We start from the raw sequence: 99,638 nt of genomic DNA, 5'->3' as shown, positions 1-99,638 counted from the left end.
CGCCACCGAAACGCTCGGCGCCAACCTTCGTCAGCGCGGCCGTCAGCGTCGTCTTGCCGTGGTCCACGTGACCAATCGTGCCGACGTTGACGTGCGGCTTGGTGCGTTCGAATTTACCCTTTGCCATACGCCTAAAACCCCGATGGAGTCAGATGATGAAAACTGGAATGATACCCGCGGACCGCGGTGAGATGGTGCTCATGACTGGAATCGAACCAGCGACCTCTTCCTTACCAAGGAAGTGCTCTACCGACTGAGCTACATGAGCACGAAACAAAACACCTAAGACGACTTCAATGGAGCGGGAGACGGGGATCGAACCCGCACCATCAGCTTGGAAGGCTGAGGTTCTACCATTGAACTACTCCCGCCTGGAGAAACAGCCTTACGCGGAAATCGTCTGGTGGAGGGAGGTGGATTCGAACCACCGAAGGCGTAAGCCAGCAGATTTACAGTCTGCCCCCGTTGGCCGCTTGGGTATCCCTCCAACAAAGAACGGCTATTGTGTGGATGAGCCCCTTGGCTGTCAACACCTGCCGCGGGATTTTCAGCGTTTTTCCGCGATTATTTTGCCGGCAGCGCGACCTTACCCCGTGCACTGCCCAACCAAACCGACATTCCAGCGAAAGCTGGGATGACGAGCAAGAGCGCACCTAGATGCTCTGGGCAGCGTGCGTATCCACCAGCTGCTCCATCTCCTTGGACAACTCCATCAGCTTCATGGCCTGCTGCTGCAGGCGTTGCTCGTTGGTGTCGCGCGGCAACCAGCTGGGCACCGGCGTCGGCTTGCCCTCCGGGGCGTCCAGCGCCACGAACACCATCACGCAACTGGTGGCCAGATGGTGCTCATCCTTGCGCAGGTCGCGCGCCAGCACGTCCACCGCCATGTGCATGCTCGAACGCCCAGTATGGATCAGGCGGGCCCGCACGGTGACCAGGTCGCCAATCAGGATGGGCGCCACGAACTGGATGCCACTGACCGAGGCCGTGACGCAATAAGCCCCACTCCAGGCCACCGCGCAGGCATAGCCGGCCTGGTCGATCCACTTCATCACCATGCCGCCGTGCACTTTGCCGCCGAAATTGACATCGGTGGGCTGGGCCAGGAAACGGAAACTGACTTCGTGCTGCTTTCCAGGCATGGGTTGCGTACTCCAATGGGCGCTGGTCGATAGCCGTCGATTATGCGCCCGCGACGGAATGGCGCGATAGGGAACCCGAGCACTCAGCCCCGATGTCGGGCATGCCGCGCCGCGCCTACCCGATAAATCATCGGCACACTGACAATCGCGTCGGCAGGCCGCTTTGCCGCCGCATTGGGCTCGAAACCCAGACTCAGATAGACCGGCACGGCCCCGATGGCCGCATTCAAAGTGAAGAAGCGCGTGCCCGCCCGCCGAATGCTGTCGCGCATGAGGCGATGCCAAAGCTTTGTGGCAACGCCCTGCCCCTGGTAGCGCGTACCCACAAACAGCTGGAAGACGTGACTGTCGTCGCGAATGGCGGCGGTGCCGACCAGGACGTCGTTGACGAAGGCGAGATGAAAACGCTGGCCTGCATCGATCTTTTGCCGAATGGATCTGGCCGTCATGCCCGCGAGTATCAGCGCCGCTGCCTTGGCGCTCTGCCTGGGAAGAATCCAGCGTCGGGTGACGCGTCGGGCGAGCACGCCAATGGCGCGAGCGTCATCCGGTCGACCAAGCCGAAAATGCACGTTCATCGTCATCGCGTGATCTCAAGAAGCCTCATCACCCGCTCCACCACCTACCCTGCGGACACCGCCTACGAATCTAAATTTGAGCGTGCCTGACGTCGAGTCTAAATGAGCCCCGCGCAACGGCGTTGTCGAAATTGGCCGATGCGCCTTTCAGACTTATCCGACATCACCAAGAACATTTCATGCGTACTGTCTGTGCCTCTTAACCAGAACCTAACCTAGGAAAGGTGTTGTATGAGGCTCGGAGAAAACAAACTGTGTGCGTCGGTGCGTCTGGCGTTGTCGCTGGGTGTGCTTGCAGCAGGCACTTATGGCACAGCTGCTTTCGCACAGGACGGATCCTCGGATCACGCCAAGAGCAAGACGCTGGAAACGGTCACCGTGACCGGTTCGCTGATTCGCCGCGTCGATGTCGAGACGGCCAGCCCGGTCGTCACCATCGATCGCGCCCAGATCCAGGCCACCGGCAAGCAGACGCTGGGCGATCTAGTGCAGCAGTTGCCGGCGATGACCGGCGGTAACGTCAACCCGCAAACCAATAACAGTGGCGGTACTGGCGGTTCGACCATCAACCTGCGCGGCCTGGGGTCCAAGCGCACGCTGATCCTGATCGATGGCCAGCGCCTGCTCAGTAAGGATCCGAATGCGATTCCGGCCGACGCGATCGAGCGCATCGAAGTGCTGCCGACCGGCGCCTCAGCGACCTACGGTTCGGATGCCATCGGCGGCGTGGTCAACTTCATCCTGCGCAAGAACTACCAGGGCGCCACCTTCACCGCGAACGTCGGCCAGTCCGATCGCAACGACGGTGAACAGAGCGGCTACACCTTCACTTTCGGACAGACTTCCGACAAGGGAAGCATCATGGCCGGACTGAACTACAACAAGCAGGATGGCGTGCTGTCAGGTAACCGCGACTTCTCCAGGAATGCGCTCAGTCTTTCCGGTACACAGGTCAGGGTGGGTGGCTCCTCCAACACCCCGTATGGTCACATCCAGCTTCCTACGGACTTCAAGGGGCTCTTCCCAGGCGGCTGTAGCTCCTCTGGCTACATAACCCTGAATCCGGGCGGCAATAGTCAGGTTGTTACACCGGCCAACTACCATTGCTATGGCAATGCCGACAAGTACAACTACGCCGCGGTCAACCTGATCATGACCCCGCAGGAGCGCACCGGTGGCTTCATCAACGGTGACTACCACCTGGGCGACCACGTCACGGCCTACGTGGATGCTGTCTATCAGAAGACCTCGGCCAATTTTCAGCTAGCGCCGGCTGTCTACGGCACCGGCACGGGCGTCGTGGTTGCCTCCGACAACGCGTTCAACCCGTTCGGCGCCACCTATCAGACGCCCGTCGCGGCAACAGATCAGAGGTTTGGCTCCCGTCTGGTCACAGGTGGTGTGCGCGCAGCCTTCACTGGCAGGACGGACGCCCAAATCAACACGGGCTTCAAGGGTGATTTCACCGTCTGGGACAAGAACTGGAACTGGGATGTTGGCTTCAACTACGGCCACCAGAGCCAATCCATCACGACTACAGGCCTGGCTGACCAGAGCAAGTTGTACACAGGCTCCTCAACCAGGAATCCGGATGGAACCGCGTTGTGCCCGCCCGGCACCGATCCGGTTGCCTGCCAGTTCAATCCATTCGACATCCACGCGCCGGGTAGCATCGCGGCGATCAAGGCCGCCAGCACCGCAGCCCCGTCGAATATCTACACGATCCAGAAGACTTGGCATGCCGGCCTGAGCGGTGAACTGTTTAGCCTGCCGGCGGGCGCTGTGCAGTTGGCCGGTGGTTTTGAATATCGCAAGGACTACCAGCACTCGGTGCCGTCGCCGCAATTGGTGGTCGATCCCTCCACCGGTAGCTGCGTTTTGGGCAGCCAGTGCCTCAGCGCCGTGCAAGGTGGCTACAGCACCAAGGATCTGTATGCGGAAACGCTGATTCCGGTGCTCGCCGGACTGCCTGGCGTGCAGTCACTGAACCTCATCATTGGTGATCGTTATTCGCGTATCCAGGGTTTCGGCAGCACCAACAATTTCAAGTTTGCGATGGAATACAAGCCATTCGACGACTTGCTGTTGCGCGGCACCATGCAGGACGTATTCCGTGCCCCGTCGCTGACCGAGCTGTACGCTTCTGGCTCTGATGCGCCGATGATCCATACTGATCCGTGTACCGGTTACAGGGGAGCACCTGCTGGTTCACCGCTAGCCTTGGCTTGCCAGAATGTACCGATCGACGGCTCGTTCACGAACACGAACGCTGTTGAACGCAACCAGGCCGGCACGATCGTGCAGGGTGCGCGTGTGGCGGGCATACCGATCAAGCCGGAGCACGGCAAGTCTTACGATTTCGGCCTGGTGTACAGCCCGTCGTACATTCCTGGCCTGTCCACGACCGTCGACCTCTGGCGCGTGAACCTCCAAGACACCATCACCACGGTGGGCCTACAGAGCCTGCTCAATGTTTGCGCCGCGGGTGCGACCCAGTATTGCCAGTTCATCGCTCGCGATGCCACGGGCCAGATCTCGCCAGCCACGATTGAGCCGGTAGCAAACCTTGGCTCCATCAACACCAGTGGTATTGACTGGTCGGCGAACTACAAGCTGCCGCAGTTCTCCTTCGGCCAGATCAACGTTGGCGTCAGTGCGACCTATCTGAAGTACTACAACCAGGATACGGCACCTGGCGTTGCGGCCGCAGACATCTACAGGAATGCGGGTCACGTCTTGCCGTATGGCTCGGCGGCCTCAGCGGCCTGTCCGGATAATTCCGGTGTCTGCTTGTTCCCACGCTGGCGTGGGCAGGGTTTTGTGAACTGGCAGGAAGGTGGCTGGAGTGCTCAGTGGCGCATGCGCTACATCGGCCGCTTCCAGAACGGTGGTGCGGCCGGTTCGCCGCAGGACAGCTACCCGGACGGCAATTCAGGCACGATCCTCAAGTACGGCTCGACGATCTACAACGACGTCTCACTCGGCTACAACATCGCACCGATTAGTACGCGCGTGGACTTTGGCGTGAACAACCTGTTCGACAAGCAGCCGCCCATGCTGTACGCGAACAACACGCTCAACGCCAACACCGACCCGAGCGACTTCGACCTGATGGGTCGTTACTGGTGGGCTCGCGTGACGGTCAAGTTCTAACTCACAAGCAACTAGCGTCAAAACTAGAAGGGCCGCGTGAATAATTCACGCGGCCCTCTTTTTTTTCGGCTGGCGATTCGCTCGAGCTCCCAAGCCATGCCCTCCCATTGCGAGGCCGCCGTGGCTGTCGGACAGCGGATGGCGGCTTGGGTGATGTCGACTCAGACGTTGAACAGGAAGTGCAGCACGTCGCCGTCCTTGACGATGTAGTCCTTGCCTTCCTTGCGCAAACGACCCGCCGCGGCGGCGCCGGCCTCGCCCTTGTACTGGATGAAGTCGTCGTAGGAGACGGTTTCCGAACGGATGAAGCCGCGCTCGAAATCGGTGTGGATCACACCGGCGGCCTGTGGCGCGGTGAAGCCACGCTTGATCGTCCAGGCGCGCACTTCCTTCACGCCAGCGGTGAAGTAGGTCTGCAGGTTCAGCAGCTTGTAGCCCGCACGGATCACGCGATTGAGGCCTGGCTCGTCGAGGCCCAGGTCCTTGAGGAATTCATCGCGGTCGGCGTCGTCGAGTTGCGCCATCTCTTCTTCGATGGCGGCACAGACCGGCACCACTTCGGCGCCTTCGGTGATCGCGCGTTCGCGCACGGCATCAAGATGATGGTTGTTCTCGAAACCGTCTTCGCGCACGTTGGCGATGTACATCAGCGGCTTGAGCGTGAGCAGGAACAGATCGCGCACCAGCGCCTTCTCTTCCTCATCCAGACCCAGGCTGCGTGCCGACTTGCCTTCGTTGAGGCCGGCGGCGAGCTTCTGCAGCACCGGCTTCTTGGCCTGTGCCTCCTTGTCGTTGGCCTTGGCCGCGCGCTCGGCACGGTTCAGGGCCTTTTCCACGGAGTCCAGATCAGCCAGCGCCAGCTCGGTGTCGATGGTTTCGATATCGGCGATCGGATCGATCTTGCCGGCGACGTGCACGATGTCACCGTGCTCGAAGCAACGCACGACGTGAGCGATGGCATCCACTTCGCGGATATGCGCGAGGAATTTGTTGCCCAGGCCCTCGCCCTTCGACGCGCCCGCCACCAGGCCGGCGATATCGACGAACTCCACCGCGGTAGGCACCACCTTTTGCGGATTGACGATGTCCGACAGCGCCTGCAGGCGCGGATCGGGCACGGGCACCACGCCCACGTTCGGCTCGATCGTGCAGAACGGGAAATTGGCCGCAGCGATACCCGCCTTGGTCAGCGCGTTGAACAGGGTGGACTTGCCGACGTTAGGCAGGCCGACGATGCCGCATTTGATGCCCATGGGGACTCCGGAAAACTGAAAGCTGGGGAAAGGTGGTGGGTCGCGTGGCGAACGAAATCAGGCGGCGGTGTTTAGCCGGGCGCCTTGTTCCCGTTGCCGCGTTCGCCATTCACTCCTCCCGGGGTATGTAGGTGTTGCATGGCCTTGTCGAACTGGCCGTCGACCGCCAGCGGCAGCACATCGAGTGCGCGCGCAATGCCATCGACGATGGCGTCCTCATCCTTCACGGATGGGCGACCAAGCACCCAAGGCGTCACCTTGTCTTTGTGGCCGGGATGGCCAATGCCAACCCGCAGGCGATGAAATTTCGCGTGACCGAGATGCATCACGATGTCGCGCAGGCCGTTCTGGCCACCATGACCGCCATCGAACTTCAGGCGTACGGTACCGGGATCGAGGTCCAGCTCATCGTGAGCGACCAGGCATTCTTCCGGCTCGATCTTGTAGTAGCGCAGCGCCGAAACGACGGCGATGCCACTCTTGTTCATGAAGGTGGAGGGCTTGAGCAGCCAGACCGACGAGCCACCGATGCGGACCTTGCAGGTCTCGCCATGCAGCTTGCCGTCGAAACCGAAGCGCTCGCCCTGCCCTGACGCCAGGGCGTCAACAAACCAGAACCCGGCGTTGTGCCGGGTTCGGAGATAGTCGGCACCGGGGTTACCCAGTCCGACAATGAGGCGCAGTCCCGCCATAAAACGCAGCAAGCTCGCGTGCGGTCCGCACCCGACGTGGGTGCGGACCGCTGCGACTTACTTCTTGGGAGCCGGGGCGGCCGGTGCGGCAGCAGCCTCACCTTCAGCCGGAGCGGCCTCAACCTCTTCCTTCACCGTGTTGGCGGTGACGACAGCGGTGTCGTGGTCGGCGCCCAGGTGCAGCGCGACGATCTCCACGCCCTTCGGCAGCTTGAGCTCCGACAGGTGGATGATGTCGCCCGGCTTGACGTCGGCCAGGTCGAGTTCGATGAACTCCGGCAGATCCTTCGGCAGGCAGGAGATTTCCACTTCGGTCAGGTTGTGCGAGATCACCACGCCCGAGGTCTTGGCGGCAGCCGACTTTTCCTGGTTCAGGAAGTGCAGCGGCACGCTGATGCGGATGGCGGCGTTCTCGTCGACGCGCAGGAAGTCCATGTGCAGCATCTGCATCTTGAATGGATGCTTCTGCCAGTCACGCACCAGCACCTTTTGCACCTTGCCGTCGACGTTCAGGTCGAGCACGGAGGAGAAGAACCACTCGTGCTTGGCGGCGAGCAGAATGGTGTTGTGCTCGATCTGGATGCTCTCCGGAGCCGAACCGGCACCGTAGACAACAGCAGGCACAAAGCCGGTGTGACGCAGGCGGCGGCTCGCACCTTTCCCCTCGTCCTTACGGCTTAGAGCCTTGATTTCATGAGTCGTGGCCATTTCAGTATTGCCTTCAGTTAAAGAAGCCGCCTCGCGGCAGCCCAGGTGACTCCCCCGCGACCAGAGGAGTCATAAAACGGTGACAGGCAAACGCGCCCGCCACCCGAAACTCAATCGACGTACAGCGAACTCACCGACTCGCCAAAGGCGATGCGGCGGATCGTTTCAGCCAGCAACTCGGCGACCGAGAGCTGACGGATCTTGGCGCAGGCCTGCACTTCCGGGCGCAGCGGCAAGGTATTGGTGACCACCAGCTGGTCGAGCTGGGAGCCTTCGATATTGCTGATGGCGGCGCCGGACAACACCGGGTGCACGCAGTACGCCACCACCTTGCGGGCGCCGCGCTCCTTCAGAGCTGCCGCTGCCGCGCAAAGCGTACCGGCGGTGTCGACGATGTCGTCCACCAGCACGCAGGTCTTGCCATCGACGTCGCCGATGATGTTCATCACGGTGGCCACGTTCGCCTTCGGACGACGCTTGTCGATGATGGCCAGGTCAGCATCATCGAGGCGCTTGGCCATCGCACGGGCGCGCACTACGCCACCGACGTCCGGACTGACCACGATCAGGTCGTCCATGCTGTGGTTGCGCCAGATGTCCGCCAACAGCACCGGCGAGGCATACACGTTGTCCACCGGGATGTCGAAGAAGCCCTGGATCTGATCGGCGTGCAGGTCCACCGTCAGCACGCGATCCACACCCGCGGTACCGATCATGCGGGCCGCCAGCTTCGCCGTGATCGGCACGCGCGCCGAGCGCGGGCGACGATCCTGACGGGCGTAGCCGAAGTAGGGCATCACCGCGGTCACGCTGGCCGCCGAGGCGCGCTTGAGCGCGTCCACCAGCACCAGCAGCTCGAACAGGTTCTCAGCACTCGGCGCGCCGGTGGGCTGGAGCACGAACACTTCCTGGCGGCGGACGTTCTCTTCGATCTCCACCTGCGATTCGCCGTCGCTGAAGCGACCGACCAGCGCCTTGCCCAGGGGCACGCCAAGACGCTGGGCGACATCCTCAGCGAGCGCACGGTGCGCATTGCCGGTGAAGAGCATCGGGCCGGACGTATCGACTGTCATTTGTTTAAACCTGAGCCATTGTGTGGAATGGCTGGGGCGGCAGGATTCGAACCTGCGCATGCGGGAATCAAAATCCCGTGCCTTAACCAGCTTGGCGACGCCCCAGTATCACTGGATTTTTCTGTTACTTGCCTGCCCTGCCGACACCGCGGTGGCGCGCCAGGGTCACATGCAGCGTAGACGTGTTCACCCCCATGGCCACATGGGCCGTAAAGCGGGGAGGACAACGTTCCGCTACGGCTTCGGCACGCTCTGGGGACTCCGTCTCCAGGAACACACACGCACCGCTGCCGGAAAGCCTTGCCCGGCCGAAGCCGCCGAGCCAGTCCAGCGCCGCCGCCACGCGCGGATGACGCGCGCGGACTACGGGGGTGAACGTGTTCTCGACTGTTTCGCCCGAAGCAAAGGATGAAATTGTGGCTGGCGGAGCATTTCGTGTCAATTCAGGCGCTTGAAAAAGTGCCGAAGTAGGCACGTGTTCATGGGGCTCAAGCACCACATACCAGGACCGTGGAAGGGCCAGCGGCGTCAGTTTTTCGCCTATGCCCTCAGCCCACGCTGAACGACCGCGCACGAAGACAGGCACGTCCGCACCCAGCTGGCGGCCCAGGTCGGCCAGCTCGTCCTCGCCCAGCCCCGCCCCCCACAGCCGGTTCAAAGCCACCAGGACGGTGGCTGCATCGGAGCTACCACCGCCCAGCCCGCCACCCATGGGGATACGCTTGACCAGCTCGATATCCGCGCCGACGCCAACGGGTGCATGCGGCTGCAGCAAGCGGGCGGCGCGAACCACCAGGTCGTTGTCAGCGGGCACCTCCGGCACGTCGGTGAGACGGTGAACCTCGCCGTCGTGGCGCACACGCAGCGAGATTTCGTCGCCCCAGTCGAGCAGTTGGAAGACCGTCTGCAACTCGTGATAGCCATCGGCTCGACGGCCGGTGATCCGAAGGAACAGATTCAGCTTGGCAGGAGCCGGCCACACGGACCATTCACCCGGCGTCAGCGGCGCCAACGGACGGCTCATGAACACGCGCAGGTCATCGGGAAACCCATTTTCGCGATCGCGTTCGCGGGCAAAGCCAAACCGCGGATCATCCTTGTCGACCGCGGCGAAACCGTGTTTTGCATAGAAAGGCGCATTCCACGGCACATCCGCCAGCGTGCCGAGATCGACCCGGTGATAGCCGGCCGCCCTCGCCCAGGCGCAAGCATGCTCAAGCAGGGCTGCGCCGATGCCGCGCTGGCCGTGAGACGGCAACACATCCATCTCGGCAATACCCATCGCATCGCCGCCCTCTTCCGCATCCAGCCACACGAAACCGACCGGCTCGCCGGAGCCGATGACCGCCGCCCATACCAGGCCGCGGGCAATCGCCTCGCGCAACACCTCGGGTGGCACCGATACGCGCCGATACGACGGCCACGCCCGATGGCCACGGAACAGCTCCACCGCGGCGCGCTCGATAGCGCAAAGAGCATCAACGTGGTCGAGATGGGCGCGCTCGATATGGAAGGTCATAAGTAAGACTTTGGCGTTCTCCCCCTCTCCTGCGGGGGGAGAGGGAAAAGCACGGTCACTGGATGCTCCACGACTCCACCGACAGCCTCACCTTGTACGGCGGGTTTTCGGCGAACACCTTGGTCGGCACGGCCGGTTTGCGCGTCGTGTCCCAGCCGGGGTAGCTGACGCTCCAGCCATCCTGGGTCAGTTGCGTCGGCAGCCCATCGTCACCGAACTTCAGCTCGGCCGGGCCACTATCCGCGCGCAGGCCAAGCACCCAGGCGCGCAGATCATGCAGGGGCACATGCCAGCCCAGCACGTTCTGCACCAGCGATTCCGCGTCCGGACTGCGCTGGGGGCCGCCCTCCACCCCTTCCAACAGCGCACCATCGGGCGTCACGCTGAGGCGGAAGCTCTTGCTGCCCACCGGGCCATGCACTTCGAATTGGTAGCTGTCGCCGTTCTGGGTCCAGGTCAACGTGCCGCTGCCGCCCCGGCTTTTGCCATCAACCACACCGGACACGCCGAGCTTGCCCTGCAGGACCCAGTGATCGGCATTGGCCAGCAGGTGCTCGCGGGCTCGCTGCTGGTCGAGCAGGACGGCATAGTCAACCTTGGGTGCCGCGGGACGGACCTGCTCCCGAGGGGCGCAGGCAGCGAGCAGCAGCGGCAACGCTACCGCCATCAGTCGAATCGGAAGCTTCATGGATTGAGGCGCTTGAGAGTGTTGTGGAGGTTGGCGCTTTGCGGGTCGATCTTACGCACTTCGTCGAACACGCGCCGCGCGTCCTCCTGGCGCCCCTGCTTCCACAGCACCTCGCCAAGGTGCACGCCGACATCGGCGTCCTTATTGGCCTGCCAAGCACTGCGCAGGGTGGTCTCGGCTTGGTCCAGATGGCCTAGCCTGTATTGCAGCCAGCCCCAGGAGTCCTGGATGGCGGGATCGTTCGGCCGCGCCGCGCGAGCCGTTTCAATCAGCCTTTGCGCCTCGGACAGGTCGCGATTGGCATCGGCCAGCGTGTAGCCGAGCGCGTTGATGGCGTCGGTGTCGTCCGGCTTGAGCTCCAACAGGCGCCGAAAGTCCGTGACCGCCTGGTCGACCTGACCCTCCTCGGCGTAGGCCAAGCCCCGCCCGTACAGTAACGACGGATCATCGGGCATCACCTGCAGCGCCCGACTGAAGGCATGCTCAGCCTGCGTGTACTGCTGCTCATCCATATACAACTCGGCGTCCGCCTCGTACGCGCGGCGCAGCAGCGCCGGCTGATCGAGGTAGTCGGTCTGCATCTGTGCCAGCTGCTCGTGGGCCTCGGCGCTGCGACCGGTGGCCTGCAGCAGCACGGCGCTGCGCAGGTCCGCATCGAAGGCGTGCTCGTCGTCATCGGGCACTTCGCCGTACCACTTCAGCGCTTCCTGCTTGTGGTCCAGCATTTCGGCGAGCTGGCCCAGCAGATAGGCGCTGCTTTTCTGCAGCTCTTTGGGCGAACGCTGCAACTGGTTGTACAGGCGCGTCAGCGTCTTGGTGTCGTTGCTGCGGGCGGCCAGCGCCGCGCGCAAGGCATAGGTGTCGGCATCCTGCGGACCGCTGTCCAGCAAGCGGGCGGCGCCCGCATCGTCGCCGCTCTGCCCAAGCAAGGTCGCGTAGGCGAGGCGCAGCCGAGTGTTCTTCGGATCCTTGGCCAACGCCTTGTCGAACAGCACTTTGGCGCCCGCCTTGTCGCCATTGCGGAACTTCATCTGGGCGGCCCAGGCATAGGTTTCCGCCGTGCCGAAGCGCTTCATGGCCGCATCGGCTATCTGCTGTGCATACGCATGGCGCTCCAGCTTGTCGCCGAGTTCGCTCATGGCCAGCCAGGCCTGCGGATCGGGCGGCAGTCGTTGCGGCGTTGCCACGGCCTCCAGTAATTGAGCGGCCTGGGCGGCGTCGCGACTGCCCAGCAGCACCCGGCCGAATTGGCGCCAGGCATCCGGATCGCCACTGCTGACCAGCAGCTCAAGCTGCCGCTGTGCCTCGTCTGTATTGCCTTGAGACAGCGCCAGCTCGGCCCGCGCCTGGGCCAACGGCCCTGACTTGGCGCCCAGGGCCTTCCAACGCGCGATGGCTGTTTCTGCGGCAGGCACATCGCGCACGGCGATGGCCAACGCCGCCGCCTGCTCGGCCACGCGAGGGTCGCTGGAGAGCATCATGGCGCGGCTATAGGCGGCCGATGCCCCCTTGAGATCGGTATGGGTCAGCGCCATCTCGCCAGCCATCAGCTGGGCCACGAGATCGTGGTCCGCGTCAGACGTCGCCACCACCATGTGATTCAGCGGCTGCGCGGGGGCGGCCGAGCCCCGGGCAGGCTTGCCAAGTGCCATGGCACAGCCAGCCAGCGTCAGCACCACCATCCCGCTCGCCGCAAAATGCCGCAGTTGCTTGAACTTGGACCACCTGCTCAGCACACTATTCTCCGCTCATCCGTCTGTTACGGCCGCTGTTACTCTAGAACGACCGGTGCTAACCCCTAGTTTACGCCGCCGGATGCTTCCCGCCTCGAATCGCCCTCAACCATGACGCTGATCGCCCTCGGGCTCAATCACCTCACCGCACCGGTCACCCTGCGCGAACAAGTGGCATTCGACGCGGAGGCCACCGCCGCCGCGCTGCAGGCGCTCGCCCGTGAACCCGGCGTGGAAGAGGCGATGATCCTCTCGACCTGCAACCGTACCGAACTCTACGTGAGCGTCACGGCAGGCGCTGAAGGCGTTCCCCAGGCATGGCTCAGCCGGCACCATCAGCTGACTGCGAACAAGTTGGATGAGTTCCTGTATCGACACGATGAAGATGCCGCGGTCCGCCACATGTTCCGGGTCGCCACCGGGCTGGACTCGATGGTGTTGGGTGAGCCGCAGATCCTGGGCCAGGTGAAGGACGCGTACCAGCAGGCGCGCGATGCCCAGGCACTGCGCGCACCCATGGAGCGCCTGCTGCAACATACGTTTGCGGTCGCCAAGCGCGTACGCACCGATACGCGGATCGGCGCGCATACCGTCTCGGTCGCCTTCACCGCCGTGCGCCTGGCCGAACAGGTGTTCGCCGACCTGCGAGATGCCTGCGTGCTGCTGATCGGCGCTGGCGACACCATCGAGCTGGCCGCGCGCCACTTGGTGGACAAGCGCGTACGCAAACTGATCGTCGCCAACCGTACGCTGGAGAACGCACAGGAACTGGCCAGTCGCCATGGCGGCTATGCCATCTCGCTGCAGGATCTCCCGCAACATCTTGCTGATGCCGACATCGTCATCAGCTCCACCGCCGCACGCCAGCCGGTGGTGACGCATGCGATGGTGGAGAAGGCGATCGCCACGCGCCGGCGCAAGCCGATGTTCATGGTGGACATCGCCGTGCCGCGCGACATCGAACCGTCGGTCGGCGAGCTGGGCGATGTCTTCCTCTACGGCATCGACGATCTGCGCCAGGTGATCGACGACAACATTCGCTCGCGCCAAGCCGCTGCCCGCGAAGCCGACGCCATCATCGACCTCCAGGTCGAGCGCTATATGGCCTGGCGTCGGGCGCTCACCGTGCACAACCCCGCGGTGGACATGCGCCAGCACGCCGAAAGCTACCGCGACGAAGTGCTGGAAAAAGCCCGGGCCATGCTGGCGCGCGGCAAATCGCCCGACGAGGCGCTGGCCTTTCTCGCCAATACGCTCACCAACAAGCTGCTGCATCATCCCAGTGCCCGTCTGCGCGATGCCGCGTTGAGTGGCGACATGGAACTGTTGCACGCGGCGGGCCGCCTCTACGGCCTGGGCGAAAAATCGGAAGTGGGCGACGACAAGTGAGAAACGAGTAGATGCGCTGATCCACGCGTTACGCTTAGCGCCCTTGCTTGTCCTCACCTCGACCTACTCGCCGCTGCCCTATGACCCCATCGATCCGCCGCAAGCTCGAATCCCTCGCCGAACGCCATGAGGAGATTGGCCTGTTGCTGGCGCAGCCTGATGTGCTCGCCGACAACAACCGCTTTCGCGAGCTGTCGCGCGAATACGCACAGCTCGAGCCAGTGACGGCTTCGCTGCACGAGCACGATCAGGCCGAGCGCGAACTCATCGAAACGCGGGCCATGCTCGACGACCCCGAAATGCGCGATATGGCGCAAGACGATATCGGGCGACTGGAAGCGCGCCTGGTGTCTCTGGACGACGAGCTGCAAATCCTGCTGCTACCCAAGGATCCGCGCGACGAAGCGAACCTGTACCTCGAAGTACGCGCCGGCACCGGCGGCGACGAGGCCGCCATCTTCGCGGGCGACCTGTTCCGGATGTATACGCGCTTCGCCGAGCGTCGCCGCTGGCATGTCGAAGTGCTCAGCGAGAATCATGGCGAGCACGGCGGCTACAAGGAAGTGGTGGCCCGCATCGAAGGCAAGGGCGCGTATTCCCGGCTGAAGTTCGAGTCGGGCACGCATCGCGTGCAGCGCGTGCCGGAAACCGAGTCGCAGGGGCGTATCCATACCTCGGCCGCCACGGTGGCGATCCTGCCCGAGATGGACGAGATCGACGACATCGAGATCAATCCGGCCGACCTCAAGACCGACACGTTCCGCGCCTCGGGCGCCGGCGGCCAGCACGTCAACAAGACCGACTCGGCCATCCGCATCACCCACCTGCCCACCGGCATCGTGGTCGAATGCCAGGATGAGCGCAGCCAGCACAAGAACCGCGCCCGCGCGCTGAGTCTGCTCAAGGCGCGCCTGCTGGACGACGAGCGTAGCCGGCAGGCTGCCGTGCAGGCCGAATCGCGGCGCCTGCAGGTGGGCTCGGGTGATCGCAGCCAGCGCATCCGCACCTATAACTTCCCGCAGGGGCGCATTACCGACCACCGCATCAACCTCACGCTGTACCGACTTCCCGAGGTGTTGCAGGGCGATCTGGACGAACTGGTGGATACGCTCACGCGCGAACACCAGGCCGACGAGTTGAAAGCACTCACGGCCGGCTAAGAGCCCGCTCCAAAGCCCGCGCCGGGACATGAAACAGGCTCTAAACAGCATTAATTGATCACTCCCGGATTGGCAGCCGCGGCTAGCTGCGTTAGCGTGGGCGGATGAATGATCTCTTCTCCCCCTCTTCCCAGGCGCTGACACAGCAAATCGTCAACCAGCTGGAGCTCGGCGCCTTCGCCGATGCTGAGCACGCTGCCGCTCAGGCGCGCGAGCAATTCCCTGAAGACGCTGAGCTGGCTCGCCTGCAAGGCATCGCCCTGCTGCAGCTGCAACGCCCCGCCGAGGCGCTCCGCGTGCTCGAACAGGCGGCACGGATCGCGCCGCAGAACATTGAAGTGCAATGCAACCTGGCCACCGTGCAACTGGCCAACGGCCATGCCGACGACGCCATTGAACGGTTGCGCGCCGCATTACGGCTAGCGCCTGGCAACCCCGCCGTGCTGCTGGGCCTGGGCAATGCCCTGATGGCGGCGGCCCGTTATCAACACGCCCGCGAATCCTATGCCATGGCGACCCATGGCGCCCCGTTCCACCCGGGCATCCGCCTCAATCTGGCCGGCGCCGAACTGGAGCTGGGTAACACCGAGCCCGCGCTGCGCCATATCGGCGAAGCCCTGGAGATCATCCCGCAGTTCGACGCCGCGTTCGCCCTGCGCGGACGCGTGTTGCAGGTGCAGGGCAAACCCCGCGAGGCCGCCGATGCCTGGCTGCACGCCGAAAGCCTTGCGCCGCAGAACGCCCAGTTTCCGTTCGCAGCAGGCCAGGCGCTGGAAGACGCCGGCCAGCTCACCTCGGCAGCCGAGGCTTACGAAAGAACCCTACAGCTTGCCCCGAAGGATGGCCCGGCACTTGGCCAGTTGCTGTTCGTGCGCCGCCGCCTGTGCGACTGGCGCGGCCTCGATCAACTGAGCGAACGCCTGCAACACGCCGTATCGGAAGAGAACGCGCTGGTCAGCCCGTTCGTCCTCCTGGCCGAGGAGGTAGACGCGGCCACTTTGCAGCATTGTGCCGTCACCTATGCCGCGACCATCGCGCAGCAGATGGCGCCCTTGCGCAAACAGCTCGATTTCAAGTTCGCCAAGCCGTCGCCGGAGCAACCGATCAGGGTCGGTTTCGTCGCCGATGGCTTCAACGAGCACGCCACCGGCCTGTTGATCGTCGCGGTGCTGGAAGCGCTGACGGGCGACGATCTGGAACTCCACCTGTTTGCCACCACCGCGGACGATCGCGGACCGATCCGCCGTCGCCTGGCCACCGCCACCACCCTGCACGACGTGTCGATGCTCAATCACGCGCAGGTGGCCCAGCGCATTCACGACGCCGGCATCGAGATCCTGTTCGACCTCAACGGCTATGCCGGCAAGAACAACGCCGAGCTGTTCGCCTTGCGCTCCGCGCCGGTGCAGGTGAACTGGCTGGCTTTCCCCGGCACCTCCGGCGCGCCGTGGATGGACTACCTGCTGGCCGACGCCGCCGTGCTGCCGAACGAATCGCGCTCTTTCATCAGCGAGAAACTCGTGCGGCTGCCGCGCTGCTACCAGCCCAACGACAACACGCGCGTCGTCGCTGCGCCGCCGTCGCGCGCCGATTGCGGCCTGCCCGAGCACGGCACCGTGTTCGCCTGCTTCAACAACAGCTACAAGCTCAATCAGGCGGCCTTCGCTCGCCTGATGGTGATCCTGCAGCAGGTACCCGCTAGTGTGCTGTGGTTGCTGAGCGGCCCAGAAGGGGCGGACGATCGTTTGCGCAGCGCGGCCGTGGCAGCAGGCATCGCCCCAGAGCGCCTGGTGTTCCTGTCGCGTCTGCCGCATGCCGATTACCTGGCGCGTTACGTCCACGCCGACTTGTTCCTCGACACGCTGCCGTACAACGCACATACCACCGCATCCGATGCGCTATGGGCCGGCTGCCCGGTACTTACCTGCACCGGACGCACGTTCGCCGGTCGCGTCGCCACCAGCCTGTTGCAGGATCTTGGCCTGCCAGAACTGGCATGCGAGGACGAGGAGTCGTTTATCGCGATGGCCACGCAGCTGGGCAATGATCGCGAAGCGCTCGGCACGCTGCGCCATCACCTGGCACAGCAGCGCACGCAGAGTCCGCTGTTCGACATGCAAGGCTTCGCCAGTGATTTCCATCGCGCCCTGCAAGCGATGAGTGCGCGCTATCGCATCGGCCGCCCACCGGTCGATCAGGACCTCTAGCTGGAGCCAAGACCGTGCCCAAGAAGGACAAATTCTACCGTCACGCGCTGGAAGACCTTCAACTGGAATTGGCCGGGCTCAATCAATGGCTGCTTCGTGGCGGCCGCCGCTTGATGGTGATCCTCGAGGGCCGCGACGCCGCAGGCAAGGGCGGCACCATCAAGGCCATCACCCAGTCCATGGATACGGGCGGCTATCGCATAGCCGCCCTGCACAAGCCCAACGACATCGAGTCGACCCAGTGGTATTTCCAGCGCTATGTGCAGCACCTGCCCAGCGCCGGTGAAGTCGTGCTGTTCGATCGCAGCTGGTACAACCGCGCCGTGGTCGAACCGGCCATGGGTTTCTGCACCAAGGCCCAGTACAAGGCCTTCATGGCGGCGGTGCCGGCGTTCGAAAAGCTGCTTACCGACGACGGCATCATCCTGCTCAAGTACTGGCTGGCGGTGGACCAGGAAGAGCAGGAGGAGCGCTTCACCGAACGCGCCACGAACCCGCTGAAACATTGGAAGCTCTCGCCGAACGACCTCGCCTCGCGTGACAAGTACACCGAGATGGGCCGCCTGCGCGACGTCATGATCGAGCGCACGCACCGCCCCCACGCCCCCTGGTTCGTGGTCGACTTCAATGATCAGAAACGCGGACGGATCAATCTCATTCGGCATCTGCTGGAGCAGATCCCTCGTCACGACGAAGCCATTCCCATCGTCAAGCTGCCCAAACTCAAGGGCAAGCCAAAGACCGAGCACGTCACCGGCAAGGCCTTGTGGGTGCCGGACACCTGCGGCGACTGATTGGCACCAGGCAGAGTGCTGGAGTTCCAGCCTTGCTTGCCCGCTCTAGTTCATCGCCTCGCGCAACAGGCTCAAGTCGATCTTCTTCATCTTCATCATCGCGTCCGTCATCTTGCCGACCTTGGCGCGATCGGGATGGCTGAACATCTCGATCATCTCGACGGGAATCACCTGCCACGACAGGCCATAGCGGTCCTTCAGCCAACCGCACTGCTGTGCCTTCTCGTCCCCACCCTGGGAGAGCTTGTCCCAGTAGTAGTCGACTTCGTCCTGCGAATGGCAGTTGACCACCAGCGAGACGGCTTCGTTGAATTGGAACATCGGGCCACCGTCGAGCGCGACGAACTGCTGGCCGTCCAGTTCAAAGACCGCGGTCATCAGCGAACCCTCGGGACACCCCGATGCCGCCGCGCTCTCGCCGTTGTATCGCGTGGTGCTGACGATGCGCGAGTTTTCGAACACAGAGACGTAGAAGTTCGTGGCCTCCTCGGCCTGGCGGTCAAACCAAAGAAACGGCGTGATGCGCTGGAAACGGGATGACATGGGGCTCTCTCCTCGGCGGGTGGCGCAGGCGATGGGTCGCCAAAGCGTCCAAATCGGTCGCCTCGTACATGCGACGAGCGGGCGAAGCGGGAATCGACACCTTGGCGCCGGCGGCAGTCTCCGCTCCAGGCCGTGAAGCCCGCCTCACGGCGCGTGCCGCTCACTCGGTGTGAAAGCCTTGCCTGTCGGGAACCGCGCAGTCTTCACGCGCCACGGCGTCCACCCGTGCAGCCGCCGGACCACGCCAGAGCCAGCGTTCAAAGGTTTCGATAGCCGCTGCCGATCCGCTCGCCAGCACTTCCACGCGGCCATCCGGCAGATTCCTGGCATACCCGGAAAGTCCCAGCAACAAGGCCTGCTCGCGCGCGCTGGCGCGATAGAACACGCCCTGCACGCGGCCACTCACCAGGAAGCGCACGGCAGTCATCGGCTATTTACCGAGGCCGATGGCCTGGCCGAGCGAGCTTTCGGTCACCGGTCCTAGAAAGCGCTTGGCTACCTTGCCGTCAGGACTGATCAGCCAGGTGGTAGGCAGTCCGCGCGGCTCGTCGAAATCCTTGATCGGCTTGTCCAACGTGACCTGGGCGATGGGATAGCTCACCGGATGCTTGGCCACAAAGGCCTGGATATCCGCCTTGTCGCTGTCCTCGTAGGCCAACCCGATGGCGGTAACCTTGTCCGGATGCGCGCTGACGAACCTGGAGATATCCGGCATTTCCTTGATGCAGGGCACGCACCATGTCGCCCAGTAATTCACGATCACCCATTTGCCACGCTGTGCTCCCAGATCGAATGACTTGCCGTCGAGCGTGGTCACCTTGATCGAAGGTTGCTCAGGCATGGCTGCGTGCGCCGCACCTGCCAGTGCAAAGGCGACGCCAAAAGTGGCAACAGACTTCAACCATTTCATGAGCGAATATCCTCGGAATCGTTCGTGGCCGGCAAAGCCGGCGGATAGGCTTGATCGAGCCGCGTGCCGAGGGTGGCATTGAGTGACAGCGCCGCCGTATCCAGCAACGCGATCAACTCCGACGGCAAACGTATGCGCCGCTCCTGCGCTTCCTGGGCCGGGCGCAACGGCAGGCGGTAAGGGCTGTGGGCATAGATGCGAAGCAAATCGGTAGTGTCCAGGCTGCGACTCAACAGCCATCCGCCACCTTCCTCGCGACGGATCACGTCAGCGCGGTGCAGGTCGTCGAAATAAGCCGCGATCATGCCACTATTCAGATAGGGCTCGCTCAGACGCAAGCTGGTTGGCTCAAGCCGCTGCCCTCGCCGATGCGCATCCACGAAGTGCCCCAGCACCACCAACAGGCCAAGAAATGCCGCATCGTCGGACAGGCACATCGTTGGCGGCTGGTAGTCGAACGCCGAAATCGAAGCGGCGATCGACGCGCAAAGAATCACGATCACCCACGACAGGTAGATCCACAGCAGGAAGATCGGAATCGCGGCCATGGCCGCGCCATAGATCTGCTGGTAGGTCTGCGCGTGATGGATGAATCGCGCGAAGCCCCAGCGTGCGAACTCGAACAGCACCGCACCGAGGAAGGCGCCTATAAGCGCATCCTGCCAGCGCACCCGGCGATTGGGCACCACGAAATACAGTAGCGCCAGCGTCACGAAGGTGACGATGAAAGGCAGCGTGGACAACAGGCGCTGGCGCAGCCCCAAGTCGTCGGTCGCGCTGTGCAGCAGCGGCAGCGCGGTGACGTACGACGACACGATCAGGCCGCCCACGACCAGCACCGGACCCAGCGTGAGCGCTGCCCAATACAGCAGCAGGCGGGAGCCCCATCCGCGCGCACGCCGCACTCGCCAGATGCGATTGAGCCGGTCCTCGATGCTCACCATCATCGACAAGGCACTGAAGAACATCACCAGAATGCTGATGCCGGTCAATTTGCTGGCATTGTCGGCAAAGCTGTTGAGGTACTCCTGCACCCGCTCGCCCGCAGCCGGCACGAAGTTGCTGAAGACGAACGCGATCAGCGTGGTGCGTTCTTCAGCAAAAACCGGAAACGCGGCGAAGATCGCCAGCGAAGCGACGATCAGCGGCACCAGCGAAACCAGCGTCGTATAGGACAGCGCACCCGCCGTCTCGAAGCACTTGTCGTCCACGAAGCGATGCCACACGAAATGGCTGAAGCTGCGTAGCCGGTCGCGATCGAAGCGCAAGGCCATGTTTGTTCCTTCCTCGGCGTTCGGCATCGGAGGCAACCCATGATGTCGCCGGGCCCATGGGCAGGGCGTGAACCGACGGACAACAGGGCCTGATCGGCCGGTACACTAACCGATCATCCCGCCATCGCCCAAACCATGAGCCAAGACATCCTGGTCCTCTACTACAGCCGCTCCGGCCACACTGCCCAACTCGCGCGCCTGATCGCACGTGGCGTGGAAGAAGTGCCAGGCATGCGCGCCCGCCTGCGCCAGGTACCGCCGGTGGCGCCGGTGACCGAACTGGCGCAGCCGCCGGAACCGGAAGAAGGAGCGCCTTACGTGACCCGCCAGGATTTGATCGATTGCGTTGGCCTGGCACTGGGCAGCCCCACGCGCTTCGGCAACATGGCGGCGCCACTCAAGTATTTCCTGGATTCCACCGGCGCCGAATGGGCCAGCGGCGCACTGGCCGGCAAACCGGCGGCACTGTTCACCGCCACCAGCACCATGCACGGTGGCCAGGAATCGACACTGCTGACCATGGCGCTGCCCCTGCTCCATCACGGCATGCTGATCGTCGGCCTGCCTTACACCGAGCCCGCGCTTACTTCCACCCAGAGTGGCGGTACGCCCTATGGCGCCAGCCATGTCACCGGCCCGAAGGGTGAGAACACAATCTCCGATCACGAGCGTGAACTTGCCCGAGCCCTGGGACGCCGCCTTGCTGACGTGGCGCGTCGCCTGGGCGACAACGCGTGAATGCGCCCATCGCGATGACCTATCGCATCGGCCTCGTCGCCTGGGCCGCGTTGGTGGTGCTGCAACTGGTTTGGCACGGCTGGCTGTTCCCTGCGCAGACGATGCCGGTGCCCTTGGTGCTTGGCATCACCGTCATTCCGTTGCTGCTACCACTGCTTGCCATCCGCGACGTGCGTCGGGCGCTGCTGTGGGTCGGCATCCTCAGCCTGTTCTATTTCTGCCACGGCATCGCCGAGGCCTGGAGTTCGCCCAGCGAACGCTGGCTGGCGCTGACCGAAATCTTCCTCACGCTGGTGCTGATCGGCACGTTGGGTGCGGGCGTGAAACGCAAGCCGAAGGCATAACGAGCCACCCGCGCTTACTCCTTCTCCCTTTCGGGGGAGAAGGTTGGGATGAGGGGCGGGTGTTCGCCTTTGACGCGACAATCGAGCGGTATCGCCAGGTTGCCGCTTACGCAGCGGGCGTTTCGATCGCCTGCCGGCGCTCGAGTCACTTTTCTTTTGCTGGCCCAAAAGAAAAGTAACCCAAAGAAAACGGCCTCTAGAGCTGGCAGCATTTCGTGAGATAGAAGCGTTGGAAGGTATGCGCGAGCAGATAGCTGGTCGCCCACGGCGAGACACAGCGGCTACCCCGCAACGCGCCAAAGCGGCGAGGACTCAAGGCAGGCTTGGCCGACGGTCGAGCCGCTTACGGTATTCCGATGCTCAGATGGCCGCCCCACCACCGACGCCTTAAGCCCTCTGCGCCTCGGCGCGTTGCGCGTGTAGCCGCAGTGTGTAGGCCGTGGGCCGCCACTCATTAGGCTGGCCACGCCCGTCAGGCTCGTATCCCGCGCCATGCTATGAGCTCTGGCTCTTTAGGCCACTACTTTGGGTTACTTTTCTTTTGGGCCAGCAAAAGAAAAGTGACCCGGACCGCGGCAGCGGTTCGGAACGCCCGCTGCGTAGGCGGCAAGCTGGCGATATCGCTCGGTCATCGCGTCATCGCGAGCACCCACCCCTCATCCCAACCTTCTCCCCGAAGGGGAGAAGGAGCACAGCAGCGCGCCGGCAGACGATGGAAACGCCCGCGCCTATACTCGACGACACCGATCCGTCGAGGGCCGACCATGGGATTCCTGCAAGATCCGCCGCAACTTGCGCATCCGTATCGTGACGACCATCGGCTGCGCAGCATGCTCGATCGTGCCCTGCCTTCGGCTCGCCGGGCCGTATTGAATGCCGACCTGCAGGCGCTTGGCGACTATGCGCAGATGGCCTGGCTGCGCAGCTGCCGTAGCACACGTCGCAAACCTGTACTTACCCAGTGGGATGCCTGGGGCAACCGCGTCGATCGCATCGAGCTGACCGATGCGTGGCGGGAAGGACCAGGCATCACGACGACGCACGCCGTTCTCGCGTCAGGCCATGAGGCCAACGAGCACGCACGTCTGGAAGAATTCGCCCGTGTGTACCTGTATCACCTGGCCAGCGAGTTCTATACCTGCCCGCTGGCGATGACCGACGGTGCCGCCACGGCGCTGAAGGCTTCTGGCAACAAAGCCTTGATGGAACGCGCCCTGCCACATCTGCTCAGCCGCGACGCCAACAGCTTCTGGCTCAGTGGCCAATGGATGACCGAGAACACCGGCGGCTCGGATGTGGGCAACACCGAGACCATCGCACGCCAGGACGCCACCGGCCAATGGCGACTGTACGGCCGCAAATGGTTCAGTTCGGCCGTGGTGGGCGAAGCCGCGCTCGCACTGGCGCGTCCGGAAGGCGCCAGCACGGGCGCCGGCGCGCTGGCGTTGTTCTATGTGGAAACCATGGACGGCGATCGCCGCAAGCCGCAGCTGATCATCGACCGGCTCAAGGACAAACTCGGCACCCACGAACTACCCACCGCGGAAATCCACCTGGACGGTTTGCCGGCCTGGCCGCTGGGCGAACTCGCCCATGGCGTGCGCCAGGTCGCACCGATGCTCAACGTCACGCGAACCTGGAATGGCATCTGCGCGGTGGCGAGCATGGCACGCGCCCTGACCCTGGCGCGCGACTACGCCACGCGGCGCCACGCGTTTGGGCGGCCGTTGATCGAGCAGCCGCTGCACGCCCAGACGCTGGCGGATATGCAGGCTGAATTCGAAGGCGCCTTCGCGCTAACCTTCGAAGTGGCGCACCTGCTGGGGCGTGTCGAGCATGGCGCGGCCCTGCCGCATGAAGCTGCCCTGCTCCGGCTGCTCACGCCACTGACCAAGCTGTGGACCGGCAAGATGGCAGTCAAGCTGTGCTCCGAAGCCCTGGAGTGCTTCGGCGGCGCGGGTTATATCGAGGATACCGGCCTGCCACAGTTGCTGCGCGATGCGCAGGTTTACGCCATCTGGGAAGGCACCACCAACGTGCTGTCGCTGGACAGCCTGCGTGCGCTGGCGAACGACAACAGCATCGAGGCACTGCGCATCGCCATCGAAGGCTGGCTGGCGGACAGCATCGACGCGCGCGCGCGAGGCGAGATCCATTCGGCCATGCACGCAGCCATGAACATGCTTGAAGCGCGGGCCCAGCAACGCGATGGACTGGAAGCTGGCGCTCGCGGCCTCGCTTTTACCCTGGCGCGCTGCGCCGCAGCGGCGTTGCTGGCGCGCCACGACACCTGGTCGGCGCCTCATGGCGGTGCGCGAGCTGGCGCGGCGCTGCGCCGTTTCGTCGGACACGGCCTGGTACGCCTCGGCGACACCGACGCCACGGATACCGCCTTGCTGCTCGGGCCTCATTGACCTGTCACCGGGGAGTGCCGGCCGGTTTACGCCCGTCCCGGCGAAAGCACGCGCTACCAGCTAAAATGCGCGCCACTCCCCCTCGCGACTTCCGACCATGCAGCATCTGACCATCGTCACCACCGGCGGCACCATCGACAAGATCTACTTTGACGACAAGTCGGACTACAAGATCGGTGCGCCGCAGATCGGCGAAATTCTTGGCCAGCTCGGCGTAGCGTTTCAGTTCGACGTGATCCCGATCCTGCGCAAGGACAGCCTGCACATGGCGGCCGAAGATCGCGCCCTGGTGCGTTCCACCATCGAGGCGCAACCGCATCGCCACGTGCTGGTGACCCACGGCACCGACACCATGGTCGAAACCGCCCGCGAGCTGGCCCATATCAAGGGCAAGGTGATCGTGTTGACCGGCGCACTCAACCCGGCACGCTTCCAGGGTTCGGACGCGGTGTTCAATATCGGTTGCGCCGTCGCTGCCGTGCAGACGCTGCCCGACGGCGTTTACATCACCATGAACGGTCGTGTGTGGGATCCGGCGAAGGTGCGCAAGAACCGCGACGCCAATCGTTTCGAAGAATCGAACGGCTGACGCGATCCAGCGGCACCACCCATGACAGGCCCTGGCTTTGATGCCAGGGCCTGTTGCGTTTCAGGCCAAACACTCAGCCAAACAGCGCCCGCCCCACGATCAGCGGATCGGCCAGACCAATCCCTTTGTCGTCGCGGTTGGGATAGGCCAGCCGGCCAAGCACGTGACGCATGGCGTTGAGGCGCGCGCGCTTCTTGCAATCGGAACGGATCACGATCCATGGTGAGTCGGCCGTATCGGTATGGGCGAACATCGCCTCCTTCGCGCGCGTGTAAGCGTCCCACTTGTCCAGTGAGGCGAGGTCGACCGGGCTGAGCTTCCATTGCTTGAGCGGATGCACCTTGCGCTCGTCGAAGCGGCGGCGTTGCTCGTTGCGACTGACCGAGAACCAGAACTTGAAAAGGTGGATGCCGCTGGCCACCAGATGCCGCTCGAACTCGGGAACCTGGCGCATGAATTCGTCGTACTCCCTGGACCCGCAAAACCCCATCACGCGCTCGACACCGGCGCGGTTGTACCAGGATCGATCGAACAGCACGATTTCGCCTGCGGTGGGCAGGTGCTGGATATAGCGCTGGAAGTACCACTGCCCGCGTTCCGATTCCGAGGGCTTCTCAAGCGCCACGACGCGAGCGCCGCGCGGGTTCATGTGCTCCATGAAGCGCTTGATGGCGCCGCCCTTGCCCGCTGCATCGCGCCCCTCGAACACGATCACCACGCGTTGCCCTGTGTCGCGCACCCATGCCTGCAATTTCAACAGCTCCACCTGCAGCCGGTACTTCTGCCTTTCGTAGTTGCGGCGCGACATCTTGTTTCGATAGGGATACTCGCCTTTGCGCCAGCCTACCGACAGCTCATCGTCCGGATGCCGGTTGGCCGAACCGCGCCGCAGGGCCGGATCACTCTCCAGCATCAGGCTGCGGAGCCGCTCGGCATCGTCAGACGAGAGGCCATCGAGGATGACCTTGACGGTGTCGACCAGGGTGTCGGGATCCTGCGATGTCGACTCGGTCAGGATGTCCTGCATGCCATGCGTCATCCGCACCTGGGCGGATTCGATCGCCTGGTTTACCGTCTCGCGCTCTTGCGCAAGCGCGATGCGCTCGGGCGTTGCCTCGTTTACGTCCGGTGCAAGGGCTGCCAAGGCAGCCTGCCCGGCAATCGGTAATTCGGGCGCGACACGGCGTCTGCTGTCGGATGTTCGTTTGGAGTTCGATGACGACACGGCATCACCCCTCGATCGTTGCATGGGAGATTTCGCCTGGGGCGGCGTTCGGCGCTGGATGAAAGGCCACGCGCTCAGGACACCGAAGCCTTGCGCAGGATGCCGTAGAGCTGATCCTTCAGATGCAGCTTTTCCTTCTTGAGCTGCTCGATGATCAGGCCATCAGCGGCAACCAGCCCCATCTCCGTGTTCTTGATCGCCTGATCCAGTTCGTTGTGGCGCTGAAACAATCTGGAAAAGCGCGGGTCCTGGCCTTTGAGCTCGGTGATCAAGCTGCGAAATTCGGGAAACATTCCATGCTCCTGACGATCAAAGTTCGGATCGCCAGTCTGAGCTTCGCCACACCCTATGAACCTTGATGTGGATCAGGCGAACGGCTCTGAAGCCTTGCTGCGGGCGCGACCAATCGCCGCGAGACGGTCCCGTCTCGCGTGCATCGACTTCGGGGAAGAACTACCGACGGCCGCAGGTCAGCGCGGCGATCCAGGCAGGCGTCAAAGCATGCCGGTTTCGAGTTTGGCCGCGTCGGACATCATCGAATGGTTCCACGGCGGATCGAACACCAGGTCCACGTCGGCCTCGGCCACGGTGGGAATCAGTTCGAGCTTGGTGCGCACGTCATCCACCAGGATGTCGCCCATGCCGCAACCCGGTGCGGTGAGCGTCATTTTCACGTACACCTTGCGCTGCTCCGCCGCCAGGTGGTCGACGGTCACGTCATAGACCAGACCCAGCTCGACCACGTTGATCGGGATCTCCGGATCGAACACGGTGCGCAGTTGCTGCCACACCAGCATTTCCACGTCGGCATCGGTGGCATCCACGGCCAGCTCGATCGGCGCGGGCGGCTCCTTGCCGAGCGCATCGGCGTCATTGCCGGCGATGCGGAACAGGTTGCCTTCCACGTAGACGGTGAAGCTGCCACCCAGGGCCTGGGTGATGTAGCCGATCTGGCCGGCCGGCAGGCTTACCGTTTCTCCTTGGGGCACCATGACTGCCTGGCAGTCACGTTCCAGGGTGAAGGGCTCGCTGCTTAGACTGAAACCGCTCATGCCGATCCTGCCAAATCTCACTGATGGGCGCGGCAAGCCGCCGCGCCGAGCTGACTATTATGCCGGTTGACGACCGGGCACGCCTGCACAGATCAGGCCGGGCGACCCGGATCTCAAGGGGAATACGCGCCACCCGCTGTCTCGGACCGGGGTTGTGGCCAGGCGTGCGCGCTATGATGAGAGTTTTACGCCAGAGAAGAACCCGTGTCTGCAACCCTGCCTTCGTTTTCCCAGCCATGAGTGCACGGGTCGCGTTTTCTGCCTTATTCGCCTTGATTAGCGCCGTCATGCTGGGCCTGGCCGCCGGCGCCGTCTGGATGGTCCCCACCCTCTACATGCAGCGCCCGCTACCGTGGCTGGCCCTGCTGGTCGGCTGGTTCCTGGGCAAGGCGGTACGCAGCTGGGTACGGCCGGCCGGCCGCCATGCGGCGGTATTGGCGGCACTGGCCACGGGCACCGCGGCGATTTACGTCAACCTGCTGACGGCGGCGGCCCGCATCGCCGGTCTGATGGGCATGGGACTGATCGAAGCCATGCGCACCGCAGGCTTTCGCCTATTGCTGGAGCTTGCGGCGCTGGGACAGGTAAGCACGGACAACCTGTGGTTCATCATCGGCATGGCTGTGGCGGCCGTGACCGCCCTGCGCGTGGCGCGCGATAAATCGCCGAAAAGCTGAACGCGCTAGACGTCCAGCGATTTCAGTTCCGCGACTAATTGCCCGGCCGCGGCCTGGCCATCGCCGTAGAGCATGCGCGCGTTGTCGGCATAGAACAGCGCGTTTTCGATGCCGGCAAAGCCGGTGCCCTTGCCGCGCTTGACCACGATGACGTGCTTGGCGTTGGACACGTCGAGGATCGGCATGCCGTAGATCGGCGAGGCCGGATCGGTCTTCGCCAGCGGATTGACCACGTCGTTGGCGCCGATCACCAGCGCCACGTCGGTGTTCGGGAACTCGGGATTGATGTCGTCCATGTCGGCGATGAGGTCGTACGGCACGCCGGCTTCGGCCAGCAGCACGTTCATATGGCCGGGCATGCGGCCGGCCACCGGGTGGATCGCGAATTTCACCTTCACGCCCCGCTCGATCAACAGCTTGGCGAACTCCCACACCTTGTGCTGGGCCTGCGCCACGGCCATGCCGTACCCCGGCACGATCACCACGCGCTCGGCATAGGCCATCATCACCGCGGCGTCGCTGGCCTCGATCGGCTTCTGGCTACCGTCGATGGCCTGCGTGGACGCGCTGGCGGCCCCGAAACTGCCGAACAGCACGTTGCCGATCGAGCGGTTCATCGCCTTGGCCATCAACTGGGTGAGCAAGGTACCCGCTGCGCCAACCACGGTGCCGGCGATGATCATCGCCTCGTTCTGCAGTACGAAACCTTCGAACGCCACGGCCAGGCCGGTAAAGGCGTTGTAGAGCGAGATGACCACCGGCATGTCGGCACCGCCGATCGGCAGGGTCATCATCAGGCCGAACAGCAGCGCCAGCACGAAGAACGCCACGATCAAGGGCGACGTCAGCTGACCGCCCACGAGCATGGCACCGAGGACGACGGCCCCGGCCAGCACCAGCAGGTTCACCACGCGCTGACCCGGAAAGACGAAGCGCTTGTCCAGCCAGCCCTGCAGTTTGGCAAAGGCAATCAGCGAGCCAGAGAAGCTGACCGAGCCGATCAGCGCACCCAGCACCGCCAGCGTCAATTGGGCCGTCCCTGGCATGTCTGCCCCGTTGGCGGTGAACTGGCCGCCATCGAGCAGGGTCACCGCGCTGCCGGCGTAGCTGAACAGCTCGGATGCGCCGATGGCTGCCGCGGCACCACCACCCATGCCGTTATAGAGCGCCACCATCTGGGGGATCGCGGTCATCGCCACCCGACGGCCCGACCACCACGCGGCCGTCACGCCGATCAGCACCGCCGTCACGATCAGCCCGCGGTTGTGCATGTCCGGCAGGGCGAACGTGGCGACGACCGCGACCAACATACCCACGCCAGCCCACACGATGCCGCCACGTGCGGTGCGTGGGGAGCTCATGCGTTTGAGACCGAGGATGAACAGCAGAGCGGCGAGGAAATAGCAGGCCTTGATGACGATCGGCAGCCACACCATCACTTGGGCTCCTTGCCGGTTAAGGGTTTGCTGGACTTGAACATTTCCAGCATGCGCTCGGTCACCACGTAACCGCCGGCGGCATTACCGGCACCTAGAAGTACGCCGATAAATCCGATGGCGATTTCCAGCGGAGTATCGGCATGCCCTAGCGCAATCATGGCGCCAACCACCACAATGCCGTGGATGAAATTCGAGCCCGACATCAACGGCGTGTGGAGAATCACCGGCACCCGCGCGATGATCTCGTACCCCGTGAACGCCGCCAGCATGAAGATGTAAAGCGCCAGGAACCCGTCGATCATGACCCCTCCCCGCCAGGACAGCGTTATGCCCGCATCATACGGGCGTGGGTCAACCCGCGCGAGCCTCAGGCGTTGATGCACAAAGACATACCGATGGAGTCTCAGCATGCCCGATCCGGCGAAGCGGACGATGACGCCATGAATAGTGCCGTGTCCACCCTCGAAGCCGACCTGCTGGCCCAAGACACCCGGGCAGTGCCGGTCTCGATGAATGCGTTTCTGGCGCAGGTGGAGCGGCGGGCGTTTCGTATGGCCGAGATCCATCTGGGCCATCGGGAAGATGCGCTGGATGCGGTACAGGACGCCATGCTGCGGCTCGTCAAGCATTACAGCGACAAGCCTGCGCAGGAATGGACCCCGCTGTTCTGGGGCATCTTGCGCCGGCGCATCGTCGATCTGCAGCGCCGCCGCAAGGTCCGCTCGATCATGGTGGGCTGGCTGGGAGGAAAGGACGAGGACGGCGACGAGTTACCGCTTTGGGAACCCGCCGACACCGGCCCCGGGCCGTTGGAAAGGCTGCATGACGCCCAGTCCTATGCGGATATGGCGGCAGCGGTGAAGTTGTTGCCTCAGCGCCAGCGCGAAGCATTCATGCTGCGCTTGCTGGAGGGCCTGGACGTGGCGGAAACCGCCCAGGCCATGGGCTGTTCGGAAGGGAGCGTAAAGACACACTTGTCGCGTGCACTGCAACGTCTGCGCGACCAACTGGAGGACTGGCGATGAATGCGCCCGACAACCACCTGGAACGCCGCGCCCGCGAGCTGTACCGCGAGGCCGCGCGACATATCGACCCGGCCACCGCCGATCGACTGCGTGCGGCTCGGCGCAAGGCCATCGAAAGCAGCGACCGATCGTCGTTGTCCCGGCGTCTCCTGCAGCTGCTACTGCCAGCCGGCGCGTTTGCGGCCGTCGCTTTTGCGGCACTGATGCTGTCGTCCCCGGTGCAGGGACCGGCCGGCAATTCGCCGAGCAGCGCACTTTCTTCGCCTACCGCGGAGTTCGATGGCGACTTGCCGCCGGATGCGGCGGCCGCCGATCCCACGCTGTACCAGAACATGGATTTCTACGGGTGGCTGGCCAGGAACGGCGACAGCCAGGCGAACCGGTGATTATGCGTCGAGGCCGTCTTTTCATGGTGCTGATGCTGGCCTGCTGGCTGGGTAGCGCCGTCCCATACGCTTTTGCGCAGAACGTACCGCCTCCGCCGCCGGGCGATTTGTTTCCGCCTGGGCCACCGCCGGGTCGGCCACCCGGTCCTCCGCCGGCACCGCGCTCGTGGCAGAGCCTGTCGCCCGCCGAGCGTGATGTGCTCGCGCCGCTTGCCGACAAATGGGATTCGCTTCCACCGCAGCGGCAGGCCCGCATGCTGGAGCGTGCCCAGCAGTGGAAGACCCTGCCACCGGAACAACGCCAGGCGATCCGCCAGCGCATCGACCAATGGCAGAAGATGACGCCCGAGCAGCGGGAGCAAGCCAGCGAGAACAGCAAGCGCTTCCAGCAACTGCCTCCCGAGGAGCGTCAGCAGCTACACGCCGCGTTCCAGCATTTCCAGCAGCTGCCGCCGGACCAGCGCGAACAGTTGCTGCGCCAATGGCATGAGGAGATGCGCAACGCCCCGGTCCGGCGTGGTCCAGGAGGCGGTGGTGGCCGGCCGCCGCACCCGCCGAAGTTCTGAAGCAAAAGCCCCGCCATGGCGGGGCTTTTCGCATCTAGTGGACAGCCAACGGCCGACTAGCCTTGGAAATGCGGCTCGCCGTTGCGCGTCACGCAGCTCTTGGCGATCAGCTCGTCGTTGAAATCCGGCGCCAGCGCGTCGCCGTGCACCAGCAATTCGACAAAGTTGTAGGCGTTGCGCGCGTACATTTCCGACGCGTGCAGCGGTGCTCCGGCGGGCAGGTTCAGCGGACCGAGGATCACCACGCCACGGTGATCCACCCGCTGGCCCGGCTGGGTCAATTCGCAATTACCGCCGCCCTCTGCCGCGAGGTCGACGATCAAGGCACCTGGCTTCATGCCGTCGATCATGGCGGTGGTGAGGATCTTCGGCGATGGGCGGCCAGGCACAGCAGCGGTGGTGACGATGACATCCACGGCCTTGAGATGCTCGGCCAGCGCCTGTTGCTGAGCGGCGCGTTCCTCCGCCGACAGCTCACGCGCGTAACCGCCGCTGCCGGCCGCACTGACGCCGAGATCGAGGAATTTGGCGCCTAGCGACTCCACCTGCTCGCGGGTTTCGGGACGGACGTCGTAGCCCTCGGTCTGCGCACCCAGGCGACGGGCGGTGGCGATGGCCTGCAGGCCGGCCACGCCGGCACCGATCACCAGCACCTTCGACGGCCGGATGGTACCGGCCGCCGTGGTGAGCATGGGAAAGAACTTCGGCGAGGCCTCGGCTGCGATCAGCATGGCGCGATAGCCCGCCACCGCCGCCTGCGAGCTGAGTACGTCCATGGCCTGGGCGCGCGTGGTGCGCGGCAACAGCTCCAGCGAAAACGCAGTGAGCTTGCGCTTCCCCATCGCCACGATGCGCGCAGCGGCACCGTAGGGACGCAACTGCCCCACCACGATGCTGCCTTCGCGCAATCCGGACCACACGCCATCGTCCGGCGGCAGCACGCAGACAAACACGTCAGCCTGCGCGAGCACGCTGGGCGCATCGGCGAAATCGGTGTCGGCATACGTATCGTCCGGGAAACCCGCTGCCGCGCCGGCGCCACGCTCGAGCAGCACGCGCAGGCCCTTGCCGCGCAATTTCTTCGCCACTTCAGGTGTGATCGCCACGCGGCGCTCACCAGCGGCGGTTTCGCGCAATGCAGCCACGGTGATCGTCATCGTGCATCCCCTGCGGATAGGTCCAGCCATCCTAGCCGATGCCTCGTCGTGCGAGCCACCGAGAACATGTTCACCCCGACGTTGGCGGCGCCGGCCCCCGACCCGGGTAGACTGGCCCGCCGCGGGTCGAGGCGAGGGGTCCCGCACTGGAGATCCCGATGAGCGTGATCGTTGTTCCCGATGTCTTGCTGACGATGGCGCGCGAGGCGCGCGAACAAGCCTATGCACCGTATTCCCGCTTCCTGGTGGGCGCCGCGCTGGCCACCAAGGACGGCCGCCGCTTTAGCGGCTGCAATGTCGAAAACGCCTCCTATGGCCTATGCAACTGCGCTGAACGCACCGCCTTGTTCAGCGCCATGGCCGCGGGCTGCCGGCCAGGTGATTTCGAGGCGCTGGCGGTGATCGGAGACACACCCGGCCCGATCAGTCCCTGCGGCGCCTGTCGCCAGGTGATGTCAGAACTATGCGACGAAGACATGCCCGTATGGCTGGGCAATCTGCACGGCGCCGTGCAGGAAACGACCGTGGGAACCCTGCTGCCCGGCTCTTTCAGGCTGGCCACCGCTGGCTGAAGCCACCGCACAGGGGTACAAGGAAGACCGGCCGCATTCGCCTATGTCAGCCGGGCGGATTAGCATGAACGCTTTGCCCCCACGGACGTCCCTGTGTCCCATCCCCTTTCCCTGTTGCAGCAGCGTCACTCCGTCCCCTCCCGCCAGCTCGGTGAGCCGGCGCCGGATGAGGCCCAGTTGCATGCGCTGCTGGAAGCGGCGATCCGCGCGCCGGACCACGGCAAGCTGGTGCCGTACCGACTCATCCTGCTGCAAGGCGCGGCCAAGCTCGCCTTGGGCGAGCGCCTGGCGGCGTTGTCGTTGCGCCTCCATCCGGACCTGCCGGAATCCAAGCGCGAGAAGGAGCGTACGCGCTATATGTTCGCCCCCGTGGTGGTGGCCGTTATTTCCCGGCTCGATCCCTCCAGCAAGGTACCGGTGATCGAACAGCAGCTCTCCGCTGGCTGCGTGGCCTACAACCTGCTACTTGGTGCGGGGGCGCTGGGTTATGGCGCGCAATGGCTCACCGGTTGGGCAGCGTATGATCGCGAAGCAGCCAGCATCCTCGGTCTTGCGGAGAATGAGCACGTGATCGGTTTCGTCCATATCGGCACGCCACAGATCGACGTACCCGACCGCGACCGCCCCACCCTTGCCGATGTACTCAGCACGTGGACGCCGTGAGCCGCCCCGCCGCCCATCTGGTCGATGGCAGTCTCTATGTGTTCCGTGCCTGGCATTCGATGCCCGATGAGTTCCACGATGCGGACGGTCATCCGGTCAATGCCGTGCATGGCTTCACGCGCTTCCTCTGCGAACTGCTGGAACGCGTGCGCCCCGAGCACATCGCGGTGGCATTCGATGCTTCGCTGACCACCTCGTTCCGCAACGCCATCTACCCTGCCTACAAGGCCAATCGCGAGTTGCCGCCGCCCGACCTTGAACGCCAGTTCGTGCTGTGTCGAGAAGTGGCGCTGGCCCTTGGCATACCGGTGTTGATCGATCACACCTATGAAGCCGATGATCTGATCGGCAGTGTGCTGTGGAGCCTGCGAGGCCTTGGTTTCCGCAGCGTGATCGTGTCGGCTGACAAGGACTTCGGCCAGTTGCTGGGCGATGACGACGAGCAATGGGATTACGCGCGCGGCACCCGTTGGGGGCCGGCTGGCGTGCACGAACGGCTTGGCGTGCATCCGCAGCAGGTCGCCGATTATCTGGCGCTGTGTGGCGACGCGGTGGACAACATCCCCGGCGTGCCCGGTATCGGTGCGAAGACCGCAGCGGCGCTGCTCGCCCATTTCGGCAACCTGGATGCGTTGCTCGAACGGGTGGACGAAGTGCCCTTCCTGCGCCTGCGTGGCGCGGCCAGTTGTGCGCAGAAGTTGCGCGAGCATGGCGAGGCGGCGCGCCTTTATCGCCGTCTCACCCGGATCGCGCTGGACGCGCCGGTGCCGACGGATGCCGATGCCTTGCGCCGCCAGCGAGGGGAAACGGACAGCATGGACGCACTGTGCGAGCGCCTGCGCTTTGGCCCACTCACGCGCACGCGCTTAAAAGCCTTGATCGGCTGATTGGCGATTCAAAGAAGCCGCAGGGCATTCACCCGCGCAGTAAGATGCGACTTATGCAAGGCGTCCCCGACCGCTTCAGCGCAACCGGCGATGCAGCCGAATTCCGGTTGCCGTCCCATCGCCCTGGCGTGGAGCTGTACCGCGCGCACATCGTTCGTCATGCGTTCGAGCCGCACACGCATGACGGTTTCGGCCTGGGCGCGATCGAGTCAGGCGTGGAACGCTTTCGCTATCGTGGCGCGGATCACCTGGCGCCAGCAGACTCGGTGGTGATGATGAATCCGGATGAAGTGCATACCGGACGCGCCGAAACCGAGGGTGGCTGGCATTACCGGATGGCCTACATCGAGCCGTCGGCGGTGGCTGAGATCACCGGCGAACCTGGCTGGTGGTTCGGCGACGTGGTACGCCAAGACCTGCCCAGCGCTCGCCGCGTCACCGTCTTGCTGGATGCACTTTGGCAAGCACGCGAACCGCTGGCGTTCGATAGTCTGCTGTTCGAATTGCTGGGCCATTTCCGCCGTCACGCGCGCGTTCCGCGTGCAGCGATGGATGGGCGCGCGGCGCGCTTTGCACCGGTGCTGGATTACCTGCATGCCCATCTTTCGCGTCGACTCACACTCGACGAGCTGGCGGCAGTCGCCGGGCTCAGTCCGTTCCATTTCCTGCGCCAATTCCAGGCGCAGCATCACGCCACCCCGCAGCAGATGCTGATGGTCTTGCGCCTGGCCGAAGCCAAACGCCAGCTATCGCACGGCGAGCCGCCCGCGCAAGTCGCCGCTGCCGTTGGACTTGCCGACCAGGCGCACCTCACCCGAGCCTTTGCGCGACGCTACGGCATCACCCCAGCGCGCTACCAGCGGGCGTTGTAGCGCTAGACACGCAACCATTCGCGAGTGGGTGTGACCTCATAGAAATTCCAACGCGACTACCGATCTGGGCTGGTTGCCCAGAATAGACTTTCCAAATTTCCAACGATTACTACCGTTGGGCTCCCGCCTTGCCGGGGCACCGGCTGGTTGGCTAACGAGTGCCAGCTGATCCTGTGGACGTCGGTCATAGCTTCGAATCCGCCATCCCGACCCATGCGGCAAATAAATTCAAGGGGTTAGAAAGCACTAACCCCGCACTTTTCAAAAGTGCTGCAGCGAACTGCTACATCTGAGTGCTGCATCGACCCGGCTGTAGCTCACCGGATCTTCACCCGTGAGATTCATCAGTGGCCTACAAAAGCCATCTCTTCCCACGGCGCTTAGCCCTCTACCTGCGGCTGACTTGCCCTGTCGAACGTCAGCCACTGCGGCGAGAACGCGGACTCCCGGCCAAGCGAGATAGCTGGTGCTTGCTCACCAGCAGCCGCGCTCGATCGGCTCCCGCGCCGCACGCAACACAGTACGTCTGATCAACGTCATTACCAGCCTGATCCTGTTTGTCTGTTACATCGCGTTGGCATGGAGCCAGCGCAATCAGGGCCTTCGCGACCTGCTCGCACGTACTCTCGCGGTCCAATGGACGCGTCGGTGAGGCCGCACCGATCAAGCCGCGCGCTGCTGCGGGCAACGCTTCATTCAACGCCTGATACCTCGCTTTTCGAGGCACCCCTACAAGAAGCCGCCGTGCCCCGAGCATCACGGCCTTTTTGTGCTGCTTATAACCTCTGACAGATAGCGGTTTTCCACACAGCGCGCATGCTTATTGGCTCAGGGAGCCTCCCGTGGTCGCAGATATGATCCAGAGCGAACCCGTGATCCACTGGATCTACGAGTGCGATGACATCATCGTCGAGCCACACACTCACCGGCTCGAGCGCGCGCATCAAGACGTCTCCGTGGAGCCAAAGGCTTATGCCGTGCTGGTGGCTTTGCTTGAGAACGCGGGCGAGGTGGTAGAGAAGAACTTGCTGCTGGATATTGCGTGGGGACACCGATTCGTCACGCCGGGCGTGCTCTCTCGCGTCATCTCTCAGCTGCGCCAGGCGCTTGGCGACTCGGTTAGCGAACCTCGCTATATCGCCACCATTCATACGCTTGGCTATCGCTTCATAGGCAAGGTCCAACGCCGCCAGGCAAGCGCGGAGACACCCGGCCTTTCATTGGTACCGCCTGCAGCGACAAGCATGTTGGAACCGGCGACGATCCCGGATGCCAATCGCGCACGCGCCTCCACAAAGCGGTCACGGGGGTGGCTTGTCGCATGGGCCGCCGTGGTGGCCGCCCTGGGTCTGCTGATTGCCCTGAGTTACTGGCAAATCGCACGCCAAAATGGCGACCACGCCTTCGACGCCGACCTGCGCAGCGCCCTGCTGATGCAGGAGCTTGGCCGCGACGCCGAGGCCCACGAGCGACTGGCGCAGATGCAGACCAACTACCTCGACCAGCCATCCATGTTGCGTCGCGCCTATGAGGCAGATGCCGCGATCTACATGAAAGAACAGCTGTACTCACAGGCCGAGCGCGCGTTCACCCGCGCCCTGCAGGTGACGCCCGATGAACCGGCGCTGCTCTATGGTCGTGGCTTTGCCTATGCCGGAGAAGGCAAGATCGACCAGGCCGTCGACGACTTCCGTCGTTTGTTGGCGCTGAAGCCGGACGATACCGAAGCGAGCAACGCGCTCGGCTACACACTGGCCAACGCCAACCGTGATCTGCCCGAGGCGCAGCGGCTGATCGAGGCGGCCCGTGTGGCCCGCCCGGACGACCCGGCCATCGAAGACTCGTGGGGTTGGCTGCAATACCGTCTGGGTCACCTGGAACAGGCCGAGCAAAGCCTGCGCAGCGCCTGGGCGGCAGACAAGGACGCCGAAATTGGCGTGCATTTGAGCGAGGTGCTGTGGATGCAGGGACGCCAGGACGATGCGCGGCGCGTCTTCGACGAAGTGCGTAGGATCGACCCGCAGAGCACCAGCCTCCGCAACACGCTCAAGCGCCTCAATCCATGAAGCTTCCCATTCGATCTTTCGCGGCAACCTTCTCGCCGTCCTCCTTCCTACCGACGATCCCATGCGCAAAGCCATCATCGATGCGGTGCAAGCCCAGTATCGACAGTTGCGCGACGCTGGTGTCGCATGCTGCCTCTCTTTGGCCCGCGCGTGACGCCTAAGTTATGGCCTGTGGCGGACGCGATCCGCCTGTGAGGCGGCGCAGTGTTTTCCTTATGTGTGGGAAGGTCAGCTAAGCGGTTGGAATCTAGCTTGCTTCGCCAGCTACCTTTTTCGAGCACATGCTGGACCTGTTGGGATCTTTTGGGTGCGCTTTTCGACCCGTTCTGAAATTAGGGGCCGTGCAGTTGCACGGCCCCTGTTGGCGTTTCTTTTAGATCGCGCCACGAGTCGCGCCTCGGATTGCTGCCAGCTGCTGTCAGCAATGGCGACGGCGCGAGGGCTTGCATGGTGGGTTTCGGTGAAACCTGCAGGCATCATGGGCGGCCCCCTCCATCGCCGCGGCTGTGCCCATGTCATCGCGTTCCACCGTTGCGCCGCTCGCGCTCGCCGTCGGCGCGCTCTTGATCAGCATGTTTTCGTATCAATTTGGTGCGTCGCTGGCGAAGCATCTGTTCCCACAAGTTGGCGCGCAAGGCGCTACTGCCTTTCGGCTGGGGATCAGCGCGCTGATCCTGCTGCTGTGGCGGCGGCCGTGGCGCCGCTCGGGCAGTCAACGCGATTGGCGCGTGCTGTGGGGTTATGGCCTCTCAATGGGTGCCATGAATCTGGTGTTCTATATGGCGCTGCGTACGATCCCGCTGGGCATCGCGGTCGCGCTGGAATTTACCGGACCGCTCGCATTGGCGATGTTCGGCTCGCGGCGGCTGCTCGACTTTGTCTGGATCGCGCTGGTGGTGGCTGGGCTCGGCCTGTTGCTGCCGCTGCGCGGACAGATGCAGGCGCTCGATCCGGTGGGCGTGATGTACGCGCTGGCGGCTGGCGTCGGCTGGGTGCTGTATATCGTGCTCGGCAAGAAAGCCGGCGCTTCCCACGGCGCGGACGCGGTGACGCTGGGCACCTCGATCGGCGCCTTGCTGGCGATTCCATTTGGTATCGCGCATGCCGGCAGCGCCTTGCTGTCACCGGCGCTGTGGCCGTATGCACTGGGTGTCGCGGTGCTCAGCTCGGCCCTGCCGTATTCACTGGAGATGATCGCGTTGACGCGGTTGCCGGCGCGCACGTTCAGCACCTTGTTGAGCCTGGAGCCGGCCATCGCGGCGATGGCCGGCGTGGCCTTGCTCGGCGAACAGCTCAGCCTGCTGCAGTGGCTGGCCATCCTGGCCATCATCGTGGCGGCCGCCGGTACTGCGTTGAGCGTGAGCCGGCCGGTGTTGACCGAGCCACTGGCGAATTGAGTGCCCGTTCTAAGAGCCGGTCCAAAGTCTCGTTGCGCGCACCATGTGCCTCTCAGATTGAAGGTCGTCATTCCCGCGAAAGCGGGAATGACGGCGTCTTTTGCAGACTTTGAACAAGCTCTTAGCCAACAGCAAGCTCGTACAAGACATCTCGACGCGAAGCCGCCACGCTTGCGGCCATGTGGACAGGTACGCTCTATGCCCTCGCCGCCGGCCTTATGTGGGGCCTGGTCTTCATCAGCCCGCTGCTGTTGCCGGACTATCCGGCGGCGCCGCAGTCGGTAGGACGCTATCTCGCTTTCGGCCTGATTGCGCTGCCGCTGGCGTGGATGGATCGCACGGCGCTGCGCCAGCTCGGTCGCGCCGACTGGCTTGAGGCACTGAAGCTCGCGGCGGTAGGCAACCTGCTCTATTACCTGTGCCTGGCCAGCGCCATCCAGCTGGCCGGCGCGCCCTTGCCCACCATGATCATCGGCACGCTGCCGGTCGTCATTGCCATCTCGGCGAACCTGCGCGACGCGCGGCGCGACGGACAGTTGCCGTGGCTGATGCTGGCTCCTTCGCTGGCGCTGATCGGCGCGGGCATCCTGTGCGTCAATCAGGCCGAACTGGAAACGCTGGGCAGCATCACCCATGGCGACCTCGCCCGCTACGCACGCGGTGCCTTGTTCGCAGCAGGTGCCGTGGCCTGCTGGACCTGGTATCCCCTACGCAATGCCGACTGGCTGCGTCGTCACCCCGAACGCAGCCCGCGCACCTGGGCGACCGGGCAAGGCATCGCCACCCTGCCGCTAGCCATGGGTGGCTACCTGTTGCTGTGGTGGTTCATGGGCGCAAGCGGGAGCACGTTTGGCATGCCGTTCGGCCCCCATCCATGGCGATTCATCGGCCTGATGGCGGCGATCGGCTTGTTTGCTTCCTGGCTGGGTACGCTGTGCTGGAATGCCGCGAGTCAGCGCCTGCCCACCGCGCTGAGCGGCCAGTTGATCGTGTTCGAAACACTAGCTGCCATGACTTACGCGTTCCTGCTGCGCGGCCGCCTGCCCGGCCGACTGACGCTCACCGGCATCGCCTTGCTGGTGATGGGCGTGGCTTGGGCCGTACGCATCCGACCGCGCCCACTCGCCATGGCGGCGGGGGAGAAATGATGAGCCGAGGTTGTAGCTGCCACATGGGCACGGCAACATGCGGTCACCCTCTCGCCTGACGTCCACGCCAATGAATCACCCTGACCAGCGCATTCCCCACGACGCCAACGCGCCGGTGGAAACCCTCTACGTCGGCAAGTGGCTGAGCCTGCGCAAGCGCGGCCGCTGGGAATACGCCGAACGCAACAATCCCGGTGGCGCGGTGATCATCCTGGCGGTAACGCCGGACGACCACGTGCTGTTCGTGGAGCAGTACCGCGTGTCGATCCTCAAGAACACCATCGAGATGCCCGCGGGCCTGGTGGGTGACCTGCACGAGCACGGTGACGAGGACGTGCTGCTCGCTGCCGGTCGTGAGCTGGAAGAGGAAACCGGTTATCGCTGCGAGCGGCTTGAATTCGTCCACGAAGGGCCGTCGTCATCGGGCATGAGCACGGAGACGATCGCCTTCGTGCGCGCCTGGGGCCTGCAAAAGGTCGGCCCCGGAGGCGGCGATGAAAGCGAGAACATCGTGGTGCACGAGGTGCCGCGCAAGGACGCCGGCGCATGGCTGTTCGCGCGTGCCGCCGAGGGTTACTCGATCGATCCCAAGCTGTTTGCCGGCTTGTGGTTCATCGAACACACCGGCCTGGCGATGCCAAGCTGAACGCAAGCGGCAGCGGTGACTAAAGAATCCAGCGGAACCGCCGATGTTTGTCTTGTCGTTCCTTATTCCGACCTGACCCCATCGACGGATTCCACCTATGAAGACTCTGATCGCTTCCGCCCTGTTCCTGTTCGCTCCCCTCGCCGCGCACGCCGCCTGCGCCCCGACCGACTTCGCCGTGCAGGATTTCAAGATGAAGGTCATGGGTTCCCGCCTGAGCCTCGCCGGCCAGCTGGTGAACCATTGCGCTGAAGCCGCCGCCGCGCAGGTCACCATCGAAGCCAAGGACGGTGCCGGCAAGGTGCTGCAGTCCAAGAAGGGCTGGCCGGCCGGCACCACCAATATCGCGCCAGGCCAGGCGATCGAATTCGACCTCGGCCGCCTGTTCCACATGGACCCGGAAATGCAGTCCTACACAGTCGGCATTGCCGACGTGCGTACCTGGTAAGGCTCAATCTTCACCCCTGCTTTGCCTGAGGCCCCGAAAGGGGCCTTTTTTTATGCCGATGTTCCTTGGATATCCCATTTGGGAGCACCGCGTCCCCACGCCTGGCCAAACCGTGCCCAGGGTCATTTCTGTGACGCAGTTCAAGTTTCCCGAAAGTAAGCCGATACGCTGTCGACCACCGACGATGACGTCGATCCGAGGGCCTCGGCCAAGGCCTATCGGGTCCCTGCGATAAAGGGGCCCGGCGGAAGTAGGGAGCGCCATGCATCTGGACATTCCGACCCTGACCTTCGTCAGTCTCCTGATGGGTATCGGCGCTTCGATCGGCTTTACGTCGCTCATGACGGTGTTGCGCAACCAAACCGTGCTGCGCATCTGGGTGGCGAGCTTGTGGATAGCCACCTTTGGGGTGCTGCTGATCGGACTGCGCAATCTTATTCCCGACCTGCTTTCGATCGTGGTCGGCAACGGCGCCATCGTCTTTTCCAACGCGCTCATGCTCAAGGGCATCGCCAAACACCTGGGTCAGCCCATGCGCTGGCGCTGGCCAGGATGCTTCGTACTGGTCTATACGGCATTCAGCGCCTGGATGACCTATGTCACACCTGACCTGGGGATGCGCCTGTTCATCGCCAGCCTGCAGGCAGTGATCTTCGATTTGGCCTATGCCTATCTGTTGCTGCGCTATGGCGAGCCCGCCATCCGCATGAGTTGCCGTATTGCCGCGGCCATCATGCTCATCAATGCCGCCTTCTTTCTCGTACGGGCCTTTATGCCCGTTGCATACGGCGCCAGTCAGGACATCATGCTGGCCGGCACGCCGGTTGCCGCGACGTATATTGTCGGCATCCTGACCGGGCTGGCATCGTATTTCGCGCTGTTGCAGCTCATTACCGAGCGGCTCATGGTCGACCTGAGTCGCGCCGCGCATACCGACGGCCTGACCGGGCTGCTCAATCGCAGCGCCATTGTGGCCGAGGGGCGCGCCAGCCTGGCGCGCTGCCAGCAGCGCGGGCAACCGTTCACGCTGCTGATCTTCGACCTGGATCACTTCAAGCAGATCAATGATCGCTGGGGTCATGATGTCGGCGACGCGGTACTTCGCCATGTCACGGCCATCCTGCGCAGCGGCATTCATTGGCCCCACATGCTGGCCAGCCGTTACGGCGGCGAAGAGTTCGTGCTTGCCCTGCCCGGAGCCACCCTGGAACAGGGCATGGACGTGGCGGAAAGGCTGCGCCACACGCTCGCCCATTCACATGCCAGGATCGACGATCAGTCCATTCCGGTGACCGCCAGCATTGGCGTCGCCGTGGCCCGACCGGGCACCCGCTTCGAACAATTGGTGCGCCAGGCGGATGAGGCGATGTATCGCACCAAGTTCGACGGCCGTAACGGCGTGAGCCTGGCGATGGCTGACAACGCACACTTCGCGGAAGCGGGTGATACGCGTTGCTGAAGCCCGTTGGGCATCTTCCCTGCGTCACCGACATCCTTGCTGCCTCCGCACGACACCTTCCCGGCCATGCGACTTCCGCCCTCAGCGGAAGCACTCAAGCGACAAGGGCATCGAACCATCCGTCGAACGGAAAGCCCATCGCGCGTGCCAGCCAGGCGTCGCACTTCGAACGAAAACCTCGCCCGTCCCTTGAGCCCGGAGCATGGCCACGTGCAGATCCCGGCACGGGCCACGCAGCAATTCGGATCAGGCTCTTAGTGCAACACGAACAGCTTGTCGAAGCCGGCCACGCGCAAAGTCCCGCGCAGGCTGCTATCCGCATTGACGATGCGGATCTCGGCGCGATCGGCACCGGCGTGCTCGCGCAGCAGCAGCAACATGCCGAGTGCGGAGCTGTCCATGCTGGCGACTTCGCCAAGGTCGATGACATAACTGCGCGCGGCCCGATGGCCAAGGCAGGCGTCATGAAAGTCTCGATGCACGCTGAAGTCGAAGCGCTGGCCAAGTTGCAGGGTGACGCAGTCGTGTTCGGAGTCGTGGTAAACAGTCAGGCTCATGGCATGCATCCTCAGAAGAGTTCGATCTCGCCGGCATCCATCGAGCTCTGCAGTGCCGGGCCGCGCGAGCGCAGACGAGCTTTCTCACGCTGGATGGCCAGGCGGCTGCGTACACGCTCGGCGCGCTGGGCCAACAACTCAGCATCGATTGGGCTGCAGGCCAGTTCCTCGATATCGCGCGTGCACTCGGTGGTGATGTCCTGCAGCTCGACCAGGCGCATGCGGGTCTGGTTGATCAGCTGGCTCAGGATGTCCTCGAACTGCAGCGAGCGAATGGTGGTGGATACGTCGGAGCCCAGGCCACGATTGATCTCGACCACCTGGTCGGCCACCGCACTGGTACGTGCGTCGCTCTCGGTGACGTGGGCCATCATGGCGTCGATGCCGCCCTTGGCGGAGAGGGCCACGTTGAGGTCCTGCGAGGCCATCGTGCCAACCAGCCCGCGCAGCTGCTCCATGGCAGCGCGCGCACGCTCGACATGACTTCCGATCTGCTCGTTGAACTGGTTGGAATGGCTAGCCAGGTTGCGAATCTCGCCTGCCACCACCGCGAAGCCACGGCCGGACTCGCCCGCACGTGCCGCCTCGATGGCCGCATTGAGCGCCAACAGGTTGGTTTCCTCGGCGATCGTGTTGACGTTCTTCAGCAGGCCGAACACGGCGTCCATTTCCTTCGCCATGCCGTCGATGCGGTAGACGATGCGCAGGCTTTCGCGCGACATCTGCACCACCATGCCAACGAAATGCTCCAGCAGGTCGCCGGTGCGCGCGGCGAAATCCTGCACCGACACGCCTTCGCTCTGTGCGTCGATGATCTGCCGCAACAACGACTGCTGCATGCCGGTCTTGCGCGAAAGGCCATCGAAGCCGCCGCCCAGCTCGGACACGGCATCGCGCAGCAGGTCCAGCGCCTGATGCAGCTCGCGGGTGGCGTGGCCAAGCTCATCGACTAACGAGCTGCGCACTTCTTCCAGGGCTTCGCGTACCGGCGCGTGATGCGTCAGCGATGCCGCGATCACCGGCTCTTCCGCCGCAGGGACACGGCGCAATTCAACGATCCAGGCGGCCGTGAGCAGCACGATCAGCACCGGCGCCAGCCAGGCCGACGGCCATAGCAGGGTCAGCAACAAGGCGACCGCGCTCGTCGTCATGCCGATGACAGGGCGCACACGCGGTAAGGAAGGGATGGCGTACATGGGGATATCCACGGATCAGGGCGCTGTTGCAACGGCGCGTTGGATGGGTTGGTGCGCCAACGCAAGCAGCCGCGCGGCTATATGGTCGAGTGGCAACTTCTCCGTGGCCGCGCCGAGCTTCCAGGCCGCACCTGGCATGCCCCACACCACAGAAGTTTCTTCGTCCTGCACCAGCGTATGAGCGCCGCCCTGCTGCAGCTCGAGCAGACCACGCGCACCGTCATCGCCCATGCCGGTCAGCAACGCGGCGACCGTTGCCCGGCCCACGCTGGCGGCCATGGAGCGGAACAGCACGTCAACGCTCGGTTTGTGCCGATTCACGGGCGGGCCGTTGTGCAGGCGGCACACATGTTTGGCGCCGTCCCACATCACCAACAGGTGCTGGCTGCCCGGCGCGATATACGCATGGCCCTGCTGGATCGGCTGGCCGTCGCGCGCTTCGCAGACGCGCATGGCCGAGTAGGAATCCATGCGTGCCGCGAACGGCCCGCTGAACGCCGCGGGGATGTGTTGCGTGATGACAATGGGCGGTGCATCAGGCGGCATCGCCTCCAGCACCACGCGTATCGCCTCGGTACCGCCGGTGGATGCGCCAATCGCAATGATCGGACTGCCGCCACGCGTACCCGCCGACTGTGCTCGTGGCAGCACGGCGTCCGCGGAGAGACGCGGCGGCACATCGAGCTTGCGTACGGCGGTGCGTTGGCGCGGCCGTGCCAGCGAAGCCAGCTTCACCTTGGCGCAGATTTCCTGGGCGCCTTCGGCAAACGTGCTGGCCAGGTCGTTGCCAGGCTTGGTGAAGAAATCCACGGCACCCAGTTCCAACGCACGCAGAGTCACCTCAGCGCCTTCCTGGGTCAGTGACGACACCATCACCACCGGCATCGGGCGCAGGCGCATCAGGTTTTCCAGGAAGGTAATGCCGTCCATGCGCGGCATTTCGACGTCCAGGGTCAGCACGTCGGGGTTCAGCTGCTTGATCTTTTCGCGGGCAATCAATGGGTCCGCCGCGGTACCGACTACTTCGATACCCGGATCGCAGGAAAGCATGGTCGACAGCAGTTTCCGCACCAATGCGGAGTCATCGACCACCAGGACACGTACTCTTTCCATCGCTTTTAAGTCTCGCCTTCGTCGATCGGGTGGACTGGACGCGACCCACGCCTGCTGGCTCGTACGGGAGCCGGATACTGCCCATGTGAATCTGCTGCTGCGCCAAGTAGCGCCGCTAGAACAGCTCCACATCTCCCTTTATCGGATCATTTGCCAATCGCTTGAGATATTGCTTCTCGCCGTCCACCAGCACAGCGTCGGCGCGTCCACGCAACTGGCGCACGCGCGCCTTGCCGGTGGTAGGAAAGAACTGCACATGGCGGGGATGCACGTCACCGAGGTCTTCCGCGCGCACCGGGAGCCGTTCGGCCTCCAGATAGCGCCTCACGAAGGCGATATTGCGCGAACCGATGTCGGTCATGGTGGCGAGCACGCGACCGCCGCCAAACACCTTGACCTCGAGGTCAGCTCGATGACCGCCGGCCTTGAGGATGGCGTTGATCAACTGCTCCATCGCATCGTTGCCATAGCGCGCCGCGCGTCCCACGGTGTCGGCCCAACTGCCGCGCTCACCCAACGGTTCGGGCAACATGAAATGGTTCATGCCACCGATCTGGCGCTGCCGGTCGTAAATGCACGCCGAGACACAGGAACCGAGCACGGTGGAGATCATCTCTTCCTGCATGCTCACGTAGTAGTCGCCGGGCAGCACCTTGACGGTGATGCAGGCTTGTCCCGGGTCCCAGAAGCGACGCAAGTGCTCGAAGCCCGGCAATACACGCGCCGGATCGTAGCTGGCGCCAATGGGAAGGTTTACTGCGGGGACGCTCATGCACTGCTTTTCCGGTAGACCGTGCGTCCGATCAGGTCAAAATTGTCGTTGAGTCCGTACATGGACTCGGAATGGCCAAGGAACAGATAGCCGCCCTCGGGCAGCAGGCCGGCGTAACGCTGGAACAGGCGCTGCTTGGTGGGCTTGTCGAAATAGATCACCACGTTGCGGCAGAAGATCGCGTCGAATGGACCTTGCATTGGCCATTCGTGCAGCAGGTTAAGTGGCAGGATGCTGACGAGCTCGCGCAAACGCGGATGCACGCAGGCGAAATTGTCGTACTCGCCTTCGCCACGCAAAAACCAGCGGCGGCGCCTCTCAGTACTCACACCTTCAAGTCGCTCGATCGGATAGATACCCTTGCGCGCGGTTTCCAGCGCCTGTGGCGACAGGTCAGTGGCGAGGATCTTCGCATCCACTTGGCTGCCGTGCTTCTCCAGCGCCTCGGCAAGCACGATTGCAAGCGTGTAGGGTTCTTCACCTGTAGCGCAACCGGCTGACCAGATGCGCAGCCGGCCACCATGCTTCTTCTCGGCCAGCCAACGCGGCAGCAATTCGTTGGTGAGCAGGTCGAAGTGATGCGACTCGCGGAAGAACGCCGTGACGTTGGTGCTGATGGCGCTGGCCAGCTCACCGAGTTCGCCGTGGGGATCGCGCCGCAGCAGCTCGCAGTAGCCCTCGAAGTTCCTGAGCTTCAACGCCCGCAGGCGACGCAGCAACCTGCCCTGAACCAGCTGGCGCTTGTGCTCGCCCAGCGAGATGCCGCAGTGCTCGTACACGAAGGCGCGCAGGAAGCCGAACTCGCGGTCTCCTAGCGTCGGGCCATTCATGCCCGCCACGGCGGTGTTGCCATCGGTCACGGCGGGCATGCTCATGCTCAGAACTCCTTCCAGGCGCCAGCGTCAGCCGCTTCAGCGGGACGCGACGGACGTACCGACGCCCCGGGCGAGTTGCGTACGGCGGCGAATACCGCCTCGGCTTCGGCCATCACGGTCTGACCGCGCGCCTTTTCAGTGGCCGGCGTCGCCACTTCGTCGCTCAGGTGGAAGAAGCCCACCTGCCGCGCCAGTTCACCCGCCTGCTCCTGCATGGCGCGGGCAGCGGCTGCCGCCTCTTCCACCAACGCAGCATTCTGCTGGGTCATCTCATCCATCTGCAGCACGGCGTGGTTCACCTGATCGATGCCGGCAGACTGCTCCTGGCTGGCCGCGGCGATCTCCGCCACGATATCGGTGACCTTCTTCACGCTGTCGACGATGTCCGCCAGCGCCTTGGCCGACTGGTCCACCAGCGACGAACCCACGCGCACTTTCTCCGCGCTGTCGTTGATCAGGCCCTTGATCTCCTTCGCCGCACCCGCGCTGCGCTGCGCCAGGTTGCGCACTTCCGTGGCGACCACGGCGAAGCCACGGCCCTGCTCGCCGGCGCGGGCCGCTTCGACCGCCGCGTTGAGCGCCAGCAGGTTGGTCTGGAAGGCGATTTCGTCGATCAGGCTGACGATGTCGGAAATCTTGCGGCTGGAATCGTTGATCTCGCGCATCGCCGCACTGGCTTGCGCAGCCACTTCGCCACCGTGCTCGGCCTGTCGGCGCGTGGCGCTGGCGAGCTGGTTGGCATGGCTGGCGTTCTCGGCGTTCTGCTTGACGGTCGAGGTCATCTCCTCCATCGAGGAAGCGGTTTCCTCCAGGCTCGAGGCCTGTTCCTGCGTGCGCTGGCTGAGGTCATCGTTGCCGCGTGCAATCTGCTGGGCGGCCGAGCTCACCGAACCCGAGCCGTGACGCACTTCGCCAACGATACCGGTGAGGCGCTCGTCCATCGTGCGGAGTGCATCGAGCAATTCGCCCAGTTCGTCCGTGCTGGTGGTGGCAATGCCGTGACCCAGGCGACCGGTGGCAATAGCATGCGCAACCGACACCGCCTGGCTGAGCGTGGTGAGGATCGAACGCATCAGCAGCACGGCCATGATTAGCGCGATTAACAGCCCCGCCGACAACGCGACAATGCTGACGGCGCGAATCAGGTGATAGCGCGAGACCTGTCCGTCGTAGATCTGCTTGGCATCGGTGCGCTGCGCATCGACCAGCTTGGCCAGCGCGTCCTGGCGCTCCATCATCAGTGGGCGAACCTGCATTTCCAGCAGATCGTGAGCACCGGTATCGCCGTCCTTGAGCGCATCGACCATCGAGCTCTTCGCATCGGTGTAGTCGGCATCGGTCGAGCGCCAAGCGTCGTAGTGCTTTTTAACACCGTCACTCATCGGGATGGCGGCGAGCTGCTTCCGAAGCGGCTCCATCTCGGCCTGCAGCTTGGCGTAATCGGCCAGTTTGGCCTTGACCTGGTCCGCCTTGCCAACGAGCGATGCGGACTCGCCCAGCAGGATGAACGACATCAGCTGATGTGCCGTGAGCTGCGAGACGATCTGGGTCGGCACGATCTCTTCATCGTAGATCTGACCCATGCCGTTGTTCTGCAGCTGCATGGAGCCCAGGCCAATCACGGCACCGCCGATAAGCATCAGGCCAAGCAGGCCGAATACCAGACGCAGGCGACCGCGCACGGTGAGCTGGGGAATTTTCAATGTGAACTTCTTCATGGAGTATCCAGTTCCGGCAAAAACGGTCAGGCCACGGCTTTGACATCAGAGGCGGCTGGCAACGCTGCCTCCAGCATTTGTGCGTCCTGCGGCTGCAACAGCTTGTCCACATCCAGCAGAAGCACCATGCGCTCGCCGGTGGCGGTCAGTCCCCTGAGGTATTCGGTATCGACGGCGGTACCCATGTCGGGCACCGGACGAATCGCGTCATCCGCCACGTCGAGCACGTCGGACACGGCGTCCACCACGACGCCAAAATTACGCCCGGCAACGGTCACGATCACGGTGACCGTAGTGGCGTTGTAGTCCTCGCGGGCGAGGCCAAAACGCAGGCGCATGTCGATCACCGGCACGATCGCGCCACGCAGATTGAGCACGCCAAGCACGTAGTGCGGTGCCTGGGGAATTCGCGTCACCGGCGTCCAGCCACGGATTTCGCGCACGGCGAGGATGTCCACGCCGTATTCCTCGTGGGCGAGATTGACGGTGAGGTACTGCGACTGGAGCGCCTCGCTCCGGTGGATATCGGACATGTTTGCCTCGTCGTCGGAGCCGCCTGCTGGGCTCCCGTTCGACATCTGGATCGGCGGGGAGCCGGGAAACTTGAGGTTTTTTTGCCCTGCGCGAGGGTGCCGGGAGGATGCTTGCTGACCTGGCTTAGGCCTCTTCTTGTTGGCTGCCCGCGCGGATTTCCTGGCTGCGCCGGTTGGCGGCGATAGCGTCAGAAGGGCGGCCCCAGGCGGGCGAGCGCCGAGCCACGCGCTCTTACTCCTTCTTTCCTCCGGGGAGAAGGTTGCGATGAGGGTGCTTGCGATCGCGCTACAACCGAGCGTTATGGCCAGCTTGCCGCTTACGCAGCGGGCGTTCCGAACCGCTGCCGCGGTCCGGGTCACTTTTCTTTTGCTGGCCCAAAATAAAAGTAACCCAAAGAAAATGGCCTAAAGAGCCAGAGCTCATAGCATGGCGCGGGATACGAGCCTGACGGGCGTGGCCAGCCTAATGAGTGGCGGCCCACGGCCTACACACCGCGGCTACACCGCAACGCGCCATGGCGCAGAGGGCTTAAAGCGCGGGTCGTGCAGTGACCATCTGAGCATCGGGATACAGCAAGCGACGCGACCGTCGGCCGAGCCTGCTTTAAGTCCTCACCGCGGTGGCGCGTTGCGGGGTAGCGGCTGTGTCTCGCCTTGGGCTACCAGCTATTTGCTCGCGCAAACCTTCCAACGCTTTTATCCCTCGCCATGCTGCCAGCTCTAGAGGCCGTTTTCTTTGGGTTACTTTTCTTTTGGGCCAGCAAAAGAAAAGTGACTCGAGCGCCAGCAGGCGATCGAAACGCCCGCTGCGTAAGCGGCAACCTTGCGGCCACGCTCAGTTGTCGCGTGACAGCATGCACCCACCCCTCATCCCAACCTTCTCCCCAAAGGGGAAAAGGTGTAACAGCGCGCCCGTTGCGTCACGCAGCGCCATCACATGTTGGATCAGGCCGCCTTGCGTCGGCCCTGCAGACGTACCAGCCCCGCGATATCGACAATCAAGGCTACCGAGCCATCGGCGAGAATGGTGGCGCCGGATACACCTTGCACTCGGCGATAATTCGCTTCAAGGGACTTCACCACGGCCTGCTGCTGGCCGATCAAACCGTCGACGAACAGGCCGACGCGGCTGCCGTCGCCTTCCACGACCACCATCAGGCCCTCGTCGATGGCACGGACGGCGTTGTCGCAACCAAAAGCGTCGTGCAGGCGGATCACTGGCAAGTATTCGCCACGGAAGCGGAACAGCTCGCCCCCGGCCACGCTGCGTACCGCTTCCGTCTTGAGCTGCACGGATTCGACAATCGACACCAGCGGCACGATGTAGCGCTCGTCGCCAACGGCTGCCGTGAGGCCATCGATGATCGCCAGCGTCAGCGGCAAGGTGATGGTGAATTTGCTGCCCCTGCCCTGCGTGCTGCGGATGGTGACGGTACCACCAAGGTCGGCGACGTTGCGGCGAACCACATCCATGCCCACGCCACGGCCGGACAGGTCGGTGGTGACGGCGGCGGTCGAAAAACCGGGCTGGAAAATCAGGTCGGCGACGGCTTCATCACTTAGGCCTTCTCCGTTGGCGATCAGGCCGCGCTGCACGGCCTTGGCCACGATCGCGTCACGGTTCAGACCGGCGCCGTCGTCGGACACTTCCACGACGATGTTGCCGCCGCGGTGGGAAGCCTCGAGCTTGAGCGTACCCATGTCGGACTTGCCCGCAGCGCGGCGCTTGTCCGGCGTTTCCAGGCCGTGATCGATGGCGTTGCGCACCAGGTGCACCATCGGGTCGCCAATCTTCTCGAGCACGGTCTTGTCGAGCTCGGTCTGCTCGCCGACCAGCTCCAGCTTTACCTGCTTGCCCAGCTTCTGGCTGATGTCGCGCACCATGCGCGGGAAGCGATTGAAGACGGACGCGATCGGCAACATGCGGATACCCATGACCGTTTCCTGCAGCTCGCGCGTGTGACGCGCCAGCTGGGCCAGTCCCTGCTCCAGCATCGCGACGCGCGTGGCGTCGTACTCACCGCGAAACGTATCGAGCATGGACTGCGTAATGACCAGCTCGCCGACCAGGTTGATCAGCCCGTCGATCTTGTCGATCGACACGCGCACCGAACTGGACTCGGCACCTGCCTCACGCTGCGTACGCACCGCGCCGGCGTCCGCCACGTTCGCCGCCGCCGCGACGGGGGCCGCCACTACATGAGCATCAGCGGGCTTGGCAATGACGTGCTGCGCCTCGATGTCGAGATCGCACTCGTCTTCCACCCAGTCGAATACCGCACCGATGTCGGCGCGCTTCACCGGGCCATTCAAGCTAATGGTCCAACCCAGGTGGCACTCGGAGGGTTCGAGCTCGGCGAGCGTCGCGGGTAGTCGGTCAAATTCGCAGATGGCGACCAGCTCACCCAAGCCGGCGAGCTCTCGAATCAAGCGAAGTGGATCGTTGCCACTCGCCAACATGCCGGGATGAGGGCGGAAGCGAACCGTCCAGGCATCGGCCTGATCTTCCGCCCGCCGCGCCTGCACGCCGCCCGCTGGAACACCGCGGCCCATGGCCGCGGCCAGTTCATTGCGCAGGCCCTCGGCCACCGCGTCATTGAGCGGCTCGCCAGCCTGTGCACGGGCAAACATGCCGCGCAGGCAGTCGACCGTACGCAGCAACAGCTCAATGATCGAGCCGTCGATGGCGCGCTTGCCGCTGCGCACTTCGTCCAGCAGCGACTCCGCCTCGTGGGTGAACGAGGACATCTCCGGAAAGCCGAAGGTCGCCGCGCCACCCTTGATGGAATGCGCCGCACGAAAGATGGTGTGCACCAGTTCCCCGTCGCCGCCGTCGTCCAGCGCAAGCAGCGACGACTCCATCGCATCGAGTCCCTCCAGGCTCTCCTCGATGAACACCTGTTGGAACTGCGCCAGACCAGCCTTGCTCATAAGGAGACTCTCCGCGCTCAGCCGAGCACGCGTTTGACGGTGGCCAGCAACTGCTCCGGATCGAACGGCTTCACCAGCCAGCCCGTCGCGCCGGCGGCCTTGCCCTCCATCTTTTTGTCGGTATGCGACTCGGTGGTCAGCATCAGGATCGGCACGCCCTTGTATTCCGGCATCGTGCGCAGCTCGCGCACCATGCTCAGGCCATCCATCACTGGCATGTTCACGTCGGCCAGCACCAGGTCGTAGCGACTGCCACGCGCTTGATCCAGCGCGAGCTGGCCGTTCTCGGCCTCGCTCACGTCATGACCGGCACCACGCAGGGTGAAGGCCACCATGCCGCGCATCGAAGCCGAATCGTCCACCGCAAGAATCTTTGCCATCTTCCACCTCAGTTTCAGGCCGGCATGGGTGCCGGCAATTCCAGTACTTGTGCCAAGCCGAGCAGACCGGCCGCATCGCGCATGACCGCGCTGACGCCGTGCCACGTCGACGACTGGCCGCGCGTCGCCGATTCGCGCCGAAATACCACCAGCAGCTGCAGTGCGGCGGTGTCCACGCGTTCCACGCCAGCGCCATCGATGTGCACCATCGGCGCGTCGAGCGCTTCGAGCAGCTCAGCCTTGACGGCGGCAAGCTCGGCCAGGCGAAAGTCTGTCGGCAGCGCCACCACGCGCGCACCACTCTCGCCTTTGCGTTGTGCTGTCGCCTTGCCCATTGACTTGCTCTCGCTGCGCCCCGTGGCGTCCTCGGAGTGCTTATCGGCCGTGGCGGGCATCGCTTTAGCGAAACGCTTCGCGCAAACAGGCGATCACCGCGACCAAAGCCGACTCAAGTTTCCTGCGGGCCCGCCGATGTAGATGGCACGGATGGGCGCGCGCACGTCGCCCCGCCGCAAGGAGCTACGTCTTGGTCATACAACCCACCAGCTTGGCCGCCCTGGCCTGGGCCGGCGCTGCCTCGGGCAGTGCCGCGGAGAGCTGGCGCATCGGTACCGTGCTCGCCGCACGGCCGCTGGGGATCAATCCGGATGGCTTGATGGTGCTGCAGATCGGCGCGATGGCGGTGGAAGCCGAAGCACCACGCAGCCAGCTGCCCTCGCAATTTCAGGTGCGCGTGCTCACCCTCGGCGCCCAGCCGCTGCTCGAAATCATTGCGCCGCATACGCCTGAACCGGCCATCCAGGTCGCCCTGCGCGAGCGCCTGCCGCAGCAGAATGGCTATGCGCCCTTGCTCGCCACGCTCGATGCCTTGGCGCAGCGTCCCGCACTTCGCCAGCTACCGGCCTATATCCGTCCCGCACTCGCCCTGCTGGAACACGGTGTGCGCACGCCGGCAGAGATCACCCGCGGCGAAGGACTTAGCGAAGCGATCAAGCGCAGTGGCCTGTTCCTTGAATCGGAATTGGCGCAGGCACACTTGGACATGGCCGGCTTGAGCCAGGAGGACTGGAAGGGAGCGCTGCTGCGCCTGGCCAGTCTGCTCGACGACTACCTGCCCGCACGCCGCCCACAAACGAGCGACAGCGAAACACCACCTCCCTTGCAGCAACGCGGATTGCAGGCGCAGCCACGCGTCATGCTGCCGCCGGAACTGCTCGACGACGACGTCGACGCCCTGCTCGGCCGCCTGCACGGCGAAGTGCACGCGGCACTCGCCCGCGTGGAAGTGGCGCAGCTGGAAGCCACTACCGTCCCCGCATGGATGATCGAGATTCCGCTGCAAGGCGAGGCTGGCCGCGACATTCTGCAGATCCAGATGCAGTACACCACCGAGGCTGATGGCAGTACCTCCTGGGTGCTCGGCTTCGCCCTGGACCTGCCCGCGCTCGGCCCCGTGCAAGGTGAGCTGCAGCTACGCGACCTGCGCCTGGCCGTACGCTTGTGGGCAGAGCGCATCGACACCGTACAGCGCCTGGAACATCAATTCGGCCCACTGCGCCAGCGGCTTTCCGCCTGTGGCCTGATCCTCGATCAATTGAGCTGCCAACAAGGCCTGCCTCATTCGAGCGGACCGCACAGCGCGATTCTGCTGAAGGCCATGGCATGAGCACATCACTGCCTCCCGCCAAACGACGGGTGAGTCTGCGCCTCTCGGGCGGACCTGCGGACGCACCGTCTCCGCCCGTGTTGCCACCAGAATCGCTGGAGACCTTGCTTGCACGCGCGCGTGCCCTGGGCATTCCGTTGCACCACGATCCACAGATGGCCGCCCTGCTCGCCTCCTTGCGCTTACGGCAGGACGTGCCGGCGATTCTCTATGCGGCGGCGGCATCGGTGCTGGCTTGCGTGTATGACGCGACGGAGCATCAGGAATAGGCCAGCCTTGGCCATTCCCAGGACAGCGCGCGATATCGGGACGTGCCGCCTAAATGGGCCATGTGCTAACGAGACGACCGACGGGCACGATCGGTGCGCAGGCGCGACTCTTCGGCAGGCCAACGAAGCTCCGGACGGCGCTCCCGTTCGCGAAGGTGGCCCACGAAATAGCCGGCAAAGAACGCGCCTGGAATCAAAGAGAAGGCTAATAGCATCAACATCAGTACAGTCCCGCATCGGGTAACCCCTACCTTAGGCAGGGCTTTGTGCCCTTGTAATGAGACTGGTCTGAAAATGTCCCTTGTTCCAAGAGAACCGAGATACGAGGTCATGGCGCCCGTGCGCCAACCGTGCCCACCATCGAGGACGCCTTGCCATTTGCCCAACAGCTACCAGATCGGCTACAGGCGTCGCCTTGATGGATTGCGTGAAGCGCGCTCAAGGCGGCTCCAACGATGAGCCAGCACGCAAGGACTTGAAGCCGCGCTTATGTCGCCTCACTTTCCAGCGGCAATCGACAGAACCTCCGCACATCCAGCAGCGCGACAAAACCGCCCTGCCACGGCAGCACGCCATGAACCGGATCATCCTCGCGCTCCGCGCGACCCGGCGGTGGCGGTGCAATCTGCGTAGCGTCGAGTGGCACCATATCGCCCACGGCGTCCACGCGCACACCTACCAGATGACTGCCATAAGCCAGCATCACCAGCCTCGAGTCGGCCTCATTCTCCGGCTCCGCCTCAGCCAGACCAAGACGACGGCGGCCGTCGAGCACGGGCACAATGCGTCCGCGCAGATGGCGGATGCCGAGCAGATCGGATGCCGCCCCTGGCACGGGCGTCAGCTCGCCATCGCGGATCACTTCGCTCACCTGCGCCAATGGCGTGGCGTACAGCTGCTCGCCAAGACGGAACGAAAGTGCGCGCTGGCTGGCGTGAATGGCGTTCATAGCAACGACGGTCAAGACTTCGACTCCTGGGTGTGCGCTGGCTTGGCGGGCGCTAGCCCGGGCACGGATTAGGGACCGCGGTCCGGCATGGCGGCGCGCTGTGCCGTGACGATGATCGTGCCGTTTGCTGGTGTGGACGTCGAAGGGGATGCCTCTTCGGCATGGCGCACGGCTCGGGCAGGCCCCGCCAGCATCACCTTGTTCACCGGGAGATCACCAGCGGGCAGGCCCTGAATTTTCGATACCGGCGCATGCTCCTGCATGCCGGTGACAGCGATGGGAGTCGCAGCGGGCGCCACCGAGCTAGCCGTAGTCGGCACTTCGCCACCGGCCAACTGCCCCATGTGTTGGACATCGTTGTAGAGACGCTTTGGTGCATCCTGATCGCTCAGCACGACGACCAGTACGCGGCGATTGTGATTGCGGCCATCTTCGGTGGCGTTCGCCGCGCTTGGGCGATATTCACTCCAGCCGACGATGCCGAGCCGCGTCGGATCGACGCCGTGCTCAGAGAACAGCCGCGCCACACTCGCCGCACGCGCGGCCGACAGTTCCCAGTTGGACGGGAACACCGACGTGTTGATCGGTTGGTCGTCCGTATAGCCCTCGATGCGCACGGGATTGGTAAACGGCTGCAGGATGCCGGCGATCTCGTTGAGCACGCCGTCGGCCGGTGTCGACAACTTGGCGACGCCGCTGGGAAACAGGATGTCGGTACGAATTTCGATTTCCAGCCAAGTGGTGGTGCGCCGAACCACGACCATCTGTTTGTCGATCAGCGGCTGCAGCGCGCGCTGCACCTGATCGCGGATGTGTTCGAGATTTTGCTCCGAAACGCGCTGCTGGGCAGCGCGTAGATCCGCCGCACGTATCGGCACCGGTCGCTGTGGAATGGGCACGGCGAGTGGCGTGGTAGCCGCACCCGGCTGGCCTGGGGGCGCCGCTACGGCGGGGTCGACATTGTGCGGTTGAGCGCGGGTCTGCGGCATCGCGGCGATGACATGACTGGAGCCGTTGAACGCCTCGATGATCGACTCGGACATCACGCGGTACTTGCCTTCGTTCACCACCGACACGGCGTACATCACCACGAAGAACGCGAGCAGCAACGTCATCAGGTCCGCATAGGGAATCGCCCATGCTTCGTGATTGACGTGATCCTCGTGGTGCTTCTTGCGACTCACGGCAAGTAGCCCTGCAGCTTCGCCTCGATCTGGCGCGGGTTGGCGCCTTCGGCAATGGACACCAGGCCCTCGATCAGGATCTCGCGCATCTGCGTCTGCTTGTGCACCAGCCCCTTCAGGCGTGAGGCGATCGGCAACATCAACATGTTGGCCAGCGCCACGCCGTAGATGGTGGCCACGAAGGCGGCGGCAATGCCGTGGCCGAGCTTGCTTGGGTCAGCCAGGTTCTGCATCACCGCCATCAAGCCCATCACCGCGCCGATGATGCCCATGGTCGGCGAATAAATGCCGGCGTTCTCATAGACCTTGGCGGCTGCCAGGTCTGCGTGCTCGCGGGCGTCCACTTCCACTTCCAGCACGCCGCGTATCGCATCCGGCTCACTGCCGTCGACCAGTAGTTGCAGGCCCTTGCGCACGAAGGTGTCGTCCTCCGATTCGATCTGCGGTTCCAGGCCGAGCAGGCCCTGGCGACGAGAGATCTCGCTCCAGCCCACGATGCGGCTGATGAGATCGGCCGGCTGATGTTTCGGCGGCTTGTAGACCATCGAGAACATCTTCATCGACTGCTTCAGCGCCTTGCCCTGGTTCTGCACCAGCAAGCAGGCGATGGTGCCCATGAAGACGATCACAAAAGCCGCCGGGTTCCACAGCGCACCGACGGTGGAGCCCTTGAGGATGGTGCCGACGATGATGACCACGAAGGCCAGGATCGTACCAATGAGACTTACCAGGTCCATGTCAGGCGGTCACTTGCAGGGAGGGAAGGAGTTGGCCATCGCCGCCGGCGAGGCCGGCGAGATCCATGACCAGGGCAAGACGGCCGTCGCCCGTCACCGTGGCGCCGGCCACGGCGGGTACGTCCGCAAACAGGGGGCCGAGCGGCTTCACCATGACGTCTTCACGCCCAAGCACTTCGTGCACCAGGCAGCCAAGACGCAGGTGGCCAATATGCAGTACCACCACATGTCGGCCGGGGGCACCTTCAACGCCGACCCAGCCGGCCAGGTCGGCCAGCGCGAGTGCGCGACCGCGATGCGCGGCGACGACGCGGCCGTCGAGTCGCTGGTCCTGTCCCGGCGACAGCTCGAATACTTCTTCGATATTGCTCAGCGGCAACGCGAGGAGACGTCCACCGACGCGCACCATCAGCACGCGCTGGATCGCCAAGGTCAGCGGCACGGCCAGTTCCAGTGTGCTACCGCGACCCAGTTGCGAGCGCACCTGCAGCGTGCCACCCAGTTCGGCCACGCGCGTCTTCACCACGTCCATGCCGACGCCGCGGCCGGAAATGTCGGACACGGTGGCCGCGGTGCTGAAGCCGGGGCGAAAAATCAATTCGTAGCATTCGTTTTCAGTGAGGCGCGCCGCCTGGGCCTCGTCGATGACGCCTTTCTCCACTGCTTTGCGGCGCAGGATCTCGGGATTCATGCCGCGGCCGTCGTCGGCCACGGAGATGACGATACGTTCACCGCGCTGGCTCGCTGAAAGCGTGACGTGTCCCTTGCGTGGCTTGCCTGCGCGCTCGCGCTCCTCGGGCATCTCAAGCCCATGGTCGAGTGCGTTACGGATAAGGTGGACCAGCGGATCGGCGAGCGATTCGACCAGGCTGCGATCGAGATCGGTGCTCTCGCCTTCCTGTATCAGTTCGACTTCCTTGCCGAGCTGGCGCGCGAGATCGCGCACGATGCGCGGGAAGCGCTGGAACAGGCGCCCCACAGGCTGCATGCGCATGCCGAGCACGGCATTCTGCAAGGCATCGGCAACGCGATCGAGTTCGCTGGCCGCCAGTGCGAGCGTTTCATCGCCGTTGCGTGCAGCGAGACTGAGCAAGCGGTTGCGCACCAGCACCAGTTCGCCCGCGCGGTGCACGAGTGCATCGAGGCGCGCGGTATCCACGCGCACCGTCGTTTCGGCAGCCGGTGCGGGGCTGCGCGCAGCGGGGGCCGCGCTCGGCGTTGCAGCAGGGACGGCGACCGGTGTGGTGCTTGCGGAGATGGCTCCGGGTGCGGAGCCCTTGCCATGCAGGTTGTCCAGCAGCGCTTCGAACTCGTCGTCCGAGATCGCGCCCGAGGCCATCGTGCTTGGAGGCGCCGTAGCGGTCACGGACGCCGCGCTTGGCGCACCGCCCTTGCCGTGGAGATTGTCCAGCAAGGCTTCGAATTCATCGTCACTGATGCCGTCATGGGTGGTCGGCACCGCCGCCTCGTCGAGGCCGGGCGCGCCGCCCGAGCCGTACAGGCTGTCCAGCAAGGCTTCGAATTCCGAATCGTCGATGCTGCCATCGCCAGCCGGAGCCGCCATCGGCGCGGCCACCGGCCTGCGAGCTGCAGGCGACCTGGCGGCCTGGGCCGGCATCAGACGCTTCAGCAGGCCCGGCGGCGGCATCGCCATCGCGCTACCGCCCGCCAAGGCTGCCAGCATGTCGTTCAGCAGATCGAGCGCTTCCAGCAATGCGTCCATGCGCTCGGCATCGAGCAGCAGCTGACCGGTGCGCGCGATGTTGAGCAAGTCCTCGGCGTGGTGGCACAGCTGCACCATCGGCTCGACGGCGAGGAAACCGGCGCCGCCCTTCACCGTGTGGAACGCGCGGAACACCGCATTCAACAGCTCGGCATCGCGCGGCGCGGCTTCCAGCCCGATCAGCTGTTCGCCCAGGCGCTGCATCAACTCCCCGGCTTCCACCAGGAACGTGTCGCGCAGCTCGGTGTCCAGCTCGGGACTCATGCTCAGAACCCGAACTCGCTTAGCAGACGATCAGCCTCGTCCTGGCTGGTCACCTTGACCGGTCCCACGGCGACTTCGCCGCCTGCGAGCGCGCCGGTCAGGCTCACCAGTTCCAGCAGCGACGATTCGACACTGCCGATGAAGTTGACGACTTTCTTGATGCGCTGGCCGGACAGGTCCTGCCAGGACTGCGCCACCACGAAATCGGCCAGGCCGTCGCGGCAGGCGGTGGAGAAGCCCTTCGCCTCCAGCGCCAGCACGTGGGCGACGTCGCTGGGCGGCGTGCCGTCGATCACCGCGCTGGCGTTCGCGGCCAGCGACTCGGCCTGCGGGCGCATGCGCTCGGCGAAATCAAGCGTGCGGTGAGCGGCCTGCGAACTCATTTCCAGCACGTCCTGCAGATGCTGGCGTGCATCGGCCACGCTGCCCGGCACGCCTTCCTGCGCGAGGTCACCGCCGAGACGGCGCACGGCGTCGTGCAAATCACGGGCGAGCAGGCCCAACGCACGGAATACGCGCTGTTCACGCTCACGCACCAGTACGTCCAGCGCCTGTTCGAACGCGGCGCCGTCGGTGCTGTTGAGCAGGTCGTGCAATTCCGGCGGCAGCGTTTCGCCCGCCATCAGGGATGCCTGTGCGTTCATGCGGTGGCTCCGCTGGCGGCGAGCCGCTCGAAGATCTTGCTTAGTTTTTCCTGCAGCGTGGCCGCGGTGAAGGGCTTGACAATGTAGCCGTTCACGCCGGCCTGGGCGGCAGCGATGATCTGGTCGCGATTGTTTTCCGCCGTGACCATCAGCACCGGCATGCCCTTCAAGGCGGGCTCGGCGCGGATCGCACGAAGCAGGTCGATGCCCGTCATGTTGGGCATGTTCCAATCAGTCACCACCATGTCGAAAGCGCTGTTGCGCAACATGGTGAGCGCGTTTTCGCCATCGTCGGCTTCCTGGATCAGCGTATTGCTGAAGCCCAGTTCCACCAGCAGGTTGCGAACGATGCGCCGCATGGTGGAAAAGTCGTCCACCACCAGGATCTTCATATTCTTGTCCAAACCACTTTCTCCGCTTGCACCGTGCGGTCCGGTGCGCCAAGCCTCAGGGAATGTCGGGGTACCGCTCAATCGTTTTCGCGCCACCCGGTCATGCGCGCTCGCAAGCGCACGATGGCCTGGCCGTGGATCTGGCAGACCCGCGACTCGGTGACGCCGAGTACTGCGCCGATTTCTTTGAGGTTCAACTCCTCTTCGTAGTACAGCGACATCACCAACTGCTCCCGCTCCGGCAGGCCTCCAATCGCGTCAATCAGCGACTGGCGCATGCCATCGTGCTCGACGCTGTCCGGCGGACTCAGGCTGTCCGCATCGGCCACGTCGAAGGCTGCACCACCATCACCGTCGTCCGGCACGGAGAGGCTGAGCAACCGTGCACTCGCCGCATCGGCCAGCACCTGGTGGTACTCCTCGGCGCCGATGCCCAGTCGCCGCATGACTTCGGCGTCCTCGGCATCCGCGCCGGTTTCAATCTCGATCTGGCGCACCACCTCGGCCATCTCGCGCACCTTGCGGTGGACCGATCGGGGAGTCCAATCGGTACGCCGCAGTTCGTCGAGCATTGAGCCACGAATGCGGATACCCGCAAACGTCTCGAAGCTGGCGTTACGCCCGGTGGTGAAATTTCGCGCAGCCTCCAGCAGCCCGATCATGCCGGCCTGAATCAGGTCGCTCACGTCCACACTCGGCGGCAATCGACCCATCAAGTGATAGGCGATCCTTCGCACCAGTGGCGCGTGCAGGCGAACCAATTCGTCGGCACTCTGCCTTTGCAGTTGCAGATATTCGGAAGCCACACTCATTTCACCACCCCGTCGCTGCTGCGGCCTGCCTGCTGAAGAAGGCGATACGGTCCAGCCCCAGTCGCTCGGGTTCACTCCATGTATCGACCGCACCTGCCAATTGCTTGAATGCCTGTCCCGACCGACTGGAAGGCCACAGGTCCACCACCGAACTCTGCCGGCGTATGGCCTGCTTGAGGCGCTCGTCGTGCGGCACCATGCCCATGAATTCGAGCGCCACATCGAGGAAGCGATCGGTGACACGCGCCAGTTTCTGGTGCAGCTGGCGGGCTTCGCCAGCATTGCGCACCATGTTGGCCACCATGCGGAAGCGCCGCACGCCGAATTCGCGGCTGAGCACCTTGAGCATGGCGTAGGCATCGGTGAGCGAAGCCGGCTCATCACAAACCACCAGCACGACGTCGTCGGCCGCGGCGGCGAACATCGCCACGTTGTCGGACAGACCCGCGGCGGTATCCACCAGCAGGTAGTCCGGCGGCATCACCAGATCATCGAACGCGCGGATCACCGCCGCATGCTCGCCATTGCTGAGCTGGGCCAGCCGTCGCGCACCCGAACCTGCGGGCACGACCTTGAGACCGCGCGGCCCGGTGATCAGCAGATCCTCGATGCCGCAGCTGCCGTCGAGCAGGTGACCAATGTGACGCGTCGGCGTAAGGCCCAACAGCACATCGACATTGGCCAGCCCCATGTCCGCGTCGAGCAGGATCACTTCGTGCCCGGCCATGGCCAGTGCCATGCCCAGGTTGACCGACACGGTGGTCTTGCCCACGCCGCCCTTGCCACCCGCGACGGCGATCGCACGACAGCGTCGACCCGTGGCAGGAGTGGCCAGACCGAAGGCCTGGTCACGGGCGGCGGGCGGCTTGCCTTGTCGCTCGGTCAACGCGCGCAACATGCTTTCCAGACCGATCGCCTGATTCATTGCGAGGATGCTATTCATGCGCTAGCCACCGCCATGCCAAATCGTTCAGCCATGACCTCGTCGTCCGAGGCCGCAGCGCCTTTGTTCTTAAGCACCTGTGCTGCGCGGCACACCAGCACACGCGCATCGGCAGCGGCGATGTCTTCAGGCACACGCTGGCCATCGGTGATGTAGTCGATCGGCAGCCGATGACGGATGACCACCGACAACGCGCCACCGAGGCTGGGCGCTTCGTCGAGTTTGGTCAGGATGCAGGCATGCGGCTTCAGCGGCAGATAGGAGCGCACCGCTTCGTCCAGCGACGGCGCCTGGGCGTTCGCCGCCAGCACCAGGCAGGCGCGCAGGTCACCGGCATTGCCAAGCACGTCCAGCTGCTGGGCCAAACGTGGATCGCCACCTGCCACGCCGGCCGTATCGACCAGCACGGTGTGGCAACCGCGTAACAGATCCAGCACATGGCGCAGGCTGTCCGCATCGTAGGCCGGATATACGCGCACGCCGAGCAGGCGGCCGTAATGCTCAAGCTGCGCTGCGGCACCGATGCGATAGTGATCCGTACTCACCAGCGCCACCTGGGATGCGCCGTGACGCATCACCGCGCGCGCGGCCAGCTTGGCGATGGTGGTGGTCTTGCCGACACCGGTGGGGCCCACGAGGGCGGTGACGCCGGTACGTTCCGACTGATCGTGGCGGCTGATGGACAGGCTGCGGCTCAGCATGCCCAGCGGCAGATACCTCGCTTGCTCGGCATTGATGGCCACCGGCAGGTCGTCGGCCAGCTGGCGAGCGACATCGGGTTCGATGCCGAGCCGCGTCATCTCGCGCAACACACGGGCGCGCATCGGCTGGCGGCGCTCCATGTCGTTCCACACGAGGCTGGATAATTGCGTCTCCAGCAAATCGCGCAGGCTGCCCAGCTCGGCGCGTACGCGTGCGGTGTCCTGCACGGCGCGCTCAAGCAGCGGGTGGATCGGTGCCGACGGATCGACCATCGGCGTTTCCTGTTCGACGTTCGACACCGGTGCGGCGGTCACCGGCGGCAGCTCGACAGGTACCGTGGGCACCGCATTCGGCCGCGTCGGAATCGCGGTCAACACGGGTGCGTGGTCTCGACGATCTGAAGTCGCCGCCTTGTCTTGCTGGCTCCACATCACCGGCGCGGCTTCCACCAACGGTGCGGGCGCGACGGATCGCGGCGTCCGCTCCTCGACCTCCAGCGGCGCTCCGTGGCGAGCCGCTTCGCGTACCAGTGCTTCGTCGAAATCGACGGCGGCAATGATCTCGATGCCCTCGTCCATCCGGCGCGTTGAGAGGATCACCGCGTCGGGTCCCTGATCCTCACGCACTTCGCGCATGGCCTGTCGCATGTCGGCGGCCACAAAGCGTTTGATCTTCATGTCTTGCTCCAAAAGTGGGAGATGAGGGACGGGCGACTGGGGCGCGAAAACCGGTGGGTGGCGCGATGCCCTGCACACGACCGTTGGAACGCTCGCTGCATGTGTGCATCCCCGCTACCCATTCCCCACTCCCGCTTCATCATCGTCTCCATCGTCAGCGACCAAGCGCCTGGACCAATCGCACTCGGCGGTTGTCCGGCACCTCGTTGTAGGCCAGTACGTGCAGGTTCTGTGCCACGTGCCGCGTGAAGCGTGCGAGCCACGGGCGAAGCTGCGGCGCGACCAGCAACACGGCCGGTTCGCCGCTCATTTCCTGCTTGCGCGAAGCCTCTGCAACCCCTTGCTGCAAGCGGTCCGCGAGGCCCGGTTCCACCGCCGCGCCCGCTACGCCGCCATTGGCAAGCGAACCGAGCAGGATCTGCTCCAGTTCCGGCGCCAGCGTGATGACGGGGATCTCGGTGCCGAGCCCGCTGATCTCCTGCACGATCTGTCGACCCAGCGCGACGCGCACGGCGGCGGTGAGAGTGCCGGGATCCTGACTCTGCCCTGCGTGCTCCGCCAAGGATTCGACGATGCTGCGCATATTGCGGATCGGTACGCGCTCGGCCAGCAGGTTCTGCATGACCTTGACCACGACGCCGAGCGACAGGCGCTTGGGCACCAGGTCTTCCACCAGCTTCGGCGTGGTTTGCGCGAGACGGTCGAGCAGCTGCTGCACGTCCTGATGGCCGAGCAGTTCGTGCGCATGGCCTTGCAGGATGTGCGAAAGATGCGTAGCGATGACCGTGGCAGGATCGACCACGGTGTAGCCGAGGCTCTGCGCCTGTTCGCGCTGGCCTGGCTCGATCCACAGCGCTTCCAGCCCGAAGGCCGGATCGCGCGTACTGATGCCCTGCAGTCCTTCCTGCACGCGGCCGGGGTTGATCGCGAGCAGTCGATCGTTGTGCACCTCGGCCTCGCCCATCGGCACGCCCATCAAGGTGATGCGATAGGCGCTGGGGCCCAGGTCCAGGTTGTCGCGAATATGCACGGGCGGCACCAGGAAACCCAGTTCCTGTGAGAGTTTGCGACGCACCGACTTGATGCGTCCCATCAGTTCGCCGCCCTGGTGCGTGTCGACCAGGGGAATCAGCCGATAGCCGACTTCCAGGCCCAGCGGATCGACGCTGGCGACGTCCTCCCAGCCCAGTTCCAGTCGTTCGGTCGGCGCCGCGGGTGCCGGTGCTTCGACGACGGACTGATCCAGCTTGGCGCGCGCTTCGCGCTCACGCTTGACCATCAACCACGCCGCGCCACCGCAAGTGCCGCTTAACAGCAGGAAGGCGATATTCGGCATGCCGGGAATCACCCCCATCACGCCCAGCACCACGCCGGCCACCGCCAGCGCCCGCGGCTGGCCGAAGACCTGGCCGATCAGCTGCTTGCCCATGTCCTGCGAGCGCGACACGCGCGTCACGATCACCGCCGTGGCGATCGACAACATCAGGCCCGGCACCTGCGCCACCAGACCATCACCGATGGTGAGCAAGGTGTAAGTCTTGGCCGCTTCGGCGGCGGACAGTCCGTGCTGCATTACGCCCACGAAAAAGCCGCCGACAATATTGATGAGCAGGATCAGGATGCCCGCCGTGGCATCGCCGCGCACGAATTTCGACGCACCGTCCATCGAACCGTAGAAGTCCGCTTCCTCGCGCACCTCCTGGCGGCGATCACGCGCCTGCTCCTGGTTGAGCAGGCCGGCGTTGAGGTCGGCATCGATAGCCATCTGCTTGCCGGGCATCGCGTCCAGGGTGAAGCGCGCCGTCACTTCGGAGACGCGCGTCGCACCCTTGGTCACCACCACGAAGTTGATGATGGTAAGGATGGCGAATACCACCAGGCCCACTGCAAAATTGCCGCCGATGACGAACTCGCCAAAGGCCTCGATCACCTTGCCCGCCGCGCCGGGGCCGTCGTGTCCATGCAGCAGCACCACACGCGTCGACGCGATGTTCAGCGCCAGACGCAACAAAGTCGCCATCAGCACCACGGTGGGAAATGCGGCGAACTCCAGCGGACGCATCACGTAGATCACCGCCAGCAGGATCACCAGCGACAACGCGATGTTGAAGCTGAACAGCATATCCAGCAGGAACGGTGGCAAGGGCAACATCATCATCGCCAGCATGGCGAGCATGATCACCGGCGCGCCGACGCCACGGCGGCCCAGCGATTTGAGGTTGTCGAGCGCGCTGACTGCGGCCATGAGGTGTATCCGTCAGAATTTGTAAGGACCGAGCAGGTCCGGATCGACATCGGGTTTGGGCGCCTGCGGCGGCTCATCACCGCGCGCCATGGCCTGTTTCAACTGGAAGACGTAAGCCAGCACCTGGGCCACGGCGACATAGAGCGACGATGGGATCTCGCGATCGAGCTGGGTCGTGGCGTACAAGGCGCGCGCCAGCGGTGGCGCCTCCACCATGGGAATGCGATGGCTGTTGGCAACCAGGCGAATCTGCTGCGCCAGCTCGTCCACGCCCTTGGCGATCACGCGCGGCGCACCCATGCGCCCCTCGTCGTAACGCAGCGCTACGGCGAAATGCGTGGGATTGGTGATCACCACGTCGGCCTTCGGCAGCTCCTGCATCATGCGACGACGGGCCATCTGGAACTGCGTCTGGCGCACGCGCGCCTTCAGCTCGGGATTACCGTCGCTTTCCTTCGACTCGTCCTTCAGTTCCTGCCGCGTCATGCGCAGGCGCTTGTTGTGGTCGAACTTCTGGTACAGCGCGTCGGCTCCGCCGATCAGGGCCAGCACGGAGCCGAACAACAGCGCGGCATGACCCAACAGCGCGATCGCGCGCACCATGCCGCTGCCGACCTCGCCGCGCCCGGTGTCCATCAATTCGGTCTGCCAGTTCTTCAACACCATCAGCAGCACGGTGCCGATCAGCAGCAGCTTGAGCAGCGACTTGGCCAGCTCGACCAGGCCGCGCACGGCAAAGATGCGGCCCAGGCCGCTGATGGGGTCGAGGCGCTCGAACTTCGGCTCCAGCGCCTGCGCGCTGAAGTTGAGCCCACCCAACAGCACCGGGGCGGCTACCGCCGCGAGCAGGGTGGCCAGTGCCACAGGAAGGAACAGGTCGATGGCTTCGTGCATGGCAAGCGCCAGCACGCGGGTCGGAAGCGTGTCGCTGAACAGCGCATCACGTCCATAGCTAAGGCCCAGGCCATAGATGCGTCGCACGTGCACCATCGAACTCTCACCGCCGTTCATCAGCGTCGCGACACCGGCAAGCACCACCACGGCGCCTGACAGATCGCGCGAACGTGGAATATCGCCTTTCTCCCGCGCTTCGCGCAGGCGCTTTTCTGATGGTTGTTCGGTGCGCTCCTGATCGTCTTTATCTGACATGGCCGGTTACCTCACCCGCCGACCAGTTCGTGCATCAGCGACCACGCGCTGGTCTGCAAGGACTCGAACGCACCGGGAAGGCTGTGCATCGACAACCACAAGGCCAGGAAGCCAAGCGTTATGGTGATCGGAAAACCCACCGCGAACAGGTTCATCGCCGGTGCGGAGCGACTGATTGCCGCGAAACCGATATTGACCACCAGCAGCGAGGTCATCGCCGGCAAAGCCACCCGCACCGCGCCCCCGAACAGCTGAGCGGCAAAGCCCATCACCGCATACAGTCCGTTGCCGCCGATACCTGCCTCGCTAGGCGGCAAGGTGCGGAAACTGTCCGCCAGCAAGGCGATCAAGCGAAGATGGCCGTCCATGGCCAGGAACAGCAGGGTCACCACCAACAAGTAGAACTGACTGATCGTCGGCGAACTGCCACCGCCTCTTGGGTCAACCGATTCGGCGAAACCAAGGCTCATGCTCTGGGCAACCAATTGGCCGCCAAACGAGACCGCCTCAAACGCCAGCTTCAGAACGAAACCCAACGCCGCGCCAATCAGCACCTGGTTGATCATCACCGCGATGCCATCCGCGCCCATCGGATCGACATGGGCCGGTGCCAACGGCGCCAACACGATCGTCAGCATCAACATGACGCCCAGGCGGATGCGCTTGGGCGACACCGAATCGCCAAACAAAGGCGCGATCAGGCACAGGCCACCCACGCGCCCCATGGCCCACATCACCGAGCCGAGCATCATCTGCAAGGTGGCCAGGTCGACCGTGGTCACTTGATCACACTCGGCAGGCTTTCGATCAACTGGCGAGTGAACTGCACCAGCGTGCGCAGCATCCATGGGCCGGCGATCAGCATGACCAACGCCATTGAGATCACCTTGGGAATGAAGCTCAAGGTCATTTCGTTGATCTGCGTGGCGGCCTGCACCACACCGATGACCAGACCCACGACCAGAGCGGTGAGCAGCAACGGAGCGGCAATCATCATGGCCACGTAAAGCGCGTGCTGGCCGAACTCGATGACGGATTCAGGCGTCATGGCGCGCGCTCATGTGTAGAAACTCCCTGCCAGCGTGCCCAGCAGCAAGGTCCAACCATCCACGAGCACGAACAGCATGATCTTGAAAGGCAGCGAGATGATGGTCGGCGAGAGCATCATCATGCCCATCGACATCAACACGCTGGCCACCACCAGATCGATGATCAGGAACGGCACGAACAGCATGAAGCCCATCTGGAAGGCTGTCTTCAGTTCACTGGTGACGAAGGCCGGCATCGCGACGCGAAACGGCACGTCGTCCTTGCTGGCGTAGGGTTGCTCATTCGCGAGGTGCGTGAACAGCTGAAGGTCCGCCTCGCGGGTCTGATCCAGCATGAAGCGTTTGAAAGGAGCCGCCGCCGCAGGCACTGCCTGCTCCGCCCCCATCTGCCCGTCCATGTACGGTTTCACACCATCGGCGTAAGCGTGGTTGAGCACCGGCGTCATCACGAACAAGGTGAGGAACAACGCAAGGCCGAGCAATACCTGATTGGATGGCGTGGACTGCGTGCCCAGCGCCTGTCGCAGGAAGCCCAACACCACGATGATTCGGGTGAACGAGGTCATCATCAACAACACGGCCGGCAACACGGTCAGCACGGTCATCAGTGCCAGCAACTGCAGCGACAGTGTCCAGTTCTGCGCGCCGCCCGGTGCATTCTGCACGGTGAGGACAGGGATGCCGGCGGACGAGCCCTGCGTGATCGGCGCAATGGGTGCAATCGGCGCGGCCCATGCAAGCATCGGGGCGAACATCAGCACGATGAGAAATATCCAGCGCATGGATTTCATGGCGTGCGCTTCCAGCGGGCAAGCAGGTCACCAAAGCCGATGTGCGGTGGATTGGGGCCTGGCGCATCGCTCGTGGCGGCACTGTTTTCGTAGACGTGCAAGGTACGCATACCGCCCTGACCCACGCCGACGAGTAGACGCTTGCCATCGGCTTCGATGATCAGCAGTCGATCGCGGGCCCCGACAGCCATCGACTCCACGCAGCGCAGCCGCCGCCCACCAGGTGACGTGCGTGCCTGCAGGCGGCGGCTCATCCAGCCCGCGGCAAAGATCAAGGCGATGATGCCGAGCAGACTGATCAAGACACGCGCCAGCTCGCCGCCCACCTGAATATCGGGTGCGGTCGCTACCGGTGTTACGAAGGCAAGCAGCATGCCGATCACCGCAGCTTGCGCACGCGTTCAGCCGGGCTGATCACGTCGGTAAGGCGAATGCCGAAGCGCTCGTTGATCACCACCACCTCACCGTGAGCCACCAGCGTGCCGTTCACGAAAACGTCCAGCGGCTCGCCGGCAGAACGGTCAAGCTCCACTACCGAACCCTGGTTGAGTTGCAGCAGGTTACGGATGCTGATGCGCGTGCGGCCCACTTCCATGGCCAGCGTCACCGGCACATCGAGGATCATGTCCAGATTGACGTCAGCGCCTTCGGCCACGGAGCCGTTGAGCGGGTCGAATTCGACGCGTTGGGTTCCGCCAGCGACGGCTTCATTGGACGGGATCATACGAGGCTCTTCTCCGGGACAAGTTCGGTTGACAGGCGCATCTCGCGACGGCCGGTCGGGGCATGGAAGCGAACGGCGTTACGGCCGTTGGACTGGCCATAACGGCCACGAAATACGGGTACGTCTTCGGCGAAGACGGTGCTCAATTCAGGCACCTGGACAGGAATGACGTCGCCGGGACGCAGGCGCAGGAAATCGCCGATATTCATGCGCGTCTCCAACAACAGCGAACTCAATTCAACTTCGGCGTCGAGCACTTCCTCGTGCAGGTTTTCGGCCCAGCGGTCGTCGCGATCCACGCGATCGCTTTGCACACCGGCATCGAGCAACGTACGGATCGGCTCGATCATCGCGTACGGCAGGGTGAGGTTGATTTCGCCGCCGCCGCCATCCAGCTCGACGTGGAAGCGTGACACCACCACGGTTTCCGTGGGGCTGACGATGTTGGCAAACTGCGGATTGATCTCCGAGTTCATGTATTCGAACTGCAGCGGCAGCACCGGCGCCCACGCCTCGACCATCGACGCAAACAACTCGGTCAGCATGATCTGGATGACACGGTTCTCGGTGGCGGTGAAATCGCGTCCTTCGATGCGCGCGTGGAAGCGCCCATCGCCACCGAAGAAATTGTCGATCACGGTGAAGACCAGGCGCGGCTCCATCACCACCAGCGCGGTGCCGCGCAGCGGCTTGATTCGCACCAGGTTGAGATTGCTCGGCACGGCCAGCCCATGCACGTACTCGGCAAACTTGATCATCTTCACGCCAAGCACCGACACTTCGCAGGTTTTGCGAAGCACGCCAAACACTGCGCTACGGAAGAAGCGCGCGAAGCGATCGTTGACCATTTCCAGCGTGGGCAGGCGACCGCGGACGATGCGATCCTGCTGGGTGAAGTCGTAGGTTATGACTTCACCGGTGGGCAACGGCTCGTCGTTGCCTGTCTCGACGGCACCGCCCTCGACGCCATCAAGGAGGGCGTCGATTTCCTCTTGCGAAAGGAGATCACTCATGGACTGTGCGCCCGCCCGTCACTGCATCACAAAACTGGTGAAATAGAGTGCTTCGACGCCAGGGCGACCGAGCCGGTCACCGACAATCTTGCGTACGGCTGCCAGCGCCTGCGCCTGCAACTTCTGCTTACCCGCGGAGTCGCTGAGAATCGCGTAGTCCTGGCTGCTGAACAGCATCACCAGCGCGTTGCGGATCACCGGCTCGGCGTCCTTCGCCGCCGCCAACGCCGCCGCGTCGTGCGACATCAGGCTGACGCCGACCTGGAGGAAACGCATGGACTGGTCGTCACGGAAGTTCACCACGAACGGCGGGTCGAGCGGCAGGTATTGCTCCTGCTTGGACTCTGCCACCTTGGGTTCGGCAGGTTCCGCTGCCCATTGATGACGTTGCCCCATCAGCACGTACGCACATACGCCAGCCATCGCCAACACTGCCACAGCCATCACCCAGATCAGCGGCGACGAACGCTTGGTCGCTGCTGCTGCCGGTGCTTCAAAACCTTGCTCGTTCTGAGCCATGCCAACCCCAATCCCTATCAGTCACGATGCGTCGACGCCCCTCCGGGAGGCGCCCCTTACCCATGGATAGCAAACGCCATGCCATCGATGGGAAACGTTGTGGTTGCTGGGTTTTCCGGTTCGCGGAAGGTGTTTGCGGCGCTTTCTTGACGCGCGTCGGGGATTGGTCGCGACGTGTTGGCGACGGTTGTCGGAAGGTTGTCGCGGGTTCGCTTCTGCTCCTCCTCCCCTCCGGGGAGAAGGTTGGGATGAGGGGCGGGTGCTTGCGACGGCGCAACAACCGAGCGTTATCGCCAGCTGGCCGCTTACGCAGCGGGCGTTTCGATCGCCTGCCGGCGCTCGAGTCACTTTTCTTTGCTGGCCCAAAGAAAAGTAACCCAAAGAAATGGCCTGACAGGCTCTTAGCGTGATGAGGGATACAAGCCATGGAGGCTGCGGCAAGCCGGAGACGTAGCGTGCTACCTCGCGGATTTCGGCTACCCCGCGGTGCGCCGTGGCGTAGAGGGGGCGCAGCGTGCCGCGACATACAAACCTGGCAGCCCGAGGCAACCGGCTAGCTAACGCGCTGCCGAGGGACAGCGGCTACACCGCGGGGCGGCGTTGTACTGAGGACTTAAAGCCCCCCCAGCAAGCACGCTCTGCCGACACCAGCACAGCTTAGGCAGGCGTACGCGCGAGCCTTAAGCCCTCTGCGTCCCGGCGCTTCGCGGTATAGCCGCACGCCACGAGGTAGCACGTAGCCGATCCGGCTTGCAGTGGCCTCCGGCGCTCGTATGCCACGCCATGCTGCCACTCCCTCTGCGCCACGGCGCCACGCGGCGTAGCCGCGCCCCCAGAGGTAGCACGTCACGCATCCGGCTTGCCGCAGGCTGCAGGGCTTGTATGCCGCGGAATGCTATGAGCCTTTTAGGCCATTTTCTTTGGGTTACTTTTCTTTTGGGCCAGCAAAAGAAAAGTGACTCGAGCGCCGGCAGGCGATCGAAACGCCCGCTGCGTAAGCGGCAAGCTGGCGGAGAGGCTCGGTTGTCGCGATATCGCAAGCACTCGCCCCTCATCCCAGCCTTCTCCCCGGGGGGGGAGAAGGAGCAGAAGCGAGTCGCTCGGCGCCTGCGCGGTCAAAACGGAAGCGACAAGGCAAAGCTCAGGCAAACGTATCCAACAACCCAAGCGCCTGCACCACCGGCGCCGCCACCTGGGCAACATCCCCTTCGTCAGTCGCCCCTGCATCACCGGCAGCCGCCGAACCCGACGAAGCCCCTTGCCCGGCGCCGCCACCCTGATTGCCCTGCCCCACCTGCGCCTGCCCCAACGTCAGACCATGCTGCGCCAACATGGAGTCCAGCTGGCTCAAGGTCTGCTGCACCGCATGCACGGCGTTTGGGTGTTGCGCGATGAAGCTCACGTCGACGTGGTCATGCTGCACGCTCACCTTCACGTCGAGCTGCCCGAGATCCTCCGGATGCAGCGTGATGCGTGCCTCCTTGATGTTCTGGCCGCCGAGCCAGGCCACGTGCTGACCCAGCTCCTGCGCGAACGACGGTGTGCCCGCGGATGCATTCATGGTCATCGCGTGGGGTGTCGGCGCGGCCTGAACCGATGCCTGGGTCTGCCCGAACGGCGTGGTCAGGTTGCGCAGTGCATCGAGCGGGTCGCTCTTGTCGCTTGGCGTCGACGTGGTCGCGGTGGCTTGCGAAGCATTGACGACCTTCGCGTCGACACCGTTGCCTGTCGCGGTGGAAGGTGTCGTGTCGTCGTCTGCGTCGCCCAGCAAGGCGGCCAGCGCGTTGTCCTGCAAGCCGTCGGTCGCTTTCGAAGCGTTCCCGGCGTCGTCGGCATCGGGTTGAGCGGAAGCCAGCGCCGCCCCCGACATCGACATGCCGGACATGCCCGAAACCTGCATGGCCGTCGCCGCCAGGGCCGTACCCGTCGCTGTCGCACTCTCGGAACTAGCGGCCGCCGGAGCGGCTGGCGAGGGTGCCGCGTTGGCCGGGATGCTCTGGCCGAGCAATGCCAGCATCGCCGCTGCGGCATCGGTCGGCGGATTCGGGCCGCTGCGCGTGGTTGGTTTGTCGTCGTCCTTGGCGTCGTCGCCCTTGGGGTTCCACGACTTGCCGGTGACCGTCGACGAGGCCGTCGATGCCGTAGTCGACGATGTGGCCGTCGAGGTGGTTGTTGTCGAGGCCGTAGGAGCCGACGTCGAGGACCGTTGTGCCGATTGCTGCTGACGTGCCTGCTGCAACGGGGTAGAAAATGCACTGGGCGAGTGACCGTCCGATGAGCTATTCGCCGCCGACGCGGGTCCGCATGCCGCGGACGGCGGTGTCACGTTCACGGCAATGGCAGGCGTCATGCGGATATCTCCAAAGAAGCATGGGAATGCGGTGTCTTCATCATGACCATCCCCGCGCGGGCCGACGATGCTGCATGCGTTCGTCGATCTCGGCTTGCTCGCGGCGATCCTCGCTCTGGCGCTCTTGTTCACGATAACGATCGATCACGCTGCCCAGCGCCCGCTCACGTGAGTGTGCGTCGTGCCACTGGCTGCGGACGTGGTCGAGTTGCCGGTGCTGTCGGGCAACCTCGGTAGTTTGCTGGGCGATCACCTGGTCGATGCGTTCCACGAACTGGCGGCGGTTGAGCAAGGCGGTCACGCTGACACCACCCGAGGTATCGGCATATTCCTCCCGGTAGCGTCGCAGCTCGGCCAGCTGTTGCTCGGCCTTGGCGACGCGTTGCTGCTGCTCGGCGAGTCGCTGCATGGCCGTTTCCTGGCGCTCGCGTGCCACGTCGGCAGCGGGTTGCAGGCGATTCGCACGCGATGTCACGGCGTGCCTCCGGCGGTGAGCAGCTCGAGTCCGGCGATGGCGTCGCCAAGCGTCATCGGCGCATCCACCTCTTGCTGCAGGAAATCGCGCAGGCGCGGCCACATCGTGATCGCGTGATCGACCTGGGGATCGGAACCCTTCTGATAGGCACCGACGGCGATCAAGTCGCGTTGCTGGCGATACGCCGAGTAGACCTGCCGGAATCGCTGTGCCGCGCGCAAATGCTCACGCGTCACCACCGCAGGCATCACGCGGCTGATCGACGCCTCGATATCGATGGCGGGGTAGTGGCCCGCCTCGGCCAGATCGCGTGACAGCACGATATGGCCGTCAAGAATCGCGCGTGAGGCATCGGCAATGGGATCGTGGCGGTAGTCGTCGCCTTCGGTCAGCACGGTATAGAACGCGGTAATCGAACCGCGGCCTTCGGCGTCGTTGCCTGCGCGCTCGACCAGCGCCGGCAGCATGGCGAATACCGACGGCGGATAGCCCTTGGTCGCGGGCGGTTCACCGATGGCCAGGGCAATCTCGCGCTGCGCCTGCGCATAGCGCGTGATCGAATCCATCAATAGCAGTACGCGCTGGCCACGGTCACGGAACCACTCGGCAATCGCGGTCGCGTACTGCGCGCCACGCAAACGCTTGAGCGGCGGCGCATCGGCGGGAGCCGCCACGATGACGGCACGTGCCCGGCCTTCGGCGCCCAGCGTGTGTTCGACGAATTCCTTGACTTCACGACCGCGCTCGCCAATCAACCCGACCACCACGACGTCGGCATCGGTGTAGCGCGTCATCATGCCAAGCAGGGTCGATTTGCCGACGCCGGAGCCGGCGAACAAGCCCAGGCGTTGGCCACGACCGACGCTCAGCAAGGCGTTAATGGCACGCACGCCGGTATCCAGGGGCGTATCGATGGGCTTGCGCGCCATCGGATTGATCGGCTCGCGCTTGAGCGAGGCGTGCTCTTCCACGTCGAGCGGCCCCATGCCGTCAAGTGGCACACCGTCCGCGCCGATCACCCGGCCAAGCAAGGCCATGCCGACGGGTAGACCGCTGGTGTGTGCGCACGGACGCACGCGTGCATTCGGCAGCACGCCATGCATCTCGGTCACCGGCATCAGCAACAGACGCTCATCGGCAAAGCCAACCACTTCGGTATCAAGTTCGTTGCCGTCAGCCGTGGCGACCATGCAGCGTGCGCCTAGCGGTGCCTCGCAACCTTCGGCCTCAAGCGTCAGCCCGACCACCCGGCGCAGGCGACCTTCGACCGTGAGTATGCGCGTATCGACGGCACGTTGACGACGTCGCGCCAACCGCTCCTGCCACAAGCTTGCCGGCGAGTGGCCGACTGGCGGATTCATCCGCGCACCTCGTCGGCATCGGCGTCGATGTCTTCCGCCTCGGCGCCGAGCACGGCGTCAACCACCGCGGCCATGCGTGTATCCACCCGTGAATCCAGGCGCGAGCGCTCGCTTTCGAGCATGCAGTCGCCGCGCTCCAGCGTGCCATCGGCGACCAGCACCCAATCGGGCTCGGCCACATGCAGCGAGCGCAGCAGGGCAAGATCGTCCGGATGCAGGCGCACGCGCAATTTCGCGGTGGCCGCCGGCATGGCCAGCACGGCCTGGCGCACGGCCTCGACCACCAGGTCGGGCGACGTACGCAACTCGTGCGCCACGACCTGGCGCGCCACGGTCATGGCCAGGCGTGCCAGTTCAAGTTCCACCAGTTCATCCATGGATCGCAGCGGTCGCGCCGCGGCTTCCAGGACCCGGTCGAGCCGCGCGAGGCGCTCATTCAGCACATCGCGCGCGGCAGCCAGGCCTTCCACGTGGCCGGCAGCGTAACCCTCGTCGCGCGCCTGCTGTTGCAGCGCTTCGAGCTCACGCACGGTGGGCTGCGCCACCGGCTCGGCGGGTGCGACCTCCTCGACGGGCGGCGCACCCATTTCGGGTGGCAGCCAGCGCTGGAACGTGATGACGTTGTCGCGATCGAGGACTGCGCTCATGCCACCAACTCGTCACCCGTGCCGGAGAGATTGATCGCACCCGAATCGGCGAGCTTGCGTGCGATGGCGAGCACTTCCTTCTGCGCGGAATCGACTTCGCTCAGACGCACCGGACCGGATACTTCCAGGTCGTCGCGCAGCATGTCGGCCGCGCGCTTGGACATGTTGGCGAAGATCTTTTCCCGTACACCGGGCTCGGCCCCCTTGAGTGCGGTGACCAGGCGTGCCGTCGGCACTTCGCGCAGCAGCGTCTGCATGCTGCGGTCGTCCAGGTCGCCGAGATCCTCGAACACGAACATCAGCTCTTCGATCCGCCCACCCAGGCTCGAATCATGCGTGCGGATGGCCGTCATCAGCTCGTTCTCGCGCGTGGTTTCCATCGCGTTGAGAATATTGGCGGCGGCCTTGAGGCCACCGACGCTGGCGGATTTAAGTTTCTTGGTGTTGCCGGAGAACTGGCGCTCCATGATTTCGTCCAGCTCATTGAGCGCATGCGGCTGCACGCCATCGAGCGTGGCGATACGCATCACCGCATCGCTGCGCACGCGCGGCGGCAGGTAGCCGATGACTTCGGCGGCCTGGTCGGGTTCGAGATGGGCCAGCACCAGCGCGATGATCTGCGGATGTTCCTGGCTGATCATTTCGGCGATAGCACGGCTCTCCATCCACTTCAGCGATTCCAGGCCCTTGCTGGAGCGGCCCAACAGGATGCGGTCGATCAGCCCCCCTGCCTTGCTCTCGCCCAGCGCGTTGACCAGGATCTTGCGAATGTATTCCTCGGTGCCGACACCCAGGGACGTGTGGCGCCCCATATCGTCGTTGAGTCGAGCGAGTACCTGCTCCACCTGGTCTCGCGACACATTGGTGAGGCTGGCCATGGCCGAACCGACCGCCTGTACATCACGCGCACTGAGGTGTTTCAGCACCTCGGCGGCGTCCTGCTCGCCCAGGGTGAGCAGCAGGATGGCGGCGCGCTGCGCGCCGCCGATTTGCGTGTCTGCCTTCATAGTCCGTTCCGCCCGCTTGATGGGGTGCCCTTACCGGGTCGATGTGCCACGACGATGCGCGCGGCGTTCCCACGGCATATCGACCGTGCGGGTGCTTTCCGAAGCCACGCGACGCCGGTGGCGCGCGATGGCGTGATGCGCGAGTCGTCAACCGCCATCTTCGACCACCCAGTTCTTGACCACCTGCGCCACCTGTTTCGGATTTTCGCTGACCATGCGGCGCGCCAGCCCAATGCGCTGTTCGTAGGCGATCGCCGGCGGCACGGCCAGGCGGGCCATGTCATCGCCATCGTCATCGTCGTCCACACGAATGGAAATCGTCGACGGCGTCGGCTGCTGCGCCAGCGCCAGGCCCTGGCCCGGTGCCGGCGCCCGGCTCAGACCACGCAGCAGTGGTCGCAGCAGGCCGAAGGCAACCAGCAGCGCAATCAACACGCCGATGCCCTGCTTGATCAGGTCGAGCATGCCGGGCCGTTCCCAGAACGCCAGCGGCGGCGGCGCAGCATCACCCGCGACGTCCTGATGGAAGGGCTGGTTGATCACGCTGACGTTATCGCCGCGAGCCTCGTTGTAGCCCACTGCATTGCGCGCAAGCGTGGTGAGGTGCTCCAGTTCCTGCGGGGTGAACGGCACGCTCTTGTTGCCCTTCTCGCCTGGCACGCTCTTGTTGTCCACCACCACCGCCACGGTGAGGCGGGCAAGCCGGCCGGCCGGATCGCTGACATGACTGATGGTGCGATCCAGTTCGTAATTGCGCGTGGCGCTGCTGGTCGTCTCACCCGGACCATTGGACTGTTCCGCGGTCGCCGTAGCACCGGCCTTGCCGGGAGTCTTGCCCGCCGTTGGGCGCGCGGCCGTCGGCTGTGCCACGGCATTGGGCGGTTGGTTGCTGAGCGCACCTGCAATGCCGCCATCGCTGGCGCTGCCCGTGCGCTGCTCGCTGCTGGTCTGTTCACTGCGCAACGCGGGGTGGTCGTGACCGTAGGTTTCGGTGGCCTTCTCGGTCTCGCTGAAATCGAGGTCTGCGTAGACCTGCGCACGCACCTTGCCTGGCCCGACCAGCGGCGTCAGTAGTTCTTCGATGCGTTGCGCATAGGTGTTCTCGATGCGCGTCGCCAGACGCAGGCGCGTATCGCCCACCGCACTGGCGCTGCCTGGATCCGTGCTGGTCAGCAGCTGGCCTTGCTGGTCGACCACCGACACCTGCTTGGGATCGAGGTTGGGTACGCTCGATGCGACCAGATGCACGATCGCCGCCACCTGGCTCGCATCGAGCTGGCGCCCCGGATACAGCGTAACCAGCACCGACGCGCTGGCCTCGTGACTGTCGCGAATGAACGCCGATGGCTTGGGCAGCGCCAGGTGCACTCTTGCTGCACGTACCGATTGCAGGCCCGCGATCGTGCTACCCAGGTCCGACTCCAGCATCTGCTGGTAGCGCGTGCGCTCGGCCAGATCGCTCATGCCAAACGGCGAATCGCCACCGGGCGCTGCGGTACTGGAGGCACTTCCTTGCGGCAAACCCTGCGCGGCGAGCTTCAGGCGAATCGCCGCCAGATCGGACGCCGGCACCATGATCGAATTGCCATCAGGACCCAGCGTGTAAGGCGTGTTGGAAGCCTGCAGCGCCTGCGTTACCGCAGCCGCATCTTTCTGTTCGAGGCCGGTATACAGCAAGCCGTAATTGGGACCGCGCGACCACAACACCACGGCCACGCCCAGCGCGACCGCGCCCGCCACACCGAAAAGCAGCAACAGCTGACGCGTTGCCGGCGTGCGGGCAAGCTGTTTGAGATCCAGGCGAGCACCGGCCTTTTCGTCGGTCGTCGCTAGGGCGTTATCGGCCATGAAGACTGCTCGTGCTCTGGGGAAGGGAGGGCGGCGTCATGGAACCGGTCAGACCGGCATATTCATGATGTTGTTGTAGGCGTCGACGAGCTTGTTGCGCACTTGGGTCAGCGTGTTCAACGACAGGTCGGCCTTTTGCACGGCGACCATCGTGCGGCCGAGATCGGCACCCGGTTCGCCGCGCTCGAAACTGGCGGCCATGCGGCCCGCTTCCATCTGCGTGTCGCCCACGGATGAAATGGATTGCTTCAACAGGCTGGAAAAATCAGTTTGTGCCGGTGTCGCTGCAGTGAACGATTGTTCGGGTGAATTGGCTTGCGAAGAAAGCTGGCGCATCTGCGACAGCAGGCTGTTGACGTCGATCTGGGTCATGACGGAATTCCAACGCGTGACGGGAAACTGAGCTGTAACTGCACAAGCCGTGCCATACGTAAGACTTGCGTCATCAGGCCTGCAAACTCGGCTGCAACCCGTACTTGCGCAGCTTCTCCACCAAGGTCGTGCGCTGCATGCGCAACAGTTTCGCGGCATGCGCGACGACGCCACCGGTGACGTCAAGCGCTTGACGGATCAGGCCCACTTCGATGTCCGCCAGGTGGTCCTTCAGATCGAGCCCGCCTTCCGGCAACATCACCAGCGAATCGGACGACACCACCGTCATCGGTTCGGACATCACGCTCGACTGTCCCACCATCAATGACAGCAAGGCCGTGCCACGCACTTCCTCGATGATCTGCTGGCCGCGATATTTTTCCGGCAGATCGCTGACCCGCACCTCGCTGTGCGGGTACAGGATGGAGAGGCGTTCCACCAGGTTGTAAAGCTCGCGCACGTTGCCTGGCCAGGTATAACCGTGCAGCGCATGCATGGCGCCTGCGCTGAAGCGAACGCCGGCAAGACCGCGACGCGACAGGCGCTGGTTGAACTCAGCCACCAGTTCCGGCAGATCCTCCAGGTGCTCGCGCAGCGCCGGCATCTCCAACGGAAATACGCTCAGGCGATAGAACAGATCCTCGCGGAACCGACCATCGGCAATGGCGGCCTCCAGGTTCCGATGGGTCGCGGCAATGATGCGAACGTCGCAGCGCTGGGTGCGGTTGCTGCCGACGCGTTCGAAGGCACGCTCCTGCAGTACGCGTAACAGCTTGACCTGCATCGGCAGGCTCATGTCGCCGATTTCATCGAGGAACAGCGTGCCTCCCTCGGCCATCTCGAAGCGGCCCTTGCGGGTGCTGATCGCGCCGGTGAACGCACCCTTTTCATGGCCAAACAGTTCGCTTTCAAGCAGTTCGGCCGGAATCGCGCCGCAATTGATCGCCACGAACGGCTTGTCGCGACGCGACGAACACTCATGAATACTGCGCGCCACCATCTCTTTGCCGGTACCCGATTCACCCAGCACCAGGACGCTGGAATCGAACGGCGCCACCTGGCGAACCAGTGCATTCACGCTGGCCATGGGACCAGAGTTGCCGGCCAGACGCACTTCGCTGCGACGAGCACCGGCCTGCGCCTGTGACCCGCGCAAGGCATCGGTAAGCTGTTCATAACGAAGAGGAAATTCGATGACGCCCACGCGCGCGGCGAACGGTGATGAATTCGCAGCCAGCCTCGACGCCCATTCTGAATCGGCGGCCAGCAGTACCAGCGCATGCCCTGCGTCGCCTCCCAACAAGGCGAATTGACGCTCTGCTTCCACCGCATCGACGACATTGCCTACATAGACCGCGCGCCACGCGTGGGTTGCCTGCTCCACTTCGGCACAGTCTTCACCACGCTGCGGGCGATAGCCGAGGAACTGCAGCGCCGAAACGACTGACTCCGCCCTGCGGTGATCGGACTCGATCACCAGTACGTCGAACTTGCCCATGTATGACTCTCGTGCGTGCTGCTTCATCGGTTGGACCCCTAACCCTCGACGGCGCGACTGGCGTGTCGATATTCCGCCGTCGCGCTCTTACGGCTCTCAGGAGTCATTCAGCAAAAAGAGGGCCAGCACAGGGCGGAATTTTGTCGCCCGACCGTGAGCGGTCGTGCCGGTCTACGTCACATGTGCACGCAAGGAAATGGGGGATGCGCAAACGTTTGCCGCATCCCACTGAATCCATTGGGCAATTGATGCGCATGCGAACGAGGGAAAGGTGACCTGAAGCGGCACCTTTCCGAGATCTGCGTCAAAGAATTTTCCCGCCGACTTTTCGTAACGTGATGGCGGTCACATAAGGCAGCAGTCGTAAGAAGGCGCTTACACGGAGGCCTGGCGACTTTCTGCCACTTTGCGTCGGTGATGGCGAAACACGAGCCGCTCAAGTGCGTCACATGTCGCGTCGCCCAAGGATTCGAAGGCAACGAAAACGTGACCGCCATCACGCTCTTGCACGAGTCGTGCCGGAAGCTCCAATGGCAACGCCATGCAGCCATCGAAGTGCAGCTTCAACAATCCACTCACGGCACGGTCGGGCCAAAGCGTGGTCGGCAACAAGGCACCGGTAGCGTTGAATCGAATGAACTGGCGCGGCGGCAAATCGGCGCCTCGCTGCAGCAGCTGATCGAGCATGGCCATCATGACGTTGAGCTTGTTGTCCAGGCGCAACATCTCCTGCGTCATCGGGCTCTCGTCGTCGGTGGCATCACTGCGTCGCTCGCCAAACGCCGCCAGCGTGCCGAGCACGTTCAGGTTGCGCTCGCGCAATGCGATCAGCTGCAAGTCTCCGATAGGGGAAGATGAGGCCACGCAACTCGCGTGCAAGCCATCTTCATAGGTGACTCGCTCGGAAAACGTCTGCCAGAAATCGTCTTGCATGTGCCCCTCGATCGGTTCGGCTCATGGGCGGCAACGCTGGCCACCCTGCCTAAGGAAATTATGCGCCCTTCTGCCAGGGTTATCGCAATAACGTCGCGTCAATCGATCGCGGCATGCAGATAGGCATTGAGGGCCCGGTGCGAATGCTGGTGCTGACCAAGCGCCTCACCAAGATCATCGCGCGCCTTGGCCACCAGGGTCTTGACCTCCTCGTTGTGTGCCAACAAGGTCGTCATCGTATCCAGCGCGGACGTGCCTGATAGTGGCAATAGGCGAAGCAAGCGATCGCGCTCGGCGCTCTGTGACGTCACCTCATCCCAGGCACCTGCGCGGGCTGACGCCAACATGTGCGCGCTTATGTCGAGGATGTCGCCAGCTCCCATCGCCCCAGCCATCATGCCGCCGTACCAGCGCCGACCTGTGTTGCAAGGTAGGTGTCACGTATTTGACGCCACGCATCGCGCACGGGGTTGATCAGCTCGATGACTTCGTCCAGCGCCCGTTCGTCATCGTTGAGCTGGGCTTGCAACAGGCGGCGGGCGATGTAGTCGTAGAGAGAATCCAGACGCGTGGCCAACGCGCCGCCGGCCTCATGATCGAGGCTGCCACGCAACTCGCCCAGGATGGCGAATGCGCGCGCGAAATGCGTGCCCTTGGCGGGAACATCGCCTCGACGCATGGCGCCACGTGCCTGATTGATGCGGTCGACCATGCCGTCGTACAGCATGGTGGTCAGCTGGTGGCGGTCGGCACCTTCGACGCTGCCGCGTGCACTGGTGTCCTGGTAGGCTGCGCTGGCGTTGCGCATGTATCCGTAGCTCATCGTCGCTATCCTTGGCTTAGTTCTTCGAGCTGTTCGAGTTGGTCAGCTGCGCAAGCGCCGTGGTCAGGTAGCTGCTGGTGTTGTTGAGCTGGGACATCATGGTGTCCAGCGTGGTGTACTGAGATTGCAGCTGTTTCTGATACGTCGCCATGCGGTTATTCAGTGCGGTCTGCTGAGTACCGAGCTGGGTCAACTGGCCATTGAGGCTGGTAACCCGTGTACCGATGACGCCATTGCTCGACGTATAAGCAGTGAGCGCCGTGCTTAATTTGGTCGCGTATCCGCCGGTGCCATTGAACAAATTCTGCACGGCGCTGGTATTGGTGGACAAAGCGGCATTCAGCTTCGTCGAATCGACGCTCAACGTACCATCCGCCTGCCGGGTAATGCCCAGATTGGCGAGCGTACCGATGCTGTTGCCCTTGACCGCGTTGCTCAGCACCGACGAGATCTGGCGCTGCACCGACGTCAACGTGGTGTCGCCAAGCAAAATGCCGGCCGAGCCGCTGGTGCTGTCGAAGCTGGACAGCGAAGACGCCGTGCTCACATAGCTGTTGTACGCCGTGACGAAGCCCTGAATCGCGCTTTGGGCCGCCGTATTGTCCCGCGACACCGTCAGGGTATTGGTGCCGGTGGAGGTCAGGTTGAGGGTGACGCCATCCATCGCTCCCGACACGGTATTCGTCGCGCTGTCGACGGTGATGCCGTTGATCGTCAGCTTTGCATCGACCGCCTCATTGCTGCCTGCCGTATTGAGTGTCGTGGCGAGGGACTGAAGACCGCTGCCACTGTCGCTGCTCGCGCTCACCGAAAAAGCATTGGCCACGCCAGTCTTGCTCGAGCTGAGCATCAACTGCTGGCCATTCACGCCATTGATGATCGTGGCGGTCACGCCCGGGTTCGAGGACGAACCATTGATGGCCGAGGCAATGTCCGACAAGCTGTTGGTGGCGGACACGCTGATCTTCATCGTGTTCGAACCGACGGTGACATTCAGCGTCCCGGCGCCGACTGCAGCCGTGGACGCGAATGTGCCGCTCGCACGCTGCTGCGCCGTGGCCAGTTGGCTCACCGCAACGGTGTACGTTCCCGGCTGCGCACTGGACATCGTCGTCGCGGCGCCAATGCTCGCGCTGCCACCGGTCGGTGTCAGCGTGGCGTTGTAGCTGCTGAACGTATTGATCGACGTCAGCGTGGCCAGCGAACTCTGCAACTGGCTCAGCACCGAGCTGAGCGAATTGAGTCCGCCCAGGGTGCTGTTGATCTGGTTCGTCCGATCGGTGATCTGCTGTTGCGGTGCCGCCTGGCGTGCATTGACCAGTGCAGTGACGATGGAATTGACGTCCAGACCCGAGCCGATACCCAGCGAGGTGATCGTGCCGCCAGCCGCGCTGCTTGAGGACGAACTGCTGGAAGAGCTACTGGACGAACTGCCGGAACCGGTGCTGGTGTTGCTGGTGAGCTGGCTGAGCAGCGAACTCAAGCTGCTGCCGGACGTAGCGCTGGACGTGGTCATCGCACTGCCTTATCTATTTCCCGAACAGGCCCCGTCTTGTGACGGGGAGCTCCGAGCCCCCGGCAAAACCCTCGTCATCCAAGGACTTTGCCGGTGGCTCCCGTGATAGCTGGCGGTTGGGTGTGCCAACCGCCAGCCGATAAAACCGGCCGCACGACGATGCAACCCGGGAGAGTCGCGACGTCGCTTGCGTCCGTTACTGCAACAGCTTCAGCACCTGCTGCGGGTTGGAGTTGGCCTGGGCCAGCACCGAGATACCCGCCTGCTGCAACACGTTGGCCTTGCTCATGTTCGCCGTTTCGGCCGCGAAGTCTGCGTCGCGGATGGTCGACTGCGAGGCCTGCAGGTTGGTGGTCTGCGCCGCCACCGTCGAGATGGTGGACTGGAAGCGGTTCTGCACCGCGCCCAGCTGAGCGGCGAAGTTGCTGACCGTCTGCAAGGCCACGTCAACGCGCGAGATCAGGTCGTTCGCACTGTCCACCGACTGCACGTTGCCCGTCGCCAGCGAACCGCCGGTGGAGGCTGCATTACCGGCAACATAAGCCAGACCCGTGTTGGCGTCCTTCGCGTTGCCAGCAATGATGGGGCCAGCCACGTTCGTGGTGCCCACGGTGTCACTGATGGTCAGTGCGGACGACGAGTAGAAATTCAGTCCGTTGCCGTTGCCGTTCACCGCGGCGCTGACGCCCGCGATACCCGCAGCGTTGACGGCGTCGGACACGTCCTGCAGGCTCTGCGCACCGGCCAGGCTGACCTTCGTACCGTTGATCGTGAGGGTCTCGTTGGACGGATCACCGGTGGAGGCGACAGCCGCAGTCGACGCACCCGTGCCAGCAGCGGCAACGTTCGCCGTGATGCCCAAGGCAAGCTGAGCGGCGCCACCGAACGCGACACCACCCGCGGGACCGGTGATCTTGAGCTCGCCCGTAGTGGCGTCCACGGCGGCGATATTGCTGCCGGCCGCCGTGTTGATCGCGGACGCCAGACCGGACACCGACTTGTAGGTGCCCGCTGCGACGCTGACTGCACCCGCACCGCCGACGTTCACCGTCAAGGCGCCGGAAGCCAGCGTAAAGCCGGTGCCGGTGTTGATGCTGCCCGTCGACACTTCCGCCACCTGGCCCACGGCACTGGCCTTGACGCTGGTGCCCAGGCTCACGCTGATGGTCTGACCGACGGAGGCGCCGATCTGGAAGCTCTTGGTCTTCATCGAGCCGTCCAGCACGTTCGAACCATTGAACGTGGTCTGGTTGGCGATACGGGTGATTTCCGCCAGGCGCTGCTGCACTTCCTGGTCGATCGAGGCGCGGTCGGTGCTTGTATAGGTGCCGTTGGCCGACTGCACGGCCAGGTCGCGGATCGCCTGCAGGTTGGCGGTGACCTGGTCCAGTGCGGAACCGGCGGTCTGGGCCAGGTTGATGGCGTCGCTGGCGTTCGCGCTGGCCTGGTTCAGGCCGCCGATCTGCGTGGTATAGCGCTGCGAAATGGCAAAGCCGGCGGCGTTGTCGGCCGCGCTGTTGATCTTCAGGCCCGACGACAGGCGCTGAGTAGCCGACGACAAGGCACTCTGCGACTTGGTCAGGTTGTTCTGCGCCATCAGCGACGAGATGTTGGTATTGATAACGAGAGACATGGACTTCTCCTACGGGACCGTTAACCGGTTTGTTGGCTTTGTATATGCCGGCGGCAAGGATTCCCGTGTGGAATGCCATCCGCCTCGACTAGCTTTTCGGCCTCTGCTGCCATTACTTGAACCATTCGACGCCACTTCGTGATGCATCTCACCTTACGCACGCGTCGAACTTGTTCCACATGCAGCGCCTCTAGCGCCAAAGCCACGATTTCACAGCCCTCATCCATCCATTGCCGCGGCGCACGACCGCCTAGTCGTGACCGCGAAGCACCTTCGCCCCATCCTTGCTGGACGACGAAATGGCGTCCGCGCAACGACGAGACGTTTCGAGCACCCGGCGAAATCCTCGTCATCCAAGGACTTTGCCGGTGGCTCCTGTCATGGCTGACGGTTGGGTTTGCCAACCGCCCGCCGGTGAAACCGGTCGCACGACGCCGCGACCCGAGGGAGTCGCGACGTCGCTTGCGTCCGTTACTGCAACAACTTCAGCACCTGCTGCGGGTTCGAGTTGGCCTGGGCCAGCACCGAAATACCCGCCTGCTGCAACACGTTGGCCTTGCTCATGTTCGCCGTCTCGGCCGCGAAGTCTGCGTCGCGGATGGTCGACTGCGAGGCCTGCAGGTTCGTGGTCTGCGCCGCCACCGTGGAGATGGTGGACTGGAAGCGGTTCTGCACCGCGCCCAGCTGAGCGGCGAAGTTGCTGACCGTCTGCAAGGCCACGTCAACGCGCGAGATCAGGTCGTTCGCACTGTCCACCGACTGCACGTTGCCCGTCGCCAGCGAGCCGCCAACCGTAGCCTGCGTTCCAGCGGTGTAGAGTGCGCCCGCGACCGCATCCTGCGCATTCGCGTTGATGATGTTCTTGCCCGTGTCGGTGATCTGCAATCCGCTACTTGAGGAAGAGTAGAAATTGATGCCGTTGCCAGCGCCGTTTACGGCTGCGCTCACGCCGGCGAGACCCGTCGCATTGATCGCATCGGAGATGTCCTGCAGACTCTTGGCACCACTAAGGTCGATGTTGGTGCCATTGATCTGCAGGCCCTCGCCAGCGAGGCTAGGCGCAGCAGCCGTGGTCGGGGCACCACCGAACACAGCAGTGACGGCAGCTGCGACGCCACCTACGACCGGCGCAGCTCCACCCAACGAATTATTGGCGATTTTCAGGCCACCCGTGCCCGCGTCGACGCTCACCGAATAGCTGCCCGGCGAACTGCTATTCAGAGAATTCTGGACGGCCGTTGCCAAACCAGCTTCATTGGTGACGTTCGTGTTGACCGTGACGGAGTTGCCGTCGACGGTGAACGTCTGTGCGGCCGCACCGGTAAAGTTGAAGGCCGCCGCCGGGCCCGTGCCCGTAGCCGAGCCACCAAGCGCCATCGTGCCGGAAGACACTTCCGCCACCTGGCCCATGGCACTGGCCTTCACGCTGGTGCCCAGGCTCACGCTGATGGTCTGACCGACGGAGGCGCCGATCTGGAAGCTCTTGGTCTTCATCGAGCCGTCCAGCACGTTCGAACCGTTGAACGTGGTCTGGTTGGCGATACGGGTGATTTCCGCCAGGCGCTGCTGCACTTCCTGGTCGATCGACGAGCGGTCGGTGCTGGTATAGGTGCCGTTGGCCGACTGCACGGCCAGGTCGCGGATCGCCTGCAGGTTGGCGGTGACCTGGTCCAGGGCGGAACCGGCGGTCTGGGCCAGGTTGATGGCGTCGCTGGCGTTCGCGCTGGCCTGGTTCAGGCCGCCGATCTGCGTGGTATAGCGCTGCGAAATGGCGAAGCCGGCCGCGTTGTCGGCCGCGCTGTTGATCTTCATGCCCGACGACAGGCGCTGAGTAGCCGACGACAAGGCACTCTGCGACTTGGTCAGGTTGTTCTGCGCCATCAGCGACGAGATATTGGTATTGATAACGAGTGACATGGATTTCTCCTACAGAACCGTTGGCCGGTTCGTTGGCTCTTTAGCTACCGGCGGCAAGGTCCCCTTTGTGGAATGCCATCCGCCTCGGTCAGCTTTTCGACCCCTCATGCGATTTCTTGAGCAAACGGCCGCCATTCCGTGATGCAGCTCGCTTCTCGCATGCGCCACCCCAGTGTTTCGGCATGGCACATTCATCGCAAAACCAACGTTTCGTAGCCCTCCTTCGTCATCGCGTGAAGCGTGGTCTGTCTCGTCTATTACTTGATGTAGTTGAACAAGCTCATCGACTTCACCTGCGCGAACACCTGCTGCGAGGCCTGCAACGCGGTGGATTGCAGTGAAAGTTTGCTGATCGCCGCGTACGCGTCCACGTTCTGCACATCCGACAGCGCAGACTGGTAGGTGACATTGAGGTCCTGATAGGAGCTTTGCTGTGCCTGCAGCGTATCGAGGCGGCCGCCAATCGCGACTTGCGCCGCGCTCAGAGTGGATTGCACCTGATCGATCGATTCGACCTGGCGACTCATCACATTGGTCAGCTGGGTATCGCTGCCACCACCCTGCAGTGCATTGATCATGTTGCTGAGCGTGGAGAATACGTCCTGCTGGCCACCCGCTTGCACCGACACCGTATCCCCCGCAGCAGGCGTGCCGCTCATGGAAATCGACATGCCATTGAAGCTGATCGCGCCGCCATCCTGGTAGGTGCCGCCCACCGGGTTGCCGCTGCTGTCGAGCACGGGACTGCCGGTGGCATTGTTTGCCGTCCAGGTGTTGCCTGCGCCAAACGCGATCGTATAACCGCCGCCACTGGTGGCTGCACCTGCACTCCAGGCCGCCTGATCGGTCACGCTGTTCGCCCCCACCACGAGCGTCCCGGTATTGGCCGCGCCTGCGCTCGCCACGAAGGTACCGTTGCCGGTGGGAATATTCATGAAGAGGCCGGCGCCTGAATCATTGGTGGCGATCTGCAGGCCCGATCCGACCGCAGCGCGCTGCTGCCCACTATTACCCTGATAGCTCACCGTGCCGTTCACGCCGACCTGAAACGGCGTCGTGACGCTGCTGGTGCCAGCGAACAACGCATTCCCGTTGCTGTCAGTACTGTTGGCCTGCTGAATCAACTGGTCGCGCATCTGACTGAGCTGGCTCGCGAGGCTGTTGCGATCGGTGCCGGAAAGCGTGCCGTTGATGGCCTGCAACGCAAGGGTGCGAGCACTGTCTAGCACGCTGTTTACCGAGCCAAGCGTGCTGGCCTCGGTGTTCAGCGATGTCGTCGCGCTATTGATGTTGTCCGAGTACTGCGAGTTCGCCGCGATGATGTGATTGAGGTTTACCACCTGGCCGGCGCCTGCCGGATCGTCCGAAGCCACGTTGATGCGCGAACCCGTGGAAACCTGGTTCTGCGTCGTCGCCAACGCGCTCTGCTGGTTGAGCATATTGCTGAGCGACTGCTGGTACATCCAGCTGGTAGAAAGGCGCATGGCGTTTATTCCTAGGCGGTCTGGACGGCAGTGAGCAGGCTGGAAAAGATCGTTTGCGAGGTGGAGATCACCTGCGCCGAGGCCTGATAGGCCTGCTGATAGCGCACCAGGTTGGCGGCCTCTTCATCGAGGTTGACGCCAGACACGCTTTGTTGGGACGACACCGCCTGGTTGTAGAGCGCGGTCTGCGTCGTGAGATTAGTCTGCGCCTGGCTGCCCACCGTGCCGACGTTGGTGGTGAGCTGGGCGTAGGACGCAATGACCGACTGGCTGCCGCCGCTGAGCACACCTGCGTTGGCGAGCCCAGCCAGCGACAACGCGTTGCTGGTGTCCTTCAAGCCATTGCTGTTCGGCCCGATGGTGAAGCTGTCATTGGCGGCCGGCGTACCCGACGGCGTGACGCTCCAGCCATTCGCGCTGATGGTCTGACCAACGGCATAACTGCCACTCGACAAGACGTTGCCTGAGCTGTCGGTGACCTGATAGGTGCTCGCCGAAGGAAAGCTCAAGGTGGCATTGTTCGTCAGCGCCGGGTTGGAGGCGTTCTGCACGGTCACCGAACCGATCTTGCCCGTACCCGTATTGGCACTGGCTGGCGTCGGGGCGAGCAGCGCCGCTGCAGCGATGCCGTTCGGGTCGGTCATGGTCACCGCCAGGCTGGTGGAGGCCTGACGCGTCGGCAGGATCTGGAAGCTGTCACCCGCCTGCGCCGTGGCAGGCACGCTGAAGGTAAGCCCGGCGGCCGACAGCGTGCCGTCAGCATTGGTCGTCAGCGGCACGCCCTGCCCGCTGGTCGTCTGCAGGTTCCACTGGCTGCCGTCATAGCTCATGACATAGTCGGACGAGGTCAACTGCGACACGTCCGTGATACTTGCCGATACGCTGCCGGCGCCCTTGTTGGCACTGCTCGGCTGCACGGTGGGCGTCGGCATGTTGAAAATCGCAGCACCCTGCTTGCCGTTGAGGTCCATGCCCTTGGCTTGCTGCGCATTGACGCTGCTGGCAAGCGCCACCGCCGACTGGCCAAGCTGGTTCTGCACGCTATCGAGCACGTTGCTGCGATAGTTCAGCAGTGCGCCCAAGCTGCCACCACTGAGCTTGGTGCTGACATCGGTGCCGGTAACGTCGAAGACATCCGTCCGGGTGGGGTCGTACGCCGTGCCCCCGGTCGACAGCGCGTAGGACTTGTCGCCACTGACCAGCGCCTGCCCACTGGAGGCATACACACTGATGCTGCCATTCGACTCGCTGACGGCAGACACGCCCACGTAGCCCGACAGAGTCTGGATCATGGCATCGCGCTGATCGAGCAAGTCATTCGGCGGATTGTTGCCGGCCTGGCTGATCTGCGCATTCAGCGCGGCGATGCTGCTGGCCGTGGTGTTGATGCTGTTGACCGTGCCGCTGATCTGGCCATTCACCTGGCTCTGCTGGGCGCTCAATTGCTGACCCAACGTGTTGATCACGCTCACCGCCGCTGTGGCACTGCCCAGCAGCGACTGGCGGCTCGACGCCACGCCAGGCGTGTTCGCTACCGTGCTGAAGGCGCCGTAAAAGCTGTCCAATGCGGTTTGCAGATTGCCGCTGGCGCTCAATGTGCTGTTCAAGGTGGAGGCGAGGCTGTTGTAGGTCGTCGCGCCCTGCATGCTGGCATTGCTGCTCCACACCGCACTGGTGAGGAAGTCGCTGTACGCACGTTGCACCGAGTCCACATTGACGCCGCTACCGATCGTGTAGCGGCCGCCCGGCGCGGAGATGTTCTCTGACTGCAGCACCGTCTGCCGGCTATACCCCGGCGTGTTGACGTTGGTGATGTTGTTGCCGATGGTATTGAGTGCCACCTGGGCGGCATTGAGCCCCGAGACACCGGTGGACAGTAGGTTAGCCATGAGTCATTCCTGGACACTTCACTCGGAGGAAGTCGGCCCGCCGGCCAATTTCTTGAGCGCATCGAGCGCATCACGCATGGCGGGGCTGTTGGCGATGGTCGCGATTTTTTGCGCATAGGCCGGATCGGTGGCGTAACCACCGTTGACCAGGCCCCGGGCGAAGCCAACCACGTCGTCGCCGTGATTGAGGGCGCGGGCGTAACGCGGGTTGTCGGCAATGAGTTGTGCATAGTCGTCAAACGACTGGGCCGGGTTGGCGTAGGAGCGAAACTGGGCGTTGCGCCGTACGGCCACGCCATCTTCGAATTCCAGCGTGGGAACGCTGACTTTCGCGCCGTCCCAACTGGTGCCCGCCTTCATGCCAAACAGGTTGTTGCTGCTGTTGCCATCGGCGTGCGTCGGCAGGTGCTGGCCCCACTGGGTTTCGAGTGCCGCCTGGGCCAGCACGGCGCGTACCGACACGCCGAGCTTGTCTGCGGCCTTTTGCGCATACGGGGCCAGTTGCTGCACAAAGTCCTGCGCGTCCTTGGGCAGCGACTTCAACGCTTGCGAACCCACCGCACGCGCCGCGCCGGCCACGGAACGCAACCGCTGACGCCAGTCGTCATCGACGGCAGCGACCGTGCCGGCGTCGGCGCCATGCGTACCGGTGATGCCGCCAAGTTGGCGCGTCAGCATCTGCGCGATGCCCAGTCCATTGCCGTGCTGCGACAGTTCGATCGACAGCTGCTGATCGAACATATCGCGCCAGGCGTCGCCACCCTGGCTGTCGAACAGGCCGTCGCCCGCGCTCGCATCGCGCATGGACTTCAGCATCATCTGGGTAAAGATCGACTCGAACTGCTTGGCCACCACCGGCAGCGCCGATTTGGCGTCGGCCTGCGCACTCTGCCGCAGTGCCGAGAACCCGGACAGGTCGGTCCAGGTGCTCACACTCTTCATGGCGTCGCCAGGCAGCGCCATCAGATCACCACCAGTTCCGCGTGCAACGCACCGGCCTGCTTGAGTGCCTGAAGGATCGAGATGAGATCGCTGGGCGAGGCACCGACCTGGTTCACCGCGCGCACGATGGTGTCCAGATTCACGCCCGGACCAAACTTGAACATGTGGCCGCCGTCCTCGCTCACCTGCACATTGCTGCTGGGCACCACGACGGTCTGGCCCTTGCTGAATGGCTCGGGCTGGCTGACCTGAGGCTGCTCGGAAATGGTGACCTGGATCGAACCATGCGCCACCGCCGCCGGCGTCACCCGAACTTCCGAGCCGATCACCACGGTACCCGTACGCGAATTGACGACGACACGTGCCGGTGCATCGCCCGGCGTCACGTCGATACCCTGAATCGCACCGAGCCACGCCACGCGCTGACTCGCATCCACCGGACCGCGCACGCTGACCGAGCCGCCATCGATCGCACTGGCCGTACCCATGCCATAGGTGCGGTTGACCGCCTCGGCGATATGCGCCGCCGTGGTGAAGTCCGGCGTATTGAGATTCAACACCAGGTCGCCGCCGCTATTGGCGAATGACGACGCCACGCTGCGCTCTACCGTCGCGCCATTGGGAATGCGACCGCTGGCTGAAATATTCACCTGCACGCTGGAACCACTCTTGCCCTGCGCACTGACGCCGCCAACCACCACGCTGCCTTGTGCCATCGCGTAGACGTTGCCATCGGCACCGCGCAGCGGCGTCATCAGCAACTCGCCGCCGCGGATACTCCGCGCATTGCCGATCGACGACACCGTGATATCGATGGGCTGCCCCGGCTTGGCGAACGGCGGCAGCTGCGCCGTGATGGTGACCGCCGCGGCGTTCTTGAGCTGCGGTCGTGCGGACGCCGGTACCGTGATGCCGAACTGCACCAGCATGTTTTCCAGGCTCTGCGTGGTGAACGGCGTCTGCGTGGTCTGGTCGCCGCTGCCATCGAGGCCGACCACCAGGCCATAACCAATCAACTGGTTGCTGCGAACACCTGCCACCTGGGCGAGGTCGCGAATCTTGTCGGCGTGCGCAGGCGGCGCAAGCGCACCACAGGCACACAGCGAAATCGCCATGCCGCGCAATACCGATAGCAAACGAGCAGCCCGGCGCGAGCGGGAAAGCGTCGATGTGTTCATCAGTAGGGCATCCACTTGGAGCTGAAGAAGCGCGATAGCCAGCCCTGCGTATTCGCATCAGCCAGCGAACCCTTGCCGGTGTAGCCGATCTGTGCATCCGCCACTCGCGTGGACGGCACGCTGTTGTCCTGGCCGATATCCTGCGGACGCACGATGCCGGAGATGCGGATCAGCTCCTGGCCCTGGTTAATCGTCAGCATCTTCTCGCCGCGTATCAGCAGGTTGCCGTTGGACAGGCGCTGCGCCACCGTGACGGTGATGGATCCCGTCAACTGGTTGCTCTGGCTGCTGTCGCCACTGCCATCAAAAGCGCGGTTGGCATTGAGACTCGTATCGGCGGTCTGGCCAGCAATCCTGAGGGTTTGGCCGAGAATGCTGGGCGCTTTGATGGTGCTGGCGTCCTTCTTGCTGGTGCTGGTGCTGGCCTTTTTGGAAGCCTGCGTACTCTCCACCAGCGCGATCGTGAGGATGTCACCCACCCGATGTGCGCGAGCGTCATTGAACAGCTCCATGCCCTGCTCGGAGTGATAAATCGAGCCATCGGTCGGCGCTGCCGACGCCGGCTCCTGCGGCAACGTGGCCGCCCACTGATGATCGTTGCGCGGCGGCTGCATGATGCAGCCTGCCAACGGAGCGAACACGAGCGCGACGGCAATTGGGGATAGCAGGCGTGGTAGCGACATGGCAGTTCTCACATCTTGTCGGTGAGATCCTGCAGCATCTGGTCGGTGCTGCTGATCGCCTTGGAATTCATTTCATAGGTGCGCTGCGTCTCGATCATGTTGACCATCTCGGCCACCACGTTGACGTTCGAGGACTCCAGCGATCCCTGCATCAGCGAACCCATGCCGTTGAGCGACGGCTGTCCGGTCTGCGGCGCGCCGCTGGAAGCCGTTTCCACATAGAGGTTCTGACCCATCGGCTGCAGGCCGGCAGGATTGACGAAGTCGGCAAGCTGCAAGGTGCCGATGGTGTTCGGCGTCGCCGATGCGGTCGTGGTGGCAGAAACGGTGCCGTCGGTACCGATGGTGATGCTCTGCACGCTGGCCGGCACGGTGATGGCGGGCTCGAGCGGGTAGCCGTCCGAGGTCACGAGCTGGCCATTGGCGTCGGTATGCAGCGAGCCGTCACGGGTGTAAGCCACGCTGCCGTCGGGCATGCTCACCTGCAGGAAACCACGACCCTGGATGGCGACGTCGAGCGAACTGCCCGTCTGCGTGATGCTGCCTTCAGTGAACAGCTTTTCGTTGCCCACCACGCGCACGCCGGTACCCAGCATCAATCCTGACGGTGACAGCGTCTGCTCGGTGGTCTGGCCACCGGGCTGACCTTTGTTCTGGTACATCAGGTCCTGGAACGCGGCACGCGAGCTCTTGAATGCCGTGGTGTTGGCGTTCGCCAGGTTGTTGGAAATGACGTCCATGCGCGTCTGCTGCGCATCGAGGCCGGTCTTGGCAATCCACAAGGAAGAAAACATCGGTTACTCCAGAATGCGGTGGGCGTCAGCTGGCCTGCATCAACTTGATGCTGGAATCGGCGTTGTCCTCGGACGTCTTGATGGACTTCACCTGCATGTCGTATTGACGGGATAGCGCGATCATCTTCACCAGCTCGGCCGAGGCATTCACATTGCTTCCTTCGAGCACACCCGAGGCCAGCGTGACGGTGGGGTCGGCATCGGCGGTACCACCGTCCGCCAGGTGCATGAGTCCGTCCGAACCTTGCGTCAGCTGAGTCGGATCAGGATTAACCAGGCGGATCTTGTCGATCATGGAGACCGAGTTGGGTCCCTGCCCCAGCGGCACCGTGGAAATGGTGCCGTCGGTGCCGATACTGATTTCGGTGCTCGGGGAAATGGTGATGGGGCCTGAACTTCCCATCACCGCATTGCCACGCGAGTCAGTGAGCTGACCGTCGGAGGTGAGCTGCAAGTCGCCGGCGCGCGTATAGCCTTCCGAACCGTCCTGCGACTGCACCGTGATCCAACCCGCGCCGCGCACGGAAACATCCAGTGAGCGGCCGGTGGTGATCGAAGAGCCCTGGTTGGAACTTTGCCCGATGCCCTGGGCCACGGCATTGATGCGCGAAGGCGAGCCATCGCCCAGCACCGGCACGCTCTGGAACGCCGAGAGCTCGCTCTTGAAGCCGACCGTGGAGGCGTTGGCCAGGTTGTGGCTCACCGCTTCCTGGGCGCGCATGATCTGCGTCGCCCCGGTCATCGCTACATAGACAGAACGGTCCATGGCGATCTATCAGCGACCGACTGCGTTGAACAGCGCTGACGCCAGCGTGTTGTCGGTCGACAGCACCTGCGCATTGGCCTGGTAATCGCGCTGGGCCTGGATCATGTTCACCAGCTGCGCCGTCGTATCGGCCGTGTTCGAGCTCTCCAGCTCACCCGATTTGATGTCGCCAAACTGACCAACACCGGCCGTACCCATGATGGCCGGACCCGAATCGGAGCTCGCCGCCCAGCTGGCGCTTCCGAGCTGCCGAAGGCCTTGCATGTTGGAAAAATTGGCGACCGCGACCTGGCCAATCTGGGTGGTCTTATTGTTCGAGTACGTTGCGGAGATCACACCATTGCCATCGATGTCGATGCTGGTCAGCGTGCCCGCCTCGAAGCCATTCTGGTTGACCGTGCCGGGTGTGTAGGCGGTGCCGAACTGGGTGGTGTTGGTCACGTTCATCGACAGCGTCAATGGCGAGGAGCCGTTGCCAAGCGCCAGGCTGTTGAAGGCCAAGGTACCGTTCGCTGGCGTGGCGAGATTGCCACTGGTATCAAACGTCATCGGCTGCGATCCGGCGCTCTGGCCGTCCACGTAGAGATTGGCATTCCATGCATTGGTGCCGGTCTTGACGTAATAGACAGTCGCCTGATGCGAGCCGCCTTGTGAGTCATACACGGTCACCGGCTGGGAAGCGTTGAAGCTCGTCGAATCGCTCGTGCTGAAGGCGTTGACGGGTACCGTCGCGCTGGCCGGAAGATTGGAGGCCATCGTCAGCATCGAAGTGGCCGTGGCGTTGCTCTGTGCCGTCGCCCAACTGAAGTCGGTCAGCGTGCTCGTGTCGAAACCACCGGCGCCATTGGCCGGATAGATCTGCAGGCGCGATCCATCGGGAGTGGTGACAAAACCATTCGAGTTCTTCTGGAAATCACCGGCGCGCGTATAGGTGACGCCACTGCCGTTGTTGACGGCGAAGAAGCCATTTCCGCTGATGGCCAGGTCCAGGCTATTGCCGGTCGTCTGCAAGTCACCCTGGGCGAACTGCTGCGCCACGTCCTGCAATCGCGTGCCGCTACCCACGGCCGTGGAGTTGAGGTTCAGGCCGGTGACGGCAAAGATGTCGGCAAACTCCGCGCGCGAACCCTTGAAGCCGGTGGTGTTGGCGTTGGCGATATTATTGGCGATGACGTTGAGGTCGGACTGGGCCGCATTGATGCCGCTGAGCGCTGTATTCAGAGCCATGTTCGGTTCCTATTAAAGAATGGATGCGTGAAGCGTCAGAGAATCTGGGCTACCTGGCTGAGCGCCACGCCGCCCACGCCAGAAACCTGCAGGTACGTACCCACCGTGCTGCCACCAAAGCCCACCCCGGTGACCGTGCCGGCCACGTACGTATCGAGATTGGTGGTACCGCTGGTTGCGGCAAGCGTGTAGCTGCCATCGGCCACGGTGTTGCCACTGTTGTCCTTGCCGTCCCAGCTGAACTGCGCAAGGCCCGCGTTCTGGTTACCCAAGGGCATCGTGCGTACGACATTGCCGCTACTGTCGAGTACGTTCACGGTGACGTTACCTGCACTGGTCACGTTCACCGCGCCGCCCACGCTGTGCGTACCGTCGAAGCTCATCGTGCTGGAGGGCACCAGTACCGAGCGATTCAGCAGGTTGGACGAGCTCAGCACCTGCGAGGTCTGCATGCCCGAGCTGACATTGCTGCTGAAGCCCTGCAGATCGGTGTCCAGCTGCTGCGTTGCCGAAAGCTGGCTGAACTGCGCCATCTGCGACACGAACTGCGAGTTGTCCACCGGATTGGTGGGATCCTGCGCCTGCAGCTGGGCCGTCATCAGCTTGAGGAAGTCGGCCTGCGTCATGGTGCTGGACAGCGGCGAGCTCGAACTCGACGTGCTGCTGGAAGAACTGCTGTTATTGGTCGCGCTGTTACTGGGAATCGTGCTCATGGATAGCTCCTCACGGCTCACTTGCCGAGGTCGAGGGTCTTGATCATCAACTGCTTGGTAGTGTTCATCGCCTCGACGTTGTTCTGATACGAGCGCGAAGCGGAAATCATGTTGACCAGCTCATCGATGGGATTGACGTTGCTGCCGTACACATAACCGTCGGCATCCGACATCGGATTGCCCGGCTCGTAACGCGCCTGCACATCGGCCTGACTCTCGGTCACGCCTTTCACCTGCACGCCCACTGCGCTGTCGCCGTCCGCACTCTTGGCGCTGCCAAACGAACGCTGCACCGCTGCAAACAAGGGTTCCTTCGCGTGATAAGCGCCTTCGGGCGTGCTCGATACGCTGTCGGCATTGGCGAGGTTACTGGCCACGGTATTGAGGCGCAGCGACTGCGCCGCCATACCCGAGCCGGCCACATCGAAGATCTTGAACATCGACATCACTGGCCTCCGGTAATGGCCGTGCGCAACATGTGAATCTGCGCGGTGATGAAAGAAAGGCTGGCCTGGTAGTGCACGCCATTGGCGGCAAAATTGGCCTGCTCGACCTGGCTGTCGACGGTATTGCCGTCCATGGTCGGCTGGCTGGGCGTACGCCAGGCGAGCTGGTCGGCGGCCTGCGCCGTGGGATCGATCTGCCCCTGCTGGGTGATCGTCATCGGCAGGCTGTTGCCGTTGGCACTCGCGCTGGACAACGCCTTCTTGAAGTCGATGTCACGTGCGAGATAGCCAGGCGTATCCGCGTTGGCCAAATTGCTCGCCAGCACTTCGCTGCGGCGCTGCCACAGATCGAGTGCCTGGGTGTGCACACCAAACAAGTTGTCGTTGATCACAGTCATCGCTCACTCCTGCGGCAAGGGCCGCGGGAGGCGTTGAGCAATTAGCGTGCCACCACTTCTGAGATGCTTCGCAGGCCGCGCTGTTGTTGGGTTGCGCGTGATTTGGGTCGAGTTGCCTGGTGCGCTCGCTGGGGGCCATGTCGGAATTCCGACACGAGCGGTAGCGGGTTCTCGTCGCTCTGCTCCCTCTCCCCTCCGGGGAGAGGGAGTCAACGTCAAAAGCGATCGAAGTGTTCCGGCATCAAGTCCAGCACCGTCTGCGCCAATAGGTCCGGCTGGAACTTCGCCACAAAGCGATCCGCGTTCACCTCGCGCACCATCGACTCATTGAACAAGCCACTGATCGAACTGTGCAGCACCACCTTGAGCGGGCGCAAAGCCGGCGTCTCGCGAATCGCGCGCGTCAGCGCATAGCCATCCATGCGCGGCATTTCGATATCCGACACCACCAGGGTGACGCCCTCACCTTCCGGTGCGTCGGCCAGTTCCTGAAGACGCTCCAGCGCTTCGCGACCGTCCTGCGCCACCACGCATTCCACATCCATCTGGCGGAACAGGCCTACCAGTTGCTGGCGCGCCACCACGGAATCGTCCACCACCATCACGCGGCGTGGCTGCAGGTCATGCACGCGGGCGATGCGCTGCATCGGTGCGGAGAGCGCGGTAGGCGTGGCATTGAGGCTGGCCAGGACATGCTCCACGTCGACCACGGCCACCAGTGCGCCGTCGACCCGCGTCACCGCATTGACGCGGGTGCCGAAGCCCAGCGCGGCTGCCGGCGCCGCCAGCGACTCACCTTCGCAATGCACCAGCCGCTGCATGTCGGCGACCAGGAAACCCTGGATCGAGCGACTGAACTCGGTCACCATCAGGTGCGCCGAGGCATCCTCGCGCAGCGAGGGATAGCCCAGCGCTGGCGCCAGGTCGATCACCGGGATGGTCTGGCCGCGATAATCGCAGCTGCCGGCCACCAGCGCATGCGCGTCAGGCATCCGCTCCATCGGCACGCGCCGCATCACCTCGCGCACCTTGAATACGTTGATGCCGAACAATTGCGCATCGCCCAGCCGGAACAACAACATCGCCACGCGGTTGTGCCCCGCCAGCCGGGTTTGCTGCTCCACCTTGTCCATCCACGCGCCGCTCATGCGGACTCCTCGCAAAGCGGCACTGCCGCAGGGTACCGCTGGCGTATCGGCCACAGACAGGCGGGCTTGAGCCTGCCGGTCCCTGTCCATGGCACGTCGCTTGCTTCTCAAGTTCGGACGTTCCCCGCCGATGCGGGGACGAACCCTGCAGGAAGGAATAATCCACCCATGAGTCTGATCTGGAGCCAGCATCTTGCCGAGCTTGCGCGCGCTGCCGCCGCAGGCGACCAGGCGCGGGTTGCACAACTGTCGCGCCGCCATCCGGGTGCCGCGCAAGCGCTGGCGCCGCTACTGGCGGCCATGTTCACGCAGCGCCCGCCCGCTGCCGTGGCATTGCAGACGCTGGAGCAGCAAGGCCTGGTGCTCGGCGCTGCCCAGCAGCTGGCGCGCGAACAGGGAGCGATGAACGAGTCCGCCCAGGAGAGCCGGGATGGTGTCGGTCGCTTGACGGACGGCAGCGCCGGGATCTCGACATCG

At 63.9% G+C, this 99,638-nt stretch carries 101 protein-coding genes and 4 tRNA genes (1 of these 105 cut by a window edge); 27 read left to right on the top strand and 78 right to left on the bottom strand.

What is annotated here, in order from left to right:
• The 6 genes from OUZ30_RS19470 to OUZ30_RS19445 all read right to left on the bottom strand — a co-directional run.
• The coding region (locus tag OUZ30_RS19470; RefSeq protein WP_229730253.1) for a GTP-binding protein at positions 1–127 on the bottom strand (127 nt) is incomplete at its 3' end.
• A gap of 65 nt (positions 128–192) precedes the next feature.
• Positions 193–268: transfer RNA gene (locus OUZ30_RS19465), tRNA-Thr, on the bottom strand.
• 29 nt (positions 269–297) lie between these two features.
• Positions 298–371 (bottom strand) — tRNA-Gly (locus OUZ30_RS19460).
• Positions 372–401: 30 nt separating this feature from the next.
• Positions 402–487: transfer RNA gene (locus OUZ30_RS19455), tRNA-Tyr, on the bottom strand.
• 166 nt (positions 488–653) lie between these two features.
• Positions 654–1,142, bottom strand: coding sequence for an acyl-CoA thioesterase (locus OUZ30_RS19450; protein WP_266184104.1), 489 nt, complete (start codon positions 1,140–1,142; stop codon positions 654–656).
• Positions 1,143–1,225: 83 nt separating this feature from the next.
• Positions 1,226–1,720 carry a GNAT family N-acetyltransferase gene (locus OUZ30_RS19445; protein WP_266184103.1) on the bottom strand — a complete coding sequence of 165 codons (495 nt, stop codon included), beginning with the start codon at positions 1,718–1,720 and terminating at the stop codon, positions 1,226–1,228.
• Between the two features lie 231 nt (positions 1,721–1,951).
• Here OUZ30_RS19445 and OUZ30_RS19440 point away from each other — a divergent pair, with 231 nt between their 5' ends.
• A complete protein-coding gene (locus tag OUZ30_RS19440) occupies positions 1,952–4,873 on the top strand; it encodes a TonB-dependent receptor plug domain-containing protein (RefSeq protein ID WP_266184101.1) in 2,922 nt (973 codons plus the stop codon).
• A 161-nt stretch (positions 4,874–5,034) separates the two neighbouring features.
• On the opposite strand, the gene ychF is transcribed toward OUZ30_RS19440, so the two are convergent.
• The 8 genes from ychF to OUZ30_RS19400 all read right to left on the bottom strand — a co-directional run bounded on the left by ychF (position 5,035) and on the right by OUZ30_RS19400 (position 12,488).
• Positions 5,035–6,126, bottom strand: coding sequence for a redox-regulated ATPase YchF (gene ychF, locus OUZ30_RS19435; RefSeq protein ID WP_266184100.1), 1,092 nt, complete (start codon positions 6,124–6,126; stop codon positions 5,035–5,037).
• Positions 6,127–6,197: 71 nt separating this feature from the next.
• On the bottom strand, positions 6,198–6,818 hold the full coding sequence (pth, locus tag OUZ30_RS19430; protein ID WP_266184118.1) for an aminoacyl-tRNA hydrolase: 621 nt from the start codon (positions 6,816–6,818) through the stop codon (positions 6,198–6,200).
• A 57-nt stretch (positions 6,819–6,875) separates the two neighbouring features.
• Positions 6,876–7,526, bottom strand: coding sequence for a 50S ribosomal protein L25/general stress protein Ctc (locus OUZ30_RS19425; protein WP_266184099.1), 651 nt, complete (start codon positions 7,524–7,526; stop codon positions 6,876–6,878).
• A 110-nt stretch (positions 7,527–7,636) separates the two neighbouring features.
• The gene (locus tag OUZ30_RS19420; protein WP_266184117.1) at positions 7,637–8,575 is read right to left on the bottom strand and encodes a ribose-phosphate diphosphokinase; all 939 of its coding nucleotides are present in this window, start codon (positions 8,573–8,575) and stop codon (positions 7,637–7,639) included.
• Between the two features lie 52 nt (positions 8,576–8,627).
• Positions 8,628–8,704: transfer RNA gene (locus OUZ30_RS19415), tRNA-Gln, on the bottom strand.
• A gap of 19 nt (positions 8,705–8,723) precedes the next feature.
• Positions 8,724–10,118, bottom strand: a complete 1,395-nt coding sequence (gene ispE, locus OUZ30_RS19410; RefSeq protein ID WP_266184098.1) for a 4-(cytidine 5'-diphospho)-2-C-methyl-D-erythritol kinase — start codon at positions 10,116–10,118, stop codon at positions 8,724–8,726.
• Positions 10,119–10,173: 55 nt separating this feature from the next.
• Entirely contained in the window at positions 10,174–10,806 is a 633-nt protein-coding gene (lolB, locus tag OUZ30_RS19405) for a lipoprotein insertase outer membrane protein LolB (protein ID WP_266184097.1), read from the bottom strand.
• Positions 10,803–12,488: a tetratricopeptide repeat protein gene (locus OUZ30_RS19400; RefSeq protein WP_266184116.1), complete on the bottom strand. Its 1,686-nt coding sequence runs from the start codon at positions 12,486–12,488 to the stop codon at positions 10,803–10,805. The genes lolB and OUZ30_RS19400 overlap by 4 nt, the downstream gene beginning before the upstream one ends.
• 162 nt (positions 12,489–12,650) lie before the next feature.
• Between OUZ30_RS19400 and hemA the strand changes: the two genes are divergently transcribed.
• From hemA to ppk2 (OUZ30_RS19380), 4 genes are all read left to right on the top strand, one after another.
• Positions 12,651–13,928 carry a glutamyl-tRNA reductase gene (hemA, locus tag OUZ30_RS19395; protein WP_266184096.1) on the top strand — a complete coding sequence of 426 codons (1,278 nt, stop codon included), beginning with the start codon at positions 12,651–12,653 and terminating at the stop codon, positions 13,926–13,928.
• 80 nt (positions 13,929–14,008) lie between these two features.
• A complete protein-coding gene (gene prfA, locus OUZ30_RS19390) occupies positions 14,009–15,088 on the top strand; it encodes a peptide chain release factor 1 (protein ID WP_266184095.1) in 1,080 nt (359 codons plus the stop codon).
• 104 nt (positions 15,089–15,192) lie between these two features.
• The gene (locus tag OUZ30_RS19385; protein ID WP_266184094.1) at positions 15,193–17,295 is read left to right on the top strand and encodes an O-linked N-acetylglucosamine transferase, SPINDLY family protein; all 2,103 of its coding nucleotides are present in this window, start codon (positions 15,193–15,195) and stop codon (positions 17,293–17,295) included.
• A gap of 14 nt (positions 17,296–17,309) precedes the next feature.
• Positions 17,310–18,089 carry a polyphosphate kinase 2 gene (gene ppk2 / locus OUZ30_RS19380; RefSeq protein WP_266184093.1) on the top strand — a complete coding sequence of 260 codons (780 nt, stop codon included), beginning with the start codon at positions 17,310–17,312 and terminating at the stop codon, positions 18,087–18,089.
• A gap of 45 nt (positions 18,090–18,134) precedes the next feature.
• On the opposite strand, the gene OUZ30_RS19375 is transcribed toward ppk2 (OUZ30_RS19380), so the two are convergent.
• The 4 genes from OUZ30_RS19375 to OUZ30_RS19360 form a co-directional block, all read right to left on the bottom strand.
• Positions 18,135–18,632 carry a VOC family protein gene (locus OUZ30_RS19375; protein WP_266184092.1) on the bottom strand — a complete coding sequence of 166 codons (498 nt, stop codon included), beginning with the start codon at positions 18,630–18,632 and terminating at the stop codon, positions 18,135–18,137.
• Between the two features lie 160 nt (positions 18,633–18,792).
• Positions 18,793–19,059: an acylphosphatase gene (locus tag OUZ30_RS19370; RefSeq protein ID WP_266184091.1), complete on the bottom strand. Its 267-nt coding sequence runs from the start codon at positions 19,057–19,059 to the stop codon at positions 18,793–18,795.
• A gap of 3 nt (positions 19,060–19,062) precedes the next feature.
• On the bottom strand, positions 19,063–19,542 hold the full coding sequence (locus tag OUZ30_RS19365; protein ID WP_266184090.1) for a TlpA family protein disulfide reductase: 480 nt from the start codon (positions 19,540–19,542) through the stop codon (positions 19,063–19,065).
• Positions 19,539–20,816 carry a YihY family inner membrane protein gene (locus OUZ30_RS19360; protein ID WP_266184089.1) on the bottom strand — a complete coding sequence of 426 codons (1,278 nt, stop codon included), beginning with the start codon at positions 20,814–20,816 and terminating at the stop codon, positions 19,539–19,541. The genes OUZ30_RS19365 and OUZ30_RS19360 overlap by 4 nt, the downstream gene beginning before the upstream one ends.
• Before the next feature lie 135 nt (positions 20,817–20,951).
• Here OUZ30_RS19360 and wrbA point away from each other — a divergent pair, with 135 nt between their 5' ends.
• The 4 genes from wrbA to OUZ30_RS19340 all read left to right on the top strand — a co-directional run bounded on the left by wrbA (position 20,952) and on the right by OUZ30_RS19340 (position 24,901).
• A complete protein-coding gene (wrbA, locus tag OUZ30_RS19355) occupies positions 20,952–21,554 on the top strand; it encodes an NAD(P)H:quinone oxidoreductase (RefSeq protein WP_266184088.1) in 603 nt (200 codons plus the stop codon).
• 14 nt (positions 21,555–21,568) lie between these two features.
• Positions 21,569–21,898, top strand: a complete 330-nt coding sequence (locus tag OUZ30_RS19350) for a DUF2069 domain-containing protein (protein ID WP_283256160.1) — start codon at positions 21,569–21,571, stop codon at positions 21,896–21,898.
• A 764-nt stretch (positions 21,899–22,662) separates the two neighbouring features.
• Positions 22,663–24,312, top strand: coding sequence for an acyl-CoA dehydrogenase family protein (locus OUZ30_RS19345; protein ID WP_266184085.1), 1,650 nt, complete (start codon positions 22,663–22,665; stop codon positions 24,310–24,312).
• A 97-nt stretch (positions 24,313–24,409) separates the two neighbouring features.
• Positions 24,410–24,901: an asparaginase domain-containing protein gene (locus OUZ30_RS19340; RefSeq protein WP_266152297.1), complete on the top strand. Its 492-nt coding sequence runs from the start codon at positions 24,410–24,412 to the stop codon at positions 24,899–24,901.
• Between the two features lie 73 nt (positions 24,902–24,974).
• Here the strand turns inward: OUZ30_RS19340 and ppk2 (OUZ30_RS19335) are convergent, their stop codons facing one another.
• The 3 genes from ppk2 (OUZ30_RS19335) to sufT all read right to left on the bottom strand — a co-directional run bounded on the left by ppk2 (OUZ30_RS19335) (position 24,975) and on the right by sufT (position 27,178).
• Positions 24,975–26,150 (bottom strand): polyphosphate kinase 2, encoded by a 1,176-nt coding sequence (ppk2, locus tag OUZ30_RS19335; protein ID WP_266184084.1) that lies wholly within the window; start codon positions 26,148–26,150, stop codon positions 24,975–24,977.
• A gap of 50 nt (positions 26,151–26,200) precedes the next feature.
• Complete coding sequence (locus tag OUZ30_RS19330; RefSeq protein WP_266184083.1) at positions 26,201–26,419, bottom strand: HP1242/YdcH family protein; 219 nt, start codon at positions 26,417–26,419, stop codon at positions 26,201–26,203.
• Positions 26,420–26,620: 201 nt separating this feature from the next.
• Positions 26,621–27,178: a putative Fe-S cluster assembly protein SufT gene (gene sufT, locus OUZ30_RS19325; protein WP_266184082.1), complete on the bottom strand. Its 558-nt coding sequence runs from the start codon at positions 27,176–27,178 to the stop codon at positions 26,621–26,623.
• Positions 27,179–27,414: 236 nt separating this feature from the next.
• Between sufT and OUZ30_RS19320 the strand changes: the two genes are divergently transcribed.
• Complete coding sequence (locus tag OUZ30_RS19320; protein WP_266184081.1) at positions 27,415–27,855, top strand: hypothetical protein; 441 nt, start codon at positions 27,415–27,417, stop codon at positions 27,853–27,855.
• Between the two features lie 5 nt (positions 27,856–27,860).
• On the opposite strand, the gene OUZ30_RS19315 is transcribed toward OUZ30_RS19320, so the two are convergent.
• Together OUZ30_RS19315 and OUZ30_RS19310 are read right to left on the bottom strand one after the other, a co-directional pair.
• A complete protein-coding gene (locus OUZ30_RS19315) occupies positions 27,861–29,291 on the bottom strand; it encodes an NAD(P)(+) transhydrogenase (Re/Si-specific) subunit beta (RefSeq protein WP_266184080.1) in 1,431 nt (476 codons plus the stop codon).
• Positions 29,291–29,596 carry an NAD(P) transhydrogenase subunit alpha part 2 gene (locus OUZ30_RS19310; RefSeq protein ID WP_266184079.1) on the bottom strand — a complete coding sequence of 102 codons (306 nt, stop codon included), beginning with the start codon at positions 29,594–29,596 and terminating at the stop codon, positions 29,291–29,293. The genes OUZ30_RS19315 and OUZ30_RS19310 overlap by 1 nt, the downstream gene beginning before the upstream one ends.
• Positions 29,597–29,734: 138 nt before the next feature.
• Here OUZ30_RS19310 and OUZ30_RS19305 point away from each other — a divergent pair, with 138 nt between their 5' ends.
• From OUZ30_RS19305 to OUZ30_RS19295, 3 genes are read left to right on the top strand one after another with little or no spacing between them, the layout of a single operon-like run.
• Positions 29,735–30,319 (top strand): RNA polymerase sigma factor, encoded by a 585-nt coding sequence (locus OUZ30_RS19305; RefSeq protein ID WP_266184078.1) that lies wholly within the window; start codon positions 29,735–29,737, stop codon positions 30,317–30,319.
• On the top strand, positions 30,316–30,705 hold the full coding sequence (locus OUZ30_RS19300; protein ID WP_266184077.1) for a hypothetical protein: 390 nt from the start codon (positions 30,316–30,318) through the stop codon (positions 30,703–30,705). The genes OUZ30_RS19305 and OUZ30_RS19300 overlap by 4 nt, the downstream gene beginning before the upstream one ends.
• A gap of 2 nt (positions 30,706–30,707) precedes the next feature.
• Entirely contained in the window at positions 30,708–31,271 is a 564-nt protein-coding gene (locus tag OUZ30_RS19295) for a DUF3106 domain-containing protein (RefSeq protein ID WP_266184115.1), read from the top strand.
• 56 nt (positions 31,272–31,327) lie between these two features.
• Here OUZ30_RS19295 and OUZ30_RS19290 read toward each other — a convergent pair whose 3' ends face one another.
• Entirely contained in the window at positions 31,328–32,428 is a 1,101-nt protein-coding gene (locus OUZ30_RS19290; RefSeq protein WP_266184076.1) for an NAD(P) transhydrogenase subunit alpha, read from the bottom strand.
• A gap of 158 nt (positions 32,429–32,586) precedes the next feature.
• On the opposite strand from OUZ30_RS19290, the gene cdd reads away from it, so the two are divergent.
• From cdd to OUZ30_RS19230, 11 genes are all read left to right on the top strand, one after another.
• Complete coding sequence (gene cdd, locus OUZ30_RS19285) at positions 32,587–33,000, top strand: cytidine deaminase (protein WP_266184075.1); 414 nt, start codon at positions 32,587–32,589, stop codon at positions 32,998–33,000.
• Positions 33,001–33,093: 93 nt separating this feature from the next.
• Positions 33,094–33,663, top strand: a complete 570-nt coding sequence (locus OUZ30_RS19280) for a nitroreductase family protein (protein WP_266184074.1) — start codon at positions 33,094–33,096, stop codon at positions 33,661–33,663.
• The gene (locus tag OUZ30_RS19275; protein ID WP_266184073.1) at positions 33,651–34,550 is read left to right on the top strand and encodes a 5'-3' exonuclease; all 900 of its coding nucleotides are present in this window, start codon (positions 33,651–33,653) and stop codon (positions 34,548–34,550) included. Before OUZ30_RS19280 ends, OUZ30_RS19275 begins: the two co-directional genes overlap by 13 nt.
• 53 nt (positions 34,551–34,603) lie before the next feature.
• Positions 34,604–35,422, top strand: a complete 819-nt coding sequence (locus OUZ30_RS19270) for an AraC family transcriptional regulator (protein ID WP_266184072.1) — start codon at positions 34,604–34,606, stop codon at positions 35,420–35,422.
• A 466-nt stretch (positions 35,423–35,888) separates the two neighbouring features.
• On the top strand, positions 35,889–36,074 hold the full coding sequence (locus tag OUZ30_RS19265) for an RDD family protein (protein ID WP_266184071.1): 186 nt from the start codon (positions 35,889–35,891) through the stop codon (positions 36,072–36,074).
• A gap of 190 nt (positions 36,075–36,264) precedes the next feature.
• A complete protein-coding gene (locus tag OUZ30_RS20385; protein WP_345781056.1) occupies positions 36,265–37,488 on the top strand; it encodes a tetratricopeptide repeat protein in 1,224 nt (407 codons plus the stop codon).
• A 512-nt stretch (positions 37,489–38,000) separates the two neighbouring features.
• Positions 38,001–38,885 (top strand): EamA family transporter, encoded by an 885-nt coding sequence (locus tag OUZ30_RS19250; RefSeq protein ID WP_266184070.1) that lies wholly within the window; start codon positions 38,001–38,003, stop codon positions 38,883–38,885.
• Positions 38,886–39,064: 179 nt separating this feature from the next.
• On the top strand, positions 39,065–40,033 hold the full coding sequence (locus OUZ30_RS19245; RefSeq protein WP_266184069.1) for a DMT family transporter: 969 nt from the start codon (positions 39,065–39,067) through the stop codon (positions 40,031–40,033).
• 70 nt (positions 40,034–40,103) lie between these two features.
• Positions 40,104–40,679: an NUDIX hydrolase gene (locus OUZ30_RS19240; protein WP_266184068.1), complete on the top strand. Its 576-nt coding sequence runs from the start codon at positions 40,104–40,106 to the stop codon at positions 40,677–40,679.
• Positions 40,680–40,776: 97 nt separating this feature from the next.
• Positions 40,777–41,127, top strand: coding sequence for a hypothetical protein (locus OUZ30_RS19235; protein WP_266184067.1), 351 nt, complete (start codon positions 40,777–40,779; stop codon positions 41,125–41,127).
• 262 nt (positions 41,128–41,389) lie between these two features.
• Positions 41,390–42,586: a GGDEF domain-containing protein gene (locus tag OUZ30_RS19230; RefSeq protein ID WP_266184066.1), complete on the top strand. Its 1,197-nt coding sequence runs from the start codon at positions 41,390–41,392 to the stop codon at positions 42,584–42,586.
• Between the two features lie 254 nt (positions 42,587–42,840).
• On the opposite strand, the gene OUZ30_RS19225 is transcribed toward OUZ30_RS19230, so the two are convergent.
• The 10 genes from OUZ30_RS19225 to OUZ30_RS19180 form a co-directional block, all read right to left on the bottom strand.
• Positions 42,841–43,143: an STAS domain-containing protein gene (locus tag OUZ30_RS19225; RefSeq protein WP_266184065.1), complete on the bottom strand. Its 303-nt coding sequence runs from the start codon at positions 43,141–43,143 to the stop codon at positions 42,841–42,843.
• Positions 43,144–43,154: 11 nt separating this feature from the next.
• A complete protein-coding gene (locus OUZ30_RS19220; protein ID WP_266184064.1) occupies positions 43,155–44,339 on the bottom strand; it encodes a methyl-accepting chemotaxis protein in 1,185 nt (394 codons plus the stop codon).
• Between the two features lie 15 nt (positions 44,340–44,354).
• Positions 44,355–45,452, bottom strand: coding sequence for a protein-glutamate methylesterase/protein-glutamine glutaminase (locus OUZ30_RS19215; RefSeq protein WP_266184063.1), 1,098 nt, complete (start codon positions 45,450–45,452; stop codon positions 44,355–44,357).
• Between the two features lie 115 nt (positions 45,453–45,567).
• Positions 45,568–46,224 (bottom strand): chemoreceptor glutamine deamidase CheD, encoded by a 657-nt coding sequence (cheD, locus tag OUZ30_RS19210; RefSeq protein ID WP_266184062.1) that lies wholly within the window; start codon positions 46,222–46,224, stop codon positions 45,568–45,570.
• Positions 46,221–47,099, bottom strand: coding sequence for a CheR family methyltransferase (locus OUZ30_RS19205; RefSeq protein WP_266184061.1), 879 nt, complete (start codon positions 47,097–47,099; stop codon positions 46,221–46,223). The genes cheD and OUZ30_RS19205 overlap by 4 nt, the downstream gene beginning before the upstream one ends.
• A 2-nt stretch (positions 47,100–47,101) precedes the next feature.
• On the bottom strand, positions 47,102–48,817 hold the full coding sequence (locus OUZ30_RS19200) for a methyl-accepting chemotaxis protein (protein ID WP_266184060.1): 1,716 nt from the start codon (positions 48,815–48,817) through the stop codon (positions 47,102–47,104).
• Between the two features lie 26 nt (positions 48,818–48,843).
• The gene (locus tag OUZ30_RS19195; RefSeq protein WP_266184059.1) at positions 48,844–49,350 is read right to left on the bottom strand and encodes a chemotaxis protein CheW; all 507 of its coding nucleotides are present in this window, start codon (positions 49,348–49,350) and stop codon (positions 48,844–48,846) included.
• A 945-nt stretch (positions 49,351–50,295) separates the two neighbouring features.
• Positions 50,296–52,281 (bottom strand): chemotaxis protein CheA, encoded by a 1,986-nt coding sequence (locus OUZ30_RS19190; RefSeq protein WP_266184058.1) that lies wholly within the window; start codon positions 52,279–52,281, stop codon positions 50,296–50,298.
• A gap of 17 nt (positions 52,282–52,298) precedes the next feature.
• Positions 52,299–52,661 (bottom strand): response regulator, encoded by a 363-nt coding sequence (locus tag OUZ30_RS19185; protein ID WP_266152325.1) that lies wholly within the window; start codon positions 52,659–52,661, stop codon positions 52,299–52,301.
• A gap of 14 nt (positions 52,662–52,675) precedes the next feature.
• Positions 52,676–53,056 (bottom strand): STAS domain-containing protein, encoded by a 381-nt coding sequence (locus tag OUZ30_RS19180; RefSeq protein WP_266184057.1) that lies wholly within the window; start codon positions 53,054–53,056, stop codon positions 52,676–52,678.
• Between the two features lie 131 nt (positions 53,057–53,187).
• Here OUZ30_RS19180 and fliK point away from each other — a divergent pair, with 131 nt between their 5' ends.
• Positions 53,188–54,327 (top strand): flagellar hook-length control protein FliK, encoded by a 1,140-nt coding sequence (fliK, locus tag OUZ30_RS19175; protein ID WP_266184055.1) that lies wholly within the window; start codon positions 53,188–53,190, stop codon positions 54,325–54,327.
• Positions 54,324–54,596: an EscU/YscU/HrcU family type III secretion system export apparatus switch protein gene (locus OUZ30_RS19170; protein WP_266184054.1), complete on the top strand. Its 273-nt coding sequence runs from the start codon at positions 54,324–54,326 to the stop codon at positions 54,594–54,596. The genes fliK and OUZ30_RS19170 overlap by 4 nt, the downstream gene beginning before the upstream one ends.
• A gap of 487 nt (positions 54,597–55,083) precedes the next feature.
• Here OUZ30_RS19170 and OUZ30_RS19165 read toward each other — a convergent pair whose 3' ends face one another.
• The 44 genes from OUZ30_RS19165 to OUZ30_RS18950 form a co-directional block, all read right to left on the bottom strand.
• Positions 55,084–55,560, bottom strand: a complete 477-nt coding sequence (locus OUZ30_RS19165; protein ID WP_266184053.1) for a chemotaxis protein CheW — start codon at positions 55,558–55,560, stop codon at positions 55,084–55,086.
• A gap of 53 nt (positions 55,561–55,613) precedes the next feature.
• Positions 55,614–56,729, bottom strand: a complete 1,116-nt coding sequence (gene motD / locus OUZ30_RS19160; RefSeq protein ID WP_266184052.1) for a flagellar motor protein MotD — start codon at positions 56,727–56,729, stop codon at positions 55,614–55,616.
• Complete coding sequence (locus OUZ30_RS19155) at positions 56,726–57,466, bottom strand: flagellar motor protein (RefSeq protein WP_266184050.1); 741 nt, start codon at positions 57,464–57,466, stop codon at positions 56,726–56,728. The genes motD and OUZ30_RS19155 overlap by 4 nt, the downstream gene beginning before the upstream one ends.
• A 1-nt stretch (position 57,467) precedes the next feature.
• Positions 57,468–59,453, bottom strand: a complete 1,986-nt coding sequence (locus OUZ30_RS19150) for a chemotaxis protein CheA (RefSeq protein ID WP_266184049.1) — start codon at positions 59,451–59,453, stop codon at positions 57,468–57,470.
• 2 nt (positions 59,454–59,455) lie between these two features.
• Positions 59,456–60,097 (bottom strand): protein phosphatase CheZ, encoded by a 642-nt coding sequence (locus OUZ30_RS19145; RefSeq protein ID WP_266184048.1) that lies wholly within the window; start codon positions 60,095–60,097, stop codon positions 59,456–59,458.
• Positions 60,094–60,501: a chemotaxis response regulator CheY gene (gene cheY, locus OUZ30_RS19140; RefSeq protein WP_266184047.1), complete on the bottom strand. Its 408-nt coding sequence runs from the start codon at positions 60,499–60,501 to the stop codon at positions 60,094–60,096. Before cheY ends, OUZ30_RS19145 begins: the two co-directional genes overlap by 4 nt.
• A 65-nt stretch (positions 60,502–60,566) precedes the next feature.
• Positions 60,567–61,301 (bottom strand): RNA polymerase sigma factor FliA, encoded by a 735-nt coding sequence (locus OUZ30_RS19135; RefSeq protein ID WP_266184046.1) that lies wholly within the window; start codon positions 61,299–61,301, stop codon positions 60,567–60,569.
• A gap of 1 nt (position 61,302) precedes the next feature.
• Positions 61,303–62,226, bottom strand: a complete 924-nt coding sequence (locus OUZ30_RS19130) for a MinD/ParA family ATP-binding protein (RefSeq protein WP_266184114.1) — start codon at positions 62,224–62,226, stop codon at positions 61,303–61,305.
• 14 nt (positions 62,227–62,240) lie between these two features.
• Positions 62,241–63,623, bottom strand: a complete 1,383-nt coding sequence (gene flhF, locus OUZ30_RS19125; RefSeq protein ID WP_266184045.1) for a flagellar biosynthesis GTPase FlhF — start codon at positions 63,621–63,623, stop codon at positions 62,241–62,243.
• A gap of 154 nt (positions 63,624–63,777) precedes the next feature.
• Positions 63,778–65,868, bottom strand: a complete 2,091-nt coding sequence (flhA, locus tag OUZ30_RS19120) for a flagellar biosynthesis protein FlhA (RefSeq protein ID WP_266184044.1) — start codon at positions 65,866–65,868, stop codon at positions 63,778–63,780.
• 12 nt (positions 65,869–65,880) lie between these two features.
• Positions 65,881–67,017, bottom strand: a complete 1,137-nt coding sequence (gene flhB / locus OUZ30_RS19115) for a flagellar biosynthesis protein FlhB (protein WP_266184043.1) — start codon at positions 67,015–67,017, stop codon at positions 65,881–65,883.
• 11 nt (positions 67,018–67,028) lie between these two features.
• Positions 67,029–67,799: a flagellar biosynthetic protein FliR gene (fliR, locus tag OUZ30_RS19110; protein ID WP_266184041.1), complete on the bottom strand. Its 771-nt coding sequence runs from the start codon at positions 67,797–67,799 to the stop codon at positions 67,029–67,031.
• The gene (fliQ, locus tag OUZ30_RS19105; protein ID WP_266184040.1) at positions 67,796–68,065 is read right to left on the bottom strand and encodes a flagellar biosynthesis protein FliQ; all 270 of its coding nucleotides are present in this window, start codon (positions 68,063–68,065) and stop codon (positions 67,796–67,798) included. Before fliQ ends, fliR begins: the two co-directional genes overlap by 4 nt.
• Positions 68,066–68,074: 9 nt before the next feature.
• Complete coding sequence (fliP, locus tag OUZ30_RS19100) at positions 68,075–68,857, bottom strand: flagellar type III secretion system pore protein FliP (protein ID WP_283256151.1); 783 nt, start codon at positions 68,855–68,857, stop codon at positions 68,075–68,077.
• Positions 68,854–69,231: a flagellar biosynthetic protein FliO gene (fliO, locus tag OUZ30_RS19095; RefSeq protein ID WP_266184039.1), complete on the bottom strand. Its 378-nt coding sequence runs from the start codon at positions 69,229–69,231 to the stop codon at positions 68,854–68,856. Before fliO ends, fliP begins: the two co-directional genes overlap by 4 nt.
• A 5-nt stretch (positions 69,232–69,236) precedes the next feature.
• Entirely contained in the window at positions 69,237–69,581 is a 345-nt protein-coding gene (gene fliN / locus OUZ30_RS19090; protein WP_266184038.1) for a flagellar motor switch protein FliN, read from the bottom strand.
• A complete protein-coding gene (gene fliM / locus OUZ30_RS19085; RefSeq protein WP_266184037.1) occupies positions 69,578–70,594 on the bottom strand; it encodes a flagellar motor switch protein FliM in 1,017 nt (338 codons plus the stop codon). Before fliM ends, fliN begins: the two co-directional genes overlap by 4 nt.
• Before the next feature lie 18 nt (positions 70,595–70,612).
• On the bottom strand, positions 70,613–71,113 hold the full coding sequence (locus OUZ30_RS19080; RefSeq protein WP_266184036.1) for a flagellar basal body-associated FliL family protein: 501 nt from the start codon (positions 71,111–71,113) through the stop codon (positions 70,613–70,615).
• Between the two features lie 1,141 nt (positions 71,114–72,254).
• The gene (locus tag OUZ30_RS19075) at positions 72,255–73,463 is read right to left on the bottom strand and encodes a flagellar hook-length control protein FliK (protein ID WP_266184035.1); all 1,209 of its coding nucleotides are present in this window, start codon (positions 73,461–73,463) and stop codon (positions 72,255–72,257) included.
• Between the two features lie 40 nt (positions 73,464–73,503).
• Complete coding sequence (gene fliJ / locus OUZ30_RS19070; RefSeq protein WP_266184034.1) at positions 73,504–73,938, bottom strand: flagellar export protein FliJ; 435 nt, start codon at positions 73,936–73,938, stop codon at positions 73,504–73,506.
• The gene (gene fliI, locus OUZ30_RS19065) at positions 73,935–75,299 is read right to left on the bottom strand and encodes a flagellar protein export ATPase FliI (protein WP_266184033.1); all 1,365 of its coding nucleotides are present in this window, start codon (positions 75,297–75,299) and stop codon (positions 73,935–73,937) included. The genes fliJ and fliI overlap by 4 nt, the downstream gene beginning before the upstream one ends.
• Positions 75,296–75,946 carry a flagellar assembly protein FliH gene (locus tag OUZ30_RS19060; protein WP_266184032.1) on the bottom strand — a complete coding sequence of 217 codons (651 nt, stop codon included), beginning with the start codon at positions 75,944–75,946 and terminating at the stop codon, positions 75,296–75,298. Before OUZ30_RS19060 ends, fliI begins: the two co-directional genes overlap by 4 nt.
• A complete protein-coding gene (gene fliG, locus OUZ30_RS19055) occupies positions 75,943–76,935 on the bottom strand; it encodes a flagellar motor switch protein FliG (RefSeq protein ID WP_266184112.1) in 993 nt (330 codons plus the stop codon). Before fliG ends, OUZ30_RS19060 begins: the two co-directional genes overlap by 4 nt.
• A gap of 165 nt (positions 76,936–77,100) precedes the next feature.
• A complete protein-coding gene (fliF, locus tag OUZ30_RS19050; RefSeq protein ID WP_266184031.1) occupies positions 77,101–78,801 on the bottom strand; it encodes a flagellar basal-body MS-ring/collar protein FliF in 1,701 nt (566 codons plus the stop codon).
• Between the two features lie 48 nt (positions 78,802–78,849).
• Positions 78,850–79,173 carry a flagellar hook-basal body complex protein FliE gene (gene fliE / locus OUZ30_RS19045; protein WP_266184030.1) on the bottom strand — a complete coding sequence of 108 codons (324 nt, stop codon included), beginning with the start codon at positions 79,171–79,173 and terminating at the stop codon, positions 78,850–78,852.
• A gap of 73 nt (positions 79,174–79,246) precedes the next feature.
• On the bottom strand, positions 79,247–80,671 hold the full coding sequence (locus OUZ30_RS19040) for a sigma-54 dependent transcriptional regulator (protein WP_266184029.1): 1,425 nt from the start codon (positions 80,669–80,671) through the stop codon (positions 79,247–79,249).
• A 375-nt stretch (positions 80,672–81,046) separates the two neighbouring features.
• Entirely contained in the window at positions 81,047–81,604 is a 558-nt protein-coding gene (locus OUZ30_RS19035; protein WP_266184028.1) for a PilZ domain-containing protein, read from the bottom strand.
• Between the two features lie 98 nt (positions 81,605–81,702).
• On the bottom strand, positions 81,703–81,987 hold the full coding sequence (locus OUZ30_RS19030; RefSeq protein ID WP_486599074.1) for a flagellar protein FliT: 285 nt from the start codon (positions 81,985–81,987) through the stop codon (positions 81,703–81,705).
• An 11-nt stretch (positions 81,988–81,998) separates the two neighbouring features.
• Complete coding sequence (fliS, locus tag OUZ30_RS19025; protein ID WP_266184026.1) at positions 81,999–82,427, bottom strand: flagellar export chaperone FliS; 429 nt, start codon at positions 82,425–82,427, stop codon at positions 81,999–82,001.
• Between the two features lie 16 nt (positions 82,428–82,443).
• On the bottom strand, positions 82,444–83,943 hold the full coding sequence (fliD, locus tag OUZ30_RS19020; RefSeq protein WP_266184025.1) for a flagellar filament capping protein FliD: 1,500 nt from the start codon (positions 83,941–83,943) through the stop codon (positions 82,444–82,446).
• 196 nt (positions 83,944–84,139) lie between these two features.
• Positions 84,140–85,576 carry a flagellin N-terminal helical domain-containing protein gene (locus tag OUZ30_RS19015; RefSeq protein WP_266184024.1) on the bottom strand — a complete coding sequence of 479 codons (1,437 nt, stop codon included), beginning with the start codon at positions 85,574–85,576 and terminating at the stop codon, positions 84,140–84,142.
• Between the two features lie 471 nt (positions 85,577–86,047).
• The gene (locus OUZ30_RS19010) at positions 86,048–87,493 is read right to left on the bottom strand and encodes a flagellin N-terminal helical domain-containing protein (protein ID WP_266184023.1); all 1,446 of its coding nucleotides are present in this window, start codon (positions 87,491–87,493) and stop codon (positions 86,048–86,050) included.
• A gap of 257 nt (positions 87,494–87,750) precedes the next feature.
• Complete coding sequence (gene flgL / locus OUZ30_RS19005; protein ID WP_266184022.1) at positions 87,751–88,977, bottom strand: flagellar hook-associated protein FlgL; 1,227 nt, start codon at positions 88,975–88,977, stop codon at positions 87,751–87,753.
• A gap of 11 nt (positions 88,978–88,988) precedes the next feature.
• A complete protein-coding gene (flgK, locus tag OUZ30_RS19000; RefSeq protein WP_266184021.1) occupies positions 88,989–90,866 on the bottom strand; it encodes a flagellar hook-associated protein FlgK in 1,878 nt (625 codons plus the stop codon).
• Positions 90,867–90,884: 18 nt separating this feature from the next.
• Positions 90,885–91,808, bottom strand: coding sequence for a flagellar assembly peptidoglycan hydrolase FlgJ (gene flgJ / locus OUZ30_RS18995; RefSeq protein WP_266184020.1), 924 nt, complete (start codon positions 91,806–91,808; stop codon positions 90,885–90,887).
• A 20-nt stretch (positions 91,809–91,828) separates the two neighbouring features.
• Complete coding sequence (locus OUZ30_RS18990; protein WP_266184111.1) at positions 91,829–92,923, bottom strand: flagellar basal body P-ring protein FlgI; 1,095 nt, start codon at positions 92,921–92,923, stop codon at positions 91,829–91,831.
• Positions 92,924–92,985: 62 nt separating this feature from the next.
• Positions 92,986–93,669, bottom strand: a complete 684-nt coding sequence (gene flgH, locus OUZ30_RS18985) for a flagellar basal body L-ring protein FlgH (RefSeq protein ID WP_266184019.1) — start codon at positions 93,667–93,669, stop codon at positions 92,986–92,988.
• Positions 93,670–93,677: 8 nt separating this feature from the next.
• Positions 93,678–94,463: a flagellar basal-body rod protein FlgG gene (flgG, locus tag OUZ30_RS18980; protein WP_266184018.1), complete on the bottom strand. Its 786-nt coding sequence runs from the start codon at positions 94,461–94,463 to the stop codon at positions 93,678–93,680.
• Positions 94,464–94,488: 25 nt separating this feature from the next.
• Positions 94,489–95,229: a flagellar basal-body rod protein FlgF gene (flgF, locus tag OUZ30_RS18975; protein ID WP_266184017.1), complete on the bottom strand. Its 741-nt coding sequence runs from the start codon at positions 95,227–95,229 to the stop codon at positions 94,489–94,491.
• A 9-nt stretch (positions 95,230–95,238) separates the two neighbouring features.
• Positions 95,239–96,456, bottom strand: a complete 1,218-nt coding sequence (gene flgE, locus OUZ30_RS18970; RefSeq protein ID WP_266184016.1) for a flagellar hook protein FlgE — start codon at positions 96,454–96,456, stop codon at positions 95,239–95,241.
• A 35-nt stretch (positions 96,457–96,491) separates the two neighbouring features.
• On the bottom strand, positions 96,492–97,169 hold the full coding sequence (locus OUZ30_RS18965; protein ID WP_266184015.1) for a flagellar hook assembly protein FlgD: 678 nt from the start codon (positions 97,167–97,169) through the stop codon (positions 96,492–96,494).
• A 17-nt stretch (positions 97,170–97,186) separates the two neighbouring features.
• Positions 97,187–97,615, bottom strand: coding sequence for a flagellar basal body rod protein FlgC (flgC, locus tag OUZ30_RS18960; RefSeq protein WP_266184014.1), 429 nt, complete (start codon positions 97,613–97,615; stop codon positions 97,187–97,189).
• Positions 97,615–98,013 (bottom strand): flagellar basal body rod protein FlgB, encoded by a 399-nt coding sequence (flgB, locus tag OUZ30_RS18955; protein WP_266184013.1) that lies wholly within the window; start codon positions 98,011–98,013, stop codon positions 97,615–97,617. The genes flgC and flgB overlap by 1 nt, the downstream gene beginning before the upstream one ends.
• A gap of 215 nt (positions 98,014–98,228) precedes the next feature.
• Positions 98,229–99,161, bottom strand: coding sequence for a chemotaxis protein (locus tag OUZ30_RS18950; protein WP_266184012.1), 933 nt, complete (start codon positions 99,159–99,161; stop codon positions 98,229–98,231).
• Positions 99,162–99,329: 168 nt separating this feature from the next.
• Here OUZ30_RS18950 and OUZ30_RS18945 point away from each other — a divergent pair, with 168 nt between their 5' ends.
• A protein-coding gene (locus OUZ30_RS18945; RefSeq protein WP_283256149.1) for a methyl-accepting chemotaxis protein crosses the window boundary here: on the top strand, positions 99,330–99,638 show its start. 999 nt of this gene lie beyond the right edge of the window; only the first 309 of its 1,308 coding nucleotides appear in the window; the start codon lies at positions 99,330–99,332; its stop codon lies beyond the right edge, outside the window.

Origin of the sequence: Dyella humicola, assembly GCF_026283945.1 — a bacterium.
GTDB classification, from domain to species: Bacteria; Pseudomonadota; Gammaproteobacteria; order Xanthomonadales; family Rhodanobacteraceae; genus Dyella; species Dyella humicola.
The sequence above is the reverse complement of the archived record's forward strand: the minus strand, read 5'-3'. Positions and strand labels throughout refer to the sequence as shown.

Bases quoted from the DNA above. Each gene is read 5' to 3' on its own strand.
- OUZ30_RS19450 (WP_266184104.1), bottom strand. From the start codon at position 1,142: ATGCCTGGAAAGCAGCACGAAGTCAGTTTCCGTTTCCTGGCCCAGCCC.
- OUZ30_RS19445 (WP_266184103.1), bottom strand. From the start codon at position 1,720: ATGAACGTGCATTTTCGGCTTGGTCGACCGGATGACGCTCGCGCCATT.
- OUZ30_RS19440 (WP_266184101.1), top strand. From the start codon at position 1,952: ATGAGGCTCGGAGAAAACAAACTGTGTGCGTCGGTGCGTCTGGCGTTG.
- ychF (WP_266184100.1), bottom strand. From the start codon at position 6,126: ATGGGCATCAAATGCGGCATCGTCGGCCTGCCTAACGTCGGCAAGTCC.
- pth (WP_266184118.1), bottom strand. From the start codon at position 6,818: ATGGCGGGACTGCGCCTCATTGTCGGACTGGGTAACCCCGGTGCCGAC.
- OUZ30_RS19425 (WP_266184099.1), bottom strand. From the start codon at position 7,526: ATGGCCACGACTCATGAAATCAAGGCTCTAAGCCGTAAGGACGAGGGG.
- OUZ30_RS19420 (WP_266184117.1), bottom strand. From the start codon at position 8,575: ATGCTCTTCACCGGCAATGCGCACCGTGCGCTCGCTGAGGATGTCGCC.
- ispE (WP_266184098.1), bottom strand. From the start codon at position 10,118: ATGACCTTCCATATCGAGCGCGCCCATCTCGACCACGTTGATGCTCTT.
- lolB (WP_266184097.1), bottom strand. From the start codon at position 10,806: ATGAAGCTTCCGATTCGACTGATGGCGGTAGCGTTGCCGCTGCTGCTC.
- OUZ30_RS19400 (WP_266184116.1), bottom strand. From the start codon at position 12,488: ATGGTGGTGCTGACGCTGGCTGGCTGTGCCATGGCACTTGGCAAGCCT.
- hemA (WP_266184096.1), top strand. From the start codon at position 12,651: ATGACGCTGATCGCCCTCGGGCTCAATCACCTCACCGCACCGGTCACC.
- prfA (WP_266184095.1), top strand. From the start codon at position 14,009: ATGACCCCATCGATCCGCCGCAAGCTCGAATCCCTCGCCGAACGCCAT.
- OUZ30_RS19385 (WP_266184094.1), top strand. From the start codon at position 15,193: ATGAATGATCTCTTCTCCCCCTCTTCCCAGGCGCTGACACAGCAAATC.
- OUZ30_RS19375 (WP_266184092.1), bottom strand. From the start codon at position 18,632: ATGTCATCCCGTTTCCAGCGCATCACGCCGTTTCTTTGGTTTGACCGC.
- OUZ30_RS19370 (WP_266184091.1), bottom strand. From the start codon at position 19,059: ATGACTGCCGTGCGCTTCCTGGTGAGTGGCCGCGTGCAGGGCGTGTTC.
- OUZ30_RS19365 (WP_266184090.1), bottom strand. From the start codon at position 19,542: ATGAAATGGTTGAAGTCTGTTGCCACTTTTGGCGTCGCCTTTGCACTG.
- OUZ30_RS19360 (WP_266184089.1), bottom strand. From the start codon at position 20,816: ATGGCCTTGCGCTTCGATCGCGACCGGCTACGCAGCTTCAGCCATTTC.
- wrbA (WP_266184088.1), top strand. From the start codon at position 20,952: ATGAGCCAAGACATCCTGGTCCTCTACTACAGCCGCTCCGGCCACACT.
- OUZ30_RS19350 (WP_283256160.1), top strand. From the start codon at position 21,569: ATGACCTATCGCATCGGCCTCGTCGCCTGGGCCGCGTTGGTGGTGCTG.
- OUZ30_RS19345 (WP_266184085.1), top strand. From the start codon at position 22,663: ATGGGATTCCTGCAAGATCCGCCGCAACTTGCGCATCCGTATCGTGAC.
- OUZ30_RS19340 (WP_266152297.1), top strand. From the start codon at position 24,410: ATGCAGCATCTGACCATCGTCACCACCGGCGGCACCATCGACAAGATC.
- ppk2 (WP_266184084.1), bottom strand. From the start codon at position 26,150: ATGCAACGATCGAGGGGTGATGCCGTGTCGTCATCGAACTCCAAACGA.
- OUZ30_RS19330 (WP_266184083.1), bottom strand. From the start codon at position 26,419: ATGTTTCCCGAATTTCGCAGCTTGATCACCGAGCTCAAAGGCCAGGAC.
- sufT (WP_266184082.1), bottom strand. From the start codon at position 27,178: ATGAGCGGTTTCAGTCTAAGCAGCGAGCCCTTCACCCTGGAACGTGAC.
- OUZ30_RS19320 (WP_266184081.1), top strand. From the start codon at position 27,415: ATGAGTGCACGGGTCGCGTTTTCTGCCTTATTCGCCTTGATTAGCGCC.
- OUZ30_RS19315 (WP_266184080.1), bottom strand. From the start codon at position 29,291: ATGGTGTGGCTGCCGATCGTCATCAAGGCCTGCTATTTCCTCGCCGCT.
- OUZ30_RS19310 (WP_266184079.1), bottom strand. From the start codon at position 29,596: ATGATCGACGGGTTCCTGGCGCTTTACATCTTCATGCTGGCGGCGTTC.
- OUZ30_RS19305 (WP_266184078.1), top strand. From the start codon at position 29,735: ATGAATAGTGCCGTGTCCACCCTCGAAGCCGACCTGCTGGCCCAAGAC.
- OUZ30_RS19300 (WP_266184077.1), top strand. From the start codon at position 30,316: ATGAATGCGCCCGACAACCACCTGGAACGCCGCGCCCGCGAGCTGTAC.
- OUZ30_RS19295 (WP_266184115.1), top strand. From the start codon at position 30,708: ATGCGTCGAGGCCGTCTTTTCATGGTGCTGATGCTGGCCTGCTGGCTG.
- OUZ30_RS19290 (WP_266184076.1), bottom strand. From the start codon at position 32,428: ATGACGATCACCGTGGCTGCATTGCGCGAAACCGCCGCTGGTGAGCGC.
- cdd (WP_266184075.1), top strand. From the start codon at position 32,587: ATGAGCGTGATCGTTGTTCCCGATGTCTTGCTGACGATGGCGCGCGAG.
- OUZ30_RS19270 (WP_266184072.1), top strand. From the start codon at position 34,604: ATGCAAGGCGTCCCCGACCGCTTCAGCGCAACCGGCGATGCAGCCGAA.
- OUZ30_RS19250 (WP_266184070.1), top strand. From the start codon at position 38,001: ATGTCATCGCGTTCCACCGTTGCGCCGCTCGCGCTCGCCGTCGGCGCG.
- OUZ30_RS19245 (WP_266184069.1), top strand. From the start codon at position 39,065: ATGTGGACAGGTACGCTCTATGCCCTCGCCGCCGGCCTTATGTGGGGC.
- OUZ30_RS19240 (WP_266184068.1), top strand. From the start codon at position 40,104: ATGAATCACCCTGACCAGCGCATTCCCCACGACGCCAACGCGCCGGTG.
- OUZ30_RS19235 (WP_266184067.1), top strand. From the start codon at position 40,777: ATGAAGACTCTGATCGCTTCCGCCCTGTTCCTGTTCGCTCCCCTCGCC.
- OUZ30_RS19230 (WP_266184066.1), top strand. From the start codon at position 41,390: ATGCATCTGGACATTCCGACCCTGACCTTCGTCAGTCTCCTGATGGGT.
- OUZ30_RS19225 (WP_266184065.1), bottom strand. From the start codon at position 43,143: ATGAGCCTGACTGTTTACCACGACTCCGAACACGACTGCGTCACCCTG.
- OUZ30_RS19220 (WP_266184064.1), bottom strand. From the start codon at position 44,339: ATGTACGCCATCCCTTCCTTACCGCGTGTGCGCCCTGTCATCGGCATG.
- OUZ30_RS19215 (WP_266184063.1), bottom strand. From the start codon at position 45,452: ATGGAAAGAGTACGTGTCCTGGTGGTCGATGACTCCGCATTGGTGCGG.
- cheD (WP_266184062.1), bottom strand. From the start codon at position 46,224: ATGAGCGTCCCCGCAGTAAACCTTCCCATTGGCGCCAGCTACGATCCG.
- OUZ30_RS19205 (WP_266184061.1), bottom strand. From the start codon at position 47,099: ATGAGCATGCCCGCCGTGACCGATGGCAACACCGCCGTGGCGGGCATG.
- OUZ30_RS19200 (WP_266184060.1), bottom strand. From the start codon at position 48,817: ATGAAGAAGTTCACATTGAAAATTCCCCAGCTCACCGTGCGCGGTCGC.
- OUZ30_RS19195 (WP_266184059.1), bottom strand. From the start codon at position 49,350: ATGTCCGATATCCACCGGAGCGAGGCGCTCCAGTCGCAGTACCTCACC.
- OUZ30_RS19190 (WP_266184058.1), bottom strand. From the start codon at position 52,281: ATGAGCAAGGCTGGTCTGGCGCAGTTCCAACAGGTGTTCATCGAGGAG.
- OUZ30_RS19185 (WP_266152325.1), bottom strand. From the start codon at position 52,661: ATGGCAAAGATTCTTGCGGTGGACGATTCGGCTTCGATGCGCGGCATG.
- OUZ30_RS19180 (WP_266184057.1), bottom strand. From the start codon at position 53,056: ATGCCCGCCACGGCCGATAAGCACTCCGAGGACGCCACGGGGCGCAGC.
- OUZ30_RS19170 (WP_266184054.1), top strand. From the start codon at position 54,324: ATGAGCACATCACTGCCTCCCGCCAAACGACGGGTGAGTCTGCGCCTC.
- OUZ30_RS19155 (WP_266184050.1), bottom strand. From the start codon at position 57,466: ATGGACCTGGTAAGTCTCATTGGTACGATCCTGGCCTTCGTGGTCATC.
- OUZ30_RS19150 (WP_266184049.1), bottom strand. From the start codon at position 59,453: ATGAGTCCCGAGCTGGACACCGAGCTGCGCGACACGTTCCTGGTGGAA.
- OUZ30_RS19145 (WP_266184048.1), bottom strand. From the start codon at position 60,097: ATGAACGCACAGGCATCCCTGATGGCGGGCGAAACGCTGCCGCCGGAA.
- OUZ30_RS19135 (WP_266184046.1), bottom strand. From the start codon at position 61,301: ATGAGTGTGGCTTCCGAATATCTGCAACTGCAAAGGCAGAGTGCCGAC.
- OUZ30_RS19130 (WP_266184114.1), bottom strand. From the start codon at position 62,226: ATGAATCAGGCGATCGGTCTGGAAAGCATGTTGCGCGCGTTGACCGAG.
- flhF (WP_266184045.1), bottom strand. From the start codon at position 63,623: ATGAAGATCAAACGCTTTGTGGCCGCCGACATGCGACAGGCCATGCGC.
- flhA (WP_266184044.1), bottom strand. From the start codon at position 65,868: ATGGCCGCAGTCAGCGCGCTCGACAACCTCAAATCGCTGGGCCGCCGT.
- flhB (WP_266184043.1), bottom strand. From the start codon at position 67,017: ATGTCAGATAAAGACGATCAGGAGCGCACCGAACAACCATCAGAAAAG.
- fliQ (WP_266184040.1), bottom strand. From the start codon at position 68,065: ATGACGCCTGAATCCGTCATCGAGTTCGGCCAGCACGCGCTTTACGTG.
- fliP (WP_283256151.1), bottom strand. From the start codon at position 68,857: ATGAAATCCATGCGCTGGATATTTCTCATCGTGCTGATGTTCGCCCCG.
- fliO (WP_266184039.1), bottom strand. From the start codon at position 69,231: ATGCTGCTTGCCTTCGTAACACCGGTAGCGACCGCACCCGATATTCAG.
- fliN (WP_266184038.1), bottom strand. From the start codon at position 69,581: ATGATCCCGTCCAATGAAGCCGTCGCTGGCGGAACCCAACGCGTCGAA.
- fliM (WP_266184037.1), bottom strand. From the start codon at position 70,594: ATGAGTGATCTCCTTTCGCAAGAGGAAATCGACGCCCTCCTTGATGGC.
- OUZ30_RS19080 (WP_266184036.1), bottom strand. From the start codon at position 71,113: ATGGCTCAGAACGAGCAAGGTTTTGAAGCACCGGCAGCAGCAGCGACC.
- OUZ30_RS19075 (WP_266184035.1), bottom strand. From the start codon at position 73,463: ATGACGCCTGCCATTGCCGTGAACGTGACACCGCCGTCCGCGGCATGC.
- fliI (WP_266184033.1), bottom strand. From the start codon at position 75,299: ATGAATCCGCCAGTCGGCCACTCGCCGGCAAGCTTGTGGCAGGAGCGG.
- OUZ30_RS19060 (WP_266184032.1), bottom strand. From the start codon at position 75,946: ATGAGCGCAGTCCTCGATCGCGACAACGTCATCACGTTCCAGCGCTGG.
- fliF (WP_266184031.1), bottom strand. From the start codon at position 78,801: ATGGCCGATAACGCCCTAGCGACGACCGACGAAAAGGCCGGTGCTCGC.
- fliE (WP_266184030.1), bottom strand. From the start codon at position 79,173: ATGACCCAGATCGACGTCAACAGCCTGCTGTCGCAGATGCGCCAGCTT.
- OUZ30_RS19040 (WP_266184029.1), bottom strand. From the start codon at position 80,671: ATGGGCAAGTTCGACGTACTGGTGATCGAGTCCGATCACCGCAGGGCG.
- OUZ30_RS19035 (WP_266184028.1), bottom strand. From the start codon at position 81,604: ATGCAAGACGATTTCTGGCAGACGTTTTCCGAGCGAGTCACCTATGAA.
- OUZ30_RS19030 (WP_486599074.1), bottom strand. From the start codon at position 81,987: ATGGGAGCTGGCGACATCCTCGACATAAGCGCGCACATGTTGGCGTCA.
- fliS (WP_266184026.1), bottom strand. From the start codon at position 82,427: ATGAGCTACGGATACATGCGCAACGCCAGCGCAGCCTACCAGGACACC.
- fliD (WP_266184025.1), bottom strand. From the start codon at position 83,943: ATGACCACGTCCAGCGCTACGTCCGGCAGCAGCTTGAGTTCGCTGCTC.
- OUZ30_RS19015 (WP_266184024.1), bottom strand. From the start codon at position 85,576: ATGTCTCTCGTTATCAATACCAACATCTCGTCGCTGATGGCGCAGAAC.
- OUZ30_RS19010 (WP_266184023.1), bottom strand. From the start codon at position 87,493: ATGTCACTCGTTATCAATACCAATATCTCGTCGCTGATGGCGCAGAAC.
- flgL (WP_266184022.1), bottom strand. From the start codon at position 88,977: ATGCGCCTTTCTACCAGCTGGATGTACCAGCAGTCGCTCAGCAATATG.
- flgK (WP_266184021.1), bottom strand. From the start codon at position 90,866: ATGGCTAACCTACTGTCCACCGGTGTCTCGGGGCTCAATGCCGCCCAG.
- flgJ (WP_266184020.1), bottom strand. From the start codon at position 91,808: ATGAAGAGTGTGAGCACCTGGACCGACCTGTCCGGGTTCTCGGCACTG.
- OUZ30_RS18990 (WP_266184111.1), bottom strand. From the start codon at position 92,923: ATGGCGATTTCGCTGTGTGCCTGTGGTGCGCTTGCGCCGCCTGCGCAC.
- flgH (WP_266184019.1), bottom strand. From the start codon at position 93,669: ATGTCGCTACCACGCCTGCTATCCCCAATTGCCGTCGCGCTCGTGTTC.
- flgG (WP_266184018.1), bottom strand. From the start codon at position 94,463: ATGTTTTCTTCCTTGTGGATTGCCAAGACCGGCCTCGATGCGCAGCAG.
- flgF (WP_266184017.1), bottom strand. From the start codon at position 95,229: ATGGACCGTTCTGTCTATGTAGCGATGACCGGGGCGACGCAGATCATG.
- flgE (WP_266184016.1), bottom strand. From the start codon at position 96,456: ATGGCTCTGAATACAGCGCTCAGCGGCATCAATGCGGCCCAGTCCGAC.
- OUZ30_RS18965 (WP_266184015.1), bottom strand. From the start codon at position 97,169: ATGAGCACGATTCCCAGTAACAGCGCGACCAATAACAGCAGTTCTTCC.
- flgC (WP_266184014.1), bottom strand. From the start codon at position 97,615: ATGTCGATGTTCAAGATCTTCGATGTGGCCGGCTCGGGTATGGCGGCG.
- flgB (WP_266184013.1), bottom strand. From the start codon at position 98,013: ATGACTGTGATCAACGACAACTTGTTTGGTGTGCACACCCAGGCACTC.
- OUZ30_RS18950 (WP_266184012.1), bottom strand. From the start codon at position 99,161: ATGAGCGGCGCGTGGATGGACAAGGTGGAGCAGCAAACCCGGCTGGCG.